The 115,343-nt window shown below is 69.3% G+C and carries 88 protein-coding genes, 1 tRNA gene, 1 other RNA gene and 1 pseudogene (2 of these 91 running past the window's edge); 48 read left to right on the top strand and 43 right to left on the bottom strand.

Going from position 1 to position 115,343, the window contains the following annotated elements; all coding sequences use genetic code 11:
• From Q7C18_RS04595 to Q7C18_RS04580, 4 genes are all read left to right on the top strand, one after another.
• A protein-coding gene (locus Q7C18_RS04595) for a class I SAM-dependent RNA methyltransferase (RefSeq protein WP_311024371.1) crosses the window boundary here: on the top strand, positions 1–7 show its 3' portion. The gene continues 1,541 nt to the left of window position 1, outside the view; only the last 7 of its 1,548 coding nucleotides appear in the window; its start codon lies beyond the left edge, outside the window; it ends in the stop codon at positions 5–7.
• Positions 8–416: 409 nt separating this feature from the next.
• A complete protein-coding gene (locus Q7C18_RS04590) occupies positions 417–3,239 on the top strand; it encodes an aconitate hydratase (protein WP_311024370.1) in 2,823 nt (940 codons plus the stop codon).
• A 183-nt stretch (positions 3,240–3,422) separates the two neighbouring features.
• The gene (gene dxs / locus Q7C18_RS04585; protein ID WP_311024369.1) at positions 3,423–5,423 is read left to right on the top strand and encodes a 1-deoxy-D-xylulose-5-phosphate synthase; all 2,001 of its coding nucleotides are present in this window, start codon (positions 3,423–3,425) and stop codon (positions 5,421–5,423) included.
• Positions 5,424–5,516: 93 nt separating this feature from the next.
• The gene (locus Q7C18_RS04580; RefSeq protein ID WP_070162653.1) at positions 5,517–6,011 is read left to right on the top strand and encodes a hypothetical protein; all 495 of its coding nucleotides are present in this window, start codon (positions 5,517–5,519) and stop codon (positions 6,009–6,011) included.
• A gap of 51 nt (positions 6,012–6,062) precedes the next feature.
• On the opposite strand, the gene Q7C18_RS04575 is transcribed toward Q7C18_RS04580, so the two are convergent.
• The 6 genes from Q7C18_RS04575 to msrB all read right to left on the bottom strand — a co-directional run bounded on the left by Q7C18_RS04575 (position 6,063) and on the right by msrB (position 12,429).
• On the bottom strand, positions 6,063–6,506 hold the full coding sequence (locus Q7C18_RS04575; protein ID WP_070162654.1) for a Rieske (2Fe-2S) protein: 444 nt from the start codon (positions 6,504–6,506) through the stop codon (positions 6,063–6,065).
• A 62-nt stretch (positions 6,507–6,568) separates the two neighbouring features.
• On the bottom strand, positions 6,569–8,734 hold the full coding sequence (locus Q7C18_RS04570; protein ID WP_311024451.1) for a 3-hydroxyacyl-CoA dehydrogenase NAD-binding domain-containing protein: 2,166 nt from the start codon (positions 8,732–8,734) through the stop codon (positions 6,569–6,571).
• A gap of 173 nt (positions 8,735–8,907) precedes the next feature.
• Positions 8,908–10,137, bottom strand: a complete 1,230-nt coding sequence (locus tag Q7C18_RS04565) for an HRDC domain-containing protein (RefSeq protein WP_139827543.1) — start codon at positions 10,135–10,137, stop codon at positions 8,908–8,910.
• A 7-nt stretch (positions 10,138–10,144) separates the two neighbouring features.
• Positions 10,145–10,828: a DUF3000 domain-containing protein gene (locus Q7C18_RS04560; protein WP_083277812.1), complete on the bottom strand. Its 684-nt coding sequence runs from the start codon at positions 10,826–10,828 to the stop codon at positions 10,145–10,147.
• Between the two features lie 21 nt (positions 10,829–10,849).
• A complete protein-coding gene (locus Q7C18_RS04555) occupies positions 10,850–11,980 on the bottom strand; it encodes a beta-eliminating lyase-related protein (RefSeq protein ID WP_311024368.1) in 1,131 nt (376 codons plus the stop codon).
• Positions 11,977–12,429: a peptide-methionine (R)-S-oxide reductase MsrB gene (gene msrB / locus Q7C18_RS04550; RefSeq protein ID WP_311024367.1), complete on the bottom strand. Its 453-nt coding sequence runs from the start codon at positions 12,427–12,429 to the stop codon at positions 11,977–11,979. Before msrB ends, Q7C18_RS04555 begins: the two co-directional genes overlap by 4 nt.
• 273 nt (positions 12,430–12,702) lie before the next feature.
• On the opposite strand from msrB, the gene Q7C18_RS04545 reads away from it, so the two are divergent.
• The gene (locus Q7C18_RS04545; RefSeq protein ID WP_311024366.1) at positions 12,703–14,094 is read left to right on the top strand and encodes an alpha/beta fold hydrolase; all 1,392 of its coding nucleotides are present in this window, start codon (positions 12,703–12,705) and stop codon (positions 14,092–14,094) included.
• Here the strand turns inward: Q7C18_RS04545 and Q7C18_RS04540 are convergent.
• Both Q7C18_RS04540 and Q7C18_RS04535 read right to left on the bottom strand, forming a co-directional pair.
• Positions 14,066–14,524 (bottom strand): SufE family protein, encoded by a 459-nt coding sequence (locus Q7C18_RS04540; RefSeq protein WP_344682991.1) that lies wholly within the window; start codon positions 14,522–14,524, stop codon positions 14,066–14,068. The two genes, Q7C18_RS04545 and Q7C18_RS04540, sit on opposite strands and share 29 nt — an antisense overlap.
• A 60-nt stretch (positions 14,525–14,584) precedes the next feature.
• On the bottom strand, positions 14,585–15,472 hold the full coding sequence (locus Q7C18_RS04535) for a sulfurtransferase (protein WP_311024365.1): 888 nt from the start codon (positions 15,470–15,472) through the stop codon (positions 14,585–14,587).
• Positions 15,473–15,601: 129 nt separating this feature from the next.
• On the opposite strand from Q7C18_RS04535, the gene zapE reads away from it, so the two are divergent.
• The 4 genes from zapE (at position 15,602) to Q7C18_RS04515 (ending at position 21,082) form a co-directional block, all read left to right on the top strand.
• Positions 15,602–16,687: a cell division protein ZapE gene (gene zapE, locus Q7C18_RS04530; RefSeq protein WP_396954329.1), complete on the top strand. Its 1,086-nt coding sequence runs from the start codon at positions 15,602–15,604 to the stop codon at positions 16,685–16,687.
• A gap of 276 nt (positions 16,688–16,963) precedes the next feature.
• Positions 16,964–17,902, top strand: a complete 939-nt coding sequence (gene ppk2 / locus Q7C18_RS04525; RefSeq protein ID WP_085437035.1) for a polyphosphate kinase 2 — start codon at positions 16,964–16,966, stop codon at positions 17,900–17,902.
• Positions 17,903–18,174: 272 nt separating this feature from the next.
• Positions 18,175–19,617: an NADP-dependent phosphogluconate dehydrogenase gene (gene gndA, locus Q7C18_RS04520; RefSeq protein WP_311024363.1), complete on the top strand. Its 1,443-nt coding sequence runs from the start codon at positions 18,175–18,177 to the stop codon at positions 19,615–19,617.
• A 229-nt stretch (positions 19,618–19,846) separates the two neighbouring features.
• Positions 19,847–21,082 carry a M14 family zinc carboxypeptidase gene (locus tag Q7C18_RS04515; protein ID WP_311024362.1) on the top strand — a complete coding sequence of 412 codons (1,236 nt, stop codon included), beginning with the start codon at positions 19,847–19,849 and terminating at the stop codon, positions 21,080–21,082.
• Positions 21,083–21,204: 122 nt separating this feature from the next.
• Here the strand turns inward: Q7C18_RS04515 and epsC are convergent, their stop codons facing one another.
• From epsC to msrA, 3 genes are all read right to left on the bottom strand, one after another.
• Entirely contained in the window at positions 21,205–21,792 is a 588-nt protein-coding gene (epsC, locus tag Q7C18_RS04510; protein WP_311024361.1) for a serine O-acetyltransferase EpsC, read from the bottom strand.
• Between the two features lie 155 nt (positions 21,793–21,947).
• A complete protein-coding gene (cysK, locus tag Q7C18_RS04505; RefSeq protein WP_311024360.1) occupies positions 21,948–22,883 on the bottom strand; it encodes a cysteine synthase A in 936 nt (311 codons plus the stop codon).
• A gap of 103 nt (positions 22,884–22,986) precedes the next feature.
• Entirely contained in the window at positions 22,987–23,622 is a 636-nt protein-coding gene (gene msrA / locus Q7C18_RS04500; protein ID WP_311024359.1) for a peptide-methionine (S)-S-oxide reductase MsrA, read from the bottom strand.
• A 111-nt stretch (positions 23,623–23,733) separates the two neighbouring features.
• Between msrA and Q7C18_RS04495 the strand changes: the two genes are divergently transcribed.
• Both Q7C18_RS04495 and Q7C18_RS04490 read left to right on the top strand, forming a co-directional pair.
• Positions 23,734–24,657, top strand: a complete 924-nt coding sequence (locus Q7C18_RS04495) for a Nif3-like dinuclear metal center hexameric protein (RefSeq protein ID WP_083277806.1) — start codon at positions 23,734–23,736, stop codon at positions 24,655–24,657.
• A gap of 80 nt (positions 24,658–24,737) precedes the next feature.
• Positions 24,738–25,190 carry a reverse transcriptase-like protein gene (locus Q7C18_RS04490; RefSeq protein ID WP_311024358.1) on the top strand — a complete coding sequence of 151 codons (453 nt, stop codon included), beginning with the start codon at positions 24,738–24,740 and terminating at the stop codon, positions 25,188–25,190.
• Positions 25,191–25,276: 86 nt separating this feature from the next.
• Here Q7C18_RS04490 and Q7C18_RS04485 read toward each other — a convergent pair whose 3' ends face one another.
• The 3 genes from Q7C18_RS04485 to Q7C18_RS04475 form a co-directional block, all read right to left on the bottom strand.
• Positions 25,277–26,059, bottom strand: a complete 783-nt coding sequence (locus Q7C18_RS04485; protein ID WP_311024357.1) for a peroxide stress protein YaaA — start codon at positions 26,057–26,059, stop codon at positions 25,277–25,279.
• Positions 26,060–26,132: 73 nt separating this feature from the next.
• Complete coding sequence (locus Q7C18_RS04480; protein ID WP_311024356.1) at positions 26,133–28,076, bottom strand: VWA domain-containing protein; 1,944 nt, start codon at positions 28,074–28,076, stop codon at positions 26,133–26,135.
• The gene (locus tag Q7C18_RS04475; RefSeq protein ID WP_311024355.1) at positions 28,073–28,996 is read right to left on the bottom strand and encodes an AAA family ATPase; all 924 of its coding nucleotides are present in this window, start codon (positions 28,994–28,996) and stop codon (positions 28,073–28,075) included. Before Q7C18_RS04475 ends, Q7C18_RS04480 begins: the two co-directional genes overlap by 4 nt.
• A gap of 248 nt (positions 28,997–29,244) precedes the next feature.
• Here Q7C18_RS04475 and Q7C18_RS04470 point away from each other — a divergent pair, with 248 nt between their 5' ends.
• The 4 genes from Q7C18_RS04470 to Q7C18_RS04455 all read left to right on the top strand — a co-directional run bounded on the left by Q7C18_RS04470 (position 29,245) and on the right by Q7C18_RS04455 (position 33,498).
• On the top strand, positions 29,245–30,729 hold the full coding sequence (locus tag Q7C18_RS04470) for an SPFH domain-containing protein (RefSeq protein ID WP_311024354.1): 1,485 nt from the start codon (positions 29,245–29,247) through the stop codon (positions 30,727–30,729).
• A gap of 16 nt (positions 30,730–30,745) precedes the next feature.
• Positions 30,746–31,249: a hypothetical protein gene (locus tag Q7C18_RS04465; protein ID WP_311024353.1), complete on the top strand. Its 504-nt coding sequence runs from the start codon at positions 30,746–30,748 to the stop codon at positions 31,247–31,249.
• Between the two features lie 169 nt (positions 31,250–31,418).
• An RNA gene (gene rnpB, locus Q7C18_RS04460) (RNase P RNA component class A) lies at positions 31,419–31,831 on the top strand.
• Between the two features lie 200 nt (positions 31,832–32,031).
• Entirely contained in the window at positions 32,032–33,498 is a 1,467-nt protein-coding gene (locus Q7C18_RS04455; RefSeq protein ID WP_311024352.1) for a glyceraldehyde-3-phosphate dehydrogenase, read from the top strand.
• A gap of 176 nt (positions 33,499–33,674) precedes the next feature.
• Here Q7C18_RS04455 and ettA read toward each other — a convergent pair whose 3' ends face one another.
• Complete coding sequence (gene ettA, locus Q7C18_RS04450; RefSeq protein WP_085437043.1) at positions 33,675–35,357, bottom strand: energy-dependent translational throttle protein EttA; 1,683 nt, start codon at positions 35,355–35,357, stop codon at positions 33,675–33,677.
• Between the two features lie 55 nt (positions 35,358–35,412).
• On the bottom strand, positions 35,413–35,943 hold the full coding sequence (ssb, locus tag Q7C18_RS04445) for a single-stranded DNA-binding protein (RefSeq protein WP_311024351.1): 531 nt from the start codon (positions 35,941–35,943) through the stop codon (positions 35,413–35,415).
• A gap of 299 nt (positions 35,944–36,242) precedes the next feature.
• On the opposite strand from ssb, the gene Q7C18_RS04440 reads away from it, so the two are divergent.
• From Q7C18_RS04440 to Q7C18_RS04430, 3 genes are all read left to right on the top strand, one after another.
• Positions 36,243–36,315: transfer RNA gene (locus tag Q7C18_RS04440), tRNA-Arg, on the top strand.
• 1 nt (position 36,316) lies between these two features.
• Complete coding sequence (locus Q7C18_RS04435) at positions 36,317–37,774, top strand: DUF2079 domain-containing protein (RefSeq protein ID WP_311024350.1); 1,458 nt, start codon at positions 36,317–36,319, stop codon at positions 37,772–37,774.
• A 200-nt stretch (positions 37,775–37,974) separates the two neighbouring features.
• Positions 37,975–39,225: a glycosyltransferase gene (locus Q7C18_RS04430; RefSeq protein WP_311024349.1), complete on the top strand. Its 1,251-nt coding sequence runs from the start codon at positions 37,975–37,977 to the stop codon at positions 39,223–39,225.
• Between the two features lie 48 nt (positions 39,226–39,273).
• Here Q7C18_RS04430 and Q7C18_RS04425 read toward each other — a convergent pair whose 3' ends face one another.
• On the bottom strand, positions 39,274–40,299 hold the full coding sequence (locus Q7C18_RS04425) for an acyl-CoA thioesterase II (RefSeq protein ID WP_311024348.1): 1,026 nt from the start codon (positions 40,297–40,299) through the stop codon (positions 39,274–39,276).
• A gap of 238 nt (positions 40,300–40,537) precedes the next feature.
• On the opposite strand from Q7C18_RS04425, the gene Q7C18_RS04420 reads away from it, so the two are divergent.
• A complete protein-coding gene (locus Q7C18_RS04420) occupies positions 40,538–41,365 on the top strand; it encodes a hypothetical protein (RefSeq protein ID WP_311024347.1) in 828 nt (275 codons plus the stop codon).
• A gap of 30 nt (positions 41,366–41,395) precedes the next feature.
• Here the strand turns inward: Q7C18_RS04420 and Q7C18_RS04415 are convergent, their stop codons facing one another.
• Together Q7C18_RS04415 and Q7C18_RS04410 are read right to left on the bottom strand one after the other, a co-directional pair.
• Positions 41,396–41,791 carry a globin gene (locus tag Q7C18_RS04415; protein ID WP_070159986.1) on the bottom strand — a complete coding sequence of 132 codons (396 nt, stop codon included), beginning with the start codon at positions 41,789–41,791 and terminating at the stop codon, positions 41,396–41,398.
• A gap of 354 nt (positions 41,792–42,145) precedes the next feature.
• A pseudogene (locus tag Q7C18_RS04410) lies at positions 42,146–42,610 on the bottom strand (OsmC family protein); the annotation flags it as partial.
• 183 nt (positions 42,611–42,793) lie between these two features.
• On the opposite strand from Q7C18_RS04410, the gene Q7C18_RS04405 reads away from it, so the two are divergent.
• The 5 genes from Q7C18_RS04405 to pgsA all read left to right on the top strand — a co-directional run bounded on the left by Q7C18_RS04405 (position 42,794) and on the right by pgsA (position 47,669).
• Entirely contained in the window at positions 42,794–43,267 is a 474-nt protein-coding gene (locus tag Q7C18_RS04405; RefSeq protein WP_070159956.1) for a ribose-5-phosphate isomerase, read from the top strand.
• 22 nt (positions 43,268–43,289) lie between these two features.
• Positions 43,290–44,210 (top strand): Fpg/Nei family DNA glycosylase, encoded by a 921-nt coding sequence (locus Q7C18_RS04400; protein WP_070159954.1) that lies wholly within the window; start codon positions 43,290–43,292, stop codon positions 44,208–44,210.
• A gap of 174 nt (positions 44,211–44,384) precedes the next feature.
• Positions 44,385–46,400 carry a threonine--tRNA ligase gene (gene thrS / locus Q7C18_RS04395; protein WP_396954328.1) on the top strand — a complete coding sequence of 672 codons (2,016 nt, stop codon included), beginning with the start codon at positions 44,385–44,387 and terminating at the stop codon, positions 46,398–46,400.
• A 10-nt stretch (positions 46,401–46,410) separates the two neighbouring features.
• Positions 46,411–47,055: an HIT domain-containing protein gene (locus Q7C18_RS04390; RefSeq protein ID WP_311024450.1), complete on the top strand. Its 645-nt coding sequence runs from the start codon at positions 46,411–46,413 to the stop codon at positions 47,053–47,055.
• Positions 47,055–47,669, top strand: a complete 615-nt coding sequence (pgsA, locus tag Q7C18_RS04385; protein ID WP_070159951.1) for a phosphatidylinositol phosphate synthase — start codon at positions 47,055–47,057, stop codon at positions 47,667–47,669. The genes Q7C18_RS04390 and pgsA overlap by 1 nt, the downstream gene beginning before the upstream one ends.
• Before the next feature lie 50 nt (positions 47,670–47,719).
• On the opposite strand, the gene Q7C18_RS04380 is transcribed toward pgsA, so the two are convergent.
• The gene (locus tag Q7C18_RS04380; protein ID WP_311024346.1) at positions 47,720–49,861 is read right to left on the bottom strand and encodes a M3 family metallopeptidase; all 2,142 of its coding nucleotides are present in this window, start codon (positions 49,859–49,861) and stop codon (positions 47,720–47,722) included.
• A gap of 106 nt (positions 49,862–49,967) precedes the next feature.
• On the opposite strand from Q7C18_RS04380, the gene Q7C18_RS04375 reads away from it, so the two are divergent.
• From Q7C18_RS04375 to Q7C18_RS04340, 8 genes are all read left to right on the top strand, one after another.
• Positions 49,968–50,726, top strand: coding sequence for a YebC/PmpR family DNA-binding transcriptional regulator (locus Q7C18_RS04375; protein WP_070159944.1), 759 nt, complete (start codon positions 49,968–49,970; stop codon positions 50,724–50,726).
• A 10-nt stretch (positions 50,727–50,736) separates the two neighbouring features.
• Positions 50,737–51,450 (top strand): crossover junction endodeoxyribonuclease RuvC, encoded by a 714-nt coding sequence (gene ruvC / locus Q7C18_RS04370; protein WP_396954327.1) that lies wholly within the window; start codon positions 50,737–50,739, stop codon positions 51,448–51,450.
• 67 nt (positions 51,451–51,517) lie between these two features.
• Positions 51,518–52,141, top strand: a complete 624-nt coding sequence (gene ruvA, locus Q7C18_RS04365; RefSeq protein ID WP_311024344.1) for a Holliday junction branch migration protein RuvA — start codon at positions 51,518–51,520, stop codon at positions 52,139–52,141.
• Positions 52,138–53,211, top strand: a complete 1,074-nt coding sequence (gene ruvB / locus Q7C18_RS04360; RefSeq protein WP_311024343.1) for a Holliday junction branch migration DNA helicase RuvB — start codon at positions 52,138–52,140, stop codon at positions 53,209–53,211. The genes ruvA and ruvB overlap by 4 nt, the downstream gene beginning before the upstream one ends.
• A 159-nt stretch (positions 53,212–53,370) precedes the next feature.
• Positions 53,371–53,691, top strand: a complete 321-nt coding sequence (gene yajC, locus Q7C18_RS04355) for a preprotein translocase subunit YajC (protein WP_070159940.1) — start codon at positions 53,371–53,373, stop codon at positions 53,689–53,691.
• 124 nt (positions 53,692–53,815) lie between these two features.
• Positions 53,816–55,915 (top strand): protein translocase subunit SecD, encoded by a 2,100-nt coding sequence (gene secD, locus Q7C18_RS04350; protein ID WP_311024342.1) that lies wholly within the window; start codon positions 53,816–53,818, stop codon positions 55,913–55,915.
• The gene (gene secF / locus Q7C18_RS04345) at positions 55,915–57,075 is read left to right on the top strand and encodes a protein translocase subunit SecF (RefSeq protein WP_070159936.1); all 1,161 of its coding nucleotides are present in this window, start codon (positions 55,915–55,917) and stop codon (positions 57,073–57,075) included. Before secD ends, secF begins: the two co-directional genes overlap by 1 nt.
• 87 nt (positions 57,076–57,162) lie before the next feature.
• Entirely contained in the window at positions 57,163–59,529 is a 2,367-nt protein-coding gene (locus tag Q7C18_RS04340; RefSeq protein WP_396954339.1) for a RelA/SpoT family protein, read from the top strand.
• On the opposite strand, the gene Q7C18_RS04335 is transcribed toward Q7C18_RS04340, so the two are convergent.
• The 7 genes from Q7C18_RS04335 to lipB form a co-directional block, all read right to left on the bottom strand.
• A complete protein-coding gene (locus Q7C18_RS04335; protein WP_311024341.1) occupies positions 59,493–60,281 on the bottom strand; it encodes a hypothetical protein in 789 nt (262 codons plus the stop codon). The two genes, Q7C18_RS04340 and Q7C18_RS04335, sit on opposite strands and share 37 nt — an antisense overlap.
• 90 nt (positions 60,282–60,371) lie before the next feature.
• The gene (gene ruvX, locus Q7C18_RS04330) at positions 60,372–60,941 is read right to left on the bottom strand and encodes a Holliday junction resolvase RuvX (protein ID WP_237089875.1); all 570 of its coding nucleotides are present in this window, start codon (positions 60,939–60,941) and stop codon (positions 60,372–60,374) included.
• On the bottom strand, positions 60,934–63,645 hold the full coding sequence (gene alaS, locus Q7C18_RS04325; protein ID WP_311024340.1) for an alanine--tRNA ligase: 2,712 nt from the start codon (positions 63,643–63,645) through the stop codon (positions 60,934–60,936). The genes ruvX and alaS overlap by 8 nt, the downstream gene beginning before the upstream one ends.
• Positions 63,646–63,845: 200 nt before the next feature.
• Positions 63,846–64,475: a 30S ribosomal protein S4 gene (gene rpsD, locus Q7C18_RS04320; RefSeq protein WP_070159929.1), complete on the bottom strand. Its 630-nt coding sequence runs from the start codon at positions 64,473–64,475 to the stop codon at positions 63,846–63,848.
• A 374-nt stretch (positions 64,476–64,849) separates the two neighbouring features.
• Entirely contained in the window at positions 64,850–65,650 is an 801-nt protein-coding gene (locus tag Q7C18_RS04315; protein WP_083277471.1) for a DUF4191 domain-containing protein, read from the bottom strand.
• 156 nt (positions 65,651–65,806) lie between these two features.
• Entirely contained in the window at positions 65,807–66,814 is a 1,008-nt protein-coding gene (gene lipA, locus Q7C18_RS04310; RefSeq protein WP_070159927.1) for a lipoyl synthase, read from the bottom strand.
• Complete coding sequence (gene lipB, locus Q7C18_RS04305) at positions 66,811–67,494, bottom strand: lipoyl(octanoyl) transferase LipB (RefSeq protein ID WP_311024339.1); 684 nt, start codon at positions 67,492–67,494, stop codon at positions 66,811–66,813. The genes lipA and lipB overlap by 4 nt, the downstream gene beginning before the upstream one ends.
• 92 nt (positions 67,495–67,586) lie before the next feature.
• On the opposite strand from lipB, the gene Q7C18_RS04300 reads away from it, so the two are divergent.
• Positions 67,587–69,371 carry a protein kinase domain-containing protein gene (locus tag Q7C18_RS04300; protein WP_311024338.1) on the top strand — a complete coding sequence of 595 codons (1,785 nt, stop codon included), beginning with the start codon at positions 67,587–67,589 and terminating at the stop codon, positions 69,369–69,371.
• An 85-nt stretch (positions 69,372–69,456) separates the two neighbouring features.
• Here Q7C18_RS04300 and sucB read toward each other — a convergent pair whose 3' ends face one another.
• From sucB to Q7C18_RS04285, 3 genes are all read right to left on the bottom strand, one after another.
• The gene (gene sucB / locus Q7C18_RS04295) at positions 69,457–71,256 is read right to left on the bottom strand and encodes a 2-oxoglutarate dehydrogenase, E2 component, dihydrolipoamide succinyltransferase (protein WP_311024337.1); all 1,800 of its coding nucleotides are present in this window, start codon (positions 71,254–71,256) and stop codon (positions 69,457–69,459) included.
• Between the two features lie 94 nt (positions 71,257–71,350).
• Positions 71,351–72,730: a dihydrolipoyl dehydrogenase gene (lpdA, locus tag Q7C18_RS04290; protein ID WP_311024336.1), complete on the bottom strand. Its 1,380-nt coding sequence runs from the start codon at positions 72,728–72,730 to the stop codon at positions 71,351–71,353.
• 238 nt (positions 72,731–72,968) lie between these two features.
• The gene (locus Q7C18_RS04285) at positions 72,969–74,558 is read right to left on the bottom strand and encodes a leucyl aminopeptidase (protein WP_070159918.1); all 1,590 of its coding nucleotides are present in this window, start codon (positions 74,556–74,558) and stop codon (positions 72,969–72,971) included.
• Positions 74,559–74,920: 362 nt separating this feature from the next.
• Between Q7C18_RS04285 and Q7C18_RS04280 the strand changes: the two genes are divergently transcribed.
• The 3 genes from Q7C18_RS04280 to Q7C18_RS04270 all read left to right on the top strand — a co-directional run bounded on the left by Q7C18_RS04280 (position 74,921) and on the right by Q7C18_RS04270 (position 79,548).
• Positions 74,921–76,087, top strand: a complete 1,167-nt coding sequence (locus tag Q7C18_RS04280; protein ID WP_311024335.1) for a PAC2 family protein — start codon at positions 74,921–74,923, stop codon at positions 76,085–76,087.
• A 157-nt stretch (positions 76,088–76,244) separates the two neighbouring features.
• Positions 76,245–77,720: a DUF4192 family protein gene (locus tag Q7C18_RS04275; RefSeq protein ID WP_311024334.1), complete on the top strand. Its 1,476-nt coding sequence runs from the start codon at positions 76,245–76,247 to the stop codon at positions 77,718–77,720.
• Between the two features lie 394 nt (positions 77,721–78,114).
• Positions 78,115–79,548, top strand: a complete 1,434-nt coding sequence (locus Q7C18_RS04270) for an RNA polymerase sigma factor (RefSeq protein ID WP_311024333.1) — start codon at positions 78,115–78,117, stop codon at positions 79,546–79,548.
• Positions 79,549–79,888: 340 nt separating this feature from the next.
• Here Q7C18_RS04270 and Q7C18_RS04265 read toward each other — a convergent pair whose 3' ends face one another.
• Positions 79,889–80,110: a hypothetical protein gene (locus Q7C18_RS04265; protein ID WP_070159911.1), complete on the bottom strand. Its 222-nt coding sequence runs from the start codon at positions 80,108–80,110 to the stop codon at positions 79,889–79,891.
• A gap of 249 nt (positions 80,111–80,359) precedes the next feature.
• On the opposite strand from Q7C18_RS04265, the gene Q7C18_RS04260 reads away from it, so the two are divergent.
• From Q7C18_RS04260 to Q7C18_RS04240, 5 genes are all read left to right on the top strand, one after another.
• On the top strand, positions 80,360–82,441 hold the full coding sequence (locus Q7C18_RS04260) for a type IIA DNA topoisomerase subunit B (protein WP_070159909.1): 2,082 nt from the start codon (positions 80,360–80,362) through the stop codon (positions 82,439–82,441).
• A gap of 150 nt (positions 82,442–82,591) precedes the next feature.
• A complete protein-coding gene (locus Q7C18_RS04255; RefSeq protein WP_311024332.1) occupies positions 82,592–83,581 on the top strand; it encodes a heme o synthase in 990 nt (329 codons plus the stop codon).
• Between the two features lie 70 nt (positions 83,582–83,651).
• Entirely contained in the window at positions 83,652–84,050 is a 399-nt protein-coding gene (locus tag Q7C18_RS04250; RefSeq protein ID WP_311024448.1) for a VOC family protein, read from the top strand.
• A gap of 67 nt (positions 84,051–84,117) precedes the next feature.
• Positions 84,118–84,753: an ABC transporter ATP-binding protein gene (locus Q7C18_RS04245; protein ID WP_311024331.1), complete on the top strand. Its 636-nt coding sequence runs from the start codon at positions 84,118–84,120 to the stop codon at positions 84,751–84,753.
• Positions 84,750–86,408 carry a hypothetical protein gene (locus Q7C18_RS04240; RefSeq protein ID WP_311024330.1) on the top strand — a complete coding sequence of 553 codons (1,659 nt, stop codon included), beginning with the start codon at positions 84,750–84,752 and terminating at the stop codon, positions 86,406–86,408. Before Q7C18_RS04245 ends, Q7C18_RS04240 begins: the two co-directional genes overlap by 4 nt.
• Before the next feature lie 24 nt (positions 86,409–86,432).
• On the opposite strand, the gene adhP is transcribed toward Q7C18_RS04240, so the two are convergent.
• Both adhP and Q7C18_RS04230 read right to left on the bottom strand, forming a co-directional pair.
• Complete coding sequence (adhP, locus tag Q7C18_RS04235) at positions 86,433–87,464, bottom strand: alcohol dehydrogenase AdhP (RefSeq protein WP_311024329.1); 1,032 nt, start codon at positions 87,462–87,464, stop codon at positions 86,433–86,435.
• Positions 87,465–87,574: 110 nt separating this feature from the next.
• Positions 87,575–88,777, bottom strand: coding sequence for a GAF domain-containing protein (locus tag Q7C18_RS04230; protein ID WP_311024328.1), 1,203 nt, complete (start codon positions 88,775–88,777; stop codon positions 87,575–87,577).
• Between the two features lie 303 nt (positions 88,778–89,080).
• Here Q7C18_RS04230 and Q7C18_RS04225 point away from each other — a divergent pair, with 303 nt between their 5' ends.
• Together Q7C18_RS04225 and Q7C18_RS04220 are read left to right on the top strand one after the other, a co-directional pair.
• The gene (locus tag Q7C18_RS04225) at positions 89,081–90,604 is read left to right on the top strand and encodes an aldehyde dehydrogenase family protein (protein ID WP_070159902.1); all 1,524 of its coding nucleotides are present in this window, start codon (positions 89,081–89,083) and stop codon (positions 90,602–90,604) included.
• Positions 90,605–90,674: 70 nt separating this feature from the next.
• Positions 90,675–91,073: a DUF779 domain-containing protein gene (locus Q7C18_RS04220; protein WP_070159901.1), complete on the top strand. Its 399-nt coding sequence runs from the start codon at positions 90,675–90,677 to the stop codon at positions 91,071–91,073.
• Here Q7C18_RS04220 and Q7C18_RS04215 read toward each other — a convergent pair.
• From Q7C18_RS04215 to Q7C18_RS04185, 7 genes are all read right to left on the bottom strand, one after another.
• Positions 90,998–94,438, bottom strand: a complete 3,441-nt coding sequence (locus Q7C18_RS04215; protein WP_311024327.1) for a DNA polymerase III subunit alpha — start codon at positions 94,436–94,438, stop codon at positions 90,998–91,000. The genes Q7C18_RS04220 and Q7C18_RS04215 overlap by 76 nt on opposite strands.
• Before the next feature lie 39 nt (positions 94,439–94,477).
• On the bottom strand, positions 94,478–94,978 hold the full coding sequence (locus Q7C18_RS04210; protein ID WP_344682883.1) for a hypothetical protein: 501 nt from the start codon (positions 94,976–94,978) through the stop codon (positions 94,478–94,480).
• A gap of 186 nt (positions 94,979–95,164) precedes the next feature.
• Positions 95,165–97,609, bottom strand: coding sequence for an AfsR/SARP family transcriptional regulator (locus tag Q7C18_RS04205; RefSeq protein ID WP_311024326.1), 2,445 nt, complete (start codon positions 97,607–97,609; stop codon positions 95,165–95,167).
• A 73-nt stretch (positions 97,610–97,682) separates the two neighbouring features.
• Positions 97,683–99,686, bottom strand: a complete 2,004-nt coding sequence (locus tag Q7C18_RS04200) for a glycoside hydrolase family 13 protein (RefSeq protein ID WP_311024325.1) — start codon at positions 99,684–99,686, stop codon at positions 97,683–97,685.
• Between the two features lie 6 nt (positions 99,687–99,692).
• Entirely contained in the window at positions 99,693–100,616 is a 924-nt protein-coding gene (locus Q7C18_RS04195; RefSeq protein WP_311024324.1) for a sugar ABC transporter permease, read from the bottom strand.
• A 1-nt stretch (position 100,617) separates the two neighbouring features.
• Positions 100,618–102,270 (bottom strand): ABC transporter permease subunit, encoded by a 1,653-nt coding sequence (locus Q7C18_RS04190; protein WP_311024323.1) that lies wholly within the window; start codon positions 102,268–102,270, stop codon positions 100,618–100,620.
• A gap of 6 nt (positions 102,271–102,276) precedes the next feature.
• Positions 102,277–103,527 (bottom strand): maltose ABC transporter substrate-binding protein, encoded by a 1,251-nt coding sequence (locus tag Q7C18_RS04185; RefSeq protein WP_311024322.1) that lies wholly within the window; start codon positions 103,525–103,527, stop codon positions 102,277–102,279.
• A 202-nt stretch (positions 103,528–103,729) separates the two neighbouring features.
• Here Q7C18_RS04185 and Q7C18_RS04180 point away from each other — a divergent pair, with 202 nt between their 5' ends.
• Entirely contained in the window at positions 103,730–105,487 is a 1,758-nt protein-coding gene (locus Q7C18_RS04180; RefSeq protein WP_311024321.1) for a glycoside hydrolase family 13 protein, read from the top strand.
• 12 nt (positions 105,488–105,499) lie between these two features.
• Positions 105,500–106,540, top strand: coding sequence for a LacI family DNA-binding transcriptional regulator (locus Q7C18_RS04175; RefSeq protein WP_311024320.1), 1,041 nt, complete (start codon positions 105,500–105,502; stop codon positions 106,538–106,540).
• Between the two features lie 27 nt (positions 106,541–106,567).
• Here Q7C18_RS04175 and Q7C18_RS04170 read toward each other — a convergent pair whose 3' ends face one another.
• Entirely contained in the window at positions 106,568–107,854 is a 1,287-nt protein-coding gene (locus Q7C18_RS04170) for an MFS transporter (protein WP_311024319.1), read from the bottom strand.
• A gap of 109 nt (positions 107,855–107,963) precedes the next feature.
• Here Q7C18_RS04170 and Q7C18_RS04165 point away from each other — a divergent pair, with 109 nt between their 5' ends.
• The 3 genes from Q7C18_RS04165 to Q7C18_RS04155 all read left to right on the top strand — a co-directional run bounded on the left by Q7C18_RS04165 (position 107,964) and on the right by Q7C18_RS04155 (position 113,328).
• Complete coding sequence (locus Q7C18_RS04165) at positions 107,964–111,050, top strand: DEAD/DEAH box helicase (RefSeq protein ID WP_311024318.1); 3,087 nt, start codon at positions 107,964–107,966, stop codon at positions 111,048–111,050.
• A 16-nt stretch (positions 111,051–111,066) separates the two neighbouring features.
• Positions 111,067–112,458, top strand: a complete 1,392-nt coding sequence (locus Q7C18_RS04160; protein ID WP_311024317.1) for a hypothetical protein — start codon at positions 111,067–111,069, stop codon at positions 112,456–112,458.
• 135 nt (positions 112,459–112,593) lie between these two features.
• Complete coding sequence (locus tag Q7C18_RS04155) at positions 112,594–113,328, top strand: polyprenol monophosphomannose synthase (RefSeq protein ID WP_311024316.1); 735 nt, start codon at positions 112,594–112,596, stop codon at positions 113,326–113,328.
• 145 nt (positions 113,329–113,473) lie between these two features.
• Here Q7C18_RS04155 and Q7C18_RS04150 read toward each other — a convergent pair whose 3' ends face one another.
• Positions 113,474–113,818 (bottom strand): RNA polymerase-binding protein RbpA, encoded by a 345-nt coding sequence (locus Q7C18_RS04150; RefSeq protein WP_070161566.1) that lies wholly within the window; start codon positions 113,816–113,818, stop codon positions 113,474–113,476.
• Between the two features lie 126 nt (positions 113,819–113,944).
• Positions 113,945–115,343, bottom strand: partial view of an SPFH domain-containing protein gene (locus Q7C18_RS04145; protein ID WP_083277683.1) — the 3' portion only. The gene runs 56 nt beyond the window's last position; the window shows 1,399 of its 1,455 coding nt (coding positions 57–1,455); its start codon lies off the right edge, out of view; it ends in the stop codon at positions 113,945–113,947.

The raw sequence follows: 115,343 nt of genomic DNA, 5'->3' as shown, positions 1-115,343 counted from the left end.
ACGCTGAGCCCCGCCCCTCCGGGCCGCGATGGCGCCGAGCTCGACGCCGATGCGCGTGCACCGCGTCCTTGGACGCCCGCGGAAGGCCTGGTCAGCTCTGTGGTTCGGCGATCCTGGCCTGTGGAAGGCCACCCGCGGGCCTCCGCGGGGGCGACAGCGACATGAGCCGCATCACGTCATGTCGACCGAGTAGGATGGACAGCGATACGGCTCTGAGCGCTGGAGGAGACTCCGCGTGCTCGGGCCCGGTCGCGCCACTGACCTGAGGTCGCCGTCGTGCTCGTCGTCGAGCGCCGCGTCCGCAGGGCGACCGAGGCCTGCACCGGAAGGTCCTCCGGCGAACTCTTCAGCGCCCGTTGTCCGACGGCCGCGTGCCGTCGGACCGTGTCAGTCTGGCAACTACAGAGGAGTCCCGCGTGAGCACTGTGGACAGCTTCGGAGCACAAGGCGTTCTCAACGTCAACGGCGCCGATTACGAAATCTTCCGCCTCAACACTGTGGAGGGCCACGAGTCCCTTCCGTACAGCCTGAAGGTCCTCCTGGAGAACCTTCTGCGCACCGAGGACGGGGCGAATGTGACGGCCGAGCACATCAAGGCTCTCGGCCAGTGGGACGAGACGGCACAGCCGAACACCGAGATCCAGTTCACTCCGGGTCGGGTCCTGATGCAGGACTTCACCGGTGTGCCCTGCGTCGTGGACCTGGCCACCATGCGTGAAGCCGTGGCAGACCTGGGTGGCGATCCCAAGCGGATCAACCCGCTGGCGCCGGCCGAGATGGTCATCGACCACTCGGTGCAGATCGACTCCTTCGGGAACTCGGACGCCATCGAGCGCAACATGGACATCGAGTACCAGCGCAACGGCGAGCGGTACCAGTTCCTGCGCTGGGGCCAGACGGCCTTCGACGACTTCAAGGTCGTGCCTCCCGGTATGGGCATCGTCCACCAGGTCAACATCGAGAACCTGGCCCGCGTGGTGATGACCCGTGAGGTCGACGGTGCGCTGCGCGCCTACCCGGACACCTGTGTGGGCACCGACTCGCACACCACCATGGAGAACGGCCTGGGTGTGCTGGGCTGGGGCGTGGGCGGCATCGAGGCTGAGGCCGCGATGCTGGGCCAGCCGATCTCCATGCTCATCCCGCGCGTGGTCGGCTTCAAGCTCTCCGGGGAGATCCCCGCCGGGGCGACAGCCACCGACGTGGTGCTGACCATCACCCAGATGCTCCGCGAGCACGGCGTGGTCGGCAAGTTCGTCGAGTTCTACGGCGAGGGCGTGGCGGCGGTTCCGCTGGCCAACCGAGCGACGATCGGCAACATGTCCCCGGAGTTCGGCTCCACGGCCGCGATGTTCCCCATCGACGAGGTCACCCTGGAGTACCTGCGCCTGACCGGCCGCACCGAGGAGCAGGTCGCTCTGGTGGAGGCCTACGCGAAGGAGCAGGGGATGTGGCACGACCCGTCCCGCGAGCTGCGCTTCTCGGAGTACCTCGAGCTGGACCTGTCCACCGTGGTGCCCTCGATCTCGGGTCCGAAGCGTCCGCAGGACCGTATCGAGCTCACCGACGCCAAGGAGCAGTTCCGCAAGGACATCCACAACTACGTGGAGCACGTGACCGACCCGGCCACCAACGGCCACGCCGACGCCGCCTCGGCGGCCTCGTTCCCGGCCTCGGACGCTCCGGCGCACTCCGCCGACGAGGAGCAGGACGTCAAGGACCGTCCGCGGCACGTCGGCGGCGAGGAGGTCGTGGGCCGGCCCTCGAAGCCGGTGCCGGTCTCGATGCCCGACGGCCGTGAGTTCACGCTGGACCACGGTGCGGTCTCGATCGCCTCCATCACTTCCTGCACCAACACCTCCAACCCGAACGTGATGCTCGCCGCCGGTGTGCTGGCGCGCAACGCGGTGGAGAAGGGCCTGTCGCAGAAGCCCTGGGTCAAGACCTCCATCGCACCGGGCTCGAAGGTCGTGACCGACTACTACGAGAAGTCAGGGCTGATCGAGCACCTGGAGAAGGTCGGCTTCTACGTGGTCGGCTACGGCTGCACCACCTGCATCGGAAACTCCGGTCCGCTCGAGGAGGAGATCTCCAAGACGGTCCAGGAGGAGGACCTCGCGGTCACCTCAGTGCTGTCGGGCAACCGCAACTTCGAGGGTCGCATCAACCCGGACGTGAAGATGAACTACCTGGCCTCCCCGCCGCTGGTGGTGGCCTACGCCCTGGCCGGGACCATGGACTTCGACTTCGAGAACGAGCCGCTGGGCCAGGATGCGTCGGGCGACGACGTCTACCTGCGCGACATCTGGCCGGACCCGATCGAGGTCCAGAAGATCATCGACGAGTCGATCGACACCGAGATGTTCACCTCGAAGTACGACACGGTCTTCGACGGGGACCACCGGTGGCAGGAGCTGAACACTCCGGAGGGCTCCACCTTTGCCTGGGACGAGTCGTCGACCTACGTGCGCAAGGCGCCGTACTTCGACGGCATGTCGCTGGAGGCCTCCCCGGTGGAGGACATCTCCGGGGCGCGGGTGCTGCTGAAGCTGGGCGACTCGGTCACCACCGACCACATCTCGCCGGCCGGCTCCTTCAAGTCCGACACCCCGGCGGGCCGCTACCTGCTGGAGAACGGCGTGGAGCGTAAGGACTTCAACTCCTACGGCTCCCGCCGAGGCAACCACGAAGTCATGATCCGCGGCACCTTCGCCAACATCCGGATCAAGAACCAGCTGCTCGACGGAGTCGAGGGCGGCTTCACCCGGGACTTCACCCAGGAGGGCGCCCCGCAGGCCTACGTGTACGACGCCGCAGAGAACTACAAGGAGGCCGGCACACCGCTGGTGGTCCTGGGCGGCAAGGAGTACGGGTCGGGCTCGTCCCGGGACTGGGCCGCCAAGGGCACCAAGCTGCTGGGCGTCCGCGCGGTCATCACCGAGTCCTTCGAGCGGATCCACCGCTCGAACCTCATCGGCATGGGTGTGCTCCCGCTGCAGTTCCCGGAGGGCGAGACGGCCGACACGCTGGGTCTGACCGGTTTCGAGACCTTCTCGATCTCCGGAATCACTGCGCTGAACGAGGGCACCATCCCGAAGACGGTGCAGGTCACCGCCGCGGCAGAGGACGGCTCGGAGACCACCTTCGACGCGGTCGTGCGCATCGACACCCCCGGCGAGGCGGACTACTACCGCAACGGCGGCATTCTGCAGTACGTGCTGCGCCAGCTGGTGACGTGAGCGGCTGACCGTCGTCGGCGCACCGTCCTTCGGGAGCACAGACGACGGGCCACCCGCTGAGTCGACGGCGGGCGGGACGGAGGAGACTCCGGACCGCCCGCCGTCGTCGTGCTCCGGTGCATCCTGATGCCGACCGGGCGGTAGAATCGCAGAGAGCCTGATCGCATGGGAGGGATCGCGCCAGTGAAGACCATTCTGGAGACCATCCGGTCTCCCCAGGACCTGTCCCGGCTGACGGACGAGCAGCTGGAGCGGCTGGCCGCGGAGATCCGCCAGTTCCTCATCGACAAGGTGTCCCGCACCGGGGGACACCTGGGCCCCAACCTCGGCGTGGTGGAACTCACCCTGGCGATCCACCGGGTCTTCGACTCGCCTCGCGACTCAGTGATCTTCGACACCGGGCACCAGTCCTACATCCACAAGCTGGTCACGGGCCGTCAGGACTTCTCCACCCTGCGCAAGCAGGGCGGCCTGGCCGGCTACCCGGAGCGCGCCGAGTCCATCCATGACATCGTCGAGTCCTCCCACGCCTCCTCCTCATTGTCATGGGCCGACGGCATCTCCAAGGCACGCGTGCTCAGCGGCGAGGACGACCGTTTCGTGGTCGCAGTCATCGGCGACGGCGCCCTCACCGGTGGGATGGCCTGGGAAGCGCTGAACAACATCGCCGCGGACAAGGACCGTCGTGTGGTGATCGTCGTCAACGACAACGGCCGCTCGTATGCCCCCACGGTGGGAGGGCTGGCCGATCAGCTGGATCGCCTGCGGAGGGGATTCCTGGACAAGCTGCGCACGCACCGTGTGTATGAGAAGGCGATGGACGGCACCAAGCAGCGCCTTCAGCACGGCGGGCCGGTCAGCAAGATGGTCTACCGAAGCCTGCATGCCGCGAAGAAGGGCGCGAAGGACTTCTGGGCGCCGCAGGGGCTCTTCGAGGACCTGGGCATGAAGTACATCGGACCGGTGGACGGGCATGATCAGCGCTCCATGGAGGAGGCGCTGCAGGACGCCAAGAACTACGGCGGTCCGGTGATCGTCCACGCGCTCACGGAGAAGGGTCGCGGCTACGCCCCGGCCCGCGCGGATGAGAACGACCAGTTCCACGCGGTCGGCGTGATCGACCCCGAGACCGGCGAGCCGGTGTCCCGGGGTTCGGCGCGCTCCTGGACCTCCGTGTTCGAAGAGGAGATCACGGCCATCGCTGATGAGCGACCGGACGTGGTGGCGCTGACCGGGGCGATGATGATCCCCGTAGGCCTGCGCAGCTTCGCGGAGAAGCACCCGGATCGCGTCTTCGACGTCGGCATCGCCGAGCAGCATGCCGTCGCCTCTGCCGCCGGGCTGGCCTATGGCGGGCTGCACCCAGTGGTGGCGCTCTATGCGACGTTCCTCAATCGGGCATTCGACCAGTTGCTCATGGATGTCGCGCTGCACCGCGCCGGGGTGACGCTGGTGCTGGATCGGGCCGGCGTGACCGGTCCGGACGGACCCAGCCATCACGGCGTGTGGGATCTGTCCCTGCTGCAGATCGTGCCCGGCATGCGGATCGCCGCGCCGCGGGACTCCACCCGGCTGCGGGAGGAGCTGCGCGAGGCGGTGGCCGTGGACGACGCCCCCACGGTGGTCCGCTTCTCCAAAGGGTCCGTCAACGGTGAGATCGATGCGCTGGAGAGGCTCGAGGACGGAGTGGAGGTCCTCCATGGTCAGCGCAACGAAGACGGAGCCTACAGCAATGACGTGCTCATCGTCTCCGTCGGCACGATGGGGGAGCTGTCCCTCGATGTGGCGCGTCGGCTGGCCGATCAGGGCATCACCTCCACCGTCGTGGACCCCCGCTGGGTGCTCCCGGTCCCGGAATCCGTCGTCTCTCTGGCGGCGCGGCACCGGATCGTCGTCTGCGTGGAGGACGGTGTGAAAGCCGGGGGAGTCGGGTCCCGGATCCGGCAGACCATGCGTGAGGCCGGTGTGGACACGGCACTCAACGAGGTGGGACTTCCCGTGGAGTTCCTCTCCCACGGCTCGCGGGCAGAGGTTCTGGACCGCGTGGGCGTGACCTCCACCCAGGTGGCTCAGGACACCGTGGCCCAGGTGTTGGGCACGAAGGTGCCCTTCGCACGTCCGCTGCCCGGGGAGGATCTGCCCACCGGCGAGATCCCGAGCTTCCCCCAGAGCCGCGACGCCTGAGCGTCGACCCGTTCACCCTGTCGGTCCTCACCGGACCGGCGACCTCATGACCGCCGGGGGCCCTGCCCTGCGGCCCGACCGTCTGGAGACCTCATGATCAGTCTGTTCCGTCAGAACTCGGAAGCCGCCTGGGAGTACCGGGAGGCTTGGTACGACGAGGCGGCCGGAGAGTTTGTGGTGCACTACGGCGCGGTGGGCGCCAATGGGAAGCTCACGGCGGAGAAGGCGCAGGCAGACGAGGCGGAGGCTCTGCTGGAGGGTTTCGCAGCCCAATGCGAGGCGGACGGTTACCGGGAGATCGGGCAGCTGCAGACCGTCGAACTGGTCGTCGCTGTGCCGCTGAAGGCCTCGGAGCCCTCGGCGTCGGAGCGGCGGAACGCCGAGACCGTCCACACGGCAGTGCTCACGGGGCTCGCCTGGCGGGGGCTCGGCGCCCTGAGCGACCCGGAGATCGAAGAGCACGCCGACGGCGCGGCGCTGGTCATGAGGGCCCGCACGGTGCACCGCCGGAAGGCCGGGGAGGCCGTGCGCGGCGCCCTGCGCGCCACCGACGTCCCTGCCTCGAAGGTCCGCATCCGCGTGGGCTGAGCCCACAGGCAGAGCGGGCCTCACCCGTCGCGGGGCGGGCGGGGCGACCGCTCACACGAGCACGCGGACCTCTCCGTCGCTGATCTCCGCCTCGAAGCGGGTCAGAGGACGGTCCGCCGGTCCGGAGGTGGGCTCCCCGGAGTCCACGGCGAACACCGATCCGTGGCAGGGGCAGCTGAACTGCTCGTCTTCGGGCTCCACGGTGCAGCCCTGGTGGGTGCACACTGACGTGAAGGCGTGGACCTCGTCCTCACCGGCACGGTGCAGAAGCAGCTCATGCTCGCCTGCACTGGCCGCGACCGAGGTGCCCACCGGGAGCTCCTCGGCGGCCAGCACGGCCTCCCAGGACTCGCCGGCATGTGTGGCCTCCGCTCCGGGTTCGGCACCGTCGTCGGAGGTGTTGCCGCAGGCGGCCAACGAGAGCCCCGCGACTCCCGCAGCACCGGCGGCGGTGGTGCGGAGGAAGGCCCGGCGGGCGCAGCACAGCTCATTCATGCGCCCGAGTCTATCGGGCGCCGAAGGTCCGTCCTGCATCCGCCGGGCCGTCGGGGATCCCGTCAGTGGAACGTGCGCCCGTTGACCCGCTCGCTGGCCCCCACCTGGTCCAGGTAGGGGGTGATTCCGCCGCGGTGCATGGGCCAGCCGGCGCCGAGGATCATGCACAGGTCGATGTCCTTCGGGGAGCTCACCACGCCCTCGGAGAGCATCAGACCGATCTCTTCGGCCAAGGCGTCTTGGACGTCGGTGAGCAGCTGCTCACCGCTGCGCGGCGTCTCGCCGAACTCCATCAGCGCCAGGGTCTGCTCCTTGATGAAGGCGCGGCCGTCCTCGTCGGTGCTCCAGATCTCCGTGACGCCGGCCTCGATGAGGCGCTGCAGGTTGGCCGAGACGTGGAACCTCTCGCCGAACGCCGCGTGGAGGGACTCGGTGACGTGCTGAGCCACCGGGATGCCGACCATCGCCAGCAGGGTGAAAGGCGTCATCGGCAGTCCGATGGGCCGCAGGGCCTGGTCCGCGGTAGCAGCATCGGTGCCCTCGTCGAAGGCCTTCTGCACCTCGGCCATCAGGCGCAGCAGGACACGGTTGACCACGAAGGCCGCCGAGTCGGAGGTGAGGACCGGCGTCTTGCGCAGTGCCGCGGCCAGCGCGAAGGCGGTCGCGATCGGTTCGTCCGTGGTCTCCGGGGTGCGGGCGATCTCGATCAGCGGCATCACCGCCACCGGGTTGAAGAAGTGGAACCCGATGACCCTCTCGGGGTGCCTCAGGTCGGCGGCCATCTCCGTGACCGACAGCGAGGACGTGTTGGTGGCCAGGATCGTCCCGGCCGGCACGATCTCCTCGAGCTCGGCGAAGACCTGCTTCTTGACACCGATCTCCTCGAAGACCGCCTCGATGACGAAGTCCGCGTCCGCGTAGACCGACTTGTCGGTGGATCCGGTCACCAGGCCCTTCAGGCCGGCGGCCTGCTCGGCGCTGATCTTCCCCTTGCCCTGCAGCTTCTCCACCTGGGAGGAGATGAAGTCCAAGCCCTTGGCCACCCGGGTCTCGTCGATGTCGGTCATGACCACCGGGACCTGCAGGTGCTGGGCGAAGACCATCGCCAGCTGGGAGGCCATCAGGCCGGCGCCCACGATCCCCACCTTGCCGATCTGACGCGGCGGGACCTCCGGCACGCCGGCGGGGCGCTTGGCCCGCTTCTGGATCAGCTCCAGGAACGCGTAGACGGTGTTGGCGAACTCATCGGTGACCATCAGCTCGGCCAGGGCATCGCACTCGGCGACACGGTCTTGGTCGCGATCGCGGTCCTTGCCGGCGATGAACACCTCCAGAGCCTTCTGCGGCGCAGGAGCAGAGTCGCCGGTCTTGGCCGCCACGGCACGGCGGGCGGCCTCGATGCCCCGCTGCCAGGCGGCGTCGCTGGTGTCCCGATCCCGATGGGACCGGACGCCGGCGAGGGTGTCGTCATCTCTGGCGATGATCCGCGCGGCGAACTCCACGGACGCCTGCTCGAATGCGTCGGCGGCGAAGAGGGCGTCGGCGATGCCCAGCTCATAGGCCGCCGCACCCTTGAGCGTGCGATTGTTCGCCAGGGCGTTCGAGAAGATGACCTGGGCGGCGGCCTCCGGACCGATCAGGCGCGGCAGTCGATACACCCCGCCCCAGCCGGGGATGAGCCCCAGGAATGCCTCGGGCAGGGACAGGGCCTTGGCGTCGGTGGAGACGGTGCGCCACTGAGCGGCCAGCGCGATCTCCAGCCCGCCGCCGAGGGCGGTGCCGTTGATGAAGGCGAAGGTCGGTACGGGGAAGTCTTCGAGCAGGTTGTAGGCCTGGTGGCCCAGCTCCGCCATCTGGCGTGCCAGCTCGGTGGACTCGATCGTATTGACCGCGCCCAGGTCCGCCCCGGCCACCAGGTAGCCGGGCTTGCCGATCAGCGCCAGCCCGGCGATCTCTGCGGATTCTGCACGTGGCAGCTGCGAGGCCACGGCCTCGCCGAACTCGATCAGGGAGTTGGGTCCGAGCGTGGTCGGCCGCCGGGCGTCGTCGTTGTCCAGTCGGATCAGCGCCAGCGTGCCGCCGCCGGGTAGGGTGACGTCCTCGACCCGGCTGTGCGTGCGGACCTCGTCCGCGAAGGCCTCGGCGAGCTCGGCATAGCCGGAGAAGTCGGTCTGCGCGGCGGTGATGGTGCCGGCGGGGGAGTGGGAGTGTGCGGACTGCGCGTTCATGGGTGCCTCCACAGCGTCGTCGTCAGGGAAGAATGCGTTCCGCATCACATGCTACCGGCGAGTAGCTCCAGAGGCCAGCGCGGCCCCGTGACGACGACGCCGCAGCGTGTGCAGGCACGGCTCACCTGCTGTGGAGTAAGGCGCGGGCAACAGGTGGAGGCTGCCGAGGGCGATCAGAGGTCGCTGAGAGGATCGGGGTCCAGCAGCGCCACGGTGACCACCGCGGCCGTCTGGTCGACCTGCCAGGGCCGGGCGCCCAGCGCGGTGAGGGCCGCCGCGATCGAGTCCAGGTCGATCTGGGCCGGGGGATCCCAGCACAGCTGCTTCAGGACAGCCGGGGTCAGCAGAGTCTCCGGCATGATCTCCAGGCGTTCGGCGAGGAACGTCAGACGTTCCCTGGCGGTGCGGTATCGGCGGAATGCCAACGGGTGGCGCTCCTTCCACGAGCGTGGAGGAGGCGGGCCACCGGTGCGGCGCTGCAGATCCGGAAGGTCTTGGGACGTGGCGCCGGCCCTCACGGCGCGCAGCCACCGGGGAGCCTCCCGCTTGGCCGCCCGCCCGTGGAAACCCGGAACGGCGAGCAGCTGGGGGACGGTGGTGGGAGATTCCAGGGCTGCGGCCACCAGGGCCGAGTCGGGCAGGATGTGCCCCGGAGAGACGTCCTTCTGCTCCGCCAGGTGCTCTCGAGCGCGCCAGAGCTCGCGCAGCACCGCGAGCCCGCGTCGACTCTTGAGCCGGTTGATCCCCGAGGTGCGGCGCCAGCGATCATGGCGCGGCACCGTCGGGGGCCGATGGGTGCGGGCATGCTCGAACTCCTGGGCAGCCCAGTCGGACTTGCCCTGCTCCTCCAGCAGGGAGCTGAGTTTCTCCCGCAGTTCGATCAGCAGCTCGACGTCCAGTGCGGCGTAGCGGAGCCAGTCCTGCGGCAGCGGGCGGCGAGACCAGTCGGCCGCCGAGTGCTCCTTCGCCAGCCGGACCCCCAGCAGGGATTCCACCACGGCGCCGAGCCCCACACGCGGCAGGCCGGCCAACCGGGCGGCCAGCTCGGTGTCGAAGAGCGCATGGGGGTGCATGCCCAGCTCGGCCAGGCAGGGCAGGTCCTGGGAGGCGGCGTGCAGGATCCACTCGGCGCCGCCCAATGCCCGCTGCAGCGGGACGAGTGTGTCGAAGGGCTCCGGGTCGATGAGCCAGAGCCCGGATCCCTCGCGCTTGAGCTGCACGAGGAACGCTCTCTGGCCGTAGCGGAAACCCGAGGCACGCTCTGCGTCGACCGCCACGGGGCCGTGGCCGGCAGCCAGCGCCTCGGCGCACCGCTGCAGTCCACGTGCGGTGTCGATGACGAACGGTACGCCGTCGGCGGGCTCGGTGAGCAGAGGGGGAAGGTGCTCGTCCTGGTCCTCCATAGAGTGGTCAGATCCTCCTGACATGCGGCAGGGCCACCACGCCGTCGGGCAGGGGAGGCAGACCGGCGAAGCTGCAGACCATATCCGCCCAGGCCTCCAGGTGTCGGCCCAGCCGAGGCCCGCTGGGCGTCCAGGAGGCCCGGAGTTCGACGGTGTTGCTCGCCTGACGATCTTCGAGGCTGCCGAAGGATTCGGACAGGATGCGTGTGGCGGTGCCGCCGGCGTGGCTGTGCTCGACACCGCACTGATCCAGCGAGTCGCTCAGCCAGGTCCAGGCGACTTCGGCGAGCAGGGGGTCGTTGCCCATGTCCGCGTCCAGCTCGGCGCGGATGTAGATCACCACACGGAACGTCCCGCCCCAGGTCTCCTGGCCCTGCGGGTCGTGGAGCAGGATGAAGCGGCCGGTGGCGAGCAGCTCAGCATCCTCGGGTGCTGGGCGGAGCCGAGCCGGTCCGTGGAGCGGGGTCCGCGCGCCGGGGTCCAGGACCTCGGCGCGCAGCGCCACCGCGTACGGGGCCAGCTTGACCGGGGCAGGGATCTCGTCGACCTGCGCCTCGGTGCGGGGACGGGCACGCCGCAGCTCTCCCAGGGCGGAACGGAACGACTCCGGGAGGTCGTCGATGCCGGGGGTGGAGATCTGCGGGCCGGGACCACGTCCTGCGGCAGATCCGGCTGGGCCGAGTGCTGTCACGCGTCCAGCCTATGAACAGGATCAGCGAGCATCGGGCAGGCGCGCCGTGAGCGCGGCCCGCGCATGGTCCACGAACTCATCGATCTGCGCCTCGGTGGTCTGGAAGGAGCACATCAGACGGACGACGGGGTCGCCGTCCGGCGCGGTGTCCCGCACATGGAAGAGATACCGGGACTGCAGCTCCTCCACCACCGTCGCCGGCATCTTGGGAAAGACGGCGTTCACCTGCGCCGGCGCGGGGAGGTCGATGCCCTCGAGCGTCGCGAGGCGTTCGCCGAGCAGACGGGCCTGCGCATTGGCGTGCTCGGCGTTGCTGCGCCACAGGTCGGTGCCGAAGAGCTCCAGCAGCTGGGCGGAGACGAAGCGCTGCTTGCTGGCCAGCTGCATCGAGTACTTGCGGATGTAGTCGGTGCCGCGGACTCTGGTCGGGTCCAGCACGACGACGGCCTCCGCGGCCAGCGCACCGTTCTTGGTCCCGCCCAGGCTCAGCACGTCGACGCCGACGTCGGTGGTCACCTCGCGCAGGGAGACGCCGAGGGCGGCGGCGGCGTTGGCGAGGCGGGCGCCGTCCATATGGACCCCGAGTCCCGCCGCGTGGGCGCGGTCCGCCACCGCCGCAATCTCGGCGGGCGAATAGAGGCTCCCCAGCTCGGTGGACTGGGTCAGGGTGACCGCCAGGGGCTGCGCGGCGTGGACGAAGCCCTGGGCTCCGAGCTCAGCCTCGACGTCGGCGGGCGTCAGCTTTCCCTCCGGTGTGGGACGGGCCAGCAGCTTCAGTGCGCCGAGCCGCTCCGGGGCGGCACCTTCATCAGTGTTCACGTGAGCCTGGCGCGCGCAGATCGCCGCGCCCCAGCGCGGGAGGAGGGCCTGCAGCGAGACGACGTTGGCACCGGTGCCGTTGAACACCGGGAAGATCTCTGCGGACGGACCGAACTGGTCCCTGACGACCTGCTCCAGGCGGGCGGTGACGGGGTCGTGGCCGTAGGGCACCGCGGCGCCGCCGTTGGCCCGGGTGATGGCCTCCAGCACCTCCGGCGAGACTCCCGCGGTGTTGTCGGAGGCGAAGGTCGGGTCGGGAGTCGCCGGGGCATCGGGGCCGACGGGTCCGTCGAGGGTCTGGAGACCGGGCATGATCTCATCAGTGCTGGTCACTCGTCGGCCTCCTCGAAGCGCATCGAGACGGAGTTGATGCAGTATCGCTGGTCGGTGGGAGTGTCGAAGCCCTCGCCGGAGAACACGTGTCCCAGGTGGGAGTCGCAAGAGCCGCACCGGACCTCCACACGTTCCATCCCCAGCGACGTGTCGCGCAGGTGCCGGACGTTCGCTCCCGTCGCGGGCTCGTAGAAGCTGGGCCAGCCGCAGCGGGAGTCGAACTTGGTCTGGGAGGTGAACAGCTCCGCGCCGCAGGCGCGGCAGAGATACACCCCGGCCTGGGTGGTAGGCCCATGGTCCCCGGTGAAGGGCCGCTCGGTGCCGCCCTGGCGGAGCACGTAGTACTCCTCGGGGGTCAGACGGTCGCGCCATTGGGCGTCGGACAGAGAGGCGAAGTCAGGCGCGGTTCCTGGCGGGCGGGCATCGGGGTCAGTCTGGTCAGTGCTCATGGCTCCATCCCATCACGTTCGTCGCACCACGTCCGCCGCATCACGATCATCGCATCGACGGCGGCACGCGGTCTGAAGCCCACAGTGGCCCGCATCGCCCACCCGGACGAGCAGGGCACGGCGGCAAAGAGCGTCGCGCTCCTCAGACGGTGCAACGCGCACCGGGCTCCGCCGCTTCCCTGGATGCCGCCGCAGGACGTCGCGCGTAAGCTGTGACCTGGGCATCGTGGCCCTCCAGCCATCCGGAACCGACCTTGTGGAGGCCTCCCAGACATGTCACCCCGCATCGCCGACCGTCGTCCGAGTGGTCTCGGAGGCCACCAGCCAGATGGTGCCTCACCTGCCCGACGGAGCCCGAGTGCGCGTCTGACGGCGCCGCTGCGGCGGCTCCGTGAGTCGCTGGCCGCTGCTCCCGCGAACCCCGAGCCCAAGACGCCCTGGGTGCGGGCCTCGGCGCTCGGGGCCGGCACGGGGCTGGCCGCAGGCATGGCCCTGGCGGGGGCCGCCTCCGGGCTGGCCGGCTATTTCGCCCGCATGGTGGTCACTCCCGTCAAGGAGCACGTGGAGGACCTGGAGGTCCTGGCGGTGGTGCGCGGAGCCGACGGCGACGAAGTCATCCTGCCTGCCACGCCCGAGACCGTGGTGCCGGGGACCTACGGCCTGAACTTCCATGGCGGCCGTGCCAGCGCACGCATCGGAGAGATCACCTCCTTCAGTCCGCGGGACGGCACGATCGCCCGGCGGGTGGAGAAGGTCTATCACGGAGACCTCCGCAAGGTCTCGCGCGGCTGGTGGACCTCGGTGCCCGACCCGACCCCGGGGGATGCCGGTCATCCTTTCGAGGACGTGCTGATCGACCTGCCCGGCGGGCCCGCACCGGCCTGGCACGTGCCCCCGCGGACGCGCACCGGTCCACTGGCAGACCGCAACGTGTGGGCGATCATGGTCCATGGACGGGGCGGACGCCGCACCGAAGGCATCCGCGCCCTGGGGGTCGCCGACCGCCTCGGCATCGATTCGCTGCTCATCTCCTACCGGAACGACGGCGAGGCGCCTGACGCTCCTGACGGGCGGTATGGCCTGGGCATCACCGAGTGGGAGGACGTCGACGCCGCCGTGCAGCACGCCCTGGACCAGGGCGCCGAGGACGTCCTGCTCTTCGGGTGGTCCATGGGCGGCGCGGTGGCGCTGCAGACTGCGGACCGCTCCCGGCTTGCCCCGGCCATCCGTGGCCTGGTGCTCACCGGACCGGTGGTCGACTGGATCGACGTGCTCGCCTACCAGGCACGGGCCAACAGGATCCCGGAGGCGGTGGGGCGGCTCGGCCGCTGGTTCATCTCCCATCCCGCGGGACGACGGGTCACCGGACTGGCCGCACCGGTGGATCTCAAGGCGATGAACTGGATCGACCGCGCCGAGCAGCTGCATGTGCGGACTCTGATCCTGCACAGCAGCGACGACGACGTCGTCCCCTACGCTCCGTCGCGGAACCTTGCCGAGCGGAATGAGAAGGTCAGCTTCGTGCCCTTCACCCAGGCGCGGCATGTCAAGGAGTGGAACCACGACCCCCAGCGCTGGGAGAGCAGCGTGGAGCAGTGGGTCGCCGAGCTGTTCACCGGTGACGCCCCGGCCCACCTCAGCTCAACGACGCGACGTGCTCGGTGACATTGCGCTTGATGCGGCCGAGCATGGCTGACATGCCACGCAGGCGCAGCGGTGTGATGGCCTTCGCCAGGCCCAGCCGGGTCGGGACGTCGTCCGGGGTGGCCAGGATCTCGTCGTAGCTGAGCCCGCTGAGTCCCTGATGCAGGATCGAGGCGAAGCCGCGGGTCGTCGGGGCCTCGGGCGGGGCGGCGAAGATGATCTCCGCGGTGCGGGCCTCGTCGTCGAACTCGAAGGCCAGGAACAGCGGGGTCTGGCACTCCACCACCTGCTCCATGGTGTCGGCACGGTCCTGATACTGCTCCGGCACGTCCGGCAGCTCGCGGGAGAGCTCCAGGAGCAGCTCCAGCTTCTGCTGGTCCGGGACCGCCTGGAACTCCTCGACGATCTCAGCCAGCGGTTCGGGAAGGCCGGCGGTGGTAGTGGTCATCATGTCTCCAGGATAGGAGAGCGGGGCGGGATGCGTCGTCCGGCGCCCCGCCCGCTCAACGGCTCAGCGGCCTGTGGGCGCCTCGCCCGGCTCCTGGCCGACGGCGATGGGCAGGCGGACCGAGTTGCCCCACTCCGTCCAGGAGCCGTCGTAGTTGCGGACGTGGCGGTGCCCGAGCAGGTGCTGGAGGACGAACCAGGTGTGCGAGGACCGCTCGCCGATCCGGCAGTAGGCGATGACCTCGTCCGCCTCCCCGATGCCGGCCTCCTCACGGTAGATGCGCTCCAGCTCCTCGCGGGGCTTGAAGGTGCCGTCCTCCTCGGCGGCTCGGGCCCACGGGACGGAGGCGGCCGAGGGGATGTGGCCACCGCGCAGGGAGCCCTCCTCCTCGTAGCCCTCCATGTGGGTGCGCTCACCCGAGTACTCGAGCGGGGAGCGCACGTCGACCAGGGGCTTGCCGAAGTGCTCGAAGACATCCTCACGAAAAGCGCGGAACGTGGAGTCGTCACGGCTGATCACCGGATAGTCGGCACGGGTCGGTTCGGTCCGCTCGGTGGTGACGTCACGACCTTCAGCGATCCACTTCTGTCGGCCCCCGTCCATCAGTCGGACGTCCTCGTGCCCGAACAGGGTGAACACCCAGAGGGCGTAGGCGGCCCACCAGTTCGACTTGTCGCCGTAGAACACCACGGTGGTGTCCCGGCTGATGCCCTTCGACGCCGCGAACTCCGCGAAATGCTCGCCGTCGAGGAAGTCCCGGGTGATCGGGTCGTTGAGCTCGGTGTGCCAGTCGATCTTGACGGCACCGGGGATGTGCCCCGTCTCGTAGAGCAGGACGTCCTCGTTCGACTCGACGAGGACGATGCCGTCGTCGTCCTTGTGCTCGGCCACCCAGTCCGTGGACACGAGCTTCTCGGGGTGGGCGTACTGGCTGAAGTCCTTCTCGCTCATCTGCAGAGCCTCTCTCTCGGGTCGCTGACGATCGTCGCTTCACCTGTGTTCAGCGTATCGAGGCACCGGTTCTGTTCCCATCGCACGTCATGAACCGTCATGCGCCGGGGGAGCACGCCAGTGGGTAGCATGGCCCTCATGCCGACTGATGCCACACCTGATGCCACACCGCTGAGCCGCCGGAGCCCTCAGGTCGGCGTCGGGGAGCTCCTGGAGGGGCTGCAGCCCTCCTTCCGATTCTCCGAAGTCTCCTTCGACTCCTACATCCCGGACCCTGGACACCCCTCCCAGGCCGAGGCGGTGGAGGCGCTGCGGGATTTCGCCGGCACGGTCGGGTCCTCGCGGGGCTCCGGGGGCCTGCTGTCTCGGCTCTTCGGCGGCAGATCCTCGCGGGCGGCCGCCACGAAGCGCGCCGGGGGGATCTATCTCGACGGCGGCTTCGGGGTCGGCAAGACGCATCTGCTCGCATCTCTCTACCACGCCTCACCGGGACAGCGCGCCTTCGGGACCTTCGTGGAATACACCAATCTCGTCGGTGCCCTGTCCTTCCGCCGCACGGTGGACGTGCTCTCCGACTACAGCTTGGTCTGCATCGACGAGTTCGAGCTCGACGACCCCGGAGACACGGTGCTGATGTCCCGACTGATGCGCGAGCTGACCGATGCCGGCGTCAAGCTCGCCGCGACCTCGAACACGCTGCCGGGCTCGCTCGGGGAGGGGCGCTTCGCCGCGTCCGACTTCCAACGGGAGATCCAGGTCCTGGCCGATCAGTTCTCCGTGGTGCGCGTCGACGGGGAGGACTTCCGGCATCGAGGCCTGCCGGAGGCCCCGCCCCCGCTCGCGACCGAGCAGCTCGAGGAGTTCGCCCACGCACATCACCGTGAGGCGGAGATCGTCGTCGACGACTTCGACGCGCTGACCGCGCATCTCACTCAGGTCCATCCGAGCCGCTACCGCCAGCTCATCAGCGGAGTGGAGGTCCTGGTGCTCAAGGACGTCACCACCATCGACGCTCAGTCGCTGGCGCTGCGCTTCGTGGTGCTGGCGGACCGCCTCTACGACCAGGATGTGAAGATCATCGCCTCGGGCGTGCCCTTCGACCAGCTCTTCACCGAGGAGATGATGTCCGGGGGATACATGAAGAAGTACCACCGCGCCGTGTCGCGTCTCACGGCGCTGGCCCGCTCGGGGCAGATGGGGGAGCAGGCGCTCTGAGGGGTGTGCCGCTCAGCCTCCTGCCCATTCGGCAGCACCACTGGCGGCACCAGCGGCAGCACCACCCGAAGCCGGTCCGTGAGCCGTGCCGTCGGCGCGGCACCGGATGTGTTGCGCAGTCGAGAGGCGTAGACTCGATCCTCACCATCGGCCGTCCGCCGAGCCCCGGTCCCAGGATCCGTCGCCGCATCCGGCCACACCCGCGGGCAGTTAACGGGGCGTTCATCGGCGTCTGGTTGGCTGGATGCCGTCGGATCAGAGAAGGGGAGCGTCAGCATGATCAGAGACCAGGTGCAGGACATCGTGGGAGATCTGAACCAGGCCCCCCGGGAGAACCTGCGCGAGTTCATCGACCGGCTCCGTGAAGGCGGCTACACCGTCCAGGACGGTCACACTCCGGATCCCGACCTCATCGACCCGCAGGGCAACGCGGTCGAGACCTGGCAGGAGAACTACCCCTACGAGCAGCGGCTCGAGCGCGACATCTATGAGCTGGAGAAGTACCACCTGCAGGTGGAGCTGCTGAAGTTCCAGTACTGGGCCGAGGATTACGGGCTCAAGCACGTGCTGGTCTTCGAAGGACGGGACGCCGCCGGCAAGGGCGGCACCATCAAGCGCTTCACCGAGCACCTCAACCCCCGGACCGCTCGGGTGGTGGCCCTGAACAAGCCGTCCGACCGGGAGCGCGGACAGTGGTACTTCCAGCGCTACGTCGACCATCTGCCCACTGCCGGCGAGATGGTCCTGTTCGACCGCTCCTGGTACAACCGAGCCGGAGTCGAACGGGTCATGGGATTCTGCTCCGACGACGAGTACGAGGTCTTCATGCGGCAGGCGCCGCAGTTCGAGCAGATGCTCGTCGACGCAGGGATCCACCTGACGAAGTTCTGGTTCTCCGTGACCCAGAAGGAGCAGCGCACCCGGTTCGCGATCCGTCAGATCGACCCCGTGCGGCAGTGGAAGCTCTCCCCGATGGACCTGGAGTCGCTGGACCGGTGGGAGGCCTACACCGACGCCAAGGAGGAGATGTTCCGCCGGACGGACACGGACCACGCGCCTTGGATCACCATCAAGTCCAACGACAAGAAGCGGGCACGGCTCAACGCCATGCGCTACTTCCTCAGCCAGTTCGAGTACGAGGGCAAGGACCACGAGGTGGTCGGGGAGCCCGATCCGTTGATCGTCCGCCGCGGCCGCGACGCCGTGGGCGACTGAGGGCCCGTCAGGACCCCACGGGCGGTCTCTCCGAGACCTCCTGCGCAGCCGCCGGACGCAATGGTCATCACATTCGGGGGCTTGAGGCGATAGAGTGGACACGCTCGCCTCCTCGGTCGTCGTCGACCGTCGACGGCGAGCATCGTGTCATCTGAGCACCTTCCGCGGCCTCACCACAGGGTGGAGGCGGCATGAGGAGACTGCGCCATCCCGGAAACGTCACGGGATTAGGATGCACTCGATCGATCACCAGACCTCGATAAGGAGACTGCATGAGTGCCGATATCGGCGTGACCGGACTGGCCGTGATGGGGGCCAACCTGGCACGGAACCTGGCCCGCAACGGCTACACCGTGTCCCTGCACAACCGGTCGGTGGCCCGCACCGATGCCCTGCTTGAGGCTCACGGGGACGAGGGCAGCTTCGTCCGCACCGAGACCCTCGCCGAGCTCGTCGAGTCGCTGGAGCGCCCGCGGCGGGTGCTCATCATGGTCAAGGCCGGAGCTCCGGTCGACGCGGTCATCGAGGATCTGGTGCCTCTTCTGGACGAGGGCGACATCATCATCGACGCCGGCAACTCCCACTACCCGGACACGCGTCGCCGTGAGGAGGCGCTGCGGGCCAAGGGACTGCACTTCGTCGGCGTCGGTGTCTCCGGCGGTGAGGAGGGTGCGCTCAACGGCCCCTCGATCATGCCCGGCGGATCCCAGGAGTCCTATGAGACGCTGGGCCCGATGCTGGAGAAGATCGCCGCCCAGTACCACGATGAGCCCTGCTGCGCCTGGGTCGGCACCGACGGCGCGGGCCACTACGTGAAGATGGTGCACAACGGCATCGAGTACGCCGACATGCAGGTCATCGGCGAGGCCTACGACCTGATGCGCAGCCTCGCAGGCCTCGAGCCCGCCGCACAGGCCAAGGTGTTCCGGGAATGGAACACGACGGACCTGGCGTCGTATCTGATCGAGATCACCTCGGAGGTCCTGGAGCAGGAGGACGAACTGACCGGCCGTCCGCTGGTCGACGTCGTCGTGGACTCTGCGGGCCAGAAGGGCACCGGCCGCTGGACGGCCATCTCCGGGCTGGAGGTCGGGTCCCCGGTGACCGCGATCGCGGAGTCGGTGTTCGCCCGCTCCATCTCCTCGCAGCGTGATCTGCGGGCCGAGACCAACGCGGCCTTCAGCTCGGGCATCGATGAGAATGCCCCGGCGGCAGAGTTCGGCTCCGACTTCGTCGAGGACGTGCGCAAGGCCCTCTACGCCTCCAAGCTGGTGGCCTATGCCCAGGGTCTCGACATGCTGGTCGCCGCCGGTCAGGAGTACGGATGGGACCTCGACCTGAAGTCCATCGCCTCCCTCTGGCGCGCCGGCTGCATCATCCGGGCCGACCTGCTGGACACCATCATGAAGGCCTACGACGCAGACGCCGAGGATCGCCCCAAGAACCTCCTGCTGGCCGAGGAGTTTACCGAGGCCATCAACGAGTGCCTTCCGGCCTGGCGTCGTGTGGTCGCCGCAGCCGCGCAGCACGGCGTGCCCGCTCCGGTCTTCGCCTCCTCGCTGGCGTACTACGACAGCCTGCGCCGCGATCGTCTCCCGGCCGCTCTGACGCAGGGGCTGCGCGACTACTTCGGCGCGCACACCTATGAGCGTGTGGACAAGGACGGGACCTTCCACACCCTCTGGTCCGGCGATCGGACCGAGATCGAGGCCTGAGTCGGCCCAGGCGGCGACGCCGGCGGTGCAGTCCCTGCCGACGACGTCGCAGGTCTTCTGCCCGAGGCTGGTCCCACAGAGTCAGACGTGACGGAGGCCCGGTCTGCGGCGCGCCCATGATGGCGGGCGTCGCAGACCGGGCCTTCGGCGTGGGATGCACTTTTCGGCGACGCCGGAGCCGGAGTGCAGGGCCCCGGGCAGACGGAGCGATGCTCTAGGATGACGTGATATGACTCACACTTCATCGTTCGCGCATCCAACTGACCCAGGTCAGACGCCAGGATCCACCCCGTCCGCCCGTCTCGGCGACTCCCGGGTCTCGCGCCGGGCGGCCTTGGCAAGCCTCGGTGCCCTCGCTCTGCTGCCGATCGGCCTGCAGGCCGCCGCAGCATATCCCGGGGACTCCTCACAGGCGGAGACACCGACACAGGCGATCCGCAGCTACGACGACATGATCCGCGAGCTGCGGAAGATCGAACACACCTCCCGGGGGCGGGTCACCGTCAACACGCTCGCCGAGGTGGGGACCGCAGAGACCCACTCGGAGCAGGGTCGTGACCTCTACGTCGCCCAGGTGGGGCACGGGGACCGGCACGTCTGGATCCAGGGCCGGATCCACGGGGACGAGCCCTACGGCGTCGAGGCCACCCTGGCCGTGCTCAAGGAGCTGGGCAGCAGCGGCCAGCAGACTGCTGAGCTGCTGCGGGACGAGTTCACCCTGCACATCATCCCGATGTACAACCCTGACGGTTCGGAGATGAACACCCGGACCACCACGCTCTGGGACACGGAGACGGACGCTCCACGCACCGACGACGACGGCAGAGAGCTCACGGTGGATCTGAACCGCGACTGGACGCTGGAGGGGTTCCTGGCGCGCGAATCCCGGGCCTGGTACGAGTACTGGACCAGGGTCCGGCCCAGCTACGCGCTGGACATCCACCATCAGGGGCGGAAGCGCGATCCGGAGACGGGAGAGCCGATCACCTTCTCGCTGGGCATCTCCTTGGCACCGGGCGGCCCCACGCTGCCGGACATCCGTGACGGCGAGTTCGATGTGCTCACCCGTCAGATGGCCTCCCAGGTCTGGCTGGACACGCGCCACCGCGGCCACATCTCCACCGATCGGTACGACGTCGGCGGCGGTCAGGTGATCGACATCCGCGGGGGCGTGGTCTCCGCCATGATGCTGGGACTGGACTGGCAGGGGCTCAACTCTGCCGGACACGCGAACGCGGCGATCTTCTTCGAGACCTCCGGCAACACTCGCGACGGCGACCTCGGACAACGGGGACGGGGCCGTTTCATCCAGCAGAACATCCTGGGTGTGGAGTCCTGGCTCGCAGGCCTGGCCACCGGCGACACCGTCGACCTGGACCCGCAGACCTGGGAGGAGATCCCCCACGCGCCGGTCGAGTACTACTTCACGGACTGGGGCGGTGTGATCCCGGTCGACGAGGTGTGAGACCACCCTGCAGACGGCGCGGAGGCGGCGGACCCGGTGAGGACCGGGGCCGCCGCCTCCGTCGTGTCGGCTCCTGAGGTGGTCAGGAGGTGGTCAGCGCCTCAGGAGAGGAGCGCCGCGACTCAGATGAACAGTGCCGGGTCGAGCGCATACTCCGCGGGGTCGACGGCGGGCTGCCGCTCCTCGTCACGGCGCTTCCGGTCCTTCGCCGGGATGCCGGTGAGGATGGAGTTCTCCGGCGCCGACTTCACGACCACGGCGTTGGCTCCTATGGCGGAGCCGCTGCCGATCTCCACGGGCCCGAGCACCTTGGCGCCGGCGCCGACGACCACGCCGTCCTGCAGGGTCGGGTGCCGTTTCACCGCCTCGAGCGAGCGGCCGCCGAGGGTGACGCCCTGATAGAGCATGCAGTCATCGCCGATCTCGGTCGTCTCGCCGATCACCACGCCCATGCCGTGGTCGATGAAGAACCGACGACCGATCTGGGCCCCGGGGTGGATCTCGATGCCGGTCAGGCTGCGGGTCACCTGGGAGAGAGCCCGGGCGGGGGTCTTCAGGGGCCGGTGCTGCCACATCCGGTGGGCCACCCGGTGGGACCAGATGGCATGCAGACCGGAGTAGACCAAAGCCACCTCCACGTCGCTGCGGGCGGCCGGATCGTGCTCGCGCGCGGAACGGATGTCCTCACGCAGACGCTTGATGATTCCCAAGGTGGATCGGTGCCTTTCGACGTCGACGGCGGGTCACAGCAGGGTATCGGCGCGGTGCCGTCCGCGGCCAGTCGGCCTGGCCGCGGAACGTGGAGCAGTCCCAGGTCAGGGCGGGCTCAGGCGGGACAGGCTCAGGTTAGACGTCGGCCGATGGGTCAGCCGCGGATGTCCTCGTAGAGGAGCGTGGAGATGTAACGTTCGCCGAAGTCACAGGCGACGGTGACGATGAGCTTGTCCCGGAACTCCTCGCGAGCCGCCACGTCCAGGGCGGCGGCCACGTTGGCCCCGGTGGAGATGCCCCCGAGGATCCCCTCCTGCGTGCCCAGCTGGCGCGCAGTCTCCAGGGCCTTGTCGAGGTTGGCGGTGATGACCTCGTCGTAGATCTCGCGGTCGAGGATGTCAGGGACGAAGTTCGGACCGATGCCCTGGATCTTATGCGGCCCTGGGGTCCCGCCGGAGAGGATCGGGGAGTCCTCAGGCTCGACGGCGACGATGTGGAGGTCCGGCTTGTGCTCGCGGAGCCGGCGTCCCGCGCCGGTGATGGTCCCGCCGGTGCCGATGCCGGAGACGAGGACGTCGACGGCGCCGTCGGTGTCCTCCCAGATCTCCTGACCGGTGGTGCTGTAGTGGACCTGCGGGTTGGCCTCATTGGCGAACTGACGGGCCCAGATGGAGTTCTCGGTCTCCTCGACGATGGCTTTGGCCTTCTCCACGGCGCCGCGCATCCCGTCGGCGCCGGGGGTCAGCACGATCTCGGCGCCGAAGGCCCGCAGCATGACCCGGCGCTCAGTCGACATGGTCTCCGGCATCGTGAGCACCACCCGGTAGCCCCGCGCCGCGCCGACCATGGCCAGGGCGATCCCGGTGTTGCCGGAGGTGCCCTCCACGATCGTCCCACCCGGCTTCAGGACGCCGGCGGCCTCCGCGGCGTCGACGATGGCCGTGCCGATGCGATCCTTGACGGAATGCGCCGGCGAGTAGAACTCCAGCTTGACCGCCACATTGCCGGGCAGGTCGGCGTCGAGCCGATTGAGCCGCACCAGCGGAGTGCCGCCGACGGCCTGGGTGATGTTGTCCAGGATCTTGGCCATGGTGGTGAAACCTCTTCCGTGAGGGTGGTGGGATCGGACGCGCAGGAGGGCGGCACGCCGTCGGCGGGACGACGACAGCCCCGATCCTGACTCTATCTGCTGATCAGACGAGGGCTCCGTCACGGAGCCACGGGGCGTAACGCTGGCGCAGCGCCGAGACCTTGGGGTCGATGATCACGCGGCAGTAGCCCACGTCGGGGCGGCGCAGATGGAAGCCCTGGTGCTCCGGCTCGGCCTCGAAGACCCTCCCGAGGGGCTCCAGCGTGGTGACGATCGGACGGTCGTAGGCTGCCTGGACGCGGGCCACGGCCTCTGCGAACTCTTCGCGCTCGGTGCGGTCGGCGTAGAACATCGCCGACCGGTACTGCGTGCCGACGTCGTACCCCTGGCGGTTGAGGGAGGTCGGGTCGTGGCAGCTGAAGAAGACGTCCAGGAGGACCTCCGTGGGCAGGGTGTCGGGCTCATAGGTGATCTCGACGGCCTCGGCATGACCGGTCGTCCCGCTGCAGACGGCGATGTACTCGGCCGGTCCGGTGCCCCCGGTGTAGACGCTGCGCACGGCGGTGACGCCGGCGAGGCGACGGGCCAGGGAGTCCAAACACCAGAAGCAGCCGGCCGCCAGCACCACCGTGCGGGACCTGCGTGGACCGTGCGGGCTGGCATCGTGCGGGCTGGCATCGTGCTGGCCTGGGGGCCGCTCGCCGGCCCCCGGGGTGTTCGTCCTGCTGGCTGGGCTCATGCCTGAGACAACTCCCCGAGCCCTTCGGTCATTCCGGGGCGCGGCGCCGACCGCTTTCATCGCCCGGTGCGTCCCTGGTGATATCCCCGCGGAGAGGGTAGAACTGGTGGCATGGCAGACCATTCCGGCCCTGGAACCCACTCCTCACCGGCTCCGTCCGGTGTCGCCCCCGCGCCTCCTGTGGCCGCAGGCCGCCGTGTGCCGCTGCTGCAGGACGTGCTCGAGATCATCGAGGAGCTGTGGCCGTCCTCGCTGGCGGAGAGTTGGGACGCCGTCGGGCTCGTGACGGGCCGGCGGGATCGGCCCGTGGAGCTGATCCATTTCGCCGTCGATCCCGTGCGCACGGTGGTGGAGGAGGCGTGCTCGGCCGAGGCGGACCTGCTGATCACCCATCATCCGCTGCTGCTGCGGCCGGTGCAGAGCGTCGAGGCGGGGTCGTTCAAAGGCGAGATCGTGCACCGGCTCATCGAGTCCGGATGTGCCCTGCTGACCGCCCACACCAACGGCGACTCGGCGGTCGGAGGGGTCAACGACGTGCTGGCGGAGATCCTCGGCCTCGAGGATGCGGAGCCCTTGCAGGCCGCCGAAGACGGGCTCGCGGAGGAAGGGCTGGGCAGGATCGGCTCCCTTCCCCAGGGCACTACGCTGGGCGACTTCGCCGCCACGGTCTTCTCGATCCTGCCTGCCGTCGCCGGAGGGGTGCGGGTGGCCGGGGATCGGGATGCCTTCATCCGGCGTGTGGCACTGTGCGGCGGCGCCGGCGACGGTCTGCTGCGTGCCGCCCGTGAGGCAGACGCCGATGTGTACATCACCGGTGACCTTCGACACCATCCGGCATCCGAGGCGCGGGAGGCGGTGCGCGACGGACGCCCTTACCTGATCGACGTCTCCCACTTCGCCAGCGAATGGCTGTGGCTGCCCGCCGCGGCCCAGGCCTTGGACCGTGCCCTGGCGGATCGCGGCTACGATGTGGAGGTCGCCGTCAGCGGCATCAACACCGACCCCTGGGACTTCGTCATCACTCCTGGCCGGTGAACCGGCGGAGAGCGTCCTCCTCTCGGTGAGGATGCGCCCGGCGACGCCATCGACCCGTTGCAGGACCTGACAGGAGAGACGTGACCACTCTGATCATCGAGGCCGACGGCGGCAGCCGCGGCAACCCGGGCATCGCCGGTGCAGGAGCCCTCGTCCGCGACGAGGCCGGCCGCATCCTCGCCACCAAGGCCACGCCCATCGGGAAGGCGTCCAACAACGTGGCTGAGTACACCGGACTGATCGACGGCCTGAAGCTGGTGCGGGAGATCGACCCCGAGGCCGCCGTCGAGGTGCGCATGGACTCCAAGCTCGTGGTCGAGCAGATGAGCGGTCGATGGAAGATCAAGCACGCCGACATGAAGCGGCTGGCCCAGGAGGCCTCCCAGATCCTGCCGCTGATGAACGTGACCTTCACCTGGATCCCGCGGGCCCAGAACGGCGACGCCGACGCGCTGAGCAATGAGGCCATGGACGCCGCCGCCGCCGGCCAGGACTGGGATCCGGCGAAAAGCCGCGTGCGGCCCGGCGCCTGAGCAGGGCGGGATCCTCAGGGGGCGGGTCCTCTGCCCCGCTTCCGAGGGCCGGACTCGAGCGCCGGAGGCTCGGGCCGCGCGCAGGCTCAGCCTGCGGCGATGAGGTCCAGCTGGTGGGGCGTGCGACCAGCCGCCGGGCGGACTTCGACGTCCCAGCGTTCGGCCGCCAGCTCGGCCACCTGATCCACGGTCTCGGGCATCTGCTCGGCGCGCAGCACCATGCCGGTGAGCTCTCCTCGGGCGTGCTTGGCGAAATGGGTCACGACCTTCCGCGTGCCCTCACGCTCGGTGAAGCTGTTGACCACCAGAGTCTGCTCCGGGTGCGGACGGTAGGCCGCCGCATAGCCGGAGGAGCGACAGTCCAGCACCAGCTGGTCGCCGACCCGTTCACGCAGCGGTTCCGCCAGGGCACCTCGCCAGTACCCGCCGAGTCGGCCCGGTCCGTCTCCGGCGGCGGGGGAGAGGTCCACACCCATGGACAGCCGGTAGGCCGGGATCCGGTCCGTGAACGACGTGGCTCCGAAGAGGCCCGAGAAGACCAGCACCTTCTCCGCCGCGCGCCCCAGCGCAGTGGCCGACAGATCAGGCGCTCCGAGCGCCTCGAAGAGCACCCCCGTGTAGACGTCATGGGCCGGTGCGGCGGGTGCCTCCCAGAGCTGCTGGTTGCGCTCCACCTCGCCCATGACTTTCGCGCCGACCTTGAGGATCTCCTGCGCGTCGGACTGTCGGCTCACCCGGATGAGGGCGTCAACGGCGGTGCGCCGCTGCTCGGCGAGCTCCGGCAGGATCAGCGAGTCCAGGTCCAGCCGCGCCGTACCGTCAGGGTCCGGAGCGGTCTTGCCTTCGGAGGGAGGGAGAAAGATCAGCACCGGAGCAGGCTACCAGCGGTCTGCTCGGTGCCGCGGACCGGCCCATGGCGCCGTGCTGGGCTCTGGCCTGACCTCAGAGCACCCGCGCACCGGCGCGTCGCAGGGAGTCCATCGCCTGACGTGTGCTGGTCGACCTCGCCCCCACCGGGATGACGGCCACGTCCGTGCCGTCGACGACCAGCTCACCGATGCGGAGCCGCAGCTCCCCCTGGGCTGTCCGGGGAGGCAGGTGCCTCCCGCCGCGGCCGACGGTCGGCAGACCGTCGGTCACCAACAGCACCCGCCGATGCTGGGGCTCCTCGGCCTCGAGGAGCTCGGCGGCGAGGTCCAGCGCCGGCACCAGGGGAGTGCCGCCTCCGGCGGGGACCCGGTCCAGGGACAGTCGGGCTCGGGCGGCACTGGTGGTGCGTCCCACGAGCAGCCGTGGCACGGATCCGGCCGCCAGGACCACCGAAACCGTCCCGCGCCGTGACGCGGTGCTGCTCACCAGATCGGACAGCGTGCGTGAGGCCTGCGAGAGGCCGGAGCTGCGCAGGGAGGAAGAGCCGTCGATGACGATCACGCTGTGTGTCCCTCCGCGGCGTCGACGCAGCACTCCGCGCAGATCCTCACGTCGGACCACGACGTCGGCGGCGGAAGCGGTGGGCGACTGAGCCTGGGATTCGGCAGGATCCTGCCTGGAGCTCGACTCCAGCGGCCGGCGGCCTGGCATGTCCCCTTCGCTCCGGCGGCCGAGACCCCGACGGCGGGCGGCCCGGCGGAGAGTGGGCGCAGCCGCGATGATGCCGCCGGCACGCTCGACGGCCACCTCCCGGAAGGCGGCCCCCCGGTGCTGGGACCGGCTCCGGGAACCGTCGCGGCCGTCCAGGTGCCGACGGGCCAGGGCTCTGCGCTGGCTGAGCGGTGCTCGCAGCGTGGCGTGGATCCCGGTGGGGCCGTCGAGCTGCCCCTCGGGCGCGTCAGGCAGGGCGAGCTCGAGCGCGCCGGGGTCGTCCAGGCTCGCAGCACCTCCGGGCGGGCCGCCTTCTTGGGCAGTGGTCTCCTGGGCGGTGGTCTCCCGGGCGGTGGGCCCCTCTGCTGTGGTGCTCTCCGCCCTGGCGTCGTGCTGTGCGCCGTCGATCCCCTCGAGGGGGCCGTCGTCACAGGCCGGGGCGTGGTCCCCAGCCTGAGGTTCGTCCTCCGAGCCGACCTCCCGCGCATCCGAGGACTCCCCGGCTGTCGTCTCGGGCGTCGGCGCATCGGGGGGAGAGCCGGTGTCCGTCCGGTCCTCTGGGGTCGGTCCGTCCTGAGCGGGCCCGTCGTCGGCATCTGGCCCATCGCTCGGATCGTCCGGGGCGGGACCGGACACTGCGGAGACTGAGGGGGAGTCCGGGCCAGATGGTGGCTCTGTGTCAGAGGGATCGTCAGCTCCGGTCGGTTCCTGGAGGGGCGGAATCCCCGGATCCTCCGTCGCGGAGGTGCAGGCGGCGCGAGGAACCGCGACGGTGCGCGCCACGAGGTCCGCCGCACGTCCGCTGCCGATCCTGGCGCTCAGCGAGATGGCCAACCGGGAGGCGGCCACGTCGAGGCCATGGTCCTGGCACCCGGCTCGGTCGAGCATCATCACGACGGCGGTGAGGAGGTCCTCGCCCTCGAGCGCGGTCCCCGTCAGCTCGGGCTGGTCCGGGGACGTCCGGGCAGAGCGCGTCCCCGGCGGGTCGAACCGCAGGATCGCCGTGCACCGTCGCAGCAGCGGAGCCGGGACCTCGCCCATCGTCTCCGCCAGCGCCAGGACCCTGGAGCGGTCGATCATGGCCAGCTGGTCGGACTCCCACCGGTCCGGGTGGCCCACTACGACGTCGGCGTGGTCCTGCAGCCGCCGAAAGGCGGTCTGGGCCAGCACCGGGTCGCCGGCGCACAGCAGGCCACATTCAGCCCCAGCCGTCCAGGCCTCCATCACCGGCTCCCAAGGACCGTCAGGCGCGTTCGACCTGGTGTCGGCCAGGTCCTCGGCGAGCCGGCGGCGGCGGGAGCTCATGCCGCGCGCAGTCCCAGCACGCGGGCCGCGGTGAGCTTGACCCGGGCCGCCTGGACGGTGGCGCTCTCACCCGGTCGGGCCGGCGTACGGTGCTGCAGCGCGGGGGCGGCGGCCTGCGCGACGTCCGTCTCCGTCGCCGCGTCACGGCCGGCCATCGCTGCCAGCGCCCGTGCGGTCCTGGCCAGGACGAGGTCGGCGCGATGGCCCACGGCGCCGGACTCCACGCAGACGTCGACGACACGGTCGAGCACGCGCTCCGGGACCTCGACGTGCCTGAGCCTCTCCCGCGCACGGAGGATGCGTTCGGCGAGCCGGGCCTCGCGGTCCTGGTGCAGCGCGGCGAACCTCGCCGGGTCGGCGTCGTGCTCCAGCCGACGCTGGACGATCTCTCGACGCAGACGCAGGTCGCGGATGGTGCGGACCTCGGTGGCGAGGCCGAATCTGTCCTGCAGCTGGGGGCGCAGCTCGCCCTCTTCAGGGTTTCCGCTGCCCACCAGCACGAATCGCGCGGGATGGACGTGGCTGAGACCGTCCCGCTCCACGCGGTTCACCCCTGACGCGGAGACGTCGAGGAGCAGGTCCACCAGGAAGTCATCGAGCAGATTGACCTCGTCGATGTAGAGGATGCCGCCGTGCGCCTCGGCCAGGATCCCGGGGGCGAAGACCATCTCTCCGCGAAGGGCCCTGTCCACGTCCAGACTGCCCACGACCCGATCCTCAGCGGCCCCCAGGGGGAGTTCCGCCACGGGCATCTCGACTCCATGGGCCGAGAGCAGGTGACCCAGCGCTCGGATGGTGGTGGTCTTGGCGGTGCCGCGGTCGCCGAGAGCCAGCACGCCGGAGATCTCCGGGTCGACGGCGCACAGCATCAGACAGTTCTTCAGCTCGTCCTGGCCGAGCACAGCGGTGAAGGGAAACACAGGCGACGACCCTACGGTAAATGCGAAACGTTCGCAATAAAAGGTGCGTCTGACGGCGCCGTCACAGCGCTTCAGTGTGCTGGAGCTCACTGATACGCTCGCTGGACACAGGCGTGAGGGATCTGGGTGATTCTGACCTGCGGAGACGGCTGGTCGCCGCGGTGGCGGACGGTGCGCGCGGCCTCCCGTCCTCCCGACCTGCACCGAGGCACGTCTGACGGACTTCCAGCTGGAGAGGTACTGACCTGATGCTCGAGACATTCCTCGGGGCGAGTCTGCTCGTCCCCATCATCGGCCTGATTCTCGTCGTCGTGATCGCGGCGGCGGCGGTCGTGGCCCGCTATCGCGTCGCGAAGCCCAATGAGGCGATCATCGTCTCCGGTTCAGGGTCCAAGCGGAGCCCGGACTCCGAACTTCCCGCCAGTCAGAAGATCGTCCAGGGCGGTGGGGTCTTCGTCCTGCCCTTCGTCCAGAAGGCCGATTCCATCTCCCTGGAGTCCCGGAAGGTGCTCCTGGAGACGTCGGCGATCACCCAGAACGGCATCAACCTCCATGTGGAGGCCGTGGCACTGGTGAAGGTCGACGGCAAGGAGGACTCGATCCGCGCCGCCGCCCAGCGGTTCCTGGGGCAGCAGCAGGAGATCGAGCGTTTCACCAAGGACGTCCTGGAGGCGTCGCTGCGCTCCATCCTCGGCACGATGACGGTGGAGCAGGTCAATCGGGAGCGTGAGGCCTTCGCCTCCCGCGCCTTGGACGAGTCCGAGTCCACGTTGACCAATCAGGGCCTGCTGCTGGATGCCTTCCAGATCCAAGGAATCCGGGACGACAACGACTACCTGGTCGACCTCGGCCGTCCGGAGGCCGCCAAGGTCAAGCGCGACGCGGACATCGCCGAGGAGAACGCGCGGCGGGAGTCGGAACGTGCCCGCATCGCCGCCGAGCAGGAGATCCTCGAATCACAGCGTGAGCTCGATCTGCGGGACGCCACCATTCGCGAGGAGACCGACCAGGCCAAGGCCAAGGCGGCTGCGGCCGGCCCGCGCGCCGAGGCGGAGGCTCAGCGCGCGGTGGTGGACCAGCAGCGTGAGACGGCGGAGCGCCGGGCCGAGCTCCGTGAGCAGGAGCTCGTGGCCGAGGTCCACAAGCAGGCCGACGCCGACCGCTACCGGGCCGAGCAGGAGGCCGAGGCCCGGCGCGTCGCCGAAGTCGCCGAGGCGCAGGCTCAGGCCGAGCGGGTCCGCCTCGCCGCCCAGGCCGACTTGGAGCGCCGCGAGAAGGAAGCCCGCGCCATCCGGCTCGAAGGTGAGGCAGAGGCTGCGGCCATCCGCGAGAAGGGCGAGGCGGAGGCCTCTGCGCTGCGTGAGAAGGCCGAGGCCTACCGCAGCTTCGGGCAGGCGGCCATCATGGATCGGATCATCGAGGCGCTGCCGGAGATCGCCCGGGAGGCCGCAGCCCCCATGAACAACATCGACTCCCTGACCGTGATCGACTCGGCCGGCGCGAACAAGGTCGTCAAGAACGGCGTGGACAACGTCAATCAGGCCGTGGAGCTGGCCAGTTCCGCATTCGGCATCGATGTGCGGGCGCTGCTGCGTGACTTCACCTCGGGCTCGAGCTCCTCAGAAACGGTCGATGCCGGCGTCGTCGGCCCTCAGGGGTCGGCGTCAGACCCTCAGACCGCCGACGGCGACGTCTCCTCCGTCGACGACCTCTCCGTCGACGACCGCGACTGACGGAGGGTCCACGACGATGATCGGGTTCGTCGTCCTGGCGCTGGTCTTCACCGTGCTCACGGCGCTGACCTTCATCCTGGACGGGCTGCTCGACTCCGTCATACCTGATCTCGGCGCCGACGGGCTGATCTCCTCCACCTCAGTCTGCGCCGCAGTCGCCGGCGCCGGCTACGGCGGATGGATCGGACGGGGAGCTCTCGACCTCGGTTTGGCGGGAGCGCTGATCGTGGCCGGACTCAGCGCCGTCGTCGTCCTCGGCATCACGGGCGCCACGATGAAGGTGGTCAGGAGTGGCGAAGTCCCGCAGGAGCGTCTCGAGGATGTGGTGGGCCGCACGGGCCGCGCCCTGACGGGCGCCCCGGCCGGGGCCCCCTTCGAGTTCCTGGTCTCGCACCGCGGGCAGCCCCTGAAGATCTCCGCGGTGGCGGAGCATGACGTCTCCCACGGTGACCAGCTGGTGGTCACCGAGGTCGTGTCGCCGACTCGGCTCCGGGTCACGGGGCAGAGCACTCGGCCCTGAAGGATTCCGGCTGGCCGGCACCGGGCGGCCGCCCCGGGGCGGAGTGCGACGTCGAGAAGGCCGCCGATGCCAGGACCGGAGGGACGATCTCCGGGAAGAGAGGTGGGTCACCTCCGCGGGGCCGCGGTGCGAGCGGGCCGCCAGACTGGCGTACGATGGACCTCCGGGACGGGTCGGCCGGGCCATCGCGGCGCCGCAAGGCCCCGCCGGCACCAGGGTGTGCGGCGGATAACTGCGACGTCGAGGAACGTCCGGACACCACAGGGCAGGATGGTGGGTAACGCCCACTCGGGGAGACCCGCAGGCCAGTGCCACAGAGAACAGACCGCCCGCTGAGCCGCCTGAGGCGTGCGATGCGGGCAAGGGTGAAACGGCGGTGTAAGAGACCACCAGCGCGGCAGGTGACTGCCGCGGCTCGGCAAACCCCATCCGGTGCAAGGTCGAACAGGATGCGTCATCAGGGCGGCCCGCCCGAGCATCCGGGTTGATCGCTCGAGGCCCGTGGCGACACGGTGCCCAGATGGATGATGGCCGCCGCACCATGGTGCGGCACAGAATCCGGCGTACAGGCCGGCCCGTCCCACCACGTCCCGCCCGCCGATCCCGGCTGGCGGGAGTGTGCTGCATCACATCCGGCCGCTGCGGCGGACCCTGCGGCATTCGTCGCCGTGACGACGCTCTAGACTGGAACCAGGAACGCTTCGACCACCCGCCCGGCGACGACACCGCCGACGCGAGGCCTCCGCCCAGGACAATGACGTCTTCACGGAAGGAACCAGACTGTGCCGAACCCCGCTGACGAACATCTCCAGCAGTGGATCGACCGGGAATCGATGGCCGAGGCCATGATCCCGCTGATCGGACGGCTCTACCGCGAGAACAACGTGGTGACCGGAATCCACGGACGGAAGCTCGTCAACCAGTCCGCCATCGACATCCTCAAAGCCCACCGTTTCGCCCGCCAGGTGGACGAGACTGAGCTCCCGATCTCCGAGACTCTCCCGCTGGTGGAGGCCCTGACGACCCTGGACCTCGGGGCCGCCAGCGTGGACATCGCCCGGCTCAACGCCCGCTTCAAGGCCTCGGGCTCCGCCGACCTCACCGAGTTCCTGCGCCGGGAGCTGGCCGAGGTGGTGGGGCGCGGCGGCGAGGGCGGCTCCGAGCCGCGAGACGTCGTGCTTTACGGCTTCGGTCGCATCGGGCGCCTGCTGGCCCGCATCCTCGTCAGCCGCGCGTCCTCCGCCTCCGGGCTGCGGCTTCGGGCAATCGTGGTCCGCCGCGGCTCGGAGAACGACCTCGCGAAGCGTGCCTCCCTGCTGCGCCGGGATTCCGTGCACGGACCCTTCGCCGGCTCCATCCGTCTCGACGAGGAGAACCAGGCGATCATCGCCAACGGCACCTACATCCAGGTGATCTACGCAAACGACCCGGCTGCCGTGGACTACACAGCCCATGGCATCCAGGACGCCGTGGTGGTGGACAACACCGGCCGCTGGCGTGACGAGGAGGGGCTCAGCCAGCACCTGCAGGCCGAAGGGGTCTCCCGCGTCCTGCTGACCGCTCCTGGCAAGGGGGACATCAAGAACATCGTCTTCGGCGTCAACCACGGTGACATCGCCGAAGAGGACCGCATCCTCTCCGCCGCGTCCTGCACGACCAACGCCATCACCCCGGTGGCGAAGCTCATGCACGAGGCCTATGGCATCGACCATGGACACGTCGAGACGGTCCACTCCTACACCAACGACCAGAACCTCATCGACAACTTCCACAAGGGAGAACGGCGCGGTCGGTCCGCAGCGCTCAACATGGTCCTGACCGAGACCGGCGCGGCCAAAGCGGTCGCCAAGGCGCTTCCTGAGCTCTCCGGAAGACTCTCCGGCAACGCGATCCGCGTGCCCACCCCGGACGTGTCCATGGCCATCCTCAACCTGGAGCTGGAGCGGGAGACCACCAAGGAGGAGCTCAACCGGTTCCTGCGCCGGGAATCCCTGGAAGGGCCGCTGCACAAGCAGGTGGACTACATCGACTCCGCCGAAGTCGTGTCGACCGACTTCGTCGGAACCCGTGCGGCCGGCATCGTGGACGGCCTGGCCACCATCGTCAACGGTCGCCAGGCGATCCTCTACGTCTGGTACGACAACGAGTTCGGCTACTCCGCTCAGGTCATCCGCACCCTCGAGCAGATGACCGATGCCGCCCCGGTGAAGTACCCCCGCGTCGAGGAGCTGGCCGCCACGCCGGCCTGAACGCGGCTCCGCGGCGACGCGCGCCGTTCCGCACCGCCCCTGCAGCGCCCCTGCAGCGCGGCGCCGAACGTCGGAGGGCATCCGTATGACAGAGGCCCCGGCGGCGGGATCCGGACCTGGATCCTGCCGCCGGGGCCTCTGCCGCGGGCCGTGCTCTGCCGCAGCTGAGTCGGCGCTCAGCCGCGGGTCAGCTTCCGGTGGGTCACCCGGTGCGGGCGGGCCGCGTCCGGACCGAGACGGTCCACCTTGTTCTGCTCGTAGGACTCGAAGTTCCCTTCGAACCAGTACCACTGGGCGGGATTCTCCTCGGTGCCCTCCCATGCCAGGATGTGAGTCGCCACCCGGTCCAAGAACCAGCGGTCGTGGGAGATCACCACGGCGCATCCCGGGAAGTTCAGCAGGGCGTTCTCCAGCGAGCCCAGCGTCTCCACGTCGAGATCGTTGGTGGGCTCGTCCAGCAGCAGCAGGTTGCCGCCCTGCTTGAGGGTCAGCGCCAGGTTCAGTCGGTTGCGCTCACCACCCGAGAGCACGCCGGCCTTCTTCTGCTGGTCCGGCCCCTTGAATCCGAACGCCGAGACATAGGCGCGCGACGGCATCTCGACGTTGCCCACCTTGATGTAGTCCAGGCCGTCCGAGACGACCTCCCAGAGCGACTTGTCCGGGTCGATGCCGGCGCGAGACTGATCCACGTAAGAGATCTTCACGGACTCGCCGACGGTCAGCTCACCGCCGTCGAGGTCCTCGAGGCCCACGACAGACTTGAACAGCGTCGTCTTGCCCACACCGTTCGGGCCGATGACCCCGACGATCCCGTTGCGCGGCAGTGAGAAGGACAGCCCGTCGATGAGCTGGCGGTCCCCGAAGGCCTTCTGCAGACCCTCCGCTTCGATGACCTGGGTGCCCAGGCGCGGCCCGGGCGGGATCTGGATCTCCTCCAGGTCGAGCTTCTTCGTGCGCTCCGCCTCGGCGGCCATCTCCTCATAGCGCGCCAGACGAGCCTTCGACTTCGTCTGACGGCCCTTCGCGTTGGAGCGGACCCAGTCGAGCTCCTCGGAGAGTCGCTTGGCCAGCTTGGCGTCCTTCTTGCCCTGGATCTCCATGCGGGCGCGCTTCTTCTCCAAGTACGTGGAGTAGTTGCCCTCATAGGGGTAGAGCCGACCGCGGTCGACCTCGCAGATCCATTCGGCGACGTGGTCCAGGAAGTACCGGTCGTGCGTCACGGCGAGCACCGCGCCCTCGTAGTCGGCGAGGTGCTGCTCCAGCCACAGGACGGACTCGGCGTCGAGGTGGTTGGTGGGCTCGTCCAGCAGCAGAAGGTCCGGCTTGGACAGCAGGAGCTTGCACAGGGCCACACGACGACGCTCACCACCGGAGAGGTGGGTGACCGGTTCGTCACCGGGCGGGCAGCGCAGGGCGTCCATGGCCTGCTCCAGCTGGGAGTCCAGGTCCCAGGCGTTGGCCGCATCGATCTGCTCCTGGAGCTTGCCCATCTCCTCCATGAGCGAGTCGAAGTCGGCGTCCGGATTCGCCATCTCGTCGGAGATCTCGTTGTACCGCTGAAGCTTCCCGTAGATCTCGCCCACGCCCTCCTGGACGTTGCCGAGCACGGTCTTCTCCTCGTTCAGCGGGGGCTCCTGCATCAGGATCCCCACCGAGTAGCCCGGAGAGAGTCGGGCCTCACCGTTGGAGGGCTGGTCGAGGCCCGCCATGATCTTCAGGATCGTCGACTTCCCCGCCCCGTTGGGGCCCACGACGCCGATCTTCGCGCCGGGGTAGAACGACATCGTGACGTCGTCGAGGATGACCTTGTCGCCCACTTTCTTGCGGGCCTTGACCATGGTGTAAATGAACTCTGCCATGCCCTCCAGGCTAGTCGGCCGGGGGCCTGTTCGCCCAATGCTTCGGGGAGTCGGCTCAGAACGGGGCGGCGACAGGCTCCTCCTCGGAGTCGTGGCCGTCCCATGCGGAGGGACTGCCCTCCGCCTCCTCCGCCGCGGCCGACAGGGCTCGGAGGTCCTGCTCCGGGTCGGCCGGAGAGGTCGGGCCGCTGGCAGCGCCCCAGCCGGCGGAGGAGTCCGCCTGCTGTCCTCCCAGTCGGGTGAAGGAGCTGGTCCCGAAGGTCAGGTCGTGTCCCACGCCGTCGGCGTCGATCTCCACCGAGGTGCCTCGCTGACCGGTGTCGTTGGACCACTGCCGCACCTTCAACCTCCCCGTGACGAGCACCGGGTCGCCCTTGGCCAGGGTGGAGTGGACGTTCTGGGCCAGGGCTCGGAAGCTGGTGACGGTGTACCAGTTGGTCTCGCCGTCCACCCATTCGCCGCGCTCCCGGTCGTAGCGTCGAGGAGTGGAGGCCAGTCGGAAAGTGGAGATCGGCAGGCCCTTGTCCGTGGTGATGTGTCGGATGTCGTTGCCGATGAAGCCTCGGACGGTGATGGTCTCGGTCATGGTGTCCTCCTGGAATGGTGTGCTGACCCTGCGGGCCGATCGTCTGGGGTCCCCGCTGGCGGGGCGGGCTGTCCGCGGTGACGGACCCGTGTCCGGGTCGTCGTGCCCGGTCACGCCAGTCTGCGCGGAGAGCGGCGGCCTCCGCGAGGGAACCGAAGAGCCCTGTGGAGACCCCGGCGTGTCGAGCGCAGGGGCAGGTCGCCTGTGGAGGAGAGAAGTCGGTAGACTGGTCCATCGGACTGGAGGGGAACCGCCGCACCGACCGCGCGTGGACGTGCCGTGGTGACCGACCAGTGCCAGCCTCGGTAGCTCAGGGGATAGAGCAGCGGCCTTCTAATCCGCCGGTCGGGGGTTCGAATCCCTCCCGGGGCGCTTGACGCGTTCACAGAGATGGCAGCTGGCCGCCGTAATGACGGCGGCCTCTTTGCTGTACCTGGCACATTCGCTGCTGCGGTTCCGCAACTTCGAGGCCAAGGGCTATGACCTGGGCATCTTCGACCAGGCGGTGCGTCAGTATGCGCTGTTCGAGGCGCCGATCGTGCCGATCAAGGGCGAAGACTTCCACCTGCTCGGGGATCATTTCCACCCGATCATCGCTTCCCTGGCCCCGCTGTACTGGATCTGGGGCGACCCCCGCATGCTGAACGTCGCCATGACGGCGCTGTTGGTCTCCACCGCGGTCCCGGTGTACCTGGTGGTCAGATCCTGGTTCAGTCACGGTCCGGCCATCCTCAGCGCGGCCGCGGTGCTGCTCTTCTGGCCGTTCCAGGCGATGGTCAACTGGGACTTCCACGAGATCGCGTTCGGTGTGCCGCTCATCGCGTGGGTGATCTGGGCCATGGAACGCCACCGCCCATGGTTGGCGGTCGGACTCTCGGCCGCGCTGCTGCTGGTCCGCGAGGATCTGGGCGTGACCCTGCTGGCGGTCGCACTCGTGCTGGCGATCCGTCGTCAGTGGCTCCCGGCGGCCGTCACCGCCGCCCTGGGCGTACTGGGATTCTGGTTCGCCACGGAGGTCGTCATCCCGCACTTCTCTCCGGCGGGGGAGTTCGGATATTGGGAGTACACCGCTCTGGGCGCCTCGGCGGGGGCCGCGGTGGTGTTCATGCTCACCCAGCCCTGGCACGCCGTCGCAGTCCTGTTCGACCACCCCCTGAAGGTGGGCCTGTGGCTGCTCCACTTCCTCCCGCTCTGGCTCCTGCCCTTCGCCTCCCCGTATGTGATCATCGGGGCCCCCATCCTCCTGTCACGCCTGTTCAACGACAGGCTCAACGTCTGGGCCCCTGTCTACCAGTACGACGCGATCCTCGCCCCGGTGTTCCTGCTCGCCGCCCTGGACGTCGTCCGGCGGATCGCAGGCCGCACCGGTCCGCGCGCCGGACGGCGGATCGCCGTCGCCCTGCCGTCGACGGTGCTGGCGGTGACCCTGGTGGGCACGTTGCTCTTCCCCCAGGTGTTCCCCTTCCAGCGGACGCTCACCGGGGACAACTGGACCATGACGGACCGGGCCGAGGCCCACCTCCGTGCGGTGGATCGGATCCCCGACGGCGTCTGTGTCGAGGCAGCGGACACCGCGGTGCCCCATCTGGTGGACCGGACGAGGGTCGGGCTCAACGGCACCACGGATGAGGATCGCCTGATGTGGCTCATCATCGATGACCGTGTCGACGAGCTGGGCGGCAGTGACCCGCTGACTCCTCAGGAGGCCTTCGCCCGGGCGGACCGACTCGGCTTCGAGCCTGTGATCGAGGACGATGAGGGCCTGTGGGTCTTCACCCGCGAGGTGGGGGAGGACGCTGCGGCCGGATGTGCGGACTATCTCCGGCGCTGAACTGGAGGATGGGCCACGGCGCTCCGAGCCTGCCGTCCGGATGGCCGAGAGCGGTCCGTCTCCCGATACTGGCGCGACGCAGGGCGCGCGGAAGGCCGCGGCTCAGGCACAATGGAGAGAGCCGTCGTGACCAGAGTCGGACGGCTGACCGGAGCTCCGGTCACCTGCACCGCATCAGCCGCCCACGGAGGACCAGCATCTTGGCCACCGCCACCACCACGCTCCCCTGCGGAGGGCCCTCGCCGCTCCGCATCGTGATGGTGAGTCTGCACACCTCTCCGCTGGCCCAGGCCGGCGCGGGCGATGCCGGCGGACTCAACGTCTACGTGAACTCGCTGTCCCGGGCCTTGAGGGCCGCCGGGGTCTGCGTCGACCTGGTCACCACCGGTGACGACGACGACCACGTGCGCCTGCTCGACGACGGGAGGCGGGTCCACCAGCTGCGCGCGGGAGGACCGGGCGGCAAGAATCGCCTCGTCGACGATGTCGAGTCCCTCGCCAGGCGCGCGCTGCGAAGCCTGGCCGCCGTCGACGGCACCGAGGTGACCACGGTGCACTCCCATTACTGGATCTCCGGCCTGGCCGGCACCCTGATGGCGCGCAGACTGCAGGTGCCGCTGGTCCATACCATGCACACGATCGGCGCGGTGAAGCAGGAGTGCGATCCGGCGGCGACGGAGGACCACCGTCGCGACGCGGCCGAGGCGGCCATCGCACGCTCAGCGGACGCCCTGACGGCGAACACCGCCCGCGAACGTGACGACCTGGTGCGGCTCTTCGGCGTGGAGGCGGAAGACGTGACCTCGGTGCGCCCCGGCGTCGACCTCAGCGTCTTCCACCCGCCCGAAGGCGAGGACCCCCGCCTCAGCCTGGAGGGCCGACCGCTGCGGCTGACCTTCGCCGGACGCCTGCAGCCCCATAAGGGCCCGCAGGTCGCCGTGGAGGCGCTGGGACTGTTCCGCAGGGTGATGCCTGACACTCCGGTGGAGCTCACAGTGGCGGGTCGCCAAAGCGGCGACGATGCCCTGGACATCGGGCGACTGGCCGCCCACCACGGAGTGGCGGATCTGGTGCGCACCACAGACCCGCTGCCGCACCCCGAGCTCGCATCCCTGTTCCGCGACTCCGACGCTGTGCTGATGCCCTCCTACAGCGAGTCCTTCGGGCTGGTGGCCTTGGAGGCGATGGCCTGTGGGACCCCGGTGTTGGCTCATGACGTCGGTGGGCTCTCCGAACTGGTCACCCACCGCCGGAGCGGCCGGCTCATCAGGTCGCTGGACCCCGCGGCATGGGCGGAACAGATGCGCTGGCTGGTCCTCCACCGGCGCGCCTGGGAGCGGTACAGCACGACGGCGGCCGTGCGAGCCGAAGAATACTCCTGGGCGGCGACGGCGACGGCGAGCCTGCGCCTCTACCGCAGTCTGAGCCCCGCCTCGGCCTTCACCGGATGAGGCGGCGCATCGTGCCAGGCGACGCGCCGGAGAAGCGGGCGAGACAGCTCATCGGGTGAAATAGCGGGAGGCCCATGTGCTGCCGTACTGCCGCTCAAGACGACGTTGGGTGCGTGAACTGCGCACCATCGACTGCTGGACGCGCTCCTGGATGCGCGGCTTCAGTCCGTGGGGACGACGCACCATGCCCTCCTGAGCCACGGTGGCAACCAGGGCTCCGTCACGGGTGTAGATGGCGCCCGCACCCAGTCCGCGCGAGCTCTGGGCGCTCGGGCTGCGCTGGATGTAGAGGAGCCACCCGTCAGCGCGCGCCTCCCGGTGCCACCACATCGCGTGGTCCAAGGAGGCCACCTTCATCCCCGGCTTGGCCCAGTACAGCCCGTGGCGTCGCAGGACCGGCTCCAACAACGTGTAGTCGGAGGCATAGAGGATCGCCGCCCGGTGGACGTTCGGATCGTCCGGCAGCGGGCCGCGGGTGCGCATCCACACCGCGTTGGCGGCCCGGGGCAGCGTGTCCTCCTCCAAGTAGATGGGGCGGTCCACATGACGGATCTCGAAGGGCCTGCCGTGGGCCCACTCCTGCATGACAGGGTGCTTCACGTGCCCGACGAGCTCATGCGGGGCGGCGAGCTCCTCCGGTCTGGGGATGTCCAGCGGCATGTCCTGCTGATGCGTCGGCCCCGGGGACGGCCGCTGGAAGGACGCGATCATCGACAGGATCGGCCGCCCGTCCTGATAGGCCTGGCTGCGTCGGGCGGAGAACGAGCCCCCGTCGCGGAGCCGCTCGACGCCGATCTCGATCGGTTTGGTGGCATCACCGGGGCGGAGGAAGTATCCGTGGACGGAGTGGATGACTCGCTCCGGATCCACGGTCCTCATCGCGGCGATCGCCGACTGGGCGAGCACCTGACCCCCGAAGACTCGCCAGAAGGCCTGGTCGAAGACCGGTCCCAGGAAGCGCTCCTCTGCGCCGGGCTCGCCGTCGGCCGGGACGAGATCCTCGAGGTCCAGCATGCCCACCAGACGGTCCACGGCTTCTGCGGGGGTGGGGACGCGGTACGGACGCTCAGACATGGGACCTCCGGAGGGGGCGGGCTGGTGGGGAGGGCGGCACAGGATGGTACCGGCTGGTACGGGGTGGGACTGAACACCACTCTACCGAGCGCAGCGCGTGGTCAGCGGCAGGCTCTGCGGGGCGGCCCCGTGAGCCGCTGCGGTGTGTCGGTGACGGTGAGCGCCCCGTGCGGACATGCCCCGTCACAGACCTCCACGGGGACCGGTCCCCGAAGCGGCAGATGGAAGAATGGCCGCCATGACGAGCACCCCCGGACCCCGTTCGCCCGACCCCTCCTCCGCGCGCGCCTCTGAGGAGCCGCGGGAGCTGCACTTCGCGGAGGCCGTGGCCCTGCAGGACCTGCACACCTATATCCGGCGTGCCCGCCGGATCCAGGAGCAGGGCGTCCGGCTGCAGGCCGTCGGCACGGTGCTGGCCGCCTGGGTGCCGGTGATGACGCCCAGCTCCTTGGTGGGTCGACTGCCTGCGGTGCTGGGGCTGCGCACCATGGCTCTGACCCGGTCGTCCCGAGCCGACGTCACCGTGGAGCTGAGCGCGATCACCGAGCGTCTCGCCCGGATGAACCCGGCGGAGACCGTGCTGCCGCTGCCGCCGAGCCGGCTGAGCGTGCCGTGGGCCGCCGTGACGCCCCCGCGCACGGGATGGCAGCCCCTGGGGGAGCTGGAGGACGACGTCGTGCGTGCCGCAGCCGAGCACGGCATCGCGGAGATCGCCCGGACCGTGCCGGAGACGGCCGGCGCGGCGGTCGTGGAGCAGGTCCGTGAGCGGGTCTGGGGCCGCAGCCTCGCTGAGACTGCGGCTGAGTCCACCGCGGGCGCCTCCACGGACGATGTGCAGGCCGAGTCGGCACCTGCGGATCCCGCTGACGGCCCCGCTGCGTCCGAGGGGACGGCGGCCTCGGCAGCGGCGCAGGCGGTTCCGGCCGGTGCGGCGTTCGGTTCTCACGCGCTTAACTTCCTGAGCCCGGAGGCCTCCGGCGGGCGCACCGCCGTGCACGGTCTGGGTCGCTGGCTGCGCCTGAGCTCAGCCGGTGGTCATATCTTGTGCCGCCGGACCGGGATCTGAGCGGCGGCGCGGTTCACGCCGCGGCATGATTCAGCTGTTGACCATGGAGTGGGCCGCCCGCTCCAGGTAGTCCCAGAGGATCTGTTCATGCATCGGGGACAGGTCTGCGGCCTCCACCGCTCGTCGCATGTACCGCAGCCAGGTGTCTCGCGCCTGGGCATCGACGCGGAAAGGCATGTGGCGCATCCTCAGTCGCGGATGGCCGCGTTCGGCCTGGTAGGTCCGGGGCCCGCCCCAGTACTGCTCGAGGAACATCAGCAGCCGGCGCTTGGCGGGCTCGAGGTCCTCCTCGGGATACATCGCGCGGAAATCGGGGTCCTCGGCCACCTGGTCGTAGAAGACGTCGACGATCCGCTGGAAGGTCTCGTGGCCGCCCACCTCCTCGAAGAAGGACTTCTGATCCGGGGACGGTGCAGGGTCACCCATCGGCAGTCCTCCGGGTGCGGGCAAGTATCCCATGTCGGCACTGGCGGGACGGGAGGACGCCGTCGCCGCATGGTCGGAGGACGATTCCCCTTCGGCGGAGGGCGGCTCCGTGGTGGGTCGTTCCGTCGACGGGAGGCCGCTCACCTGCGACGGGGGGCGTCCCACCGGACGGACTGTGGCGATCGGAGCACCGAGGCGGCGCGAGAACTGGGGACGAGGGGCCCGATCCTCCGAGCCCTCGCGTGCGGACCCCTGAGGTGCGGAAGCCTCGGGTGGAGTGGATCTGCTGGGGGAGGTGCCGCGGTCGAAGGCGCCGGTGGACCGGAACTGGGACACCGGTTCATGGGTGACCGGGAAGTTCACGCTCCGGGCGATGAAGCACCGCTCGGCGGCCTCGGCATGCAGCTGATCGGCCCGTGCGCGCCGGCTCTCATCGGCCAGCGTCACCTCGGCGCGGAGGACTGCCGCGGTGATCTCCCCGGAACCGTCGCCGTGGACCCGAAGCTCGGCCGTGCCGTGCACGGTCATCGCGGTCACCACCACACCCGCCGCGGCGGCCGCGTGCAGATAGGAGAGGGTATGGCACTGTGCCAGGGCGGCGAGCAGAAGCTGCTCCGGGTTCCACCGTTCAGCGTCGCCATGAAAGGCCCGGGCCGCGGACCCCGTCAGCGGAGGCGGGGACTCCAGCCCGCGCGAGGACTCCCGCTCGCTCAGCACCGCTGTGACGGTGTGCTCGCGTCGGTAGTCTCGGGGCCCGGTCGTTCCGCCGTCGTCACTCCAGGCCACCTCCACCCGGAAGGTGTGCTGGTCGATCTGCATGCTCTCCCCATCTGTGGTGCCTGTGCCTCTCACGATACCGTCCGTCGGGCAGGCTCCCCTCGCGGCGCAACGCGTTCCAGGACGAGCGCGATTTCCTCATAGGATGTCATCGGCGCCACAGCACCAGGTGGCGTCGATGAGTCGCCCGCCACCTGACGTCCCTCGAGAGGAACACCGCCTGACATGCGCGTCCACATCGCCACCGACCACGCCGGCATGGAGCTCTCCGCCCACCTCGTGAAGCACCTCAGCGCCCAGGGCTACGAGATGATCGACCACGGTCCGCAGGAGTATGACGCGCTCGACGACTACCCGGCGTTCTGCCTGCGCGCCGCCGAGGCTGTGGCCGAGGACCGTCGCCAGGGCATGGACTCTCTGGGCATCGTCTTGGGCGGCTCCGGCAACGGGGAGCAGATCGCCGCCAACAAGGTCCGTGGCATCCGGGCCGCGCTCGCCTGGAACCTGGACACGGCCCGGCTGGCCCGCGAGCACAACGATGCCAACGTCGTGGGGCTCGGCGGCCGCCAGCACAGCGTCGCAGAAGCCACCGAGATCGTCGAGGCGTTCCTGACCGCCCAGTGGACCGACGAGGAGCGTCACGCGCGCCGGATCGGCAAGATCACCCGCTACGAGGAGTCCGGCGAGATCGTCGACTGAGCACCGACGACTGAGACGAGCTATGCCTGAAGGACACACGCTGCACCGGCTCGCCCGGCAGATCGGCGACCTGTTCGTGGGCAGGATGTGGAAGGTCACCTCGCCGCAGGGCCGGTTCGCCGCGGGCGCGGCCCTTCTGGACGGACGTGCCCCGGAGCAGGCAGAGGCCTGGGGCAAGCACCTCTTCGTGCGCGTCGGCCACCACGTCTGGCAGGTCCACCTGGGCCTGTACGGGGCGTTCAGCTTCCGGGGGGACGAGTCCTTCGACGGCGCCGCCACACTGGGCGCACCCCGTGCCGCCGCGCAAGCCTGGGACATTCGGCGCGACGACGACGGCTGGATCGTCCCCACCGCTCCGGAGGGCGCGGTCCGAGCCCGGATCCGCTCTCCTCACGGATGGGCAGATCTCCGCGGACCGTCGAGGTGTGCGGTCCTCACCGCCGAGGAGCACCGCGAGGTGATCGCCCGGCTCGGTCCCGATCCGCTGCGTCAGCCGGAGGGGGCGACCCTCGATGACATGATCGAGAGCTTCGCCGGACGCCTGGCTCGACGTCGGACCCCGCTGGCCGCCGCGCTGATGGACCAGAGTGTGATCGCAGGGGTCGGGAACATCTATCGGGCGGAGTCGCTTTTCCTGGAGCGCCTCGACCCGGACATGCCCGCACGACAGCTCCCGGCGGAGCAGGCCGCCGCGCTGTGGCGCCGACTCACCGACCAGCTGCGGGACGGAGTCCGGGAGGGCGTGATCCGCACGGTGCGGACCCCGGATCCGCCGCCGTCCGAGGCCACGCATGACTATCGGGTCTCCTCGCATCCGGAGGCAGAACGTCGCCACTGGGTCTACCGGCATCACGGGACCCCCTGCCTGCGGTGCGGAGAGGCCATCGCCGCCCGAGAGCTCCAGGGTCGCACCCTCTATTGGTGCCCTGGCTGCCAACGGTGACCGGCCTGCGGGCGCGGGCGGAGTCGAGGCGCGGCGGCGCGCTCCGGCAGGCCCGGGCCGAATGCGTGGGCGGTCGCCGATTCCCGTAGAATCACTGGTGACCCTCTCGAAGGGTCTGTTGTGTCCTGCCCCTGGCCGGCGACGCCGGCCGATCCGTGAGGAGAACCGTTCCCCGTGTCCGAGAACGCAGTGTCCGAGAAGATCACCATCACGATCGACGGCGAGGCCACCGGCATCGCGCCGGGCACCACCGGGATCACCCTCTTCGCGGACCAGGCGACGACTGTGGTGATGCGTGTCGACGGAGAGGTCTGGGACCTGTCGCGGGAGATCCCGGCCGGCGCCGTGGTCGAGCCGGTGGACATCAGCGAGCCGGAAGGGCTCGACGTCCTGCGGCACTCGACCGCCCACGTCATGGCCCAGGCCGTCCAGCAGCTCTTTCCCGGGGCCAAGCTGGGCATCGGTCCCTACATCACGGACGGCTTCTACTTCGACTTCGACGTCGAGGAGCCGTTCACGCCGGAGGATCTGAAGAAGATCGAGAAGGCGATGCAGAAGATCGTGAAGTCGGGGCAGACCTTCGAACGCGAAGTGGTCGACCTCGCCGAGGCGAAGCGGCAGATGGCTGAGGAGCCCTACAAGCTGGAGCTGCTCGGCGGCGACGGAGGCGGGTCCGCGGACGGGGCCGACGTCGAGGTCGGCGGCGACGTCATCACGATCTATCACAACGTGAACCGCAAGGGGGAGAAGGTCTGGGCGGATCTGTGCCGGGGGCCTCACCTGCCCAGCACGAAGCTCATCGCCAACGGGTACGCCGTCATGCGTGCCGCGGGCGCGTACTGGCGGGGCAAGGAGACCAACCCTCAGCTGCAGCGCCTCTACGGCACCGCCTGGCCGACGAAGGACGACCTCAAGGCCTATCAGGAGCGCCTCGCCGAGGCCGAACGTCGGGACCACCGTCGGCTCGGTCGTGAGCTGGACCTGTTCAGCTTCCCCGAGGAGATCGGCTCCGGCCTCTCCGTCTGGCATCCCAAGGGAGGGCTGGTGCGCGGGATCATGGAGCAGCACGCCCGTGCGCGGCACCTGGAGTCCGGGTACACCTACGTCTACACCCCTCACATCTCCAAGGCCGATCTCTTCGCAACCTCAGGTCACCTCGCCAACTACCAGGACGACATGTGGCCCGCCATCCACATGGACGAGGAGCGTGACGACGAGGGCACCATCACCAAGCAGGGCCAGGACTACTACCTGAAGCCCATGAACTGCCCCATGCACATCCTCATCTACAAGGAGCGGGGGCGCAGCTATCGGGACCTGCCGCTGCGGTTCGCGGAGAACGGCACCGTCTATCGCAATGAGCGTTCGGGGGCCCTGCACGGCCTGACCCGCGTGCGGGGGTTCACCCAGGACGACGCGCACCTCTTCGTCCGGCAGGATCAGCTGGAGGACGAGGTCACCAAGGTGGTCGAGTTCGTCGTCTCGCTGCTGCGTGACTTCGGCCTGGACGACTTCGAGCTGGAGCTGTCCATGCGGGACGACGAGAAGGACAAGTGGGTCGGCTCCGACCAGTTCTGGGAGGACGCCACCCAGGCGCTGCGCAATGTGGCGGTGACCTCGGGTCTGAAGCTGACCGAGATTCCGGGGGAGGCGGCCTTCTACGGCCCGAAGATCGACCTGAAGGTCACCGACGCGATCGGGCGGAAGTGGCAGCTGTCCACGGTGCAGGTGGACCCGAACCTTCCGGAACGCTTCGGGCTGGAGTACGCCGCGGAGGACGGCACCCGACAGCGCCCCATCATGATCCACCGGGCCCTGTTCGGATCGATCGAGCGGTTCTTCGCCATTCTGCTGGAGCACTACGCCGGAGCCTTCCCCGCGTGGCTGGCGCCGGTCCAGGTCCGAGGCATCCCTGTGGCCGAGCCGTTCAACGACTACCTCGGCGAGGTCATCGACAGGCTCAGGGCCGCCGGCGTGCGCGCCGAGCTGGAGGACGGCACCGATCGGTTCCCGAAGAAGATCCGCACCGCCTCCAAGGACAAGATCCCGTTCGTGCTCATCGCCGGTGGTGAGGACGCCGACGCGGGCGCGGTGTCCTTCCGCTTCCGTGACGGCAGCCAGGACAACCAGGTGCCGGTCGACGAGGCCGTGGCGCGCATCCTGAAGGCCATCGAGGACCGTGAGGCCTGAGCGGCCCGTGGTGGACCAGGAGCACGACGCCGACACCACGCCCGACCCGGCGGAGGACGACTTCTCCCTGGCCGGGGTGCCGGACGCGTTCCAGCGCCTCTGGAACCCGCACCGCATCGCGTACATGCGCCGCGGGCAGGACCAAGTCTCGGGGACCTCCGACTGCCCCTTCTGCACCGCGCCGGGGCGCACCGACGAGGATTCCCTGATCGTGCACCGCGGCACGACCTGCTACGTGCTGCTCAACCTGTACCCCTACAACCCCGGCCACCTCCTGGTCTGCCCCTACCGGCATGTGCCGGACCTGACGGACCTCAGCGCCGCCGAGTCCGAGGAGTTCACCCGACTGTCCCAGGTGGCGATGGTCGCGCTGCGGACCGTCGCGGCACCCGGCGGGTTCAACCTGGGGCTCAACCAGGGCAAGGACGGTGGAGCCGGGATCGCCGCGCACCTGCATCAGCATGTGGTGCCCCGGTGGGGCGGCGACGGCAACTTCCTGCCGATCATCGCCCAGACCAAGAACATGGCCCAGACGCTGGGGGAGACCCACCGCATGCTCCACGACGTCTGGGACGAGGCCGCCCGGGCCTTCGCCGCAGATCAGGCACAGACGGAAGGGACGTCCGGTGAGGCCGGACAGGAGCAGGACGCCTGATGCTCAACAGGTATGCGAGAGGCCTCTTCGGCGCCCTGTTCACCCCGGTCGCGAAGCTGCTCATGCGTGTGGGGCTCACGCCCAACATGGTCACCGTGATCGGCACCGTCGGGGTGGCCCTCGGCGCCCTGGTCCTCTACCCCCTGGGGGAGCTGTTCTGGGGCACCGTGTTCATCACGCTGTTCATCTTCTCGGACCTGATCGACGGACTCATGGCTCGCATGTCCAGCCGGTCCTCGCCCCTGGGCGGGTTCCTGGACTCCACCCTGGACCGGGTGCAGGACGGAGCTGTCTTCCTGGGTCTGCTCATCTGGTTCTTCACCGGAGGCGACCAGCCCTGGATCGGTGTCGCCGCCGCGGCCTGCCTGCTGCTGGGGGGCCTGGTGCCATATGTGCGCGCCAAAGCCGAGGCGATGGGCTACACCGCTGATGTCGGCATCGCCGAACGTCCCGAGAGGATGGTCCTGGCCCTGGTGTTCACCGGTTTCACGGGTCTGGGGCTGCACTCCTCGGTCCTGCTCGTCGTGCTGACCCTGCTGGCGGCGGCCTCGGCCGTCACGGTGGTCCAGCGCATCCTCTCCGTCCGACGGCAGGCCGATCAGCAGAATCGCTGACTCTTCGACTCACCGTCGGTACGTCGGTACGTCGGTCCGGCGCGGGAACGTCAGGCGGGCGGTGTCATCCCGAGGCTGCGCAGCAAGGGGGCGAGCGTGGGCTCCCGCCCGATCGCGTGCCGGAACGACTCCTCCAGCTCTCGGGTATCGCCGCGGCGCAGCAGCTCGGCGCGGAATCGATCTCCGGCCTTCCGCAGCGCACTCTCGTCGTCCATGACCGTGCGGAACCACTCGGCGGCGTCGGCGGCGAGGACCTGCGCCCAGAGATAGGAGTAGTACCCGGCCGCGTACCCGGAGCCGGCGAAGATGTGCTTGAAGCAGCCCGTGCCGTAGCGCGGCGGCACCAGGGGATGGTCCAGCCCCCACGCGGCCAGCGCCTGGTCTTCGAATCCCTCCGGATCCCTGGCCGCCTCCTCGGCCTGCTCGGGACTGAGGGTGTGCCAGGCGAGGTCCAGGACGACGGCGGCCAGATGCTCCACCATCGAGGCTCCACGGCCCCAGTGGGGGTCGGCCCCGGGGTGGAGATGCGATCCTGACGCCGGGGACGGGCGCCACAGGTCGGCGAAGACCTCGTTGACCTGAGAGGGGAACTCCACGGCATCGCGCGGCACGGCAGTGCCGGAGAGGGCCTCGAACTCGGCCTCGGCGAGCAGCCCGTGCAGCGCGTGGCCGAACTCGTGGAACAGGGTCTTCTGCTCGGCACGAGTGACCTGCGCCGCCTCGCCGTCGGCTGGGCGTGCCAGGTTCAGGCAGTTGATGACCACCGGACGGGATCCCGTCAAGGAGGACGCCACGGAGAACGAGTTCATCCAGGCGCCGCCGGCCTTGGTGGGACGAGCGAACGGATCCAGCAGGAACAGGCCCAGGACGGCACCGTCGACGTCGCGGACCTCGAAGCTGCGGGCCCCGTCGACGAACCCCGGAAGGTCCGTCCGCTCGTGGACCTGCAGGCCGTAGACCCGGCGGGCGGCGGCGAACACCCGTCCGAGCGCCTCCTCCAGAGGCAGGGAGGCGTCCGCGGGCGGGCCCGGGGCGTCGTCGCGTCCCTCGGCTGCACCGCGGGCCGCCCGCTCTACGGCGGCGATCCCATAGGTGAGGTCCCAGGGCCGCAGCTCGTCGTGGACGTCCCCGGCGGCGCGCAGATGCTCCTCCACGACCGCGAGCTCCTCGGCCAGCCGACGCCGTGCCCCGGCGATGAGTGGCCGCAGCATGTCCTGGACGGCGGAGACGTCCGACGCGGTGCGCAGCGGCAGCACCGCGTCCAGGTGATGGTCATGGCCCAGCAGCCGTGCCCGCCGCGCCCGCAGCACAGCGATGTCCGCGCCGATCTGCCGCGTGGTGCGCCCGTCGTCGCCTGGCATGCCGCCGCGTTCGGAGGAGGCGAGGTGAAGACGACGCCGGGTCTGACGATCACGCAGCACCGCCAGCGCCGGCTGCTGCACCGGCATCCCGAGCCGGAGCAGGTGCCCGGCGTCATGGCCGGCGGCGCGCGCGGCCTCTCGTGCCGAGGAGAGCACAGCGTCGTCGAGCCCCACCAGCTCATCGGCGGAGGCGACGTAGACGGCGGACTCTGCGGCCTCAGCCCGTTGCAGGCGTTGATAGGCGGTCTCCTCGGCGGCGATCCTCCGGTTCAGCTCCCGCAGGCGTTCCTGGTCGGTGCCGGAGAGTCCCGCACCGGCGGCCTCAGCCTCCGCGAGCAGACGGTGCAGCATCCGACGCTGCTCCGCGGTGGGGGAGACGGCCCCGGCGTCGATGCGTTGGGCAAGCTCACGCAGTCGGTGGTGCAGTCCGGGGTGCAGCTGCACCCAGTCTCGGTGGGCGGCCATCTCGGGGGCCCAGTGTGCCTGGACGTCCTGCAGGTCCGGGCCGGCGTCTGCGGAGAACACGCAGGAGAACGCGCGCTGAACGCGCCGCAGTCTCCCACCGGCCCGCCCGACGGCTCGCAGGGGATCGTCGACGTCGGCCGGAGCGCCCCGCGCGGCGATCTCCTCGAGCTCAGCCTTCTCCTCGGCCACCCCCGCCCGCAGCGCCGGCAGCCAGTCGCCGGGGGAGACACGACGCAGATCCGGGTGCTGGTGGTCCAGCAGGAAGCCGTCGCCGAAGGGATCGTGGGGGGAGCCGGCGCCGTCGGGCCGGGAGCGGACTCGGACCTGGCCGGTGTCCGGATGGGTGACCTGGGAGGCGTGCGTCAAGGCTTCGGCCTTCCTCTCGTGGCGACGGTAGGCTGGTGTCCACACTACGTGCCGCACGTCATGGTGGCGTGCATTCCGGAACCCTGACTGACGAGATCGGAGAACTATGGCCGGCCACTCCAAATGGGCCAACACCAAGCACCGCAAGGCTGCTGTGGACGCGAAGCGCGCCAAGATCAACGCCCGCTACATCAAGCAGATCGAGGTCGCGGCGCGCAACGGCGGGCCGGATCCGGCGGGCAACCCGGCGCTGGATCTCGCCGTCTCCAAGGCCAAGAAGAACTCGGTCCCCAACGACAACATCGACCGGGCGATCAAGCGCGGGGCAGGTCTGACGGGCGATGCGGTGGAGTATGAGGAGATCATGTACGAGGTGCGTGGCCCGCAGGGCTCGGCGCTGCTCGTGGAGTGCCTCACGGACAACCGCAACCGTGCTGCCTCGGAAGTGCGTGTGGCGGTGACACGCTCGGGCGGCACCGTGGCGGATCCCGGGTCGGTGGCGTACATGTTCCAGCGCAAGGGCGTGGTCAGCGTGCCGAAGGAGGGGCTCACCGAGGATGACGTGCTCGCCGCGGTCCTGGAGGCAGGCGTCGAGGAGGTCATCGAGCACGCGGAGACGTTCGAGGTGCAGTCTGAGCCGCAGGATCTGCAGGAGGTCGTCAAGGCGCTCGAAGACGCAGGACTCGCCGTGGAGTCGGACGAGGTCGAGTTCGTCTCTGACGTGAAGGTGGACCTCGACCTCGACGCCGCCAAGAAGTTCCTCAGGCTGCATGATGCGCTCGAGGATCTCGACGACGTCCAGAACGTCCACACCAACGCGGACCTCAGCGCGGACACGCTCGCCGCGCTCGACGCCGAGAGCTGATCGCCGGGCTATGGCGTCAACGGTGCCGGTGAGGGGCACGGCCGGGACCTCACGGGTGGCCCAGCGGATCCTCGGCGTCGATCCCGGGCTGACCCGCTGCGGCTTCGCCGTGGTGGAGATGCACCGGGACCGCACCGGCGAGTCCGTGCACGTGGAGGTCACCGGAACCCGCTCGGACCAGGATCTGGCGGAGCGCATCTTGGCGATCCAGCGTGCCGCCGAGGCCCTGCTGGACACCTATGCTCCGGACGTGCTGGCCATCGAGCGGGTGTTCGCCCAGAACAACGCTCCCACCGTGGTCGGCACGGCGCAGGCCTCGGGGGTGGTCATCGCCGCCGCCGCCGCACGGGGCATCCCGGTGGCCTGGCATACACCCTCGGAGGTCAAAGCGGCGGTGACCGACGACGGTTCCGCCGACAAAGCCGCCGTGGCTCGCATGGTGCAGCGGATCCTGCGGCTCCCCGCCCTGCCGAAGCCCGTCGACGCGACCGACGCCTATGCGGTGGCCATCTGCCATGCCTGGCGGTCCGGCATCGGCACGCGCCATGACATGGCGGCCGGGACCCGGACCCACCAGGGGGCGCGGACGGCTCTGCAGCGGGCTGCAGACGCTGGCACCTCGGGGATGACACCGGCCCAGCGTGCCTGGCAGGAGGCCGAGAGGCGCGCCGGCGGCGGAGCGTCCGGGCGAGTCGGCCCGGGCAGCGTGCGACGGGGGCGGTAGTCTGTTCGAAGATGTGTACGAACGTCGATGCGGCGGCGGACAGAACAGCGGACAGGACGGGTGAGCGATGATCTCTTCGATCCGGGGCGAGGTGCTCCACGTGGGGCTCGATCATGCGATCGTTGAGGTGGCCGGGTTCGGCCTCGAGGTCACGGCCACCGCGCAGACGTTGGGAGAGCTGCGGCTGGGCCAGGAGACCCGGCTGCAGACCTCGTTCGTGCCGCGCCAGGACGACGCCCCGCTGCTCTTCGGCTTCGCCGACGGCGGCGAGCGGGAGATCTTCACCACTCTGCTGGGGATCTCCGGGGTCGGCCCTCGGCTGGCCCTGGCCGTGCTGAGCGTGCACAGTCCGGCCGCGGTGCGTCAGGCGATCGCCGACTCCGACACCGCCGCCTTCACGAAGGTTCCCGGCATCGGGAAGAAGACCGCTCAGCGGATCCTGCTCGAGCTCGCCGGCAAGCTCGTCGTCGAACCGGCGGACGAGCCTGCGACCCCCGCACCGTCCCGAGCCGATGAGGTCGCGGGGCAGGTCCAGGAGGCGCTGAGCTCGCTCGGCTGGACCGAGAAGGACGCCCGAAGCGCCGTCGAGCAGGTGCTGCGTGATGAGCCGCAGCTGGCGCAGGCCGAGGTGCCGGTGGTCCTGCGGCACACCCTGCGGATGCTCGGTTCTGCCGGGGGGAGCGGCCGATGAGCACGGAGGATCCCCGCGAACTGGTCGGAACGGCGCCTGCGGCCGAGGAGAAGGCGCTCGAGGCCGCGCTGCGGCCGAAGTCCCTGCAGGACTTCGTCGGTCAGTCCACGGTGCGCGGGCAGCTCTCACTCGTGCTGGAGTCTTCGCGGCTGCGGGGAGCGGCGGCCGACCATGTGCTGCTGTCCGGCCCACCGGGGCTCGGGAAGACCACGCTGGCGATGATCATCGCCGGCGAGATGAATGCCGCACTGCGCATCACCTCCGGCCCGGCGATCCAGCATGCCGGCGACCTCGCGGCCATCCTGTCCTCGCTCACCGACGGGGAGGTGCTGTTCATCGACGAGATCCACAGGATGTCGCGACCGGCCGAAGAGATGCTCTACATGGCCATGGAGGACTTCCGGGTCGACATCATCGTCGGCAAGGGAGCCGGCGCCACGTCGATACCGCTGGAGCTGCCGCCGTTCACCCTGGTGGGCGCCACCACGCGCGCGGGGCTGCTGCCGGGCCCGCTGCGGGATCGCTTCGGATTCACGGGGCATCTCGAGTACTACTCGGCCGACGAGTTGGAGCGGGTTCTCCGGCGCTCGGCCGGGATGCTGGACATGCAGGTCGACGACGCCGGGTTCGCGGAGATCGCCACACGATCACGCGGGACCCCGCGCATCGCGAACCGACTGCTGCGACGGGTGCGCGACTGGGCTCTGGTGCACGGGGTGCCCCTGGTGGACCGTGAGGCCGCCGGTCAGGCCCTGGACACCTACGAGGTGGATCGGCGCGGTCTGGACCGTCTGGACCGCGCGGTGCTCCATGCCCTGTGCACCACGTTCCGCGGCGGTCCGGTGGGTCTGTCCACGCTGGCGATCCTCGTCGGGGAGGAGACGGAGACGGTCGAGACCGTCGCCGAACCGTACCTGGTGCGGGAGGGGCTGCTCGCCCGTACGCCGCGGGGCCGCATCGCCACGGAGGGAGCCTGGCGCCACCTGGGCCTGAAGCCGCCCGAGTCCGCTGACAGCGGACGGGAGGCCGTGTCCTCGGGGGATCCGCGCTGGGACCTCGGCGACAGCTGATAGTCTGTCGCGTTGAACGACTCCACGGCGGCGGTCGAGCTGACCAGGCTCGGCGCCTTCGCGGAGCTGCCCATCGATCGAACAGATTGGCCCACAGGTGAACGAACCACACGTCATGGCAGTGCAGCAGGCTCACGCCGCGGCAGGAGGTGATCTCTGATGGATCCCTTCCTTCTGATCATGATCGCGATCCTCGCGCTCTTCATGCTGATGACCTTCCGCCGCGGGAAGAAGATGCGTGATGCACAGTCCGCCGCGATCAGCGGTGCTGTGCCGGGCGCGGAGGTCGTGACGGCCGGCGGAGTCGTCGGCACCGTCGTCGCCCGCGACGAGGAGAAGCAGCGGGTGACCCTGGAGTTCTCCGGCGGAGACCGCGTGGACTTCCAGCTCCCCGCCGTCCAGCATGTGGTGACTCCGGCGGCGTCGCCGGAGGACCCCGCTCCGGAGTCCCCTGAGTCTCCGGAGTCAGAGGAACGCTGACCAGTTCCCTTTTCACAGCCCGCCACCGCACCGGTGAGCGGGCTGTGGTGTTGACGGGGCGGGACGGCGTGACCGCGCAGCGCCCCTCGACGCACCCGACGAGCGGAAGGTTGACCAGAGCCTGATGGCGACAAGCACACCGGTGGCCCGCGCCCGCGCGGCCCTGATCGGACTGTTGGTGCTCATCCTCGGGATGGGCGGACTGCTGACCTACGGGGTCTCCCAGGACCGGGCCCAGTGGGCGCCGCTGCTGGCGCTCGACCTCTCGGGCGGCACTCAGATGGTCCTGTCCCCGCATGTGGACGGTGACGACCAGCTCGACAGCGAGCAGCTCGAGCAGGCCGTGGAGATCATCCGCCAGCGCGTGGACGGCACCGGTGTGGCTGAGGCTGAGATCGCCACTCAGGGAGCGGAGAACGTGGTCGTCGGCATGCCGGGAACCCCGGATGCCGAGACCCGCGAGCTCATCCAGGCCTCCGCGGACATGGAGTTCCGCCCGGTGCTGCAGGCCGAGATGGATCCTGACTACATCGACCAGCTGATCGAAGAAGGCATGCCTGAGGAGGAGGCCGAGGAGCTCGAAGAGGCGGCCGAAGCCCAGGAGGAGGCCACGGAGGACGAGGACGTCGCCGGTGAGGAGGACGCCGCAGGCGAGGGGGCCGAGGCCCAGCCGGAGGACTTCCCAGAGCCCACCGCAGAGCCGCAGGACCCCTCCGACCTGAACTGGATCACCCAGGATGTCGCCGCCGACTTCGCGAACTTCACCTGCAGCCGTGAGGTCAGCATCGAGGAGCGGGAGGCCGCCGACTCCGATCAGCCACTGGTGACCTGTGACCCCGAGACCGGGATGAAGTACCTGCTCGGCCCCGTGGAGGTCCCGGGCACCCATATCCACGACGCCGGCTTCGGGATGGAGCAGACGCCTACAGGAGGCCAGACCGGACGCTGGGCCGTCGACATCGTGCTCGACAGCGACGGCACCGCCGAGTTCCGCGACTCCTCCACCCGTCTCTACGGGCTCGAGGGCGTCCGCAACCAGTTCGCGATCGTGCTGGACAGCCGCGTCATCTCCGCTCCGAGGATGAACTCGCCGATCACTGACGGCCGAGCCCAGATCACCGGAAACTTCACCGAGGATGAGGCGCGCAACCTGTCCGAGCAGCTGCGGTACGGCTCTCTGCCGGTCAGCTTCGAGATCCAGTCCGAGGAACAGATCTCGGCGACGCTCGGCGCCGATCAGCTGCGCAACGGCCTGCTCGCCGGCATCATCGGTCTGATCCTGGTCGCCGGGTACGCATTGTTCCAGTACCGGGCGCTGGGTCTGGTCACGATCGCCTCCCTGGGAGTCGTCGGAGTGCTCACCTGGTGGACGATCGCGCTGCTCGGCTGGTCCGACGGGTATCGCCTCTCGCTGGCCGGCATCGCGGGTCTGATCGTCTCGATCGGTCTGACTGCCGACTCGTTCATCGTCTACTTCGAACGCATCAAGGACGAGCTGCGCGAAGGCAGATCCCTGGCCGGGGCGGTGGAGAACGGCTGGGCCCGTGCCCGCCGGACGATCCTGGCCTCCAAGGCTGTCAACGTCATCGCCGCCGTCGTCCTCTACATGGTGGCGGTGGGCAACGTCCGCGGCTTCGCCTTCACCCTGGGCCTCACCGCGATCCTGGACGTCATCCTGGTCTTCCTGTTCACCCACCCGGTGATGCAGATCATCGCCCGCCGGAGGTTCTTCGCCTCCGGGCGCCGGTTCTCCGGGCTCTCCGAGAAGGAGCTGGGGGTGGACATGCTCTATCGGGGCGCCGGGCGTTTCGCCCGCCGGTCGGTGCTTCCGGCAGTGGCCGAACCGACCGGTGCCGTCTCACCGGACCGTGCCGCGGCGACGCCGCGTGGTCAGGACGCCGCGGGGGACGAATCCGCCGGAGGCACCTCTGCGGTCAGCGTCTCCCAGGCCACAGCGACCAGCACGCTGACCCTCGACACCGAAGGGGGCCCGGGGACCGGGGTCGATCCGGGGCAGGACGACGCCATCGTCGACCATCCGGAGCAGGGCGCCTCCCAGGCACCAGCGGGGGCCGACCCCGAAGCCCCGGGGCTGACCATCGCCGAGCGACGGCGGGCCCGCGCGCTCCACGCGCGCCGTACCTCCCGGGCGGCCGAGGATCCCCCGCAGGACGGCGAGCCGGGGGATGTCACGGACCCTGAGACCGACGAGGAGGACCGCTGATGGCTGCAGGTTTCGCCAAGGCCGGCAACCAGCTCTACACGGGTGAGCGGGCCTACCCGTTCATCCAGAAGTCGAACCTGTGGTTCCTCCTGGCCGCCCTCGTGGTGCTGGTCTCGGTCGCCATCCCGTTCGTCAGAGGCGGGTTCAACCTGGGCATCGAGTTCACGGGAGGCTCTCAGTTCACGATCTCCCAGACCGAGGAGACCGACATCGCCGTCGGCGAGGACGCGGTCGCCGAGGTCTCCGGCCAGGACGCCACCGTCACGAACATCGCGGCGAACACCGTGAGGGTGCAGACCGAGGAGCTCACCGATGACGAGACCCTCGAGGTCGCCGAAGCCCTGCAGGAAGGCTACGGCGTCAGTGCCGACCAGGTGACCTCCACGTTCATCGGCCCCACGTGGGGCGAACAGGTCTCCGAGCAGATGATGCTGGGGCTGGTGATCTTCATCATCCTCGTCGCGCTCTACATGGCCCTGTACTTCCGCACCTGGAAGATGTCGTTGGCCGCCATCCTCGGCCTCGGCTTCGTGGTGATCACCACGGCCGGCATCTACTCGGCGACCAACTTCGAAGTGACCCCCAGCGCGATCATCGGATTCCTCACCATTCTGTCCTACGCGCTCTACGACACCATGGTGGTCTTCGACAAGATCCGGGAGAACGTCCAACCCCTGCGGCAGCAGAAGGATCAGACCTTCACGGAGCGGGTCAATCTGGCCGTCAACCAGACCCTGGTCCGTTCCATCAACACCTCTGTGGTGGGCATCCTTCCCGTCGGCTCGATCCTCTTCATCGGTGCATGGCTGCTGGGTGCGGGCACGCTGCGAGACATCTCACTGGCGCTCTTCGTGGGCGTCATCGTCGGCACGTTCGCCACGATCTTCGTCCAGGCACCCCTCTATGCCCGAATGCGCCGGAACGACGCCGACATTGTCGCGCACACCGAGGAAGTCCTCCGGCTCCGCGAGGAACGTGGCGTGTTGTCGGTGACCCTCTCCGGCACGGCACTGGACGAGCATGGTCGCCCCACGCCGTTCCCGCCGCTGCCTGAGCCCGAGCCGGAGGAGGTCGAGGTCGACGAGGAGGCCTTCGAGATCGTCATCACCGGCATGGAGCCCGACGGTGACGCCTCAGCAGGTGATGACGTACGGCGATGACGGGCTGCGATGGCAGGGGGCGTCCAGGGGTACAATTGCCGACACACCTCCTGATCATGTCGTCTCCGAGAGCAGGTTCGTAAGTTGGTGAACGACGACGGCGCCCGCCGGGGCCAGACCGACGCCACGACGTCGGTGACAGCGGCCAGTCCGCCCGCACCGGCCGTCCGGCGCGCCCGCGCCGTCGGCGTCGTCGACTCCGGGTCCTCGCCGCTTCTGGAGCCCCTGCTGCGCGCCATGCGTGCCAATGGCGGGCAGCAGGACCTCCCGCTGATCCAGCGCGCCTTCGAAGTGGCGAACCACCACCATCGTGACCAGAAGCGCAAGAGCGGCGACCCCTACATCACGCACCCCGTCGCCGTCGCGACCATCCTGGCAGAGCTCGGGCTGACCGGCTCCACGTTGGCGGCCGCGCTGCTCCACGACACCGTCGAGGACACCGACTACAGCCTCGACCAGCTCACCGCCGACTTCGGCGAGGAGATCGCCCTGCTGGTGGACGGCGTCACCAAGCTGGACAAGCTCAAGTTCGGCGACGCGGCCCAGGCAGAGACGGTCCGGAAGATGGTCCTGGCGATGGCCAAGGACATCCGGGTGCTCATGATCAAGCTCGCCGACCGCCTGCACAACGCCCGCACGTGGCGCTATGTGCCGGCCGAGTCCAGCGCCCGCAAGGCCAAGGAGACCCTGGAGATCTTCTCGCCGCTGGCGCACCGGCTCGGCATGAACACCATCAAGTGGGAGTTGGAGGACCTCTCCTTCGCGGCGCTCTACCCCAAGGTCTATGAGGAGATCGTGCGTTTGGTCGGGGACCGGACCCCGCAACGTGAGAAATTCCTCTCGGAGGTGCGCGAGACGATCGCCGACGACCTCAACGAGGCCAGCATCGCCGCCACCATCACGGGCCGCCCGAAGCACTACTACTCCATCTATCAGAAGATGATCGTCCGCGGGAAGGACTTCGACGACATCCACGACCTGATGGGCGTACGGGTCCTGGTGGACTCCGTCCGGGACTGCTACGGCGCCCTGGGTGCGCTGCATGCGCGCTGGAACCCCCTGCCGGGGCGGTTCAAGGACTACATCGCGATGCCGAAGTTCAACATGTACCAGTCGCTGCACACCACGGTGATCGGGCCACAGGGCAAACCGGTGGAGATCCAGATCCGCACCTATGACATGCATCGACGGGCCGAGTACGGTGTGGCGGCCCACTGGAAGTACAAGCAGAAGTCCGGTGGATCCGCCGCGGCCGAGGCCGGACAGGGCGGCGATCCCGGAGGCCCCACTCCGGACGTGGCGACCCAGCAGAGCCAGACCACGGCCGACATCGGGTGGCTGCGCTCCCTGGTCGACTGGCAGTCGGAGACCAAGGACCCCGACGAGTTCCTCGAGTCGCTGCGCTATGAGATCAACGCCAAAGAGGTCTTCGTCTACACCCCGAAGGGCGAGGTCATGGCCCTGCCCGCGGGCGCCACTCCGGTGGACTTCGCCTACGCCATCCACACGGACGTCGGTCACAAGACCATCGGCGCCCGGGTCAACGGGAAGCTGGTCCCGCTGAACTCGGAGCTGCAGCACGGCGACTGGGTGGAGATCTTCACCTCGAAGGCCGAAGGCGCAGGTCCCAGCAGCGACTGGCAGCAGTTCGTCAAGAGCGCGCGGGCGCGCAACAAGATCCGCCAGTGGTTCTCCAAGGAGCGCCGCGAGGAGTCCATCGAACGCGGCAAGGACGATCTCACCAAGGCCATCCGAAAGTCCAATCTCCAGCTGCAGAAGGTCATGAATCCGGACGTCCTCGCCGAGGTCGCCGAGCAGCTGCACTATCCGGACATCTCCGGCCTGTATGCGGGTGTGGGGGACAACCATGTCTCCACGCAGAACGTCATTGAGCACCTCACCGCCCTCGTCGAGCCGGAGGAGGAGGACTCCGAGGAGCACGACACCACGCCCATCACCTCCCCGGTGACTCCGGCAAGCCAGTACTCGGACGCCGGTGTCATCGTCAAGGGCGCAGGCAATGTGCTGGCGAAGCTCGCACGCTGCTGCACGCCAGTGCCGCCCGATGAGATCGAGGGCTTCGTGACCCGGGGGCAGGGTGTCTCCGTGCACCGGGCCGACTGCCGGAACGTCCAGCAGCTCCGGGAGCAGCCCGGGCGGCTGGTGGAGGTGGAATGGGCCCCCACCAAGACGTCCGTGTTTCTGGTGGAGATCCAGGTGGAGGCGCTGGACCGAAAGTCCCTGCTCTCTGACGTCACGCGGGTGCTGGCCGAGTCGCAGGTCAACATCCTCTCCGCCAGTGTCCAGACCTCCCGAGACCGGGTGGCGATCTCTCGCTTCTCGTTCGAGATGGGGGACCCCCGGTACCTGAACCATGTGCTCAACTCCGTGCGACGCATCGACGGAGTCTACGACGTCTATCGCACGGTCGGTCGGCGTCGCGACGCGCACTGAGCCACCAGGTCGGGAATCAACTCCAGACGGTGCTCGTGGGTCCGCCCGCCGCGCATCCGCGCCAGCAGTCGTTCGGTGAGCGCCTCAGCATCGACGTCTCGTCGCCGGGCGTGCAGCAGATCTGCCACCAGCCACCAGCGTCTCAGCCAGGCCGGCTCGTGGACCCCGGCCGCCGCGGCCACCTCCGGCCGCCGGGTGTAGATCGATTCGGCGGCCAGCACGTCCAACGCTCTCCGCCCGTCTGCTGCGCCCAGCCCGAGGAAGAGGTCTGCGGCCGTGCGCAACGGTGTGGTCACTCCGACCCCCGAGACCACGGACACGTCCTCGTCGGAGAGCGCCACCTGATGGACCTGCCACATCTCCGCGTCCCCGCCTCGGCGGCGCAGGCTCTGAGAGATCAGAGTGAGGCGAGATCCCGCTGCGCCCCCGAGATGCACCCAGGCGGCGGTCTCCCCGCAGAGCACGGCGCGGCCCTGTGCCCGGCAGGGGAGCAGCATCATCGCCGCCCGTGCCCGCACGGCCGGCGACTGGCGCAACCAGGCCACCGCGTAGACATCGGAGATGAGGTGCTGCACCGCCCCTTCCGCAGACAGGGCCTGCAGCTCGGCGCCGCTGAACGGGGCACCCGCCCGGTAGAGCTCCTGAAGGGGGCGCGGCGAGGCGGCGGTGGCGATCGGGGCGCGCGCTGCCGGAACAGCTGAGTGTGCGGCGAGACCGGCATCGTGGAAGACCATGCCACCAGCCTGCCTCATCTCCCGAGACGATGGGGCTCTGTTCCGTATGCCTGTGGACAACGGGGCCCCTGTGGAGGATCGGCTGGTCTGCAGGACCGCCACGTCGTCTCAGGAGACGGGGTCGGCCGGCGGCGCCGCGATCACCGCTTCGCCCGGTTCGCGTCCTTGGGCCCGGCGGATATCCAGCGCCTGCGTGAGGATCTCCACGGCCGCCGCCTGGTCGATCCGATCCCGCTGGTGCCGGGCCTCCACACCGGAGGCCCGCATCTTCTCCGCGGCCGAGACGGTGGAGAGCCGCTCGTCGATCAGGTGCACGGGGATCGGCAGCTCCGCCTGATCCAGGCGGCGCACCAACGCCGCGGCATAGTCGCGGGCCTTCTGGGTCGAGGCCGTCTCCCCGCCGGAGAGCGAGAGGGGCAGACCGACATAGATCACCCGGGCGTCGCGGTCACGGGCGATCTTGACCAGCATGCGGATGTCCGAGCGGCGTCGGTGGTCCCGACGCAACGTCATGACCGGGGTGGCCACGAGGGCGTCAGGATCCGAGGCGGCCAGACCGACGCGGGCGTCACCGACGTCGACTGCCAGACGTACCCCGGGCCGTAGGGGTCGGGCGCCGGGTCCGGTCTCCCCGCTGCCCCGCTGCGCGGAGTCGGACCCTGGGAAGGCCTCAGCCACGGGTGCGGACGGACCGGACGACGCCGTCGAGGGCCTCGCCGATCTTCTCGGCATTCTGACCGCCGCCCTGAGCGACGTCGGGCTTGCCGCCGCCACCGCCGCCGAGCACCGCGCAGGCCTCCTTCACCAGCGCGCCGGCCTGGACGCCCTCCGACCGGGCGGCCTCGGTGGTGGCGACCACGATCAGCGGGCGACCCTTCGCCTGCCCCGCCAGGGCCACGACGGCAGCGCGCGAGCCGAAGCGCTGCCGCAGGTCGAGAGCGAGACCGCGCAGATCGTCACTGCTGGCGACCGGGCCGGCGTCATGGGCGAGGACGTCGACCCCGGCCGCGTCGACTGCCCGGGTGACGAGGTCCGCGGACTGAGCCCGCAGCTGCTCGGCCCGCAGCCGCTCGAGCTCACGTTCGGTCTCCTTGAGCTTCTGCAGCGTGCTGGAGATGCGGTCCGGCACCTGATCGGCGGGGACCTTCAGCATGTCGGTGAGCTGGTTGACCAGCGTCCGCTCGGCGGCGAAGTGCTGGAAGGCGTCCATGCCCACCAGGGCTTCCACTCGACGGTTGCCGGATCCGACTGAGGCTTCGCTCATCAGTGCCAGCGTCCCGATCTCCGCGGTGGAGCCCACGTGGGTCCCTCCGCAGAGCTCGCGGGACCAGGCGCCGTTCATCTCCACCACGCGCACCTTCTCGCCGTACTTCTCGCCGAAGAGCATCATGGCACCCATCGCCTGGGCGTCCTCCAGGGACATCACCTGGGTGCTCACGTGGTGGTTGTCCCTGATGGCGAGGTTGGCGATCTCCTCGAGCTCCTGGCGGGCGGAGGAGCTCATGGCGTCCTCCGCGGTGAAGTCGAAGCGGAGGTATCCCTCCTTGTTGAAGGAGCCGGCCTGGACCGCCTGCGGGCCGAGCACGTCGTGCAGGGCCGCATGGATGATGTGCGTGGCTGAGTGCGCCTTCTGAGCGTCCAGCCGGCGTCGCAGGTCGATGGTGCCCAGGACCTCCACGCCGGCCGGCACCTCTCCATGCACCACACGGGCCCGGTGCACCGACAGTCCGCTGATGGGGGACTGGACGTCGGTGACCTCCAGCTCGAAGCCGTCGCCGGTGATCCGGCCGGTGTCAGCCGCCTGACCTCCGGCCTCCGCGTAGAACGGGGTGGCATCGAGGACGATCTCCACCTCCTGTCCCGCGGAGGCTCGGTCGGTGGCTTCTCCGTCCACGACGAGTCCTCGAATCGTGGATTCTGTGGTGTGCTCGGTGTAACCGGTGAAGTGAGTGGGGCTGTCACCGCGCAGCTGGGAGTAGACCTCGGTGTCAGCGTGGCCGGACTTCTTCCCCTTGGCGTCGGCGCGAGCACGTTCCCGCTGCTCCGTCATCAGGTCCCGGAAGCGGTCCTCATCGACGTCGACACCGGCTTCGGCAGCCATCTCCAGGGTGAGGTCGATCGGGAAGCCGTAGGTGTCGTGCAGGGCGAAGGCGTCGGCGCCGGACAGCGGCGCACCCGTCGACCGGGCCGCGCTGACGGCGCTGTCCAGCTTGGCGGTGCCGGCCGAGATGGTGCGCAGGAAGGCCTGCTCCTCCTTCACAGAGACCTGATGGATCGTCTCGAACCTCTCCGCGACATCGGGGTAGACGCCCTTCATCGCATCCCGGGACACGGTGATGAGCTCTCCGAAGATCGGCCTCTCGACACCGAGCAGACGCATGGCCAGGATGACGCGGCGGATGAGACGGCGCAGAACGAAGCCGCCGCCTTCGTTGGACGGCCGCACTCCGTCAGAGATGAGCATCAGAGAGCTGCGCACGTGGTCAGCGATCATGCGCAGTCGTACGTCAGTGGCGTGGTTCGGGTCCTCCGGATCCTCAGTGGAGGTGTAGGTCACCCCAGCGAGCTCGGCCGCGCGGTCGAGGACAGGGCGCACCTGGTCGGTCTCATACATGTTCTCCACGCCCTGGAGCACCATGGCGAGGCGCTCGAGGCCCAGACCGGTGTCGATGTTCCTGTTCTGCAGCGGACCGGCGATCTCGAACTCGGTCTTGGAGTGGACCTGGGAGAGTCGATCCTGCATGAAGACGAGGTTCCACAGCTCCACGAAGCGGGTCTCGTCCACGGCCGGGCCTCCGTCGGCACCATAGGCGGGGCCCCTGTCGTAGTAGATCTCGGAGCAGGGGCCGCCCGGACCGGGCTGACCGGTGTTCCAGTAGTTGTCGGCCGGTCCCGTGCCGATCACTCGTTCGTGCGGAACTCCGACCTCTTCCTCCCAGATGCGGCGGGCCTCGTCGTCGCGCTCGTCGCCGTTCTCGTAGACAGTGATCCACAGGCGATCCGGGTCCAGGCCGAACCCGCGCACGCCCGTCTCCGGGTCGCCGTCCACAGGGCTGGTCAGCAGCTCCCAGGCCATCGGGATGGCCTTCTCCTTGAAGTAGTCGCCGAAGGAGAAGTTGCCGCACATCTGGAAGAAGGTCCCATGGCGGGCCGTCTTGCCGACCTCCTCGATGTCGGCGGTGCGGATGCACTTCTGCACGGAGACAGCGCGGTCATAGGGAGGCTTCTCGGTGCCGAGGAAGTAGGGGATGAAGGGCACCATGCCGGCGATGGTGAACAGGACGGAGGGGTCCGGTGAGATCAGCGACGCCGAGGGGACACGCTCATGGCCCTTCGCGGCGAAGTAGTCGTACCACGTGCGGGTGATGTCCTCGGTCTTCATGAGAATCTGCGGTCCTCCTGCGGGCGTTGCGGTCGGCGCGGCGTCCAGGACGCCGGAACAAGTCTAGAGGGTATGGGGGCGCAATCAGGTCGGCCGTGCCGACCCAGAGACGAAGAGCCCGTCGCGACTCCGCACCAGAGGAGGAATCGCGACGGGCTCTGCGGTTCAGGATGCTGGCATCCTGAGAGGTCCGCCGATGATCAGCGGGCGTAGTACTCGACGACGAGCTGCTCTTCGCAGGTGACCGGGACTTCCTCACGCTTGGGTGCGCGGGACAGGGTCGCCTGGAGCTTGTCGATCTCCACGGTCAGGTAGCCGGGGACCGCGGGCAGCACGTCCTGGTGAGCACCGGAGGCGGCCACCTGGAACGGCTCGAACTTCTCCGAGCGCTCGTGCACCTGGATGACCTGGCCGGGCTTCACGCGGAAGGACGGACGGTCCACGCGCTTGCCGTTGACGGTGATGTGGCGGTGCACCACGAACTGCCGCGCCTGGGCGATCGTGCGGGCGAAGCCGGCACGCAGCACCAGGGCGTCGAGCCGGGACTCGAGCAGCTCGATGAGGTTCTCACCGGTCAGGCCGTCGCGGCGCTTGGCCTCTTCGAAGTACCGCACCATCTGGGCCTCACGGATGCCGTACTGGGCGCGCAGACGCTGCTTCTCGCGCAGACGCACCGCGTAGTCGGAGTCGGTCTTGCGGCGGGTGCGGCCGTGCTGGCCGGGGCCGTAGGGGCGACGGTCCAGGTACTTCTGGGCCTTGGGGGTCAGCGCGATTCCGAGGGCGCGCGACGCCTTCACGGTGCGACGACCGCGCAGGGGGGTGGTGGGCATGGAGGTGCCTCTCTCTCGTATCAGTCGGCAGGTTCTGTTGATCCACCGTCCGGGGCACCCCGGGCCGTCGCATGCGACGGCCCGAAGAACGGACGATGACCTGGCCTCCGGGATCCCAGACCGGAGAGCGCGAGTCGCCGAGTGCTCGCTCACTGCGGCGCCGTCCACACGTGAAGACTCCCTGCGGCGGTTCGCGCACGCGGCGCGGGGCTCAGGGAGTCGACGTGGAGGATCTCCAAGGTGCGTCCCGCGTGGAGCGGGGCGCTGACGGCGCCTGCCAGACAGCAGACCAGTCTAGCATGAGCTGGGGCCGGCCCGAACATGACGATCGGGCCGACCCCAGCTCATGGTCGTTCATGGTCGACAGATGCGGATCAGCCGCGCATCGCCTTGCGGTCGGGGCGGAGTCGGTAGGGGTCCACACCCTTGGGAATCGGGGGGCGCGAGATCGGCAGGGCCGCCAGGCGCTGCTCCAGGGCGCTGACCTCGTGCTTGGTCAACGCCTTGTCCAGCTTCTTGATGTGTTTGGTCAGCTTGGGAAGGGGGACCTGGCCTTCGCCGTTGCCGGTCTCGATCACGTGGATCGGCACGCCGGTGTCACGAAGGATGGGGCTGAACCGCTTGCGTGTCTTGGGCACCATCTTGCGCACGGGGCCGGCCGGGCCGTCCGTGACGAGCACCAGACCGGGACGTCCGACGACCCGGAAGATCGCCGCCTGTGTCTTGGGGTCCATGGCGACAGGCTCTTCGACGACGATCCAGCCGCGGCGCAGCGTGCCGAGCGCGGCCGCCGCCGCTCCGGGGCGCCCTTCGATCCGCGCGAACGCCGCCTTCTCCGCACGGCGGTTCATGACGATCATGGCGGCCAGAAGACCCATCGGCAGGCCGAAGAGCACACCGGTCACCCAGTTGAGGAGCAGTCCCACCACCACGGCGGAGACGGCGAAGGCGACCAGGAATGCCAGCGCCATCCACCACCCGATGTTGGGGTCGTGGGCCCGGGTCATGTCGAAGACCGACTTGATCCGGGCGAAGAAGCCTTCCTTCTTGTTCGACTTCTTCCGTGCCTTGCGTTCCTGCTTCTCGGCCTTCTGCTGGGCCTTGAGCTTCTTCAGCTCGGCCTTCGCCTCTGCCTTCGACGAGACCTGGGGAGTGGGGGAGTCAGCTGGTGCCATAGTGAGTCCAGTCTACCGTGTTGCGGGAGGTGGGCAGGCCGGGGTGCGCCCGTACCCCATCGAGAGCGAAGGTCCGTCCGGCGAGGGGCCCACCCACGGGGGGCACGAGCATCCGAACCCGGACTGAGCCCAGGACTGAACCCAGGACCCGCCAGGTCAGTGCCCGGCGGCCACCAACGTCGCGGCCTCCTGTCGGGTGGTGCCCGAGGGCTGGATGTGGGCCAACTCGGGCGGGATCTCCCGACCCTTCTTGTGCATGGCCTTGGCCCAGAGGGAACCGGCGCGGTAGGAGGAGCGGACCAGTGGGCCGGACATCACGCCCAGGAAGCCGATCTCCTCGGCCTCCTCGGAGATCTCGAGGAACTCCTGCGGCTTGAGCCACCGGTCCACCGGCAGGTGACGGGGTGTGGGCCGCAGGTACTGGGTGATGGTGATCAGGTCACAGCCGGCGTCGTGGAGGTCCTGGAGGGCTTCGGTGATCTCCTCCCGGGTCTCTCCCATGCCCAGGATGAGGTTGGACTTGGTGATCATGCCGTGGCCACGCCCCTGGGTGAGGACGTCCAGGGAGCGTTCGTAACGGAACGCGGGGCGGATGCGCCGGAAGATGCGCGGCACGGTCTCCACGTTGTGCGCGAACACCTCTGGTGCGGCCTCGCAGATCGCCGCGATGTTCTCCTCCTTGCCGGAGAAGTCGGGGATGAGGATCTCGACTCCCGTGCCCGGGTTCAGCTCATGGATCTTGCGGATGGTCTCCGCGTAGAGCCAGACACCCTCGTCCGGGAGGTCGTCACGGGCCACACCGGTCACCGTGGCGTAGCGCAGATTCATCTCTCGGACCGACTCGGCCACCTGGAGCGGCTCTCCGTCGTCCACAGGCTGCGGACGCCCGGTGTCGATCTCGCAGAAGTCGCACCGGCGGGTGCAGGCCGATCCACCGATGAGGAACGTGGCCTCTCGGTCCTCCCAGCATTCGAAGATGTTCGGGCAGCCGGCCTCCTCGCAGACCGTGTGGAGGCCCTTCGAGCCGACCCGCTTCTTCATCTCCGCGAACTCCGGACCCATCTTGACCTTGGTCCGCATCCAGGCGGGCTTCCGCTCGACCGGCACCTCGGAGTTTCGCGCCTCCACACGAAGCATGCGACGGCCTTCGGGGGCGATGGTCACGACAGGACTCCTTCTGCAGCAGGGATGTTCTCAGTCACGCTGAGGAACCGCGGCAGCTCGGCGGCGAGCTGGGCGGCGATGGGATCGACGATGTCAGCCGGTGTGACCTCGGTGCCCACCTCGGCGCTGATGGTGGTGGTGTCGGCGTCGGCGATGCCGCAGGGGATGATGTTCTCGAACGGAGCGAGACTGTTCGAGCAGTTCAGCGCGAAGCCGTGCATCGTCACCGATCTGTGCACGCGCAGCCCGATCGCCGCGATCTTCCGGTCCCGCGGGCCGTCGGTCATCCAGACCCCGGATCGGCCCTCCACCGTGGTCGATCGGAGACCGAACTCCTGGTCCAGCACCCGGATGATGATCTCCTCCAGGGCGGCCACATAGCCCTTCACCATCGCCCGTTCGGCAAGCTTGAGGATCGGATAGCCGACCAGCTGTCCTCTGCCGTGCCAGGTGATCTTCCCTCCGCGGTCGACGTCGACCACGGGTGTGCCGTCTCGGGGGCGATCCTCCGGCTCGGTGCGACGGCCGGCCGTGTAGACGTCTTCGTGCTCGAGCAGCAGCACGGTCGAGGGTGACTCGTCGGCGAGCACCTCCGCGTGCAGCCGCCTCTGGATGTCGAGGGCCTCGGCGTAGTCCACCACGTCAGGGTGGAAGCCGAGCCTCCGGAATGCGAGGTCCATGGCTCCACCCTAGTCCGAACGGAGCGCACCGTGGGACGGGAGCCTGTGGAAAACGCCTGCAGGCTGTCCTCGACTGCGGCAGGCTGGTCGTCATGATCAGCAACACGACATCCGGACCGGACATGGCCGGTGACGACGACGCTGCGGCGGGGCACCGGAGGACACCCACCCGGACACCCACCCGGGCGGTCCCACGGCGAGGAGCTCCCCCTGAGGCCGAGGGGCTGAGTCTGCGGCGCCTGCTGGGCCTCGGAGGGTCCTCCACCGTGTGGCTGGCCGAGGTGACCGGTGACGGTCCGCACTGGGCCGACGCGGCGCCTGCGGACCGCACAGTGGCCGTGAAGATCCGCAGCGAGGCGCACGGGGCTGGGCAGAGCCTGGAGAGCGGAGCAGGCGCCTGGCGATCCGCCGAGCTGAACGCCGTGCGTCGACTGCACCATGAGCATCTCGTCACCGTGTACGGCTGGACCGACACCTCGGCGGGGCCGGGCCTGATCCTTGAGCCATACACCGCGGGTTCGCTGGGGCGTCTCCTCGCCGCCCGCGGCACGCTCTCCGTCGGGGAGACGGTGACGGTCCTGTCGCCCGTGGCCCAAGCCCTGGCGCATCTCCACGCCGCGGGGGTCGCCCACGGGGACGTCTCGCCGGGCAACGTGCTGCTCGCGCCGGACGGACGGCCTGCGTTGGGAGACCTCGGCGATGCGCAGCTGCTGGGCGCATCGCCGATCCCGGCCGCGACACAGGGATTCGCGGCCCCGGAACGCACGTCCGCCCGGCGGTCTGCTGAGCACGGGCGCCGTCAGAGGGCATGGGACGCAAGCCTCGCGCCGGAGGCTGACGTGTACGGGCTGGCGGCCGTCGCCTGGTGCTCGCTGACCGGCTCGGCACCGGCCGTGGGACGGAGGAGGCCTCCCTTGGGGACGCTGTGTCCCGAGGCGCCGAGCCGTCTCATCCGGCTGCTGGAAGTGGCTCTGTCCGAAGCTGCGGACGAACGGCCCGATGCCCGGGCCTTCGCCGCGGAGCTGCATCGGTGCGCCGCGCCGGAACCGCTCGACCTGGCGGCGTATGTCGACGACGATGTGCTGCCCGAGCTTCCCACGGTCCGGCCGGGCGCCCGAGAACAGGGTGTGACGCGCCGACGTCGGCAACGTCTGGTGGCAGGGATCAGCGCCGCGGTCCTGCTGCTGGGACTGGGCGCCGCAACGCTGAGCGAACCGCGCCAGGACGGTCTGTCACCCGATGACGAGGATGTCTTCGGAGCAGGCCTCGGCGACCGTGCGCCGGATGACACCAGCGAGCCGGTTGACGGCGAACCGGGTGACAGCGCGCCCAGTGACGGCAGAACGGGTGACGGCAGAACGGACCCTGCGGCCGAGAGCGGGCAGCCCTCCGGCGCGGAGGCCGAGCGGCGGCTGCGGCAGGATGATCCGCTGATGGCCTTGGACGGCCTGGCCATGCTGCGGACGTCTGCCCTGCAGAACCCCGGGGAGCCTGACGTCCAGCGCTACGTGGTCGCCGGTTCACCGGCTGAAGCCTCCGAGAAGCACCTCATGGAGCAGATGCACTCCCGGGGGCAGGCCCATGACAGCGCGAGGATGGAGATCCTCCCGGTCGGCGAGGCGGAGTACGCGCCGGATCCGGGCGCATCGGCGGCGCAGGGGGAGACTGCCCACATCACGGCTGAGATCCGGATCGACGGCCTCGACGACGGAGCAGGTCGGGAGCAGACCGTACGGCTCGTGCTGCACCGCACCGAGGTGGGATGGCGGCTGCATACGGTCCAGGACGTCGGCACCCCGAACACGTCCGGCCGGCACGACGATGCCGGCGGAGGGGAGGACATCCGCCCAGACGACGACGCTCCCCGGGCGGGATGATCACGGGGATCACCCCGCCCGGGGAGCGTCGAGGCCTCGCGGGCATCGAGCGACCGTCAGAGCGGCCGACCGACGCCGATGAGGGTCAGAGTCCCAGCTGCGACTCGAAGGCGCCCTCCTCGAGGCGGGCCTTGAGCGTCTGCAGGAAACGGCCGGCGTCGGCGCCGTCGACCAGACGGTGGTCGTAGGTGAGCGACAGGTACATCATGTGACGGATCGCGATGCTCTCGTTGCCGTCGGCATCGGTGACCACCATGGGCCGCTTGACGATCGCACCGGGGCCCAGGATCGCCACCTGGGGCTGGTTGATGATCGGCGTGTCGAACAGCGCCCCGAAGGAGCCCAGGTTGGTGATGGTGAAGGTGCCGCCCGAGAGCTCGTCCGGAGCGATCTTGTTGCTGCGGGTCCGGGCCGCCACGTCGGCGATCTTCTTGGCCATGCCGGCGAGGCTCAGGTCGCCCGCATCCGAGATCACCGGGACCATCAGGCCCTTCTCGGTGTCGACGGCGAAGGAGAGGTGCTCGGCATCGTGGTACGTGATCTGCCGCTGCTTCTCGTCGTACTCGGCGTTGAGCTTGGGGTGCTGCTTGAGGGCCTCGGTGACGGCGGCGGCGATGAACGCCAGGTACGTGAGGTTGACCCCGTTGGTCTGCTTGAAGGAAGCCTTGGTCTTCGCGCGGAGGTTGACGATCCGCGTCATGTCGACTTCGTGGACCTGGGTCAGCTGAGCCCCGATCTCGAGAGACTCGTTCATCCGCTGAGCGATCACCTGGCGGATGCGCGGGGCCTTCTCGGTGGTCCCTCGGAGCGTGGTGTCCACTTCCACGGCGGGCGCGGACGCCGGAGCCGCGGTGGGCGCCTGAGCCCCCGCCTGTGCCGGCGCAGACTTCTCGGTCGCGGCCTTCTTGGACTCCACGGCGTCGAGGACGTCCTGCTTGCGGATGCGCCCACCGACGCCGGTGCCCTTGACGGTCGAGAGATCGATGCCTTCCTTCTTGGCCAGCCGACGCACAAGAGGCGTCACATAGCCCTCGGCACCTCCAACTGCCTCCTGAGTCGACTCCGCAGCCGCGGGGGCGGGCTCCTCGTCAGCAGACTTCTCGGCGGGCTCCTCAGGAGCCTTCTCTGCCGGCTTCGGAGTCTCGTCGGTCGGCTCCGCGGTGGCCTCCTCGGGCTCCTGTGCAGCGGAGTCCTCAGACGATGCGGCCTCCTCAGCAGCCCCCGACGGCGACGAGGAGCCCGAACCCACCAGGGCCAAGACGGCCCCAACCTCGACAGTCTCATCTTCGGAGACCTTGATCTCCTGGACGGTTCCGGCGACAGGGGAGGGGACCTCAGTGTCGACCTTGTCGGTGGAGACCTCCAGCAGCGGCTGGTCGACCTCGACGTCGTCCCCGACCTCGACGAGCCAGCGGGTCACCGTGCCCTCGGTCACGGACTCGCCCAGAGCGGGGAGCGTCACCTCCTGGGACTCGGCGCCGCCGGCGGCGCCGGAGTCCTCGGCAGGGGCCTCTTCCGGGGTCTCCTCGGCGCCCTCGGCCTCGGCCGCGGGCTGCGTCTCCTGGGGAGCCTGGTCGTCCGCGGAGTCCTCCGCCTCGGCCTGCTCCTCGGTGCTCGAGTCGTCACCGGAGTCCGTGCCGGCCCCGGAGCCGTCTCCGATCTTCACCAGAGGAGCGCCGACCTCGACGGTCTCGTCCTCGTCCACGAGCAGCTCCTCGATCACGCCGGCGGCGGGGGAGGGGACCTCGGTGTCGACCTTGTCGGTGGAGACCTCCACGATCGGCTGGTCGACCTCGACCTCCTCCCCGACTTCCACGAGCCATCGGGTGACAGTGCCTTCGGTGACTGATTCACCGAGGGCTGGAAGGTTCACGGTCTCAGACATGATGTCCGGCTCCTACTCTTGAATGCGTCGCACCGGGCAGTGCGGTGCGAGTTCACAGGTGTGTTGAATTCTCTGGGTGGTCTGGATGCGGCTCTCAGCCGTGGAGCGGGTGGCCGAAGAGCGCCATCGCGGCCTCTCCGAGCGCCTCATTCTGTGTGGGGTGGGCGTGCACCAGCGTGGCCACGTCCTCCGGGTAGGCCTCCCAGTTCACGATCAGCTGCGCCTCGCCGATCTGTTCGCCGATGCGGGTGCCGATGCCGTGGACTCCCACGATCGGACCGCCCTTGACGCCGACCATCTTGATGATGCCGCCGGTGCCGAGGATCGAGGACTTGCCGTTGCCGGCGAGGTTGTACTCGGTGATCTCGACGTTGTCCTTGCCGAACTCCTCTTCAGCCTTGGGCTGGGTGTAGCCGACCGACATGATCTCGGGCTCGCAGAAGGTGACCTTGGGGATGTTGATGTCCTCGACCACGACAGGGTTGTTGCCGACGATCTCCTCGGCCACGAAGATGCCCTGCTGGTAGCCCCGGTGCGCCAGCTGCAGGCCCGGGACGATGTCGCCGACGGCGTAGATGTTCCCCACACCGGTGTGGAGCCGCTCGTCGGTGATCACGAACCCGCGGTCCAGGGTGATGCCCTGATCCTCGAAGCCGAAGCCCTCGGTGACGGGCCCACGTCCCACCGCGACCAGGCAGATCTCGGCTTCGAACGTCTTGCCGTCCTCGAGGGTCACCTTGACGCCGTCACCGGTGTCCTCGACGTCCTTGAAGAACGTCCCGGTGTTGAACGTGATGCCGCGCTTCTTGAAGGAACGCTCGAGGTTCTTGATGATCGACGGGTCCTCGTTGGGGACGAGCGACGGCAGCCCCTCGATGATCGTCACGTCCGTGCCGTAGGAGGTCCAGGCGGAGGCGAACTCGCAGCCGATGACGCCGCCGCCGAGCACGATGGCCGACGCGGGGGTGTGGTCGAGCTCCAGTGCCTCAGTCGAGGTGATGATGCGCTCACCGATCGGCAGGCCCATGGTCTTGGATGTGGATCCGGTGGCCAGCACGATGTTGCGGCCGCTGTACCGAGTGCCGTCGACCTCGATCTCGTTCTGCGAGACCAGTCGTCCTTCGCCCTCGATGACAGTGACCTTGCGCATCTTCAGCAGCCCGGAGAGGCCCTTGTGCTTGCCGGCGACGATGCCGTCCTTGTACTCGCGGACCTTGGCCATGTCGATGCCTTCGAAGGTCGTCTTCACGCCGTACTTCTCGCTCGAGCGGGCCTCATCGGCCAGCTCCGCGGCGTGCAGGTAAGCCTTGGTGGGGATGCATCCGGTGTGCAGGCAGGTGCCGCCGAGCTTCGACCTCTCGATCAGGCCGACCGTGAGTCCGTGCTGCACCGAGCGCAGCGCCGCGGCGTAGCCGGCGCTGCCTCCGCCGAGGACGAGTACGTCGAATTCCTGTGCCTGGGGCTGGTCGGCCACGGTCGTTGCTCCCTTGGGTCGCGTGAGTCTGTGAAGGTGTGAAGGTGTCGGCGGGCGGTCAGAGGACTGACGGGGCACAGCTCTGTGCCAGTGTCCGGGACGCCGCCCGTGTGCACGGGTGTCAGCCTATCGCTTGAGCGCGCACGGCTTCCACTGCCGCATCCGAGGACCCGGACTGTGACGGCGTCGGCCCCGGAGCGCCATCCGTGCGCTCCGGGGCCGACGGGGTGTCCGCAGGTCAGCGTGAGAGTCCTTCGAGGTAGGTGACCAGCGTGCGGACCATCACTCCGGTCCCCGCCTTCGGGGTGTAGCCGTAGGGCGACTTCTCGTTGAACGCCGGGCCGGCGATGTCGAGATGCGCCCACGGGATCCTGCGTGCCTCCGGGTCGAGAGCGCCGCTGTCGGCCCCCTCCCGCTCGCCCACGAACTCGCGCAGGAACGCCGCGGCTCCCAGCATGCCGCCGTTGCGGTCACCCAGGTTCGTCAGGTCGGCGACCTCCGAGTCGAAGCCGGAGCGTGCCTCCTCCGGGATCGGCATCGGCCAGAGCTTCTCCCCTGAGTCTTCAGCGGCGTCCACGAGGGCAGAGCGGAGCTGCTCCTCTCCCATGACGCCCGTGGTCCGCAGGCCCAGCGCGATCATCTGCGCACCGGTCAGCGTGGCCACGTCGATCAGTGCGTCGGGGTTCTCCTCCGAGGCGGCGACGAGCCCGTCGGCCATGACGAGGCGTCCCTCAGCGTCGGTGTTGAGGACCTCCACCGTCTTGCCGCCGCGGATCGTGATGACGTCCTCAGGACGCTGGGCCGTGGCCGAGGGCATGTTCTCGGCCAGACACAGCCAGCCGGTCACCTTGATCGGCAGGTTGAGGTCGGCCGCGGCGCGCACCACGGCGAGGACCGTTGCAGCGCCGCCCATGTCCAGCTTCATCGTGGTCATCGAGGCGGCAGGCTTCAGTGAGAGGCCGCCGGAGTCGAAGGTGATGCCCTTGCCGACCAGCGCGATATGCGCTGCGGGCTTCGAAGGGGCGTGCTCGATCCTGACCATGCGGGGGCCGCGGGAGGAGCCTCCGCCGACGCCGAGGAGACCGCCGAAGCCCTCCTTCTCCAGGTCCTTGACGTCCCAGACCTTCACCGAGAGCTTGGGAGCCTTCGAGGTCGAACCTCCCTGAGCCGGTGCCTTGGTGCGGCCCGCGAGGTCCGCGGCGATCTCCGCGAACGTCTCCGGGTACAGGTGGCTCGGGGGAGTGTTCACCAGGTCGCGGGTGGCACGCACCGCAGCGCCGACGACGGCGGCCCGGTCCAGGACCGGTCGGGTGTGCCGGTCCTTGAGGTCGGTCAGGATGAGGATCTCCTCGACCGGACGCTTCTCGCGCGCCTCCTGGGAGCTGCGGAACGCGGTGAAGGAGTAGGCGCCGATCGCGGCACCCTCGGCGACGGCGGCGACCTCTTCAGGGCTCGAGGCCGGCAGGGCGAGGGCGACCGAGTCGAGCGAGCTGAGCTGGCGGACCGCCGAGCCCGCGGCGCGGCGGAGGGATTCGAGGGAGACGCCGCCGGTGGGCTCCCCGGTGAGCTCGCCGACGCCGACCAGCACGAGGGTCTCGCTGCGGAAGCCGTCCACGCCGGGCAGGCGCAGGAGCTGGTCAGCCGCCCCCGTGGCTCCCAGGGCCTGGAGCGAGTCGGCGACGCCGCGAGCGGCTTCGTCGGCCAGCGGGTTCGGCAGGAGGATGGGCCCCTCGGGGCCCTTCGCGACACCCAGCACGAGAGCGTCGGTGGGGGTCTTCTCGACGGCCGTGCTGACAGCGGAGAGGGTGGGCTGGAAGTCGTTGATCACGTCAATCCCGTCTGATCCCCGGTCCGGGGATCGTCGCATCGAATGTGTGTGCATCCGCCGACGCGCTGCCGCGTGTGGAAGCCCTCGGCGGCCTCAGGACTCGATCCTATCCGAGATCCTGACCAGCGCGCCGCGTGCCCGGGGCCATCGATGTGAAGCCTCCGCGCATGCCGCCGGCGGCCAGGCGCTGTGCGTTCAAGCTCTGTGCGTTCAAGCTCTGTGCGGTGCGCCGGGAATTTCTCCAGCCGTTGCGGTCGTTACCTCTATGGTCACCGCAGCGCCTGACGGCGCGCGTCTCACGCAGACCGACGCGTCCAGCCCGGTGACGCATGTTCTACGGCATGGAGAGGAGTCTCAGCTCGATGAAGGACCCCCTGGACCTGCTCCACGTGTACCCAGCAGACCCCGACGCCGCCGAGCCTGACGGAGAAGGGGACAGCGGTCTCGCCGGGACCGGACCCCCTGTCCCCATGACCGACTCGACGGTCCGTCCGGTCGGCGGAGACCTGGTGCTGCGCGACCCGCTGGGCGACAGGCCCTCGGGCGGCCTTCGGCTGCTCGTCTCTCTGGCCGGTCATACCGATGCCGGCGACCTGAGCGGCCAACTGGCGGAGGCGCTGCTCAGCGCGCTGCCGCACCGGCTGCTGGCCAGCTTCGACGTCGACGAGCTCTTCGACTACCGTTCCCGTCGCCCGAAGGTGACTTTCGTGGACAGCCGGTTCGCCGACTATGAAGGTCCTGAGCTCGATCTCTATGAGGTTCGCGATGCCTCCGGCCGACCGTTCCTCCTGCTGACCGGAGACGAGCCGGACTTCCAGTGGCAGGGGGTGGCCGACGCCGTGCTGACGCTGGTGAAGCGCCTCGACGTCACTCTCGTGGTCCTTGTCGACGCGCTGGGGCTTCCGGTGCCGCACACCCGCCCCCTCGGCGTCACGGCGCACGGCAGCCGCCAGGACCTCGTGGCCGGAATCTCGACATGGAGCCCCACGGCCCAGATCGAGGCCGGTCTGAGCCAATTCCTCGAGATGCGACTCGAGGCCGACGAGCATGACACGGTCGGCTACACGCTGCATGTGCCCCATTATCTGGCCGGCGGACGGTATCCCCAGGTCGCGGTCTCCGCACTGGAGTACGTCGGAGCCGCCATGGAGCTGATGCTGCCCACGGACGAGCTCCGAGAGTCCGCGCGCATGGTGGATCAGGACATCTCGCGTCAGGTGAGTGCCAACAGCGACATCCAGACGCTGGTGGAGCGCCTGGAGAGCACGTTCGACCAGCACGCCACCACGGAGCAGCGGTCGTTGCTGGTCAAGGAGGACGACGTCGTCCCGGACGCGGAGGAGCTGGGAGCCGCGGTGGAGGCCTTCCTGCGCACGCAGTCACCGGCGGCTGACCGAGGAGTCGACGCCGTCCGACCCGCTGAATCCGGCGAACCGTCAGTGGGCCCGTCAGAGGGCCAGCCAGATGTTCAGGCGACAGACGAGCGGTCGGACGATCAGCAGGACGACCCTCCGTCGACGCTGTTCTGATTCGCCCGTGGCTGAGTGCACAGCAGTGAGTGCACCGGGCCGGGCCCAATGGCGTTCGCTCCTCCACAGGTCCCGCTGTCCGAACCCGACACGCGGAGCCGTCCACAAGCTCCGCGGGGGCCTGTCCGGCACGCGCACGTCCTTCGAGACTGGGGCCATGAGCACTCCACGCATCCCCCAGGACGATCACACACCATCTGACGCGGACCCCCTTCCGACGGATGGGGCAGAGCAGCAGGTCATCACCGTCTCGGGCCCCGAGGACGCCGTCGCTCTGGTCCACCACACCTTAGGGTTCCTGCCGGAGGACTCCCTGGTGGTCATGGGACTGCACGCAGGACGGACCGGCGCCCATCTGCGGATCGACCTCAGCGCCGGTGTGGACCACCCTGACAGGCTCGCCCACTGGGTCGGCAGGCATCTGCTGGGCCCCGAGGTGACGCCGGCGCCCGACGGCGCCGTCATCTTCCTGTTCACGGATGAGGAGCCGGCGCCTCCCACCTGGGAGGATCCGGCTCTGCGCCCCTGGGCCGCGCTGCATGCCTCCCTCTGCTCGGCTCTGCGCCAGGACCACCGTCTACAGATCGTCCAGACGTGGTGGATCGGCGGCGGCTGGATCCGGGACTATGACTGCCTCGACCCGCGGTGCTGTCCCTTCCCCGGAATCCGTCTCGAGCGGGCGGAGAGCAGCGTCGTCGCAGCCCACATGGCCGTGCGCGGCAGGGTGCCTCGTCAGCCCTCGCAGCTCGTCGAGGACTTCCTGGAGCCTGGAGCGCCTCCCGAGGGAGACCACGTGGCCGAGGTCGACCTCGAGGCGATGGACATGAGTCTGAGCCTCGCCGACGTGCCGGCCGTCGCACAGGCGCTCCTCACCTGGGACGAGGTGATCCAGGAGCAGGCGCTCGAGGGTGCAGTGACGGACATGGCCCACCTCACAGACGACGGCGCGGCCGAGGGGGCCGTTCCGTCGGGCGCATCCTGGACCGGACGGTTCTGCGACCGTCTGGCCCCGCTCGTGGCCGTTCTGGAGTCGCCGGATCTCGCCGAGGCCGTGCTGGCGCTTGCCGCTGACGGACCGGAATCTGTGGCGGTCGCTGTCGAGGCACTCGGTCTCGCGGAGCGGGAGGGGCTCTGGAACGGCCCGGAGCCCGAAGACGCCCACGGCATGTGGAGGTCCCTGGCTCGACTGTGGACAGATCACCTGATGGATCACGGGGGACCGCCCTGCCCCGAAGCGCTCGTGGCGCCTGCGCCCGCGAGCGATCGCGTGCCCGACCAGCCGTTCGAAGGAGACGAGGCGGAGGTCGAGAACCTGCTGCGACTCCATCTCCGGCGATATCAGCAGGTACTGGCCGGCGCCACCGGCACTCGCCCGCGATGGGCGTCCATCGACGCTCTCGCCTCGGTCCTTCATCGGCTGCAGCCGTTCTTGGGCGTGCAGGCGACGTCGACGTCGCTGGCCATGATGGCCTGGATCGAGTGGACCCGGGGGAGGGGGACGGTCAGCGGCGCCTTCCTGGACCGATCCCTGTGGCTGGTCGCCGATCATCCGCTGGCCCGGCGTCTCGCCGTCGGCCAGAAGGAGCCGATCATCTGTCCCTGGGCGATGGTCAAGGCCCATTCCTGGTCATGACGGACCGGCGCTGAGGCGGGATCGCCGCCGGATCCCAGGACTTCTCCGGGTTCCAGGACTTCTCCGGATGCCAGGATCATGCCGTCAGTGCTGCGACCTCGCGTGGCCGATCACGGAACCCGGGCTCAGGACGGCCCGACGAACTCCTGGCAAACTTTTTCCTCCACGCGGGAATGATCCTGGCAAGGGGTATGTTGTGAACTGCTGAGACCCTGCAACCATCGTCAGGTCGCTCATCACGCACCGGGAGACCGGCGTCGTATGCACACCGTCTGGTGTGCCTCGGCGGCCGCCCGGACAGCAGGTGTGAGACGGACGACGGACTTGACAGGGTCATAGGTGTGTTGACCACGGGTCGGCCACCGCCTTCACACGTCCTAGTCGGAAGGTCATCGTGCCCACTACTGCGTCCCAGTCCACAGAAGAGAACGCAGCCGCGGCAGAGGCGGAACAGCCGTCCGCTGCCACCAGTAGCTCGTCCTCGCGCACCTCAGCGCCAGGGGGAAGCGCCGCGGCCCAGAAGTCCAGCTCCACGTCGAAGCGGTCCGCCGCCTCAACGTCCAGCACCGCCGCGAAGAAGTCCACCGCCAAGGGCTCCGGCAGGAAGACCGGAGGCCGGAAGAAGGCGGCCGACCCGGTCGACGAGGTGTTGGCCGAGGCCGCCCAGGAGCGGGAGGCTCCGACAGCGGTGCTCGAGCAGGCCGTGGCCAAAGCCCTGGAGGACGGAGACGAGGAGGAGGTCGCCAAGAAGGTCGCGGCCGCGGCCGGCGACTCCGACAACGCCGAGGCGATCGTCGAGAACGCCAAGAAGGCAGCCAAGGGTGAAGAGGCCGAGGAGGAGGAGACCAAGGGCCGCGGATTCGTCATCTCCAACGCGGACGACGACGACGCCCCCGCGGTCCAGGTGGTCTCCGCCGGCGCCACGGCGGACCCGGTCAAGGACTACCTCAAGCAGATCGGCAAGGTCGCGCTGCTCAACGCGGAGCAGGAGGTCGACCTCGCGCTGCGCATCGAGGCGGGCCTCTTCGCCGAGCACAAGCTCGCCACCGAGGAGATCTCCGACCGCCGCCTGCGGCGAGACCTGGAACTCATCGTCGCCGACGGCCGGCGCGCCAAGAATCACCTCCTCGAGGCCAACCTGCGCCTCGTCGTCTCTCTGGCCAAGCGTTACACGGGCCGCGGCATGCTGTTCCTGGACCTCATCCAGGAGGGGAACCTCGGACTCATCCGCGCTGTGGAGAAGTTCGACTACACCAAGGGCTTCAAGTTCTCCACCTACGCCACGTGGTGGATCCGTCAGGCCATCACCCGCGCCATGGCGGACCAGGCGCGCACCATCCGGATTCCGGTGCACATGGTGGAGGTCATCAACAAGCTCGCCCGGGTGCAGCGTCAGATGCTGCAGGACCTCGGGCGGGAACCGACCCCCGAGGAGCTTGCCCAGGAGCTGGACATGACGCCGGAGAAGGTCGTCGAGGTCCAGAAGTACGGTCGCGAACCCATCTCGCTGCACACGCCCCTGGGTGAGGACGGCGATTCGGAGTTCGGCGACCTCATCGAGGACTCCGAAGCGGTCGTGCCCTCCGACGCGGTCAGCTTCACCCTGCTGCAGGAGCAGCTCCACTCGGTGCTGGACACCCTCGCCGAGCGGGAGGCCGGGGTCGTCGCGATGCGGTTCGGCCTCACCGACGGACAGCCGAAGACTTTAGACGAGATCGGCAAGGTCTATGGCGTCACCCGGGAGCGCATCCGACAGATCGAGTCCAAGACGATGTCGAAGCTGCGCCACCCGAGTCGTTCGCAGGTGCTCCGCGACTACCTCGACTGAGCACCGGCGACGCCGCCTGACCGTGGAGGTCCGGGAAGCCACGGCTCCCGGACCTCCGGCTTGACAGGCCCGTCAGCGTCGAGCTCGACTCGACGTCACGCATATGGCCGGTGGACGACGGACTGCTCCGTCGCCCACCGGCCATATGTCGTTCGAGCACATGTCTTCCAGCCCTGTGACGTTGCGGGCATGTGTCGCCCACCCCAACACCGGACACCGCCCGACGCGAGCATGACGAAGGGCCCGGAGGGAGATCCCCCGGGCCCTTCGTCTGAAGTCGACTCATGGCGTCCACGGATGATGCCGTGCGACGCCTGCCGTCAGCTCGTCGCTCGGCGTCTCATCGAGCCTGGGCGAGTCGCTCCGACTCGTCGACCCACTCGGAGGTCTTCGGCCGCAGGCTGTCCTGAACCTGTCGAGCATGGTGCACGCAGAAGAGCAGATCACCGGCGCCGGAAGTCAGGACCGCGCGCACGTAGGCCTGTGCTCCACAGCGGTCACAGCGGTCGAGGGCAGTCAGAGTGTTCGTGTGTGCTTCGAGTGTCCCAGTCGTGCCGGTCATGCTCTTCGCCTCCTCACGTGAATTGTAGGTACCCATACAACCACGTCGAGGGCCGATTCATTCGCCCTCGGCGCCCGTTTCGGCGATCTTTCGCTCACCGCGTACGCGTGCTTCGCTGTGTTTCCGCGGATCCCAGGGTCCGCGGCGGTTCTGCCGAAGTTGCACGCTCAAGCCCGATACGGTGGCTTTGACTGTGCCCGAACGGGACGCCCTGACGGCGTCCCATCAGAGTCCACCAGGAGGAGATCCGTGGCGAAGAGATCCGAGTACGACGCTCGACACCTGTCGGTGCTCGAGGGCCTGGAGGCGGTCCGCAAGCGCCCCGGCATGTACATCGGCTCCACGGATTCGCGCGGCCTCATGCACTGTCTGTGGGAGATCATCGACAACTCTGTGGATGAGGCGCTGGCAGGGTACGCCTCCACCATCACCGTCACGCTCCATCCGGACGACTCCGTGGAGGTCACCGACGACGGCCGAGGCATTCCTGTCGACGTCGAGCCGCGCACCGGCCTCTCGGGCCTCGAAGTGGTCTTCACCAAGCTTCATGCCGGAGGAAAGTTCGGAGGCGGCTCCTACAACGCCGTCGGGGGCCTTCACGGAGTCGGGGCCTCGGTGGTCAACGCGCTGTCGGCGCGCCTCGATGCGCGAGTCACCCGCGGGGGCAAGGTCCATCAGATGTCCTTCCGGCGCGGCGAGCCCGGCACATTCGCCGGATCGACGGCGAACCCGGATGCCGAGTTCAGCCCTGCCGCAGAAGGGTCCCCGGTGGAGGTCGTCGGCAAGGCCAAGCGGGGAGCCACCGGCACGACCATCCGCTATTGGGCCGATCGCCACATCTTCACCCCGGATGCGCGGTTCGACGATGAGGAGCTGAGCAACCGCGCTCGACAGACCGCCTTCCTGATCCCCGGTCTGCGGCTGACGGTGCGCGACCTTCGCGGCGAGACCCCTTCTGAAGAGGTCTTCCAGTACGACGGCGGCATCAGCGAGTTCGTGGACTTCCTCTCCACAGACTCGGCAGTGACCGACATCTGGCGGATCCAGGGCCACGGCAGCTTCACCGAGAGAGTGCCGGTGATCGGCGAGGACGGCCGCAGTCACATGGAGGACGTGGAACGGGACTGCGAGGTCGACATCGCCCTGCGCTGGGGCATCGGCTACGACTCCACGGTGCGCAGCTTCGTCAACATCATCGCCACCCCCAAGGGCGGGACGCATCTGACCGGTTTCGAGCAGGCGCTGCTGAAGACCTTCCGCAAGACGGTGGAGGCCAACGCCCGTCGCCTCAAGGCGGGGAACGACAAGCTCGAGAAGGACGATGTCCTGGCCGGACTGACCGCCGTCGTCACCGTGCGGATCGCCGAGCCGCAGTTCGAGGGGCAGACCAAGGAGATCCTCGGCACCTCGGCGGCGCGCCAGATCGTCTCCAAGGTGGTGGAGAAGCAGCTCGCACAGCGGCTGAACTCCACGAAGCGGGGTGACAAGCAGCAGTCCACTGCCGTGCTGGAGAAGGTCGTCTCGGAGATGAAGTCGCGCATCTCCGCGCGGATGCACAAGGAGACCCAGCGCCGGAAGAACGCCCTGGAGAACTCCTCGATGCCGGCCAAGCTGGTGGAATGCCGGTCGAAGGGCGTGGAGAACACCGAGCTGTTCATCGTGGAGGGAGACTCCGCCCTCGGCACCGCGAAGCTCGCGCGCTCCTCCGACTATCAGGCGCTGCTGCCGATCCGAGGAAAGATCCTCAACGTCCAGAAGGCCTCGGTCTCGGACATGCTCTCCAACACCGAATGCGCGGCGCTGCTGCAGGTCATCGGTGCTGGCTCGGGCCGGACCTTCGATCTGGACGCTGCCCGCTACGGCAAGGTGGTGCTGATGACCGATGCCGACGTCGACGGCGCGCACATCCGCACCCTGCTGCTGACGCTGTTCTTCCGCTACATGCGTCCCATGATCGAGGCAGGGCGGGTGTTCGCCGCCGTGCCCCCGCTGCACCGGGTGGAGGTCATCCACGCGGGGCGCAGGTCCAATGAGGTCCGATACACCTACTCGGAGACGGAGCTGAACCGGCTGCTCGCCCAGCTCGAGGACGAAGGGCTCCGGTACAAGGAACCGATCCAGCGGTACAAGGGTCTCGGTGAGATGGATGCCGACCAGCTCTCCGAGACGACCATGGACCCCGCTCATCGGTCCCTGCGGCGTATCCGCGTCGCCGATGCTGAGGCCGCTGAAAGGGTCTTCGACCTGCTCATGGGCTCCGTGGTCGCACCTCGCAAGGACTTCATCATCGAGGGATCCAAGGCGCTGGACCGGGAGCGCATCGACGCCTGAGGTCGCCGTCGCCGGTGAGGGTGGAGCATCTCTTCTACAACGTGTCGAAACACTCTGCCTCACTGGCGCGTGACAGCGCGACCAGCCGAGTTCTGGCGATAGACTGTCCTCTGACCGCGACTGCACCTTGACCCATTGTGAGCCCCAGACGTGACCCAGAACTCTTCCGCCGCCGTGTCCGGCGCGCCCCGTGAGACCGCCCCCTCGCCGACGCCGGGCCGTCCGGCCGGTGAGACGCGGCCGCAGTGGCGACGCAAGGCCGCGGCCTACTGGTCGCTGACGAAGCCGCGGGTGATCGAGCTGCTGCTCGTGACCACGCTGCCGACGATGTTCTTCGCCCAGCGGGGGTTCCCCGACTTCTGGCTGGTGCTCTCCACCATGGTCGGAGGCGCGTTCGCCGCTGGCTCGGCGGGAGCGTTCAACTGCTACATCGACCGGGACATGGACAAGCTCATGAACCGGACGAAGAAGCGCCCGCTCGTCACGGGCGAGCTCAGTCCGCGCGAGGCCTTCGTGTTCGCTTCGCTGTTGGGAGTCCTCGCGCTCGTGGTCCTGTGGTTCGGTGCGAATCCGATGGCCGCCGGACTGGGCGCCGCGGCGATGTTCTTCTACGTAGTCATCTATACGATGGTGCTCAAGCGGCGGACCGAGCAGAACATCATCTGGGGCGGCCTCGCCGGGTGCTTCCCCGTGCTGATCGCGTGGGCGGCCGTCCGGGAGACCGTCGAATGGCCCGCGCTGGTGCTGTTCTTCATCATCTTCCTGTGGACTCCGCCTCACTATTGGCCGCTGTCCATGAAGTACCGGACGGACTACCAGACAGCGGACGTGCCCATGCTGGGTGCCGTGGCCACGGCCAAGACGGTCTCCGTCCAGGTGGTCCTCTACGCCTGGGCCACTGTGGTGTGCTCCCTGCTGCTGGTGCCCATGGGATGGGCCGGGATCACGTACACGGCCTTCGCCGCGGTCTCCGGCGGCTGGTTCCTCTACGAGTGCCATGTGCTCCACCGTCAGGCTCAGCGTGAAGCCGTGACCGACAAGAAGGCCATGAAGGTCTTCCACCTGTCCATCATGTACCTGACGCTGCTCTTCATCGGACTGGCCCTCGATCCCTTCATCGGCGCCCCGCTCATGGGCTAACCTGAGCTCCCGGCCGCCCACGGATGAACCGTCGGTGGCGATCGGAGCGGCAGGAGCAGGAGGGGCGACGATGGCGCTGCGCTGGTACTCCACCGTGGTCGAGGCCCAGGACCACCACGCGCTCGCTCGGTGGTGGGCTGAGGCGCTCGGCTGGGACGTCGCGATCGCCACGGACGAAGAAGCGGTCGTGCTGCCGCCCTGGGCGCGCGAGTTCGTGAGGATCCTCGAGTTCCATCACGTCCCGCCTGGCATGGTGTTCGTCCCGGTGGAACATGCCAAGACCACCAAGAACCGGCTGCACTGGGACTTCGCTCCACACACCAGTGATGACCGCGACGCCGAGATCGGGCGCCTGATCGACATGGGCGCTCGTCCCGTCGACGTGGGCGCGGGCGACGACGCCACCTGGACCGTGCTGGCCGACCCCGAGGGCAACGAGTTCTGCGTGCTCTCCTCCCGGGACATGTGAGCACGCCCTCGGCGGTCCCGGATCGCCTCGACGTCACTCGCTGACGCGCGCTGGTACCCTGACCTCGATGGATGTCCTCTGCCGACGTGCCGCCGTCTCCGCCGGTGGGGTGACGATGCTGGCACCCCTTGACGCGGACCTGCCTGCAGGCCTGCTCAGCGCAGTGAGCGGCCCCAACGGCTCAGGAAAGTCCACCCTCCTTTCGGTGATCGCGGGCCGATGTCCCCTCAGCTCCGGCCTCTGCCTCGTTGACGGGCGACCTCCCGATGAGGCCAGTGGGCGATTCCGCGAAGCCGTGGCCTCCTTCATCGATACGCCTCCGCTGGCCCGGGACCTCACCGTCCGGGAACAGCTGGCCGTGGTGGGTGCGTCCTGGTGGGCAGATCGGGACCCGTGGGCCGGAGCAGATGACCAGCTGATCGCTCTGGAGGCCGCTCATCTCTCCGGGCGCTTCATCCATGAACTCTCTGCCGGAGAGCTGCAGCTCGTCATGCTCGCTCTCACCTGTCATCGCCCATCCAGCCTGCTGCTCCTCGATGAGCCGGAGCGCCATCTGGACGAGGAGCGGATCACTCAGCTCGGAGCCCTGCTGAAGCACCGGGCGCAGGCTGGGACCACCGTGGTGGTCGCGACACATGATCACAGACTCCTGGAGCAGGCCGACCGCCGGATCTGCCTCGCGGCCGCAGACCGGACTCCATGAACGTCAGGGAGATGCAGAGGGACGAGAAGGCGATGCAACGACTCCGCCTGCGCCGCACCCGACTGGTCCTGCGAGGCCTCCTCCGTGACGGCGGGACAGGACCGGCGCTGTACGTCGGGGGGATCCTGGTGGTCTTCGGACTCCTCCCCGCCTTCTGGGTCCTCGGAGAGCTGCTGGCGGAGCCGCTTCACGGTGTCGTCAGGGCCGGGGCTGATCGAGTCGCCCTGGGCGCCTCCGCGGTGCAGGCGCTCGGACTCTGGGCCGGGATCCGCTGCGGCCCTGCCTTGATGTCGCCCTTCAGCGCGCACGTCCTGATGGCCACCGGAATACCGCGCGCTCAGGTGCTGGGGCGCGCCGCCCTCAGGAACATGACGCTGGGCACGCTGCTCGTCGGCATCACCTCAGCCAGCCTCATCCTGAGCGCCTCCCGCGGATCCTTGGAACAGGGTGCCGCCGGGGGCCCGACCCTGCTGGTGGTTCTGGCCAGTCTGGTCCTCGGCGGGCAGGCGAGCTTGGCATGGGCTGTCGGGCAACGCGTGGGCCCGGGTGCCGCATCCGGTATCGTCGCCCTGATCCTGGTGCTCTCGGGTTCGGCGACCCTGTGGTCCCCGACCATTCTGCTCACGACCGGAGGCTGGTACGGGCTGCTGGCGACAGGGCAGGTGCCCACGCCTGCTGCCTGGATGCTGCTGGCGGCGGCTGGGGCGCTGACGGCATGTGCCTGGGTGATGTATCGGGCACTGCCCTCAGGCCTCAGTTCGGTGCCGACCACCAGGATCATGGTTCAGGCGCAGTGCGTCGAGTCTGCGTTGCTCCTGGCCGGAGGCGGAGATCTGCGCCGCGCCGCGGAGGCGACGCGTCCCCCTCCCCGGAGACGCCCACCCATGAGGCTGGGGCATTCAGTGCAGAAGGCCACGCATCGCCGGCTCAGCGCTGTGTCGGTCGGGTGGCGACAGGATGCCGCAGCCTCGCTCCGGCATCCTGGTCAGGCGCTGCGCAGCGTCGTGCTGCTGATGGCCGCCGGCATGGTCGCAGGACTCGTCGGCCCGACGACCGGATACGGCGGTGAGGATGTCGTCTCTGGCACCGCAGCGATGCTGGCCCTGTGTCTGCTGCTCGACGCCGGTCTCGCCGGAGTCAGTCCTGGGCTCCGCGGCCTGCAGGAGGAGCTGCAGGCCGCCCCGCTCTTCGGCTGGTCCCGGCGCGAGTTGACGGTGCGCCATGGTCTGTGGCCCGTGGCCGTCGCGTCGTCCTGCGTGCTGATCGGCTGCGTCGTCGCCGGCCTCTGGTGGCCTGAGCACGAGGGAGGCATCGGCGCAGGAGGCTGGTCCTCCCTCGAAGCCGCAGCGCAGGGAGCCTGCTGGGCGGTGGCCGCCGTCGTCGTGATGTTCAGCTGTCGCCTGCTGCAGGAGGTGACTTCCCGCGACGCACCCCTGCTGGGGATCCCGCCCGTCCCCACTCCCGTGGGGGACCTCACCGGGGTGCTGCTGCTGCTCGGGAGCATTCGCGGTGTCCTCACCGCGGCAGCGATGCTGGGGGCCCTTGCCGTGCTCATCCACGAACCGTGGACGCAGGCGGCGGCGACGGCGGTCCTCGCCGCCGTCGCCGCGCTGGCGTCTCTCCTGGGGGCCCCTCGCCTGGCTGAGTCCCGCTGAGCGGGTCAGTCCGGCTGAGAGAAGTCAGCCCCGCTGAGCGAAGTCGATGACCACCCGGCCGTCGATCGTGCCGTGGTGCATCTCGTCGAACACCGCGTTGATGTCGCTCAGAGGCCGAGTGGAGACCGTCGGGTGGATCTTGCCGCGGGAATAGATCTCCAGAGCTTCGACCATGTCCTGGCGGGTGCCGACGATCGATCCTCTGATGGTCAGCCCTTTGAGGACGATGTCGAAGATCGGCGCGGGGAACTCCCCGGGCGGCAGTCCGTTGAAGACGATGGTTCCGCCGCGGCGCGTCATCGAGATCGCCTGCCCGAAGGCATCCGGATGCACCGCTGTCACCAGGACTCCGTGGGAGCCCCCGGTGCGGCGATGGATCTCCTCGGCAGGATCGGAGCCCATCGCGTTGAGGGTGATCTCCGCCCCGTGGCGGGAAGCCAGGGCCAGCTTGTCGTCGGCGATGTCCACGGCGACGACCCGCATCCCCATGGCCACGGCATACTGCACCGCCAGGTGCCCGAGGCCCCCGATCCCGGAGATCACCACCCACTGGCCGGGCCGGACTCCGGTCATCTTCAGTCCCTTGTAGACCGTCACGCCGGCACAGAGCACGGGTGCGACCTCGAACGGATCCGCGCCCTCGGGAATCGCCGCGGCGAAGCGGGCGTCGACGATCATGTACTCCCCGAAGGATCCGTCGACGGAGTATCCACCGTTGATCTGCTCCTCACAGAGCGTCTCCCACCCGGTGCGGCAGTGCTCGCAGGACCCGCAGGCGCTCCACAGCCAGGCATTGCCCACAGTCTGCCCGACCTCGACGTCCGTGACGTCCGACCCGACCTTCTCCACCACGCCCACGCCTTCGTGTCCGGGGATGAACGGAGGCGTCGGCTTGATCGGCCAATCACCCTCGGCGGCGTGCAGGTCAGTGTGACAGACGCCTGAGGCGAGCAGCCGCACCAGGGCCTGCCCCGGGCCGGGATCGGGCAGCTCGTGCTCTCGGACGGTGAGTTCTGCGCCGAACTCCTCGACGACTGCTGCTGTCATGGTGCTCATGATCGTGCTCCTCGTCTGTTCGATGAACGATGACGACCGTGACGCTAGTCACATCCTCGTTGCAGTGAGGTTGCACCAGCCCGCCTCCCCGAGGGGCGAGGTGCCGCCGTTCAGAGGTCCGAGCGGGCGATCAGCAGGGCTCGCTGCGGCGAGTCCGGTGGCAACACGCGCAGTGCCTCCCGGAGGACCTCGCCGTCACCGCGCGCCTCCGGCAGCTGCAGATATCGACAGATCTCCCACGGGGAGCCGTCCTGCAGGATGGATTCTCGGAGCATCGCGGAGAGCTCCCAACGGATCCTGACGATCCCCGGCGCCTCGGACCGAGGCAGCAGCTCCCCGGAGTACAGGTCCAACGCCGCGGTGCGATCACCGGCGGCGAGGGCATGGACGACACCGACGGCGTCCAGCCACGGCGGCGGATCCAGGCGGTACGGCCGAGAGTTCAGCCTGGGCGGGTCCGCGCGTCCCGGCAGGCCGGCAAGGAGCCGCCTCAGCCGAGTCACCTCCGCGCGCAGGGCGACCTCATGCCCCGTCTCACCGAAGATGTCCTCGGCCAGACGGGCAGCGCTGGCTCCGCCTCCGGAGGGCGATGACTCCTCCCAGGCCAGCAGGGTCAGCAGCTCTGCGTGGCGCAGACTCAATCGCCAGCTCGACGCTCCGGCCGTGACCGTGCCGGTCTCTGAGCCCAGCACGGAGAATCTGAGCTGTGGGGCGGATCGGGGCTGGGAGCGCAGCTCACCCTGGGCCGCGGTGATGGCGGCGAGCACCAGCGGCAGCGCGTGCGTCTCCACGGCTGCAGGACCGCCGGTGATGTCCACCACGCCGAGCAGCTCCCCGGTCTGCGGACAGCGGATCGGCGCGGCTGAGCAGGAGAACTGGTGGGCTGCAGGGACGAAGTGCTCCTCCTGATTCACCTGGACGGCCCGTCCGGTGGCCAGCGCAGTGCCGGGAGCCGAGGTGCCGACGGCGCGCTCCGACCAGTTGGCGCCCGCCTGGAAGGCACTGGTCTCGGCCCGGCGCATCGCCTGGCGGGAACCGTCCACCCAGAGGAGGCGCCCCTGGGCGTCGCCGATGGCGACGACGAGACCCGCGTCCTTCGCGGGCTGGACCAGCAGTCTGTCCAGCAGCGGCATGGCGGCGGAGAGCGGATGTTCGCGACGCAGCGTGTTCAGGTCGCCGTCGTCCAGGTCGATCGGCGCCTGGGCTCTCACGGGGTCGTCGAGGTAGCTCGCCGAACGCAGCCAGGACTCGCGCAGCACCGGCGGCAGGACAGACCAGGTCTGCGGCTCGTCGGGGACGGGCTCTCTCCCCATGAGACCTCCTGTGGTGGTGGGACATGGGCTGGTGAGGTTCGGGCCGCCGATGGGGCCTGCGCGAGATGTTCGTCAGCAGGCAGGGCCGTCGCACACCGATCCGACGACGGCTCCGATGGTGCACGTGATGCGGTCAGGATAGACCACGCAGAGGAGACGAGCATCACAGCGGTGCCGTCATCTGCCGGAGCTGAGGGCCCGCCCTGTGATGACTCGACGGGCATGCAACGAAGGTGCAACGTCGGCGGAGCTACGGTCACAGTCGTGAGCGACGTCACTGACCATCACGACGAAGGAGTCCCGATGACCGTCTACGCGCAGCCCGGCAGTCCTGAGAGCCTGGTGACCTTCAAAGCCCGCTACGACAACTGGATCGGTGGAGCGTGGACCGCCCCCGTGAAGGGCCGATACTTCGAGAACCCCTCACCGGTGACCGGACGGACCTTCACCGAGATCGCGCAGTCCGACGCCGAGGACATCGAGCTGGCCCTCGACGCCGCCCATCGGGCCGCACCCGCCTGGGGCCGCACTGCTGCGGCGGAGCGCGCCGTGATCCTGAACCGGGTCGCCGACCGCATCGAGGAGAACCTGGAGATGCTGGCCGTCGCCGAGACCTGGGACAACGGCAAACCTGTGCGGGAGTGCCTGGCGGCCGACCTGCCGCTGGTGGTCGACCACTTCCGCTACTTCGCCTCAGCGATCCGGGCACAGGAGGGCGGCATCTCCGAGCTCGACGGCGACACGGTCGCCTACCACTTCCACGAGCCGCTCGGGGTCGTCGGACAGATCATCCCCTGGAACTTCCCGCTGCTGATGGCCACCTGGAAGCTCGCCCCGGCCCTGGCCGCCGGCAACGCGGTCGTGCTCAAGCCCGCCGAGCAGACTCCGACCTCGATCCTGGTGCTGATGGAGCTCATCGCCGATCTGCTCCCGGAGGGCGTGGTCAACGTGGTCAACGGCTTCGGCGCGGAGGCTGGGGCGCCCCTGGCCTCCAGCCCCCGGATCCGGAAGATCGCCTTCACCGGGGAGACCACCACCGGCCGGCTCATCATGCAGTACGCCACGCAGAACCTGATCCCGGTGACCCTGGAGCTCGGCGGCAAGAGCCCCAACATCTTCTTCGACGACGTCGCCCGGGAGAAGGACGCGTTCTACGACAAGGCGCTCGAGGGCTTCACGATGTTCGCCCTGAACCAGGGGGAGGTCTGCACCTGCCCGTCGCGTGCGCTGATCGACGACTCCATCATCGAGGGCTTCCTGGACGACGCGATCGCCCGGACCCGGAAGGTCACCCAGGGAAACCCCCTGGACACCTCCACGATGATCGGGGCCCAGGCTTCGAACGACCAGCTGGAGAAGATCCTGTCCTACATCGACATCGGCAAGCAGGAGGGCGCCGAGGTGCTCCTCGGCGGCGAACGGGTGGACCTGGGCGGAGACCTCTCCGAGGGGTACTACGTGCAGCCGACGATCTTCCGGGGCGAGAACTCGATGCGGATCTTCCAGGAGGAGATCTTCGGCCCGGTGGTCTCGGTGACCGGCTTCTCCGGCTACCAGGACGCCATGGAGATCGCCAACGACACCCTCTACGGCCTCGGCGCCGGCGTGTGGTCCCGCGAGGCGAACACCGCGTACCGGGCCGGCCGAGAGATCCAGGCCGGCCGCGTCTGGACGAACTGCTACCACCAGTACCCGGCCCACGCCGCCTTCGGCGGGTACAAGCAGTCCGGCATCGGCCGCGAGAACCATGCGATGATGCTCGCCCACTATCAGCAGACCAAGAACCTGTTGGTCAGCTACTCGGAAGGCGCGGCAGGGCTCTTCTGAGCCGCCGGGCGACGTCGCTCGGTGGCGGCTCCTGCAGGACGGGGGAGCCGCCGCCGGAGCCCAGAAGGGAATGAAGGCCATGGCGTACCCACGGGTCAGCGTGACCGAGGATGCCGCTGCGTTGCTGCGACGGCTGAGGCAGGAGCACGGCAGGCCGCTGATGTTCCACCAGTCCGGTGGCTGTTGCGACGGCTCCGCCCCCATGTGTTACACGCAGGGGACGTTCCTGACCGGATCGTCGGACGTCCTGCTCGGAGAGCTCGACGCCGGCACGGGCGAACCCGTCCCGGTGTGGATCTCCCGGGCGCAGTTCGAGTACTGGTCGCACACCCACATCACGATCGACGTCACCGCAGGCCGCGGTGCAGGATTCTCCATCGAGGGGCCCACCGGTCATCGGTTCATGATCCGTTCCCGCCTCTTCACCGATGAGGAGGCCGAGGATCTGGAGCCGGTCCGGACCGGCTGAGTCGAGCGGGCGGCCTGCGGCGCGCGACGTCGGGACAGCTGCTCCACGTGGTCCTCGCGGCGCAGATCCCACGCCTCGTGGGCCTGGATGTTCACCGCCCGGGGCCCGGTGCGGCGGATCGTGCCCTCCACCAGCATCAGCTGGGCGGTGAACAGGATCTCCCCGGCATTGCTCTGCGCCTCGTCGAAGAAGGCGACGTCGGCACAGCCGGTGCCGTCGTCGAGGCTGATGAACACCACCCGCCGTCCGCTGGCCATCGGAGGCGTCTGGGTGGCCACCCGGATGCCGGCCACCCGGACGGTGGAGCCGCTGCGCAGCGTCAGCAGGTCCTCCGCCCGGGTCACACCGAAACGGTCCATCGTGTGCCGATGGGTCTCCATCACATGACCGGTGACGTCGATGCTGGTCAGCAGGAGTTCATCGCTGATCAGCTCCTCCCGGCTCGGCTCCGGATGCTTCTGCGGCAGGGCGGAGACCTCGACGTCGGCCATCGGCAGGGGCAGCTGCCCCGCCACTTCGCGCCGCCTCGGGGAGGACGCCGTGCGGGTGCGCTCGACCACGGAGGCGACGAGATCGCCCCGGCGCCGTCGACCGCCGGGCATCAGAGAGTCCAGCGCGCCCACCTGGGCGAGCGCGCGCAGCGTGGGGCGCTTCGGACGGGCCCGGTCCCGCAGGTCCGCCAGGGAGTCGAAGGGCTGGGCCTCCACGATCCGCTGGACCTCCGCCTCGCTGATGCCCGAGAGACTGGTCAGCGCCATGCGGATGCCCAGGGTGTGCTCCCCGCGGGGGCTCCGCGACGGAGTCGGCTCGAGCACGTAGTGCTCGGTGGAGCGGTTGACGTCCATGCCCAGCAGCGGCACACCCAGGCGGCGGGCCTCAGCCACCAGCAGCCGCAGCGGGTACATCCCCGGATCATGCTCGAAGAGCCCGGCCAGGAAGGCCGCCGGGTGATGGGTCTTCAGCCAGGCCGACTCGAAAGTGGGCACGGCGAACGCCGCCCCGTGGGCCTTGCAGAATCCGAAGGAGCCGAAGCCTGCCAGGATCTCCCACACCTCATCGACAACCTCGGGGGAGTACCCCCGTCGTGCCGACCGGCTGCGGAAGAACGTCTCTACGGCATCCTCCTCCGGCCCGCCCAGGGCACGCCGGAACTCGTCGGCGCGGTCGAGCCCGCAGCCGGTCATCCGGTCCAGGATCCGCAGCACCTGCTCATGGAAGATCACCACCCCATGGGTCTCGGACAGCACCGGCGCCAGGTCCGGGTGGGGGAACCGCACCTGCTCAAAGCCGTGCCGTCGCTCCAGGTACGGGGTCACCATGCCCGATCCCATCGGGCCCGGCCGGAACAGCGAGATGTCCACCACCAGGTCGGACAGCCGCTCCGGGACCAGCTTGCCGACCAGCTCCCGCTGCCCGGGGGATTCGATCTGGAAGCAGCCCAGGGTGTGGGTGGACTGGATGAGTCGGTAGGTGTCCGGATCATCGCGGTCCACCGACTCCAGGTCGATCCGTTCCCCGGTGGTGCGGCGGATCTCCTGCAGGGCATGGGCGATGGTGGACTGCATACGTACGCCCAACACATCCAGCTTCAGGAAGCCCATGGGGTCCATGTCGTGCTTGTCGAACTGGCTCATCGGCAGACCGTCCACCCCCGAGGGCTGGACCGGAGTGAGGTCCAGCAGCCGCTGATCACCCAGGATGATCCCGCACGGATGGGTGGAGATGTGGCGCGGCAGACGGTCCAGCCGCTCGGTGAGGTCCACCAGGAGGTCCAGCTGCTGCCGGCCCTGCTCCCGTTCGGAGTCCAGGCGGGCGGCCAGGGCACGCAGCTCCGGCTTCTCTGCCAGCGCCTCACGGAACTGACGTGCCGGGAAGCGCCACATCGTCTCGGCGATCTGCGCGATCTCCTCCTCGGGAAGCCCCAGGGCGAGGCCGGCGTCGCGCACCGCCCCGCGGATCCGGTAGCTGTTCTGCATGCTCATCAACGTGGTGCGCTCCGCTCCGAAGCGTTCCACGATGCGGTGATAGACCTCATGGCGTCGGGCGGACTCGACGTCGATGTCGATGTCCGGAAGGGTCGAGCGCCTTCGGGAGAGGAAGCGCTCGAAGACCAGCTCATGCTCGAGCGGGTCCACGGCGCTGATCCGCAGCAGATGGTTCACCAGTGAGGATGCCCCGGAGCCGCGGGCGGAGACCCGCACCCCCATCTGCTCGACCATGTCCACCACCTCGGCGACGGTGAGGAAGTAGCTGGCGAAGCCGAGGTCCTCGATGATCCTCAGCTCATGCTCGAGGCGGTCGCGCAGCGCCGCCGCCTCGGCGGGGGACTGCCGGGGATAGCGGGCGGTCAGTCCCGCTTCGCACCGCTGGGCGAGCTCCCGCTGGGGGTCTGTGCACCGTCCTGAGACCCCCAGCCCGATGACTCGCGCCTCAGGCACCTTCGGGGCCCCGAAGCTCATATGGGTCTCCGGGTCCAGCAGGCAGCGCTGCGCCAGAGCCCGAGTGCGCTCCAGCAGCTCCACGGCCCCGATGCGGGCGGCCGTGCTGGACGTGCAGATCTCCTCAGCGATCCGCTCCATCATGGAGGCAGGTTTGAGCCAGCCCTGCCCGTTGGGCTGCAGGGTCTCCGTGACCTGCAGGCTGGAGAGCACCCGGACGGCGTCGAGGACGTCGGCGGTCGTGGCATCGTCCTCATGCAGGAAGCGCACCATGTTGGTCAGCACGGGAGCCACCGCACAGTCCTCCGCGACGGCGAGCATCCGCGCAGCATGGGCGGTGGAGAGCGGCTCTCCGGGAGGCGCCAGATGAGAGACCACTTCAACCCGCAGCGTCCCCGCACCCAGCGTGGAGACCCAGCCGCGCAGCAGACGCCGCGCCTGGGCATAGCGACGAGAGGCCGCCGCCACGCCCACGTCGCTCTCCGGGCCCAGCAGCACGAACAGGGCCGGCTCAACCTGCCCGGCGATCGCCCGGGGCCCCTCCGGGCAGGCGAGCTCCACCAGACGGGCCAGGGGGAGCCGAGGCCCCGCCCCGCGGTCCTGCAGATGAGCGGCGGAGACCGCCCGGCACAGGGCGGAGTAGCCTGCCGCTGAGCCGTGGGCGAGCAGGACCACCCGTCCACGCTCCTCCAGGCCGCCGTCGGGACGCTCCTCGGCGACCGGAAGGTTCACCCCGAGGATCGGAGCGACGTCATGGCCCTGACAGGCGATGACATGCTTGACCGCCCCGTAGAGACCGTCCCGATCCACGCAGGTGGCGGCTCCGGCGCCGTCGGCCGCCGCGGCCGCCACCAGGTCCTCCGGCCAGCTGGCACCGTGGTGGGCGCTGTAGGCGGTGGCCACGTCGAGATGCACGAAGCCGCCCATCAGCGAAATCTCCGGGATCCGGCGGCCGGGACGGACGGCTCAGGCCGCCACATCGTGGACCCTCAGCAGCCGCCATCGTCCCGACCCGGTGTGCCGACTCAGGTCGACAGTGCGCGGCATGGCACGGGGGGCCGCCTCCAGGCGGATCTGGAGGCGCCAGATCTCATGGTCGACCACGCCCGGTCCGCGCCCGCGCTCCGCGCGGGAGTCCTCCAACCACCAGCGGCGCCGCTCGAACCAGCGGACCGGATCCTCCACCACGACATGCCAGCGGTCTCGCCAACAGAGTCGTCGGGGGATCTCAGCGTCGTCACATTCCACCGTCAGCTGGGTGCTCAGACGCTGGGTGCTCAGATGCTGCGCGGCCGAGGCAGGGGGGCGCATGCCGTCGACGTCAGCAGGGGACCGGTGTCCTGCGGCGTCTGAAGAGTCCAGGCGTTCCGCCGCCCGATGCCGAGCTGCGGCGAGACGCCGGCCCTCCTCCGGGGCCAGGAGGCGGACGACGCCGGGCAGGGCGGGGGTGGTCGAGGTGGGGCTCATCAGCTCTACTCCCTTGATCCAGCGCCCGGAGGCGCACAGGTGCAGTGTTCGCTGACGATGGGAAGAGACGCGGGCGGCGGTCAGGGCAGAGGCGCCGCCGTACGTCCCCTCCATCGTAGTTCGAACACATCTTCGAATACAAAGGGAGGGTACGAGAGCCCTCTGACAGGCACCGAGGGTCGCCGCTCAGCTCGACGGCCCGGTCTCCGGCCACACCGGGTCGTGGACCTCCTCCAACAGCGCCATCGCCCGCTCCAGATGCGGTTCAGCCTCGCTCCGCCGACTCCGCCGGAGCGCGACCACGGCGAGCCCGAGCTCGGCATGGGCCTCGGCCTCGAGCTCGCCGATGCGTCGCGCCGCAGTGGCCGAAGCCCGGTGGAGGCGGTGGGCGCAGTCCAGCTGACGTCGATCATCCAGGTGACGATCCAGCAGACGTGCCAGCTCGGTCGGAAACCAGCGGGGTCCGGTGTCGGCAGCCCGATCTGCGACGAGGGCGAGGGTGTCGATGGTCCGCGCGAGCCAGTCCTCCGCCGCCTGAGGGTCGTCGAACCGCTCCGCCGGCCTGCTTGAGGCGGCCGGCGCACCAGAGGCGCCGGGTTCAGCAGGCTCCACAGCTTCAGCAGATTCTGAGGCCTGCGGTCGCGTCACCGACCGCACGGCGGCGGCCGTGACGGTCAGAAGATGGGAGCAGAGCCGATCGAACGCCGCCCGGATCTCCTCAGGACTCTCCTGCTCCTCCGCCAGTTCGGCGGCATAGTCACGCAGCAGATCATGCTGTCGGACATGGTCCGTCTCCAGACTCTCCAGCAACCAGGCCCTGTCGAGCTCCTCGATCCCACGGCGCGCCTCGGCCGGTCCCAGTCCGGCCAGCGCCGCGACGGCCGGGACGTCCAGCCACCGGGCGGGGGCCGTCCCCAGCAGTCGGAACAGACGGGCTGAGGAGGTGGAGAGTCGCTGACAGGACCAGGAGAAGACCGTGCGCACCGAGGTCGCCTCATCCCCGGAGTCCAGCAGGTCGAGCCTCAGCCTCTCATCCTGGAGGTCCCGCAGGAGGGCGGGGGCCGTCTCGACGGTCTCCAGTCGCAGCCGCTCAGCCATGATCCGCAGGGCCAGCGGCAGATGGGAGCAGGCCTCCGCCAGGGAGTCCCGCAGCTCCTCGGAGGGACGGGGGCCACGGGTCCCGCCCAGCAGCGCGCGGGACTCCGCCGGGGACATCAGAGGGACCGTCAGCTGATGGGCGCCGTCGTGGAGCACCAGAGGTCGAAGGTCGGCTCGGCTGGTGACCAGCACCGCGGAGCGAGGCGACCCGGGCAGCAGAGGACGGACCTGGTCGGCATCGCGGGCGTTGTCGAGCACGATGAGCATGCGACGGGAGCTCGTCAGTGAGCGCAGGAGTGAGGATCTCTCTGCGCGAGAGGCCGGAACACCGGCGGCGTCCACACCCAGCGCGATGAGGAACCATGCGAGCATGCGAGAAGGATCCAGGGGAGCCTCCGGACCGAAGCCCCGCAGATCGGCGTAGAGGCACCCGTCGGGGAAGTCGGTGACAGCCCCGTGGGCCCAGTGCAGAGCCAGTGCGGTCTTGCCGGTGCCGCCGCCTCCCGTGAGTGCCACGATCCGGGACCCGGCTGCGTCGCCCGGAGCGGCCTCTGACGCCCCTGCGGGCGCGGCGCCCAGCAGTTCGTCCAACCGGGCGAGCAGCTCCTCCCGACCGTGGAAGCCGCGGGGCGGCGCCGGCAGCTGTGCCGGGGGAGGGACCGCGCCGGACGTGGCCGCGCGACCTGAGGCGCTGCCGGTCACAGAGACATCGGTCACAGAGCCACCAGCTGCAGAGACGCCAGCTGCGGGGGCACCGGCGGCCGGGGCAGGAGACCGACGGGGAGTGAGGAAGGTCTCCGGCGCCGGCGCCCCTCCACGGAGCACCTGCTCTTGGAGCCGACGCAGACCAGGGCCGACGTCGAGTCCGAGCTCCTCGGCCAGCCGATGGCGGGCCTGCCGGTGCACCTCGAGGGCCTCAGTGGGCCGGCCCTGCAGGGCATGAGCGGCCATCAGCAGCTCGTAGAGCCGTTCCCGCAGGGGATGCTCGGCGATGAACGAAGGGACCTCCTCGATCACCGCCTCCGGCTCTCGGCAGGCCAGGCGCGCCGCGTTCAGCCTCTCCCGCGCGGTCAGCCGCAGTCCGTCGAGTCGCTGCGCCTCGATGCTGAGCCCGGCGCCGGTCTGCCCGTCGAAGGGTCGTCCCCGCCACAGTCCGCAGGCCTGACCCAGCAGCTCCTGCGCGCGGCGCGGGTCCGCATCGGCCGTCACGGCGGCTTCATCGATCAGGTTCTCGAACCGCTCCACATCCGTGGCGCCCGGCGGCACCTGCAGCACATAGCCGCCGCCCACCGCCTGCAGCACGTCGGGGCCCCCGAGTGTGCGGCGCAGCCGGTGCACATGGGTCTGGAGGCGGTGGGCCGCCCGGGGGCAGGGGTCGTCTCCCCACATCGCGTCGAGGAGTCGGTCCGTGGGGACAGGGCGTCCGCGGGCCGCCACCAGCATGGCCAGCAGCAGCCCCTGGAGGCCGGTGAGGACCACCGGACTCCGATCCTCGTGGCAGACCCGGATCGGGCCCAGGATGTCCAACTGCATCGACAGGGTCGTTCTCCTTGGGTGCGGTGCAGGGCCGCCCCCGGTGCCTTCAGCCCCGGTGAGCCCTGCCACACTATGAACGGAACCTGGACTTCTCCTGAGCATCAGCGGAGCTCATGACGGCAGCCTCTCCGGGCACAGGCACTCCGGGAAGCCGCCACACGGTGAACGTGCGGGCCGGGGCGGAGACCCGCACCCTGTCAGCGCCGAGTCTCAGCTGAGCCTCTCCGAACACGCGTGAGACGTCGTCGGTGCCCAGACCCTCCTCGGCGACCAGTCCCGGGACCGCCTCCCGGGAGGACTCCCAGATGCGGTCGCCCATGGTCGCCACGACGAGCAGGGTCTCGGAGGCCGACTCGCGCAGGAAGACGACGGCGTCATCGTCGGTGTGGAGCCACCGCATCCCGCCGCGGGCGAGCACCTGATGCCCGCGGCGCAGCCGGACGAGCCGTCGGCACAGGGACAGCCGCTCGGCGACCGGGGGGTCCGCCTCGGCTCCCCAGGGCATCGGCGTGCGGCTGGTCTCCCCGTCGGCCCCGGTGAGACCGAACTCGTCCCCGGCGAAGAGCACGGGGACGCCGGGCAGCGTCATCGCCAGGCCCAGGGCCAGCGGCATGGCGCCGTCGGCGGCGTGGGTGGCGAACCGGGCGGTGTCATGGGTGTTCAGCGGCTGCATGTTCCCCAGCCGGATGCGCCAGGGGATCCCCGCAGTGAACCGGGTGACCGCCTCGGCGAACTCCGCCGCCGTGGCCCTCGGGATGCCGCCCAGCGGCTGACCGAAGAACCAGGGCTCCACGACCTGCTCGTCCTGGGCGGTCGTCCAGGGCTCCCCGGTGGGCTCACTCAGCCAGGACCACAGCGGCCGGGTGAAGGCCGGATAGGTCATGGCCCCGTGCCAGGCGTCCCCCTGCAGGTCCTCGGTGGCGTCGTTGGTGGACTCCGCGAGCAGGACCGTGTCGGGGTCGATCTCCTCCATGGTGCGGCGCATGATCTGCCGCACCTGGGCATTCAGATCCACGTCGCGCAGGCGTCCGGTCATGTTGGCGACGTCGATGCGCCACCCGTCGGCCTCGAAGGGCGGGAGCAGCCAACGTGCGACCACGGAGTCGCGCCCCTGGATGAACCGATTCCGCAGCTCCTGGGAGGACCAGTCGAACTTCGGCAGCGAGGGGACGCCCAGCCACGCCTCATAGCCCGGGTCCTCGGCGCTGACGGACCGCCCGTTCTCCTCATCTTCGGTGAAGTAGTAGTACGTCCGTTCCGGAGACTCGGGATCGGCCAGCGCCGTCTGGAACCATTCATGCCGCTCTCCGGAGTGGTTCGTGGTGAGATCGCCGATCACCCGCATTCCGCGGGCGTGGGCGGCCTGCACGAGCCGCACATAGGCGTCGTCGCCGCCGAGCAGCGGGTCCACGTGGTCGAAGCTGGCGGCGTCGTACCGGTGGTTGGAGGCCGCGGGGAAGATCGGGGTCAGGTACAGCAGATCCACGCCGAGGTCCGCCAGGTGGTCGAGCTTCTCTACGATCCCGTCCAGGTCGCCGCCGTAGAGCTGCTGGGTCCGGGCGGGCATGACCGGATCCACGGGGTCCTCCCAGGCGGCGGGGATCGCCCAGTCCGGGGTGGGACGTCCGTCCGCAGCCGCGGACCGGGCGAAGCGATCGGGGAAGATCTGGTACATCACCGACTCCGCGAGCCAGCTCGGCGCCGGAGGGGTGGCCAGCAGGACGAAGTCGTCGACGTCGCGCACCTCTCCGGCGTGCAGACCGGCCTGGTTGAGCCAGCGGACGGCTCCATCGTGCTGCCGCAGCAGCCACCGGTACCCGTGGCGGGGATTGTGGACGGTGACCGTCGCCTCCCACCACTGCCAGCCTCCGGCCTCCCCGAGGAGGACGGCCTCGTCCCAGACCGGCTCGCGGTCTGGGTTGGATCGCACGGTCACAGAGACCAGCGGATCCCACGTCGTGGGCACGCGCAGGCGCAGCCGCACCACGTCCCCGAGCGCCGGGGCGTCCTCGGAGACGTGGAGCGGGGACCCGTCATGGTGGGGGAGGGGACGCTGCACGGGGGAGACGGTCACGAGTCCTCACTTCACACTGCCGGCGGTCAGGCCGCCGATGATGTACTTCTGCAGGGCCAGGAACAGCGCCACCGGGATGATCGCGGCCAACACGGCGCCGGCGGCGAAGATCGACCAGTTCTGCGAGGTCTCCTGAGAGATGAACTGGTAGAGGCCCACAGCCAGGGTCTGCTTCTCCGGATCGATGAGCAGCACCGAGGCCACGACGAAGTCGTTGGTGGTGGCGATGAACGACAGCAGCGCCACCACAGCCAGGATGGGGGAGACCAGCGGCAGGATGATCGTGAAGAAGATCCGGGCGTGACCGGCCCCGTCGATGCGCGCCGCCTCATCGATGGACTGGGGGATCGTGTTGAAGAACCCGTACATCAGGTACGTGTTCACTCCGAGCGCTCCACCCAGGTACACCATGATCAGCCCGAGCTGGCTGTTGACCCCGATCGCCGGGAACACCTCACCGATCGAGAGCATGAGCAGGAAGATCGCCACCATGGCCAGCAGCTGCGGAAACATCTGGACCAGCAGCAGCGTGATGAGCCCGACGCGCCGTCCGGTGAACCGCATCCGGGAGAACGCGTAGGCGGCCAGGGCGCCGAGCAGCACGCTGCCCGCTGAGGAGACCAGTCCGATGAACAGCGTATTGCCGAACCAGGCCGCGTACGGCTGCTGCGGACGGTTGAACAGCTCGATGTAGCTCTCCAGGCTCATGTTGCCGAACAGAGTGTTCGCGGTGATCAGCGTGCCCCCGGGATTCAGCGAGGCGGAGAACACGTAGACCAGCGGGAACACGGAGAACACGACGATGGCGGCGCCCACGCCGTGCCGCCATCCGGTCTGGCGCATCCAGACGCGGAACGGACGCCGGAGCCGGACGGTCCGAGGCTCCTCGACGGACGGGGCCGCCGGTGCGGGAGAGGTCTGCACGGACATGTCAGTTCAGCTCCTCGAGCGATTTGGTCTGCCGGAAGGCGATGACCGAGACGGTCCCCACCAGCAGGAATATCAGGATCGCGAAGGCGCTGGCCAGACCGTAGTCCCGATCGGCCCCGACGAAGGCCACCTTGTACACCAGGGTGATCAGGATGTCGGTGGCGCCGACGTTGATGTCCGCGTCGATGTTCCGCGGGCCACCGCCGGTGAGCATGTACACCAGGGTGAGGTTGTTGAAGTTGAACGCGAAGGCGGAGATCAGCAGGGGTGCCAGGGACACCAGCAGCAGCGGGAGCTTGATCAGCCGGAACGCCTGGAACGGACGGGCCCCGTCCATCTGCGCCGCCTCGGTGAGGTCGTCGGGTATCGCCTGCAGCGCTCCGGTGCACACCAGGAACATGTAGGGGAAGCCCAGCCACAGGTTCACCAGCAGGATGGAGACCTTCGCCAGCAGGGCATCCGTCAGCCAGGGGATCTGGGCGCCGCCGAAGAGCACGTTGTTGACGAAGCCGAACTCCTGGTTGAGCATTCCGGCCCACACCAGCGCCGAGAGGAATCCGGGGAAGGCGTAGGGAAGGATCATGATCAGCCGGTAGTACCTGCGACTGCGCATCCGCGGGTCGTTGAAGACGATCGCCAGGAACAGGCCGAGCACGAAGGTCGTCGCCACGGACAGGAACGCGAAGGCGAAGGTCCAGATGGTCACCGAGATCAGCGGGCCGCGGATGGCCGGTTCGGTGGCGGCGCGCACGAAGTTGTCCATGCCGACGTGGATCCTCCAGCCCGGCATGAGCTGCTCGCCGGTGGACGCGGTGAAGGCGCCGTCGCCGACGTCGGCGTAGACGGTCCCGGTCTCGGAGTTCGTCATGGTGTCGGCCTCGGCGTCATAGACGTACCGAGAGGTGTAGAGGTAGGCGGACCGGGCGTCCTGGGTGCGCAGCACACCGTCGTTGGGGTCCTGGCTGAACGGGACCGCCAGCTGCGTGATCTCGCCCTGGCGCTGAAGCACCTCGGCGAAGTCCAGGACGTCATGACCGGGGACGTCGACCACCACGCCGGCGTCGAGCACGGCGCCGGCGACGGCCTCCAGCGGCTGCTCCTCAGCACCGATGAACACGTCGCCGGCCGGGTCGGTGACCACGAAGGAGAGCTCGCCGAAGCGTTCGGCCACCGCCAGCTGGTAGGTGGGGGAGTCTGGGACGCGCTCCTGGTTCTGCAGCATGATCGCGTGCACCGCGTCGTCCTTGGTGCTGTTGTGGCCGGTCCCATAGTTGGTGAAGGCCACGTACCCGGAGTAGAGCACCATGAAGATCTGGAAGATCAGCAGGAACGCCACGCCGGGGAGCAGGTACTTGACCGGCAGGCCGCCGCGACGGAAGTACACCCAGGAGATGAGGATCCCGGCGAGGACGACGAGGCCCGCGATGACGGGGCGGCCTCCGGCGAAGAGCACGAGGGCCGCATAGAGGCCGACGGCGTTGAGCACGCCGAGGACGAGGATCTTGAAGACCAGCAGCTTCCACCCGGCGGAGGCGGTGTCGGCGATGCGCTGGGCACGCCGACTCCGCCTCCGTTGAGTGGAGCCGCCGGGTGAGACCCCGCGCGTCGGGAGCGACGGCGGGGTCTGACCGGGGGCAGGAGTGGTGGTGGTCATCAGGGATCAGTCGATGGCTCCGGCGATGTCCTCGGCCATGTCCTCCCAGAGCTCAGCGGGGTCGCCGTCGCCGTTGATGATCGCAGCCTGGGTGGTGCCCCAGAACTCCCAGACGGCACCCATCTCGGGGATGCTGGGCATCGGGACGGCCTCGGCGCCGACCTCGCCGAACCCGGCGACGATCTCGTCGTCGGCCAGGGCGGCGTCGAAGGACTCCGTGAGGGCGGGGGCACGGCCGCCGACCTCATAGAGCGCGGTCTGCACCTCGGCCGAACCGATGTAGTCGGTGAGGAACATGGTGGCGGCGACCACGTTCTCGCTCTGTGCGGAGAGGAAGAAGCCCTGCACGCCGGCGAAGGGCTGCGCGTCGTCGTCACCAGGGGCCGGGATCGCGTCGACCTCCAGATCGATGCCGGCCTCCAGGGCGGCCGGAGCGTTCCAGGGTCCGGTCAGCAGGAACGGAGTGTTGCCGTCGATGAAGTTCTCGCGGGCGAGGTCGCCGTCGATGTTGGTGTTGAGGAGACCCTCAGCGCCCTGCTCGGCGAGCCAGTCGGCGAACTCGAGGCCGCCGTCGTTGCCGATCTGCAGGTCCTCGGCGTCATAGGCGCCGTCCGCGTCAGCGCCGAACACCGGCGCCCCGAAGGACATCTGGAACGGGTACAGGTGGTAGGGGTCGGCCTCCGTGGGGTCCAGTCCCACCAGGAAGGGGTAGTCGACGTCGGCGTCCTGACCCATGGCGATCATCTCGTCGTAGGTCTCCGGCGCCTCGGGGGCGAGCTCGGCGTTGCGCAGCATCGCGATGTTCTCGATCGAGTAGGGCAGGCCGTAGACGTTGCCCTCGTAGGTCCAGGCCTCGAGCGCGACGTCCTGGTAGTCGGCGGCCGCGTCGCCCAGTTCGATGGGGGCCACGACGCCGTTGGTCACCAACGTGCCCAGCCAGTCGTGGGCGCCGACGGCGATGTCCGGGCCCTCACCGGTGGGGACCTGGGAGACGAACTGGTCCTGGATATCGCCGAAGTCCTGCTGGACCAGTTCGACATCGATGCCGGTGTCCTCGGTGAAGTCCGCGGCCGCGTCGCCGAGCACCTCGGCCCGGTCGGCGTCGACCCAGACGGTGAGGCTTCCCGTGGCCTCCAACGCCTCGTTCTCGCCGTCTCCGTCGGTGGTGGGCTCGTCAGCGCCGCAGGCGGTGAGCAGCATCGCGCCGGCGGCCAGCGCGGCGCTGGCGCCGCGGGCTCGGGTGAAGTTCGCCCTCATGGTGTGTCCTCTGATCCTCGATGTGGCATGACAGGTGCGGTAAAAGGAGACAGCTCGTGAGCCATCTCACTGCAAGCGCTTCCAGTATGAAGCAGGTCACCTTCCAGCGCAAGCCTGATCGGCGGCGATCGTATGACACCCTGTGCCCTGACGAGATGGGGGGGGGATGCGAAATGCAAACGCTTGCCAGTACAGTGTCAGCATGCAGACCCGCCATGACGCACGCCACACCACGCAGACTCTTACCGCCCCCGAGTGGTGGAGGACCGCCGTCATCTACCAGATCTACCCGCGGTCCTTCGCGGACGCCTCCGGCGACGGAGTGGGGGATCTGCGCGGCATCACTCGGCGGCTGGACGACTTGGCCGACCTCGGCGTCGACGCGCTCTGGCTCAGCCCGTTCATGGTCTCGCCCCAGAAGGACGCCGGCTACGACGTGGCCGACTACTGCGACGTCGATCCGCTCTTCGGCACGCTGGCGGACTTCGACGAGATGCTCGCCGCCGCCCATGCCCGCGAGATCCGGATCATCGTGGACCTGGTCCCCAACCACTCCTCGGACCAGCACCCCTGGTTCCAGGAGGCGCTCCGGGCAGCACCGGGATCAGCCGAGCGGGCCCGCTACATCTTCCGGGACGGACGCGGTCCGGGCGGTGACCAGCCGCCCACCAACTGGGACTCGATCTTCGGCGGACCGGCGTGGACGCGCGTCACCGAGGAGGACGGCAGCCCCGGCCAGTGGTACCTGCATCTGTTCGACTCGAGCCAGCCGGACTTCAACTGGGAGAATGAGGAGGTCCGGGAGGAGTTCCGCCGGATCCTGCGCTTCTGGCTCGATCGCGGCGTCGACGGCTTCCGCGTGGACGTCGCCCACGGCATGGTCAAGGACCCCTCCTTCCCCGACTGGAGCCCGAATCCGGAGGCGGCCTCCATGGGCGGCGACAGCGCCCCCGCGCCGTATTGGGAGCAGCCTGGCGTCCACGAGATCTACCGAGACTGGCACCGGCTGCTGGCCGAGTATGACGGCGACCGCGCCCTGTGCGGTGAGGCCTGGGTCTCCACCATCGAGAAGACGGCCCTATGGGTCCGCCCCGACGAGATGCACCAGACCTTCAACTTCCACTACCTCGAGACTCCCTGGGAGCCGGCGGCCCTGCGCAGGATCATCGACGACTCGCTGCGTGCCTTCGGCGCGGTGGGTGCGCCCAGCACGTGGGTGCTGTCCAATCACGACGTCGTCCGGCACGCCACCCGTCTGGGACTCACGGCGGAGAACCCGCAGGGCACGGGCATCGGTCCGGACTTCCCCGGACTGCCCGAGCCGCAGCATGCCCTCCGCCGGGCGCGCGCCGCCACGGCGCTCATGCTGGCGCTGCCCGGCTCGGCCTACCTGTACCAGGGTGAGGAGCTGGGCCTGCCGGAGGTGCTCGACATCCCTGACGAGGCCCGGCAGGATCCCACATGGTTCCGCACCCGCGGCGAACGGTACGGCCGGGACGGATGCCGCGTGCCGATTCCCTGGGAGTCCGATGCGCCGGCGGCGGGCTTCAGCTCCTCGGGCCGTTCCTGGCTGCCTCAGCCGGAGGGCTGGGGGACGTTCGCCCGCGACTGTCAGCGCGAGGACGCCGGCTCGACGCTGTCGCTGTATCGGCGCCTGCTGGAGGTCCGTCGCGCCTACGGCCTGGGGGAGGGGACGCTACGCTGGCTCGATCCGGGCGAGCTGCCCGGGGTCGCTGAGGGGCAGAGCGAAGATGTCCTGGCGCTGAGCAACCAGGACGTCGTCGTGCTCGCGAACTTCGGCGCCACGCCGATCCCGCTGCCGCCCGGGCGCCACGTCCTGGCGTCCAGCACCGAGCTGGTCGCCGAGTCCGGCGCTCCGGACCGGGAGGACCGAGCGCCCCTGCTGCCGCAGGACGCCGTTGTATGGTTGGTCTCGCCGGAGAACGTCCCCCTGATCTGAGGAATCGCCACCGTGGTCAGCATCGATGAGGTCGCCCGCGCGGCGGGAGTGTCGTCCGCGACCGTCTCTCGCGCGCTCAGCGGACGAGGCCATGTCTCGCCGGCCACGCGGCAGAAGGTCCTCCAGGTGGCCGATGAGCTCGGCTACGTGGTGTCCTCGGCTGCCTCCAGCCTGGCCTCCGGGCGGACCCGCAACATCGGGGTCATGCTGCCGGATCTGCACCGCTGGTTCTTCTCCACGGTGCTCACCGGGATCTCCGAGGAGCTCAGCCGTCGCGGCTACGATCTCACGCTCTACAACGTCACCGACGACGCCGAGGTCCGACAGGAGATCTTCTCCTCGTTCCTCCGCCGGCGACGCGTGGACGGCCTCATCGTGGTGGCCATGGAGCTCGACGCCGACGAGATCGACCAGCTCACGGGTCTCGGCATTCCTGTGCTGACGCTGGGCGGATCGAACCCCCGCCTGCCCGGCCGGGCCATCGACGACCACGGCGTCGCCCACCTCGCCGTGGAGCACCTGCTGCGTCTGGGCCACCGGAGGATCGGCCGCATCGGAGCAGAGGCCAGCTTCAACCGCGACTTCCATGTGCCGGCTCGGCGCGAGAACGGATTCCGTGATGCACTGGCAGAGGCTGGACTCTCAGCGGATCCGCAGCTGTGCGTGACTGCGGACTTCACGGTGGAAGGCGGTCATCGAGCGGCGAAGTCCGTGCTGGGCCGCTCAGCATCTGCCCCCACCGCGGTGGTGGCCTTCTCCGACGAGATGGCCATCGGAGCACTGCTGGCGGCCCGCGACCTGGGCCTGGAGGTCCCCGGAGACGTCTCGGTGATCGGCATCGACGGCCATGACCTGGGCCCCCTCTTCGGACTCACCACGGTGGATCAGCATCCGCTGGGCCAGGGAGGCCGTGCGGCACGGGAGATCCTGGAGCTGATCGAGGGCACCGAGGCGCTGCCCACCGACGACGCCGACGCCGACCTCCCCTATGACCTGGTGGTGCGCTCCTCCACCTCCGCACCCCGGATCGAATCGGTCAGCGCCCCGCACTGAGCTCTCACCCGGAGTGCTCCCGGAGCATCACCGCTGATCCGCCGACAGCCCTGCCCGCCGCCGAGTGGTCCGGTTCGCATGCACTGACCACTGCGGCAGCCAACGCTGCAGGGCGCCGGCGGCGCAGGGGCCCATCGCGGCCGCCACCCAGATGCCCGCCGCCAACGAGCCCAGAGCCGCTCCGGAGGCCACGATCAGCGGGCCCGCGGCGATGCCCAGGTCCTGCAGGAGCCGCCAGGCCCCCAGGAACTGGGGCCGCCCCTGCGACGGCGCGACATCGGAGGCGACGGTCATCATGATCCCGGACCCCAGACCGTTGCCGAGACCGAGGGCCACGGCCACCCAGACCATCTGGGTCGTGCTGTGCGTCAACGGGACCAGCGCCATGGCCACGCCGAGGGTGATCATGGCCGGGACCCCGATCCACAGACGGCCGAACCGGTCCATGATCTTCCCCGCCGGGTAGAACAGCAGCATGTCGATGCCGCCGGCGATCCCGAAGATGATCGAGATGGTCGCCGGATCCAGGCCGATGTGCTCGCCCCAGAGCGGAATCACCTGCTGCCGGGCCCCGCGGATCGCGCCCACCAGCAGCACAGGTGCCCCCAGGGTGAGCAGGAGCCTGCGGTGCTGACCGAGCACGGCGGCCAGCCGGGGACGGCGTCGGGAGTCTCCGGCGACGGGCGCATCCAGAGTCTCGGCTGACGGGTCCGGTCGAGCCAGCGCCACCGTGACGGTGGCCGCGGCCGCCGTCCCAGCCGCCAGTACGAAGACCAGCCGCAGGTCCCCGGCATGGAGGACGACCGCCCCCAGGAACGGCCCGACGAACTGCCCGATGCGATGCACCCCGCCCAGGGTGGACAGGACTCGGGCGCGATGCAGAGCCGGGGTGATCTCCGTGAGGTAGGAATGCCGCGCCAGGTGGAACACCGCATTCGCGGCACCCACCAGCAGCACCGCCAGCCCCAGCGTCACCAGCGTGGGGGCCGCGGCCGCGGCGAGCAGTCCCAGACCGGCCAGGCCGCCGGCCGCCAGCATCGCTCGACGGTCCCCGATGCGGGCGGCCAGGGCTCCGGCGGGGACGTCGGCGAGGATCTGCCCCACCGGGAGCATCGCCGCGATGACTCCCGCGACCGCGAGCGGAGCGCCCTGCTGGACCGCATGCGGTGCGATGACCGGCAGCATCGCCCCGATGCCGATGCTGAAGATGAAGGCCGGCACCAGTGCGCCGAGCACGACCGCCTGCAGCGGGAAGAGCGCGCCGAGACGGGCCGAACCTGCCGGATCGGGGGAGGGGCGGCCGTGGACTTGCACGTCGGACAGCCTACTCGCACGCCCTGGACGGCGCTGGGCGGGTGGCTCCTCTCGTGGCGCATGAGCCGACCATGCCCGCGGACCAGGGGCGATGCCATAGGCTGGGGCCATGAGTTCACCGGCCGAGCGGTACGCCGAGGCGCGACGCCGATCAGCGGAAGCCAGGACCGAGCTGGGCGCCTTCCGCCGGGCGCAGAGCTTCGAGCTCGACGAGTTCCAACTCGAAGCCTGTCGGCACCTGGAAGCAGGCAAGGCGGTCCTCGTGGCCGCGCCCACCGGGGCCGGCAAGACCGTCGTCGGCGAGTTCGCGGTCCATCTGGGCCTGGCCCAGGGCACCAAGACGTTCTACACCACGCCCATCAAGGCGCTGTCCAACCAGAAGTACCAGGACCTGGTGGCGGACCACGGGACCGAGCGGGTCGGCCTCCTGACCGGGGACACCTCCATCAACTCCGACGCGCAGATCGTGGTGATGACCACCGAGGTGCTGCGCAACATGCTCTACGCCGACTCGGAGGCCCTGCAGAACCTGGCCCATGTGGTGATGGACGAGGTCCACTACTTGGCGGACCGGTTCCGCGGTGCCGTGTGGGAGGAGGTCATCATCCACCTGCCCGAGCGCGTGCAGGTGGTGGCCCTCAGCGCGACGGTCTCCAACGCCGAGGAGTTCGGGGCCTGGCTGGACACGGTACGGGGAGAGACCGCCGTGGTGGTCTCCGAGCACCGGCCCGTCCCGCTGTGGCAGCACATGCTGGTGGACCATGAGCTCCACGACCTGTTCATCACCGACGACGACCAGCACGACGCCGCCGAAGGTGGCCAGCTGCTGGTCAACCCCGAGCTGCAGCGCCTGGCACAGCGGCAGCAGGCTCCGCCCTCGCGTCGCTCCGGCGGGCACCGGTCGCGGGGCCGGGGACGACAGGACCAGCGCAGGCACCGTCCTTCGGAGCGGCGCTCCTCGCGGCACATGACCGCCGAGGCCTCCGGGATCTCCGGCTCCTCCCGGGGCCGGGCCCGGCTCAACCGGCCCCGCATGATCCGGGCGCTGGACCGGGACGGTCTGCTGCCCTGCATCGCGTTCATCTTCTCGCGGGCTGGCTGCGAAGCCGCCGTCGAGCAGTGTCTGCAGGCGGGCATCCAGCTCACCACCCGGCAGGAGGCGGCCGAGATCGCCTCACGGGTGGAGCAGATGGGGTGGGAGCTGCCTGCCGAGGACCTCTCGGTGCTGGGATACGACAGCTTCCGGGAGGCCCTGGTCAACGGCGTCGCCGCCCACCACGCCGGCATGCTGCCGCCGTTCAAGGAGCTCGTGGAGGAGCTCTTCGCCGCCGGACTGCTCAAAGTGGTCTTCGCCACGGAGACCCTGGCCCTGGGCATCAACATGCCGGCACGCACCGTCGTGCTCGAGAAGCTCGACAAGTTCAACGGGGAGTCCCATGTGGACGTCACCCCGGGGGAGTACACCCAGCTGACCGGGCGAGCCGGACGGCGCGGCATCGATGTGGAGGGCCACGCCGTCGTCGTCTGGCAGCCGGGAATGGACCCACGCCAGGTGGCCGGCCTGGCCTCCCGCCGGACATACCCGCTCAACTCCAGCTTCCGTCCCAGCTACAACATGGCGGTCAACCTGACCGCCCAGTTCGGTCGGGAACGTGCCCGCACCATCCTGGAGTCCTCCTTCGCCCAGTTCCAGGCCGACCGGTCGGTGGTCGGCCTGGCTCGAGAGGTCGCCCAGCGTGAATCGTCGATGGCCGGCTACGAGAAGGCCATGTCCTGCCATCTGGGCGACTTCCGCGAGTACGCCGAGCTTCGTCGGCGGCTGACCGACCTGCAGAAGGGGCAGGCCAAGTCCCGCGGCAGGCAGCGACGTCGCGAGCTGATCCGCGTGCTCGCCGCCCTGCAGCCCGGTGACGTCATCGAGGTGGCCGGGCGGCGCAGGCTGGGGGAGTGCCTGGTGGTCCACAGCGCCCCGGAGCACGACCCCCGTCCCGGCGTCATCACCGGTGCCGGCCAGCTGCGGCGCATCACCGTGGAGGACTTCAGCCAGCCTCCCGAGGTCCTCGCGAGCATCCGCCTGCCCCGAAAGCCGCAGATCAAGGTGCCGAAGGTCCGTCGGGATCTGGCCTCGAGCATGCGCAGCGCGCTGCACGATCGGGTGCCGCCGCGGTCCGACGCTCCCGCGCCGGGCTTCGGGTTCGTCCACGAGCCCGATGAGGAGATGGTCGAGTCGCTGCAGACACGGCTGCGCCGTCATCCCTGCCACAGCTGCGGCGACCGCGAGGAGCACGCGAGGTGGGCGGAGCGGTGGTGGAAGCTCCGCCGGGAGACGGACCAGATCCGGGAGCGGATCAGCCGCCGCACCGGCTCCATCGCCAAGACCTTCGACAGGATCTGCGGAGTGCTCGTGGAGCTCGGCCACCTGGAGACGGCCGCCCTGCCCGAGTCGGCCGCCGAGCCCGGCCCCGAACTGTCCAGCGCCGATCCGTCCAGTCACGACGAGTCGGATGCCCCGGGTGCGGTGGAGTTCACGGTGACCCCGCGCGGCCACCGGCTGCGGCGCATCTACGGCGAACGGGACCTGTTCACCGAGATGCTGCAGCATCAGGGCGTCCTGATGCGCCTGAGCGCCGCGGAGCTCGCCGCCTTCTCCACTGTGCTGATCTACCAGGCGAAGCGTGAGGATGAGGGCGCGATGCCGCAGATGCCCACGAAGGGACTGACCTCCGCCGTGCGAGCGGCCGTCGACGTCCACGCCGATCTCGAAGCTCTGGAGAAGCAGCACCACCTGGAGCCCACCTCCGCGCCCGAGCTGGGTCTGGTGCCGCCCATGTACGCCTGGGCCTCCGGCAGGAACCTGCGTCAGGCTCTGGAGGACTCCCCTCTGGCGGCCGGAGACTTCGTCCGGTGGGCGAAACAGTGCATCGACTCGCTCGATCAGCTCGGTCGCGCGCCGCACACCTCCGCCAAGCTGGCCGCACGCTGCCAGGAGGCGGTGGACCTGATCGCCAGGGGAGTGGTGTCCTACTCTGCGGTGGCGACGCTCCCCGGCATCGACGAGACCGACGACAGTGACGACCTGGACGACAGTGACGACCTGGACGACAGTGACGACCTGGACGATCTGGACAGCACCGAGGATGACGTGACGGAGCACGATCTCCTCCGACAGGATCCCGCAGACGACGACGCGCAGTGAGGATGAGAGCACAGCGATGAGCAGCACACCAGCCGGGCGGCAGACCGACGACGCCCGATCCCGCGAACATCACGACGACCAGGCCCCTCGGGCCGCAGGAGTGCCTCGGCTGCTGGTCGACGGCACGATCCACAGCACGGCTGAACCCTACGCGGAGGCGATGCTCGTGCAGGACGGCCTGATCTCCTGGATCGGAGCGCCGGAGTCGGCCGAGCACGTCATCCGCGGGGACCACGAGCGCCAGGAGCTCGACCGGGGTCTGGTCGCCCCCGCCTTCGTCGGGCGCGTCGACTCCGACCTGCGAGCCCTGAATGCATCAGCGGTGGCGACGCTCCTGGACGAGGCCGCCGCCCATGGTCAGGGCGCCCTGCGCCTGGTCCTCGACGTCACGACCGCGTCCCTGGAGGGTGATCCCGGCACTCGGACTCGCCTGGTGGAGGTCCTCAAGGCCGCGTACTGGCATCCCGTGGTGGCGTTTCCGGTGGTGCGGCTGACGGGGCTGGCCGCCGACGTCCCCACCTCCGACGGCGGAGCCGGTCAGGAAGGGCTCCCGGGTCCTGCACAGAGGATCCAGCGACTGATCGCGCTCGTGGAGCACTGTGACGACGCCGCAGGGGCACCCGTGGGAGTCGAACTGAGCCTGGGCGAGATCTCCGGGGGCGTCCTCCCGGCCGGATCTGCGGTGAGCCCGGAGACCCACGAGCACATCGTCGACCATCTGGTGGAGGTCTCTGCCCCCCTGGCTGAAGCATCTCGTCAGCTGCTGCTCGACGTCGCGGGCCATGCCCCGGACGCCGTGGCCGCCGTCGTCGTCGACACCCGCCGACGCCTCCAGGAGCGCAGGACCACGCCGCGCCCTGACCGACCGACCGTGCTGGTCGACTTCGACTCCGCCCGGCGCGCCGATTGGGAGGCGCTGGTGGGCACGGCCCACCATGTGCTGATGCGAGCCCCCGGCCATCTCGGCCTGGCCCTGAGCGCCGGAATCCCGACGTCGGTGGCACCGGGTGCCGACGTCGATCCATGGGCCATGGTGGCGACTCATGTGCACCGCAGTGAGGCGGCGGTGTCGGTGCGGGCCGCCTTCAATGCGCAGACCCGCGCGGCCCATCGGTCCCTGCCCGCGCCTGACGGCCTCGGGCCCGGGACGGCCGGGCTGGCGGCCCAGCTGGCGCCGGGCGCCGTGGCCACCTACACCGTCTGGGAGGTCGAGTCGTTGGCCGTGCAGACGCCCGACGCACGGACCGCGGCCTGGAGCACCGATGCGCGTGCCCGCACGCCCCTGCTGCCGTTCCTCGGCACGGCCGCGGAGCCTGCTGCGCTGCCCCGGCTCCGGGCGACCGTGGTCTCCGGTGTCGAAGTTCACGGTACGGCGGACGCCCGACACTCCGGGGCCCAGGATTCCTGATCCCGCCCTGAGGGGTGCACAATACATCGAGTGCCGTCGAACCCCGGCGAGCACCACGCCCGTCCCAGCGGACATCCAGGGCTGCCAGGGACGCGGCATGAGACCGCACGAGACAGAAGGGGCACGAGGCCACCCGTGAAGATCCTGACGATCATCCCGACCTACAACGAGATCGAGGCTCTGCCGATCACGGTGCAGCGGCTGCGGGCCGCGGTGCCTGAGTCTGACGTGCTCGTCGTCGATGACAACAGCCCGGACGGCACCGGACAGCTGGCCGAGCGGATGGGGCACCAGGATCCCCAGATCCATGTGCTGCACCGGCGCGCGAAGAACGGGCTGGGCGGCGCCTACATCGCCGGGTTCCGCTGGGGGCTCGACCAGGGCTATGACGTGCTGATCGAGCTCGACGCCGACGGCTCCCACCAGCCGGAGCAGCTGCCGGACCTCATCGCGAAGATCGACGAGGCCGACCTCGTGATCGGCTCCCGCTGGGTGCCCGGGGGAGCCGTGGTCAACTGGCCGTTCCACCGCGAGCTCATCTCGCGCGCCGGGTCGCTGTACTCGCGCACCATGCTGGGTCTGGGCGTGCGAGACATCACGGCCGGCTACCGCGTCTTCCGTCGTTCCACGCTGGAGGACGTCGACCTCGGCAGCATCGAGTCGGTCGGATACGGGTTCCAGGTGGACATGACCTTCCGTGTGGCGCGGCAGCGCAAGACCATCGTGGAAGTCCCGATCACCTTCGTGGAACGCACGCTGGGTGCCTCGAAGATGAGCTCCGACATCGTGGTGGAAGCGATGCTCAACGTCACACGCTGGGGCCTGGCCGCGCGCGCCCAGACGCTGGCCGGTCGTCTGGGCCTGGGCTGAACCTCCCGCGTGAGGGCCGGGATCTGTGAGAGGACCCGGTCCGTGAGAGAACCCCGTCCCGACGTCAGAGGGCCCGTCACCTGGTGGTGACGGGCCCTCTGACGTCGCTGCTCAGTGAGTCGAGCCGCTCAGGCGGGTGAGCCGGTCAGGAGACCTTCTCGCCGCGGCGCTCGCGCAGCTTCCTGAGCCGCTCGGTGAGGATGTCCTCGAGCTCCTCCACGGAACGACGCTCCAGAAGCATGTCCCAGTGCGTACGGACGGGCTTCTCCGGGGTCTCGTCCGGCTTGGTGCCGTCCACGAGGACACCCTCCTTGCCGGTGGGCGAGGTCCAGGTGGCCGGGACCTCCGCGTCGGCGGCGAAGGTGACGGTGATCTTCTCGCCGTCCTCACACACGTACTCGACGTCCTGACGCGGAGCAGGCTCCACACCCGACTCGGTCTCCATCGACTGCGCACCCAGGCGCATTCCGCGCAGACTGCGGTCGCTCATCGGCATTCTCCTCCACTGACGGGGACACACGTTGTCCCACAGGCCAACAGCGGGTGCGGCGCGGTTATTCCGCGACGCACCCGCTCAGTCCCGCCGGCGTCCGTCGGCCCCGGGCCGAGGATCGGCTCAGCCCTGGCGCGGCGGCCGGCCTCCCGGCTGACCCTGACCCGGCTGACCCGGCTGATGCGGCGGCCACTGCTGCTGCCCCTGCTGAGGCCGTGGCGGCTGCTGCCCCTGGGGGTGGCCCGGCTCGGGCTGCGGCTGCTGTCCCGGCTGGGGCTGCTGGTACGGGTCGTAGGCGGGGGGCTCCGGGTTCTGCGGCAACGACCGCTGGCCGGAGTCATCGCCGATGCCGCGGCCAGAGCCGATGGACGGATCCGCCTCCGGGGGAGCCGTCTCTGCCACCCGCTTGAGCGCATCCGCGCTGGACTCCTCCGTCGCACTCGAGGCGCGGCGTCCTGAGCCGGCGCTCTGTGCCTTCCGTGCTTCCTCCTCGATCTCCTGGGTGCCCTCATAGTGGGGGTGCTCGTCGGTGACGGAGGTGGACCGGGCCGAGGAGGCCATGTCCGCGATGGCGTCGGAGATCGCCGGCTTGCCCTTGCGCTCACGAGCCTCGCGCTCCCGGCGCTCGCGCCGCTCGCGCAGTCGCTCCTCGCGGGCAGCACGCTCAGCTTCGCGCTCCTCAGGAGAACGCCCGTCGGAGGACTGGGCCTGGCCGCTGAACGTTCCGGAGAACGCCTTGAGGGCGTCTCCGAACTCGCCGGGGATCACCCACATGGTGTTGGAGTCTCCCTTGGCCAGTTCCGGAAGGGTCTGCAGGTACTGGTAGGAGAGAAGCTCGGGGCCCGGCTCGGAGTCGTGGACCGCGTTGAAGACGGTCTCGATGGCCTGGGCCTCCGCGTTGGCGGCCAGGATGCGGGCCTGCGCCTCACCCTCGGCCTGAAGGATGGCCGCCTGACGCTCACCTTCGGCCGTCAGCACGGCCGACTGCTTGGTGCCCTCGGCCGTGAGGATCGCGGCACGCCGGTCACGCTCGGCACGCATCTGCTTCTCCATGGAGTCCTGGATGGACAGGGGCGGCTCGATGGCCTTGAGCTCCACTCGGGCCACGCGGATGCCCCAGCGGCCTGTGACCTTGTCCAGCTCACCGCGGAGCTGACCGTTGATCGTGTCACGGGAGGTCAGCGCGGCTTCGAGGTGCATGCCCCCGACCACGTTGCGCAGCGTCGTGGTGGTGAGCTCCTGGACGGCGTGGATGTAGTTCTGGATCTCGTAGGTGGCGGCCTTCGGATCGGTGATCTGGAAGTAGACCACGGTGTCGATGGAGACCACCAGGTTGTCCTCGGTGATCACCGGCTGCGGTGGGAACGAGACGACCTGCTCACGCATGTCCAGCAGGGGGACGAGTCTGTCGATGAATGGCACCAGCAGGGTCAGTCCGGGCCCCTGCGTGCGCTGGTATTTGCCGAGGCGCTCCACGATCCCGGCACGGGCCTGCGGAATGATCCGCACGCTGCGCACCAGG

The sequence above is a fragment of the Nesterenkonia sp. CL21 genome (assembly GCF_031705515.1).
Taxonomy (GTDB): domain Bacteria; phylum Actinomycetota; class Actinomycetes; order Actinomycetales; family Micrococcaceae; genus Nesterenkonia; species Nesterenkonia aethiopica.
The sequence above is the reverse complement of the archived record's forward strand: the minus strand, read 5'-3'. Positions and strand labels throughout refer to the sequence as shown.

Excerpts from the sequence above, each read along its gene's own strand:
- Q7C18_RS04580 (WP_070162653.1), top strand. The coding sequence starts at position 5,517 with ATGATCAGTCTGTTCCGTCAGAACTCGGAAGCCGCCTGGGAGTACCGG.
- Q7C18_RS04575 (WP_070162654.1), bottom strand. The coding sequence starts at position 6,506 with ATGAATGAGCTGTGCTGCGCCCGCCGGGCCTTCCTCCGCACCACCGCC.
- Q7C18_RS04570 (WP_311024451.1), bottom strand. The coding sequence starts at position 8,734 with ATGAACGCGCAGTCCGCACACTCCCACTCCCCCGCCGGCACCATCACC.
- Q7C18_RS04565 (WP_139827543.1), bottom strand. The coding sequence starts at position 10,137 with ATGGAGGACCAGGACGAGCACCTTCCCCCTCTGCTCACCGAGCCCGCC.
- msrB (WP_311024367.1), bottom strand. The coding sequence starts at position 12,429 with ATGAGCACTGACCAGACTGACCCCGATGCCCGCCCGCCAGGAACCGCG.
- Q7C18_RS04545 (WP_311024366.1), top strand. The coding sequence starts at position 12,703 with ATGTCACCCCGCATCGCCGACCGTCGTCCGAGTGGTCTCGGAGGCCAC.
- Q7C18_RS04540 (WP_344682991.1), bottom strand. The coding sequence starts at position 14,524 with ATGATGACCACTACCACCGCCGGCCTTCCCGAACCGCTGGCTGAGATC.
- Q7C18_RS04535 (WP_311024365.1), bottom strand. The coding sequence starts at position 15,472 with ATGAGCGAGAAGGACTTCAGCCAGTACGCCCACCCCGAGAAGCTCGTG.
- zapE (WP_396954329.1), top strand. The coding sequence starts at position 15,602 with ATGGCCCTCATGCCGACTGATGCCACACCTGATGCCACACCGCTGAGC.
- ppk2 (WP_085437035.1), top strand. The coding sequence starts at position 16,964 with ATGATCAGAGACCAGGTGCAGGACATCGTGGGAGATCTGAACCAGGCC.
- gndA (WP_311024363.1), top strand. The coding sequence starts at position 18,175 with ATGAGTGCCGATATCGGCGTGACCGGACTGGCCGTGATGGGGGCCAAC.
- Q7C18_RS04515 (WP_311024362.1), top strand. The coding sequence starts at position 19,847 with ATGACTCACACTTCATCGTTCGCGCATCCAACTGACCCAGGTCAGACG.
- cysK (WP_311024360.1), bottom strand. The coding sequence starts at position 22,883 with ATGGCCAAGATCCTGGACAACATCACCCAGGCCGTCGGCGGCACTCCG.
- msrA (WP_311024359.1), bottom strand. The coding sequence starts at position 23,622 with ATGAGCCCAGCCAGCAGGACGAACACCCCGGGGGCCGGCGAGCGGCCC.
- Q7C18_RS04495 (WP_083277806.1), top strand. The coding sequence starts at position 23,734 with ATGGCAGACCATTCCGGCCCTGGAACCCACTCCTCACCGGCTCCGTCC.
- Q7C18_RS04480 (WP_311024356.1), bottom strand. The coding sequence starts at position 28,076 with ATGAGCTCCCGCCGCCGCCGGCTCGCCGAGGACCTGGCCGACACCAGG.
- Q7C18_RS04470 (WP_311024354.1), top strand. The coding sequence starts at position 29,245 with ATGCTCGAGACATTCCTCGGGGCGAGTCTGCTCGTCCCCATCATCGGC.
- Q7C18_RS04465 (WP_311024353.1), top strand. The coding sequence starts at position 30,746 with ATGATCGGGTTCGTCGTCCTGGCGCTGGTCTTCACCGTGCTCACGGCG.
- ettA (WP_085437043.1), bottom strand. The coding sequence starts at position 35,357 with ATGGCAGAGTTCATTTACACCATGGTCAAGGCCCGCAAGAAAGTGGGC.
- ssb (WP_311024351.1), bottom strand. The coding sequence starts at position 35,943 with ATGACCGAGACCATCACCGTCCGAGGCTTCATCGGCAACGACATCCGA.
- Q7C18_RS04425 (WP_311024348.1), bottom strand. The coding sequence starts at position 40,299 with ATGTCTGAGCGTCCGTACCGCGTCCCCACCCCCGCAGAAGCCGTGGAC.
- Q7C18_RS04420 (WP_311024347.1), top strand. The coding sequence starts at position 40,538 with ATGACGAGCACCCCCGGACCCCGTTCGCCCGACCCCTCCTCCGCGCGC.
- Q7C18_RS04415 (WP_070159986.1), bottom strand. The coding sequence starts at position 41,791 with ATGGGTGACCCTGCACCGTCCCCGGATCAGAAGTCCTTCTTCGAGGAG.
- Q7C18_RS04405 (WP_070159956.1), top strand. The coding sequence starts at position 42,794 with ATGCGCGTCCACATCGCCACCGACCACGCCGGCATGGAGCTCTCCGCC.
- Q7C18_RS04400 (WP_070159954.1), top strand. The coding sequence starts at position 43,290 with ATGCCTGAAGGACACACGCTGCACCGGCTCGCCCGGCAGATCGGCGAC.
- pgsA (WP_070159951.1), top strand. The coding sequence starts at position 47,055 with ATGCTCAACAGGTATGCGAGAGGCCTCTTCGGCGCCCTGTTCACCCCG.
- Q7C18_RS04375 (WP_070159944.1), top strand. The coding sequence starts at position 49,968 with ATGGCCGGCCACTCCAAATGGGCCAACACCAAGCACCGCAAGGCTGCT.
- ruvC (WP_396954327.1), top strand. The coding sequence starts at position 50,737 with ATGGCGTCAACGGTGCCGGTGAGGGGCACGGCCGGGACCTCACGGGTG.
- ruvA (WP_311024344.1), top strand. The coding sequence starts at position 51,518 with ATGATCTCTTCGATCCGGGGCGAGGTGCTCCACGTGGGGCTCGATCAT.
- ruvB (WP_311024343.1), top strand. The coding sequence starts at position 52,138 with ATGAGCACGGAGGATCCCCGCGAACTGGTCGGAACGGCGCCTGCGGCC.
- yajC (WP_070159940.1), top strand. The coding sequence starts at position 53,371 with ATGGATCCCTTCCTTCTGATCATGATCGCGATCCTCGCGCTCTTCATG.
- secD (WP_311024342.1), top strand. The coding sequence starts at position 53,816 with ATGGCGACAAGCACACCGGTGGCCCGCGCCCGCGCGGCCCTGATCGGA.
- secF (WP_070159936.1), top strand. The coding sequence starts at position 55,915 with ATGGCTGCAGGTTTCGCCAAGGCCGGCAACCAGCTCTACACGGGTGAG.
- Q7C18_RS04335 (WP_311024341.1), bottom strand. The coding sequence starts at position 60,281 with ATGAGGCAGGCTGGTGGCATGGTCTTCCACGATGCCGGTCTCGCCGCA.
- alaS (WP_311024340.1), bottom strand. The coding sequence starts at position 63,645 with ATGAAGACCGAGGACATCACCCGCACGTGGTACGACTACTTCGCCGCG.
- rpsD (WP_070159929.1), bottom strand. The coding sequence starts at position 64,475 with ATGCCCACCACCCCCCTGCGCGGTCGTCGCACCGTGAAGGCGTCGCGC.
- Q7C18_RS04315 (WP_083277471.1), bottom strand. The coding sequence starts at position 65,650 with ATGGCACCAGCTGACTCCCCCACTCCCCAGGTCTCGTCGAAGGCAGAG.
- lipB (WP_311024339.1), bottom strand. The coding sequence starts at position 67,494 with ATGGACCTCGCATTCCGGAGGCTCGGCTTCCACCCTGACGTGGTGGAC.
- Q7C18_RS04300 (WP_311024338.1), top strand. The coding sequence starts at position 67,587 with ATGATCAGCAACACGACATCCGGACCGGACATGGCCGGTGACGACGAC.
- sucB (WP_311024337.1), bottom strand. The coding sequence starts at position 71,256 with ATGTCTGAGACCGTGAACCTTCCAGCCCTCGGTGAATCAGTCACCGAA.
- Q7C18_RS04280 (WP_311024335.1), top strand. The coding sequence starts at position 74,921 with ATGAAGGACCCCCTGGACCTGCTCCACGTGTACCCAGCAGACCCCGAC.
- Q7C18_RS04275 (WP_311024334.1), top strand. The coding sequence starts at position 76,245 with ATGAGCACTCCACGCATCCCCCAGGACGATCACACACCATCTGACGCG.
- Q7C18_RS04265 (WP_070159911.1), bottom strand. The coding sequence starts at position 80,110 with ATGACCGGCACGACTGGGACACTCGAAGCACACACGAACACTCTGACT.
- Q7C18_RS04250 (WP_311024448.1), top strand. The coding sequence starts at position 83,652 with ATGGCGCTGCGCTGGTACTCCACCGTGGTCGAGGCCCAGGACCACCAC.
- Q7C18_RS04245 (WP_311024331.1), top strand. The coding sequence starts at position 84,118 with ATGGATGTCCTCTGCCGACGTGCCGCCGTCTCCGCCGGTGGGGTGACG.
- Q7C18_RS04240 (WP_311024330.1), top strand. The coding sequence starts at position 84,750 with ATGAACGTCAGGGAGATGCAGAGGGACGAGAAGGCGATGCAACGACTC.
- adhP (WP_311024329.1), bottom strand. The coding sequence starts at position 87,464 with ATGAGCACCATGACAGCAGCAGTCGTCGAGGAGTTCGGCGCAGAACTC.
- Q7C18_RS04230 (WP_311024328.1), bottom strand. The coding sequence starts at position 88,777 with ATGGGGAGAGAGCCCGTCCCCGACGAGCCGCAGACCTGGTCTGTCCTG.
- Q7C18_RS04225 (WP_070159902.1), top strand. The coding sequence starts at position 89,081 with ATGACCGTCTACGCGCAGCCCGGCAGTCCTGAGAGCCTGGTGACCTTC.
- Q7C18_RS04220 (WP_070159901.1), top strand. The coding sequence starts at position 90,675 with ATGAAGGCCATGGCGTACCCACGGGTCAGCGTGACCGAGGATGCCGCT.
- Q7C18_RS04215 (WP_311024327.1), bottom strand. The coding sequence starts at position 94,438 with ATGGGCGGCTTCGTGCATCTCGACGTGGCCACCGCCTACAGCGCCCAC.
- Q7C18_RS04210 (WP_344682883.1), bottom strand. The coding sequence starts at position 94,978 with ATGAGCCCCACCTCGACCACCCCCGCCCTGCCCGGCGTCGTCCGCCTC.
- Q7C18_RS04205 (WP_311024326.1), bottom strand. The coding sequence starts at position 97,609 with ATGCAGTTGGACATCCTGGGCCCGATCCGGGTCTGCCACGAGGATCGG.
- Q7C18_RS04195 (WP_311024324.1), bottom strand. The coding sequence starts at position 100,616 with ATGTCCGTGCAGACCTCTCCCGCACCGGCGGCCCCGTCCGTCGAGGAG.
- Q7C18_RS04190 (WP_311024323.1), bottom strand. The coding sequence starts at position 102,270 with ATGACCACCACCACTCCTGCCCCCGGTCAGACCCCGCCGTCGCTCCCG.
- Q7C18_RS04185 (WP_311024322.1), bottom strand. The coding sequence starts at position 103,527 with ATGAGGGCGAACTTCACCCGAGCCCGCGGCGCCAGCGCCGCGCTGGCC.
- Q7C18_RS04180 (WP_311024321.1), top strand. The coding sequence starts at position 103,730 with ATGCAGACCCGCCATGACGCACGCCACACCACGCAGACTCTTACCGCC.
- Q7C18_RS04165 (WP_311024318.1), top strand. The coding sequence starts at position 107,964 with ATGAGTTCACCGGCCGAGCGGTACGCCGAGGCGCGACGCCGATCAGCG.
- Q7C18_RS04160 (WP_311024317.1), top strand. The coding sequence starts at position 111,067 with ATGAGCAGCACACCAGCCGGGCGGCAGACCGACGACGCCCGATCCCGC.
- Q7C18_RS04150 (WP_070161566.1), bottom strand. The coding sequence starts at position 113,818 with ATGAGCGACCGCAGTCTGCGCGGAATGCGCCTGGGTGCGCAGTCGATG.